The organism is Blastococcus carthaginiensis (assembly GCF_030731085.1).
Taxonomy (GTDB): domain Bacteria; phylum Actinomycetota; class Actinomycetes; order Mycobacteriales; family Geodermatophilaceae; genus Blastococcus; species Blastococcus carthaginiensis.
The window spans coordinates 450,428-562,479 of the sequence record NZ_JASNFN010000001.1; the positions used below are offsets into that span (position 1 = coordinate 450,428).

Genomic DNA, 112,052 nt, shown 5'->3' on the forward strand with positions numbered 1-112,052 from the left:
AGGGCCTGGCCTCGCTGTTCGCCAGCCACCCGCCCATGCCGCAGCGGATCGCCCGCCTGGAGCAGATGGCCCGCGAGCTCGGCCAGCGCTGACGGCGGACCCCCGTCCGGGGGCCGTGACGCCCGGGCGTGTGCGCGGGTGAGGGGTTCGGCATGGAACCCCGCGTCCGCGCACACGCCCGGTGTCAGCCACCGGCGGCGGGGTTCACCTGTAGTTGTCGAACTGCAGGGCGACGTCGAGGTCGGCGCCGCGGAGCAGCTGCTGCACCGCCTGCAGGTCGTCCCGCTTCTTGCCGCTCACGCGCAGCTGGTCGCCCTGGATCTGCGCCTGGACGCCCTTGGGGCCCTCGTCGCGGATCAGCTTCGCGATCTTCTTGGCGGTGTCGGACTCGATGCCCTGCTTGATCTTCGCCCCGATCTTGTAGCTCTTCCCCGAGGACTGGGGCTCGCCGGCGTCGAGCACCTTGAGCGAGATGTTCCGCTTGATCAGCTTCTCCTTGAACACCTCGAGGGCCGCCGAGACACGCTCCTCGGTGTCCGCCTGCAGCGTGACGCCGTCCTCGCCGGCCCACGCGATGGTCGCGTTGGTGCCGCGGAAGTCGAACCGCTGGGAGAGCTCCTTGCCCGCCTGGTTCAGGGCGTTGTCGACCTCCTGCCGGTCGACCTTGCTCACGACGTCGAAGGATGCGTCGGCCATGTCGTTCCTCTCCGTACGGGGCCGGTCCGGCGCACCGGTCGCGTCGCCGGGGACCCGTCACCCCTGGGTCAGTCGTCTTGTATTGTCACCCGGTACCCACACGGCGGGTTGCCCGAGTGGCCAATGGGAGCGGACTGTAAATCCGTCGGCTTAGCCTTCGAAGGTTCGAATCCTTCACCCGCCACGCCCGGTACGACGGCCCCCGACCACCAGGTCGGGGGCCGTCCGGGTACCGGGGGTCAGGGCGCCGTCGGTGCGCGTGCGCTGGAGACGGCGGTGCGCTCGAGCTGCTGCCCGCCGAGGAAGAGCCAGCCGAACGCGATGTCCACGTGGCGGGTGCAGCGCACCGTCACCTCGGCACCGTCGGTCTCGGCCGCCCAGCTGTCCAGCGCGGTACGGCCGTCGGCCAGCTGGTCGCCGACCGCGGCCTGCGCGGCGGCGCGGCTCAGTGGCAGCTCGGTGCCCACCCCCTGGGCGTAGACGACCGCCTCGTCGGCCTGGTTGGCCGCGGCCAGGGCGGCGCCGTCGCAGGTCGACTGCACCTCCTGCTGCTCGAGGAAGGCGTCGGACGCGGCGATCGCCCCGAAGGCCATGAGGGCCGCGACCAGCCAGCACACCAGGACGAAGGGGAGCGTCGAGCCGCGTTCGCGGTCGTCCTGGTCGGGGCGCACGCGCGGCAGCGTAAGCATCCGGCCACCGTCGTCCCCACCCTGTGGACACGATCTGTGGACACTGTGGACGAGGGTTCACCCGTCCTCGTGTCCTCCGGGGCGGGCCTGTGGACGACGCGGTGCCGCGGTGCCGCGCGACCGCCGCGCATCCGTCCGCCCGGCCCGTGCCGGCCTCCGCGGACACGGTCGCGGGCCCCGTCGGGATCCGGGTCCAGCGGTGAAATGGATCACTCCACGTGTGAACAACGTGGCGGATGGTCACGACATGACGTCTCCCGCGGCGTGTCGTGATCGACATGCTTGTGGCGACCCGTGACGGGAAGGAGTGTCTCCCGCGCGGTCCGTATTCGACGACGCTCTGCCCCCGCGCGTGGATGGCTGCCGCACCAGCCAATGAGTCGTGCCACGAGGGAGGCGCCATGAACAGCAGCATGCAGCGTGAGGACAGCTCGGCCCGCGGAGTCCGTTGGGGTCGGGGTGTGCGTTGGGGTCGTGGCGTCCGCTGGGGTCGCCAGGCCTGATCGGCCACCTGGTCCCGACGGGGCAGTCGTTCCTCCGGAACGGCTGCCTCGTCTCATGTTCGGGGAGGCTCGTGCCGATGACCTCCGCGGACGGGTTTCTCTCCCGCGTGCGGAGAGGGTGGCGGTGATCGACACCGCTGCTAGCCTTCGCCCGCCCAACGACCCGGGAGAGTGCCGTGCACGTGGCTGAGCAGGACGTTCGCGAGCGTAGTCGCCCGCGTACCGTCCGCAGCCCTTGGGTGGTCTCAGGGCTGGCGCTCACGGTTGCGGTCCCCCTGGGCGCGGCCGTCCTGTCGCGCGGGCTGGACCCCGTGCACGGCGTGCTCCTGGTCGCCGTCCTCCTCACCGCGGTGGTGGCGGAGTGGGTCTACGTGCACATCGAGTTCCGCCACCAGAGCTTCGTCAACTCCGCCAGCGAGCTGGCCTTCGTGATCGCCCTGCTGGAGCTCGGCGGGGCGTGGACGGCGGTGACCCGCGCGGCCGCCGTCGGGCTCGTGCTGGCGGTCCAGCGGTTCTCGCCGGCCAAGATCCTCTTCAACGTCGCCGTGGCGGTGATCGACAGCGCCGTCGCGGTGTTCGTGCTCGACCTGCTGTCGGCGGGTGACGTCACCCAGCCCTCCACCTGGCTCTCCTGCCTCGTGGCGGTCTTCGCGGCCAACGCCGTCGCCGCCGTCATGGTGGCCGGGGCGATCACCCTGACCCAGGGCTACCCCGGGCGCTCGGTCTGGACCAGCCTGCTGGTGCCCGTCGTCGTCGTCTCGCCGGTGGCCGTCCTCGTCGGCCTCGCCATCCTCCTCCTGCTGCACGCGACCCTGTGGTCCCTGCTGATCCTCGCGCCGCTCACCGCAGCGCTCGTCCTGCTCTACCGCCGGTTCGCCGAGGTGACCCGGGAGAGCCAGTCGCTGGAGCGGGTCTACGAGTTCGCCCGCCGGGTCGAGCAGGTGCAGCCCGACGAGGTCGGCACCCGGCACATCGTGCAGGCGGTGCAGGAGCTCCTCAACGCCGAGCGCGTCGCCCTGTGGCTGCCCCCCTACCTCGACGAGGGGCCGCGGCTGGTCGTCGCCACCGAGGGCGGCGCCGACTGGTACGACGGCCCGGGGGACCCCGACGACGAGCTGCGCCGCCGCGCGGTCGCCTCGTCCGGGGCCCTGCACGTCTCCGCCGGCCGTGCCGACGAGGCGGAGACGGCCGCGCTCGCCCGGCGCGGGGTCGCGGAGCTGCTGGGTGCGCCGGTGACCACGGCCGCCGGGGAGCCGGGCTACCTGGAGGTGTGCGACCGGCGCAGCGACGCCGTCTCCTTCGGCAGCAGCGAGCGGGGTGCCCTCGAGTCGATGCTCACCCACGTCAACGCGGCGATCCGGCAGCAGCAACTGCTCACCCGCATCCGCTTCGACGCCGACCACGACCGGCTGACCGGCCTGCCGAACCGGCAGCGGCTCGCCGCGGAGATCGACGCCCTCGTGGCCGCGGGTCCGGCCGCTGCCGGCGCCGGGCTCATCCTGGCCTCCCTGGGCACCTACGCCGACGTCACCGACACCCTCGGGCACGCCGCCAGCGACGAACTGCTCCTGGTCACCGCCGGCCTGCTCCGCGAGCACGCCCCGCCGCGCGCGCTGCTGGCCCGGATGGAGCGCGAGCAGTTCGCCGTCCTCCTCCCGGGGCTCTCGCTCGCGGCCACCGAGCAGGCCGCCCGGCGGCTGCGCGAGGCGGCGGCGACGCGGGTCCGCGTGGCCGGCCTGGACCTGGAGGTCTCGCTGACCATCGGCGTCGCCGCCGCGCCCGGGCACGGCACCGATGCCGGCACGCTCATGCAGCGCGCGGACGTCGCCCTGCTGGCGGCGGGGGAGTCCGGTGGCGTGGCCAGCTACCACCCGGTGCTCGACCAGCAGAGCCTGCGCCGCCTGCAACTCGGCACCGAGCTCGCGCAGGCGATGGCCGACGGGCAGATCGGCGTGGTCTTCCAGCCGGTCATCGACGCGCAGACCTCCGACATCGTGTCGGTGGAGACCCTGGTCCGCTGGACCCACCCGCGCTTCGGCAGCATCCCGCCCGAGGACGTGATCGGGCTGGCCGAGCAGATCGGCCGGATCGGTGCGGTGACCGACCACGTCCTGGACCTCGCGCTGGCCCGCTGCCGGCGCTGGCTGGACCAGGGGATCTCCCTGTCGGTCGCGGTCAACGTCTCCGCGTTCTCCCTCAGCGAGCCCGACCTGGTGGACCGCATCCGCGGCGCCCTCGAGCGGCACGGCGTGCCCGGGGAGCTGCTGATCCTCGAGCTCACCGAGAGCAGCGTCGTCGACGACTCGGTGCGCGAGAGCTCGGTGCTGGACGACCTGCACGACCTGGGGCTGCGGCTCTCGATGGACGACTTCGGCACCGGCTACTCATCGCTCTCCCAGCTCCGGCAGCTGCCCATCGACGAGCTGAAGATCGACAAGTCCTTCGTGCTCACCATGGCCACCAGCCAGGGGGAGTCCTTCATCGCGCGGTCGATCATCGAGCTGGCCCACAACCTGGGGCTGTGCGTGGTCGCCGAGGGCGTCGAGGACGAGATGACGCGCAACCAGCTCATCGCCATGGGCTGCGACAAGCTGCAGGGCTTCCTGATCAGCCGCCCGCTGCCGGAGGACCGGCTGGAGAAGTGGCTGCTCGCGCGCACCGGCGTGCGCTCCGCCGCGCCGGGGGCCACCCATCGCCGCCTGTTCGTCCGCACCTGACGGCTCGCGGGGGTCCCCGCAGGGAGGCCGTAGGCATCAGGTAGAGTCTTCGACGGCTCCTCGGAGCAGGCCCCTTTAGCTCAGTCGGCAGAGCGTCTCCATGGTAAGGAGAAGGTCTACGGTTCGATTCCGTAAAGGGGCTCTGGCAGTAAGCTGACCTACCGGTCCTGTCGCGAGACCGGCCCGTGTGGTCATCCCGGCGGTGTAGCTCAGCCTGGTAGAGCAAGCGGCTCATAATCGCTGTGTCACCGGTTCAAGTCCGGTCACCGCTACTCCCGACGGACCCGGCAACCCGGGTCCGTCGCCGTGTCGGCCTCCAGCCGGTGCGGCAGCAGGGCCCGGTCCCGGGTCCTGTCCCACAAGGCTAGGAGCGCTCCCGTGGCAGCCACCGACGTCCGTCCGAAGATCACCCTGGCCTGCCAGGAGTGCAAGAACCGCAACTACATCACCCGCAAGAACCGGCGGAACGACCCCGACCGGCTCGAGCTGAAGAAGTACTGCCCGCGTGAGCGCAAGCACACGCTGCACCGCGAGACGCGCTGACGGTCCGCGGCTGCTGGGCGAGGGCGGGAGCATGGCGCTGGACCGGGCACTGGTCGGGCGCAGCTACCCGCCCTCTGCCGTGTACGAGGTCGGCCGGGCGAAGATCGCCGAGTTCGCGGCCGCGGTCGGTGCGACCGATCCGGTGCACCACGACGTCGAGGCTGCACGTGCGGCCGGCCACGCGGACGTCGTCGCGCCGCCCACCTTCGCCATCGTGGTGAGCCTGGAGGCTGCCTTCGTGGTGCTCGCGGACGACGAGGTAGGCCTGGACTACAGCCGCGTCGTCCACGGTGAGCAGCGGTTCACCCACCACCGCCCGATCCGGGCCGGCGACCGGCTGGTCGCCACCACCACGATCGACGCCGCCCGCACCGTCGCCGGCAACGACCTGCTGACGGCCCGGGTGGAGCTGGCCACGGAGGACGGCGAGGCGGTCTGCACCGCCACCTCCATGCTCGTCGGGCGGGGGGCGGCATGACCGCGGAGGTGGGCACCGAACTCCCCGAGCTCGTCGTCCGGGTCACCCGCGCCGACCTGGTCCGCTACGCCGGCGCCTCCGGCGACTTCAACCCCATCCACTGGAACGAGCGGGTGGCGCGCGAGGTCGGCCTGCCCGGCGTGATCGCCCACGGCATGCTCACCATGGCGCTGGCGGCGCGGGCGGTGACCGGCTGGACCGGTGACCCGGCGGCGCTCCTCGAGTACCAGGTCCGCTTCGGGCGCCCGGTGGTCGTCCCCGACGACGACAGCGGGGCGGAGCTGACCGTCCGCGGCACGGTGGCCGCCCTGCTGGACGGCGGGCGGGCGCGGGTCGACCTCACCGTCACCAGCGAGGGCGAGAAGGTGCTCTCCCTCGCCCGCGCGGTCGTCCGGCTCGGTTGACGGGACTTCGGGAGCTCAGCCGGCCGTGGACAGCAGCCGCTGCAGCCGCGAGACGCCCTCGACCAGGTCCTCGTCGCCCAGCGCGTAGGACATCCGGACGTAGCCGGGGGTGCCGAACGCCTCACCCGGCACGACCGCGACCTCGGCCTGCTCCAGGATCAGCTCGGCCAGCTCCGCGCTGGTCTCCGCGGTGCGCCCCCCGATCGGCCGCCCGAGCAGGCCCTTGACCGACGGGTAGGCGTAGAAGGCGCCGTGCGGCTCGGGGCAGGCGACGCCGGGGATCTCCCGGAGCATCGACACGATCGTCTGCCGCCGCCGGTCGAACGCCGTCCGCATCTCCGCCACGGCGGAGAGGTCGCCGGTCAGCGCGGCGATCGCCGCCGCCTGGGACACGTTCGCGACGTTCGAGGTCGCGTGCGACTGGAGGTTGGTCGCCGCCTTGACGACGTCGGCCGGGCCTGCGATCCAGCCCACCCGCCAGCCGGTCATCGCGTAGGTCTTGGCGACCCCGTTCACCACGACGCACCGGTCGGCGAGCTCGGGGACCAGCACCGGCATCGACGGCGCCGTGAGCCCGCCGTAGGTCAGGTGCTCGTAGATCTCGTCGGTGAGCACCCACAGGCCGGCGTCGAGCGCCCAGCGACCGATCTCCTCCACCTGCTCGGCCGGGTAGACCGCCCCGGTGGGGTTGGAGGGGGAGCAGAACAGCAGCGCCTTCGTGCGCGGGGTGCGGGCGGCCTCGAGCTGGGCGGCCGAGACCAGGTAGCCGCTCTGCTCGTCGGCCACCACCGGCACGGGGACGCCGCCGGCCAGCCGGATGGCCTCCGGGTAGGTGGTCCAGTAGGGCGCGGGCAGCAGGACCTCGTCGCCGGGGTCGAGCATCGTCGCGAACGCCTCGTAGACCGCCTGCTTGCCGCCGTTGGTCACCAGCACCTGGGCCGGCGTGAGCTGCAGGCCGGAGTCGCGGGCGGTCTTCGCGACGATCGCCTCCTTGAGCGCGGGCAGGCCACCGGCGGGGGTGTACCGGTGCATCGCCGGCGTCCGCGCGGCGGTGATGGCGGCCTCGACCACGTAGTCCGGCGTCGGGAAGTCCGGCTCGCCGGCGCCGAAACCGATCACCGGCTTCCCGGCGGCCTTGAGGGCCTTGGCCTTCGCGTCCACCGCCAGCGTCGCGGACTCGGCGATGGCGCCGACGCGACGGGAGATGCGGCGCGCGGCGGGCGGCAGCTCGGTGGAACGGGCGGCGGACCCCGGAGCGGAGGCGTCGGTCATGGGCACATCGTGTCAAAGACCACGGCCGGGGGGTCGTCCGCCTGTTCCCGCGCAGGTGGCGGAGGTGCCCCGTCGGGGACGGGGTCGGTGGGACGTTCGCTCCCGCCCGTCGCGGTCCCGTACACTGGCTTCACCGGGGCCCGTTGACCCCGCCACCGGCGTGCCCCGGATCCTCTTCCGGGGTCGGTGCCACCGTGGCGGCGAGACGTCCCGGGGCCCACCCAGGGCATAGGGGTGTAGCTCAATTGGCAGAGCAGCGGTCTCCAAAACCGCAGGCTGCAGGTTCAAGTCCTGTCACCCCTGCCAGCAGGACACGGCACGACCGACCGACGGCCCTCGCGGGAGTGGCCACCACCGACGAGGCGAGCGAGGCGCAGTGAGCGACGAGAAGCCGGGCCGCGAGGACGACGCGCGCGCCGCCTCCGACGCCGAGCTCACCGACGAGCAGCTGGACCGCGAGGCGCCGGGGGTCGACGACGCCGCCGCCCTGGAGGCGGCCGAGGACGAGGTGGTCGGCGAGGCGGAGACCGACGAGGACAAGGTCGTCGCCGCGCCGCAGGGTGACCGGGCCGCCCGCCGACGGGGGCGGATCACCGCCGACGGCGACGAGGACGACGAACCCGCCACGCGGTCCCGCCGCGCCGCGCGGTCGGCCACGGAGCCGGCCCGCGAGGGCGCCCCGACCCGGTCGCGCGCCGCGGCGGAGCGGGCGCGCGCCGAGGAGCTGCGGCCCCGTCGCTCGATCATGCGCTTCCTGCGCGAGGTGGTCGCCGAGCTGCGCAAGGTCATCTGGCCGGGCCGGCGCGAGCTGATCACCTACACGACCGTGGTGATCGTGTTCGTCGCGTTCATCGTCGCGCTGGTCGCCGGCCTCGATCTGCTCTTCGCGCAGGGCGTGCTCGCCGTCTTCGGTTGATCCGCCCCCGCGCCTGAACGCCCCCTGACAAGGAAGAGACCCCCGTGATCGAGCTTGCGAGATCACCAATGAGCGCAGCACCGTCGGTCACGACGCCGACGAGCGCCAACGAGGAGAAGTAGTGACCGACCCCCGCGAGCCCTTCGAGACCGACAACGCGGTCGAAGGCACCGATCTGGACGACGCTCGATTCGACGAGCGCGGTACCGCCGACGTCGAGACCGGCGCCGGCGAGGCCGGTGCCGCCGAAGGGTCCAGCGACACCGCCGACCTGGCCGCTGGTGCCGCGATCTCCGACGGCGAGGTCGCCGACGCGACCCCCGAGGTGAAGACCGGGAACCCCGCCACCCTCGCCACCGACCCGCAGGTCGCGCCCGCCGACGACTCCGACGTCGCGGTGGAGGAGGACGAGGACCCGGTGGAGGCGCTGCGCAAGGCGCTGCGGATCGCCCCCGGGGACTGGTACGTCGTCCACTCCTACGCGGGCTACGAGAACAAGGTGAAGACCAACCTCGAGGCGCGCATCCAGTCCCTCGACGTGGAGGACTACATCTACCAGATCGAGGTGCCCACCGAGGAGGTCACCGAGATCAAGAACGGCAAGCGCTCGCAGGTCAACCGCAAGGTCCTGCCGGGTTACCTGCTGGTGCGCATGGAGCTCAACGATGAGTCGTGGGGCGCGGTCCGCAACACCCCCGGGGTCACCGGCTTCGTCGGCGCCACCTCCAAGCCCTCGCCGCTGACCATCGACGAGGTCGTGAAGATCCTCGCGCCGGCCACCACGCCGCAGGCGCCGCGGGCCACCGAGACCGCCGCGGCGAGCACGGGCGCCGCCGCCGCGCCGGCCGCCGTCGTCGACTTCGAGGTGGGCGAGTCGGTGACCGTCATGGACGGCCCCTTCGCCACGCTGCCCGCCACCATCAACGAGATCAACGCCGAGCAGCAGAAGCTGCAGGTGCTCGTCTCCATCTTCGGCCGCGAGACGCCCGTCGAGCTCTCGTTCAGCCAGGTCCAGAAGATCTGACCGACAGGCCCCGAAGACCTCACCACCCAACCTGAACCGGAGAACAGAGCATGCCCCCCAGGAAGCGGTTGACCGCGGTCATCAAGCTCCAGATCAACGCCGGTGCGGCCACCCCCGCCCCGCCCGTGGGTCCGGCGCTGGGTCAGCACGGCGTCAACATCATGGAGTTCTGCAAGGCGTACAACGCCGCGACCGAGTCGCAGCGCGGCAACGTCATCCCCGTGGAGATCTCGGTCTTCGAGGACCGGTCCTTCACGTTCGTCACCAAGACCCCGCCGGCGGCGCGCATGCTGCTCAAGGCCGCGGGTGTCGAGAAGGGCTCGGGCGAGCCGCACAAGACCAAGGTCGCCACGGTCACCCGTGACCAGGTCCGCGAGATCGCCACCACGAAGATGGCTGACCTCAACGCCAACTCGCTCGAGCAGGCCGAGAAGATCATCGCCGGCACCGCCCGGTCGATGGGGATCACCGTCACCGGCTGACGTCAGCCACCAGCACCGCGCTGAAGCAATCGTGGGAGGGCCCCGCCAGGCCCGTGCACCACGCGACCGGGGCCACGAGCCCCCGGAGAGGAAACACCATGGCGAAGCACGGCAAGAAGTTCCGCGCAGCGGCCGAGAAGGTCGACCGCGACAACCTGTACAGCCCGCTCCAGGCCGCCACGCTGGCCAAGGAGACGTCGACGACCGCCTACGACGCCACCGTCGAGGTCGCCATGCGCCTGGGCGTCGACCCGCGCAAGGCCGACCAGATGGTCCGCGGCACCGTCAACCTGCCGCACGGCACCGGCAAGACCGCCCGCGTCATCGTCTTCGCGACCGGTGACAAGGCCGCCGAGGCCGAGGCCGCCGGCGCCGACGTCGTGGGCTCCGACGACCTGATCGAGCGGATCCAGGGCGGCTTTCTGGACTTCGACGCCGCGATCGCGACGCCGGACCAGATGGCCAAGGTCGGTCGCATCGCCCGCATCCTGGGCCCCCGCGGCCTGATGCCGAACCCGAAGACCGGCACCGTCACCCCCGACGTCACCAAGGCCGTCAACGACATCAAGGGCGGGAAGATCAACTTCCGCGTCGACAAGCAGGCCAACCTGCACCTGGTGATCGGCAAGACGTCGTTCGACGAGGCCAAGCTGGTCGAGAACTACGCCGCCGCCCTGGACGAGGTGCTCCGCGCCAAGCCGTCCTCGGCCAAGGGCCGGTACCTGAAGAAGGTCACCGTCTCCACCACCATGGGCCCGGGCATCCCGGTGGACCCGAACCGCACCCGCAACCTGACGGTGGACGAGCCCACCGCGTGATGATCAGGTGACCTGGTCGTTCCGGGTCCTGGCTCACCGTCGACAGTGAGCCAGGACCCCGCCGGGTGAGCCAGGACGGCCCCGCTGCGCACCCGCGCGGCGGGGCCGTCGGCGTCCCAGGGGCAGTGCAGCGCTCGACGGCGCGGGATGTGACCGGGACGACGGCCGGCGCGCCCGGGGCGGCATGTATGCTCGTCCCCGTTCCCCCCAAGACCGCTGGTCGTCGCACGTCCGCGTGCGATCGAAGGTCCCGGAGCTCCGGGCGACCCGCGCAGGAGGACGGTTCGATCGGCAGGCGCTCGCGCCCGCCCCTCGCCCCGTGCGCCCTGCGCCGGGGCGTTCCTCGTCTCCGGGCCCTCCGTCGCACGCAGTCGTGCAGCGTCCAGCAGTCGCCCGACAGACGAGAGGAGGCCCATGCCCACGCAGGCGAAGGCCGCGGTGATCGACGAGATCACCGAGCGGTTCCAGTCGTCCAGCGCGGCGGTGCTCACCGAGTACCGCGGGCTGACCGTGGCGCAGCTGACCCAGCTGCGCCGTTCCCTCGGTGAGGGCAGCAGCTACGCCGTCGTCAAGAACACCCTGACGAAGCGGGCGGCGGACTCGGTCGGGCACTCCGACCTGGCCCCGCTGCTCAACGGCCCGACCGCGATCGCCTTCATCGAGGGCGACGTCGTCGAGGCCGCCAAGGCCATCCGCGACTTCGCGCGCGCCAACCCGCTGCTCGTCGTCAAGGGCGGCGTCGTCGAGGGCCGCACCGTCGGCCCCGCCGAGGTCACCGCCCTGGCCGACGTCGAGCCGCGCGAGGTGCTGCTGGCCAAGCTGGCCGGCGCCATGAAGGGCAACCTGACCAAGGCTGCCGGGCTGTTCCAGGCCCCGCTGTCGCAGGTCGCCCGGCTCGCCGAGGCGCTCAAGGAGAAGAAGCCCGCCGAGGCCGGCGCTCCCGAAGCCGCTGCTGCTGACACCACCCCCGACGCTGACGCCGCGGACGCCGCGGCCAGCACCGACTGATCCCAGAAGGAGACACCATGGCCAAGCTGTCCACCGCGGAGCTGCTCGACGCGTTCAAGGAGATGACCCTCCTCGAGCTGTCCGACTTCGTGAAGCAGTTCGAGGAGACCTTCGAGGTCACCGCTGCTGCCCCGGTCGCCGTCGCGGCCGCCCCCGCCGCCGGTGGTGGCGGCGGCGACGCCGGTGCCGCTGCCGAGGAGCAGGACGAGTTCGACGTCATCCTCGAGAGCGCCGGCGACAAGAAGATCCAGGTCATCAAGGAGGTGCGCGGCCTGACCTCGCTCGGCCTCAAGGAGGCCAAGGACCTGGTCGACAACGCGCCCAAGCCGGTCCTGGAGAAGGTCGCCAAGGACGCCGCCGAGAAGGCCAAGGCCGCTCTCGAGGGCGCCGGCGCCACCGTCACCGTCAAGTGACCCCCGCCCCGGCCTGACCGGGGAACGCACCACCAGGCAGGGGCCGTCCTCCTTCGGGGGGACGGCCCCTGTCGCATGTCCGGGTGGTTTCGACCGTCACAGGGAGACCCGGGTCACCGGAACTCCGTGACACACGTAACCTTCGCCCCGCGTGATCGTTACTGACCGGTAGTGACGCGGTGCGATCCCTCCGCATGCGGAGGGATCGAGGAGCAGCGCACTGCCGGGGCCCGCCGACGCGGCGGGGTGGGGAACCGGCGGGCAGCCGGGACGGGAGGCAGGGACACGTGGGCGTCGCAGTCGAGGTCTCGGGGCTGACCAAGTCGTTCGGCAGCCAGAACATCTGGAGCGACGTCACGCTCACCCTCCCGCCCGGGGAGATCTCGGTGCTGCTGGGTCCGTCCGGCACCGGCAAGTCCGTCTTCCTGAAGTCGCTCGTCGGCCTGCTCAAGCCCGAGAAGGGCTCGATCGTCATCTCCGACACCGACATCGTCACCTGCCGGGAGCACCGGCTCTACGAGGTCAGGAAGCTGTTCGGCGTCCTCTTCCAGGACGGCGCCCTGTTCGGGTCGATGAACCTGTTCGACAACATCGCCTTCCCGCTGCGCGAGCACACGAAGAAGAGCGAGTCGGAGATCCGGCGGATCGTCCTCGAGAAGATGGACATGGTCGGCCTGCAGGGAGCCGAGGGGAAGCTGCCCGGCGAGATCTCGGGGGGCATGCGCAAGCGCGCCGGCCTGGCCCGCGCCCTGGTCCTCGACCCCGAGATCATCCTGTTCGACGAGCCCGACTCGGGCCTCGACCCCGTCCGCGTGGCCTACCTCAACCAGCTCATCGTCGACCTCAACGCGCAGATCGACGCGACCTTCCTCATCGTCACGCACGACGTCGGCACCGCCCGCACCGTCCCGGACAACCTCGGCCTGCTGTTCCGCCGCCACCTGGCCATGTTCGGCCCGCGCGAGCAGCTGCTCACCTCCCAGGAGCCGGTGGTCCGCCAGTTCCTCAACGGTCGCCGCGAGGGCCCGATCGGCATGAGCGAGGAGAAGGACGTCGCCCAGGTCGAGGCCGAGATGGCGGCCCTCGAGGCCCGTGGCGGCGATCAGCACAACGGCATCGGGCCCAAGGGCGCCAGCGGTGGCGACGCCGTGCCGCCGCAGCTCGACCCCTCCCCGGGCCTGCCCGAGCGCCAGGCGGTGCGCCGTCGGCAGGAGCGGGTCGCCCGGATGCTGCACGAGTTCGACCCGGCCACCGCCGAGGCCATCCGCGCTTCGCTGCCGGAGGACCTGCTGCTGCAGGCCGACGCCGGCGCCTTCACACCGACCGCGGCTGCCGGTGGCCGGCACTGGGCGCCCGGGCCGGACACGGTCCCGGCCGGCTCCGCGGCCACCGCCGTCCTCCCCCGGTCGGCGGGTGAACCGTGACCGCCACCGGACGACCGAAAGCGCCGGGTCTGCTCGACGGGAAGTTCTCACCCACCCGTCCGCTCGCCGCCAGCGGCAACCTGTTCGCCTTCGCGCTCGACGTGCTCCGGGCGCTCCCCAAGCGGCCGTTCCAGCTGCGCGAGTTCATCCAGCAGACGTGGTTCGTCGCGAGCGTCACCATCCTGCCGACGGCGCTGGTGGCCATCCCGTTCGGCGCGGTCATCGCCCTGCAGCTGGGCTCCCTCACCCGGCAGCTGGGCGCCCAGTCCTTCACCGGGTCGGCGTCGGTCCTGGCGGTCCTCCGCGAAGCGAGCCCCATCGTGACGGCTCTGCTGATCGCGGGCGCCGGGGGATCGGCCATCTGCGCCGATCTCGGTGCGCGCAAGATCCGCGACGAGATCGACGCGATGGAGGTCCTCGGCATCAGCCCGATCCAGCGGCTGGTGGTGCCCCGCGTGCTGGCGTCCATGCTGGTCGCCGTCCTGCTCAACGGGCTGGTCAGCGTGGTGGGCGTGGCGGGTGGCTACTTCTTCAACGTCGTCCTGCAGGGCGGCACGCCCGGCGCCTACCTCGCGTCGTTCAGCGCGCTGGCGCAGGTCGAGGACTTCTGGTCCGGGGAGATCAAGGCGCTGGTCTTCGGGCTCATCGCGGGGATCGTGGCCTCGTACAAGGGGCTGCGCGCCGGTGGTGGGCCCAAGGGGGTCGGGGACGCGGTGAACCAGGCCGTCGTCATCACCTTCCTGCTGCTGTTCGCGGTGAACTTCGTGATCACCGCGATCTACTTCCAGCTCGTGCCACCGAAGGGGCAGTGATGGCGCTGCTCTCTCCGACCGACCGGATCCGGGTCGGGGCCCGCCGGCTGGGCCAGACCGTGTACCGCCGGCCGATGGACGCCCTCGACGACCTCGGCGACCAGCTGAGCTTCTACGGACGCGCTCTCGGCTGGGTGCCGCGGGCGCTGCGCCGCTACAAGCGCGAGACGTTCCGGTTGCTGGCGGAGGTGACGTTCGGGACCGGTGCCCTGGCGGTCATCGGCGGCACCGTCGGCGTCATCGCCTTCCTCTCCTTCTTCACCGGCACGGAGGTCGGGCTCCAGGGGTACGCGGCCCTCGACCAGCTCGGCACATCGGCCTTCACGGGCTTCCTCTCGGCCTACTTCAACACCCGGGAGATCGCGCCGCTGGTGGCCGGCCTGGCGCTGTCGGCCACGGTCGGCTGCGGGTTCACCGCCCAGATCGGTGCCATGCGGATCAACGAGGAGATCGACGCTCTCGAGGTCATGGGGGTGCCGTCCCTGCCGTTCCTCGTGACCACGCGCATCGTCGCCGGCTTCGTCGCCGTCATCCCGCTGTACGTGCTGGGGCTCCTCACGAGCTACTTCGCGACGCGGACCATCGCGACCCAGGCGTACGGCCAGTCCGAGGGCACCTACGACCACTACTTCAACCTCTTCCTGCCGCCGCAGGACGTGCTGTGGTCGTTCCTCAAGGTGCTGGTCTTCGCCGTGGTGATCATCCTCACCCACTGCTACTACGGGTACCGCGCGAGCGGCGGTCCCGCGGGCGTCGGTCTGGCCGTCGGACGGGCGGTCCGCTTCTCGATCGTCGCCATCAACGTCATCGACCTGTTCCTGTCCCTGGCCATCTGGGGATCGACCACGACTGTCCGGATCGCGGGGTGACGGCGGTGCCGAGAACGAGGACGCGGGTGCGCCTGGCGCGCACCGGCCGGGCCGGCGCGGAGCCGGGTGCCCCGGGAGGAAGGCGATGAGGGGCCGGGGCGCGGTCATCGGCCGGCGTCTCCAGGGCCTGGCGTTCCTCGTCGTCCTGGTGCTCCTGCTGGGGCTGTCGGTGGCCGCCTACAACAAGGCGTTCACCGAGGTCGCCCGCGTCACGCTGGAGACCGACACCGCCGGCAACCAGCTGCAGGAGGCCTCGGACGTCAAGGTCCGCGGCGTCATCGTCGGCGAGGTGCGGGAGGTCCGGGCCGACGCCGACGGCGCGACCATCGAGCTCGCGATCGCACCCGAGCACCTCGAGCACATCCCGGCCGACGTGACCGCCCGGCTGCTCCCCAAGACCCTCTTCGGCGAGCGCTACGTCGCCCTGCAGGTCCCCGAGGAGGCGGGCGAGGAACGACTGGCCGACGGCGACGTCATCGGGCAGGACCGCGCCAGCAACGCCATCGAGCTGCAGCGCGTCATCGACGACACCCTGCCGCTGCTGCGCGCCGTGCATCCCGACGACCTGTCCTTCACCCTCGGCGCCGTCGCCGACGCGCTGCGGGGCCGCGGCGACGAGCTCGGCGCCAACCTGGCCGCCACCGGCGAGTACTTCGGCCGGCTCAACACCGTGCTCCCGGAGCTCCAGGCCGACATCTCCGGACTGGCCGACTTCGCCGAGACCTACGAGGGCGCCGCGGACGACCTGCTGGCGGTCCTGGACAACCTCGCGCTGACCAACGCGACGGTGGTCGACCAGGCCGAGATGCTGCGCCGGACGTTCACGGTGGGCGCGGGCTCGGCGGCCGTGACCGCGGACTTCCTCGAGCGCAACGAGCGCAATCTGATCTCCCTGGCGGAGACGTCGCGGCCGGTGCTGGGCCTGTTCGCCGAGTACTCGCCGGTCTACCCGTGCCTCCTGGAGGGCCTCAGCCGCTCGGTGCCCAGGATCGGTGAGACGTTCGGCGCCGACGGCGACCCGTCGCTCAACCTGAACATCCAATTCCCGTTCCCGCCCCGCAGCCCCTACGCGCCCGGGGACCAGCCGGTGTACGCGGACACCGCGCCGCCGGACTGCCGCGGCCTGGACGCCATCGACCGCGAGATCGCCGAGGCGCAGGCGGGGGAGTACTACTGCCCCTACCCGCCCGCCGACGGCATCGAGTCCCCGGAGAGCGCGGAGCGCCCCGAGCCGGCCTGCTACCACGGAGGAGCGGACGACGGCGGGAACCCGGACAACGTGCCCGGTGCGCGGGCCGGGAACGCGCTGCCCGACGTGCTGGCCGGCTCGACCGCCGAGCTCGATTTCGTCCGCAGCATCCTCGCCCACCAGACCGGCGCCCAGGCCGCGGACGTCTCCGAGCTCGGCGCCGCGACCCTGGCTCCGTTCCTGCGCGGCAAGACGGTGATGCTGCGATGAGCGGGCAGCTGAGAGGCCTGACCGGGCCGTTGGTCAAGCTGGTCGCGTTCGGGGTCGTGACCGTGCTCGCCGCCTATGTCCTCGTCAGCACCATCACCAACGCCGGCTACGGGGATCAGGTGACCTACCGCGCCCAGTTCACCGACGTGGCCGGCCTGGTCGAGGGCGACGAGGTCCGCATCGCCGGGGTGCGCGTCGGTCAGGTGGTCGCCATCGGGCTCGGAGAGGGGACCGAGCGGCCGTCTGCCGAGGTGGAGCTCGAGGTGAGCGCCGACGTCCCGCTGCCCGAGGCGGTGGAGGCGACGATCCGCTACCGCAACCTGGTCGGCCAGCGGTACATCGCGCTCACCGAGGGGGAGGGATCCCAGGGGCGGACGCTCGACGAGGGCGCCGTCATCCCCCTGTCCCGGACGACGGACGCACTGGACCTCACGGTGCTCTTCGGCGGGTTCCAGCCCCTGCTGCAGGCCCTCTCGCCGGCGGACGTCAACCGGGTGTCCTTCGAGATCATCCAGGTCTTCCAGGGTGAGGGCGGGACCGTGGAGAGCCTCCTGGCGCACGTCGGTTCGCTCACCAACAGCCTCGCCGACCGCGACCAGGTCATCGGCAGCGTCATCGACAACCTGACCACCGTGATGGGCACGCTCGCCGACCGCGACCAGCAGCTGTCCGGCCTGGTCGTCAGCCTCCAGCAGTTCGTCACCGGGCTCGCCGGTGACCGCGAGGTCATCTTCGACTCCCTGGACACCATCGACCAGCTCGCGCTCGCCACCAGCGGCTTCCTGGAGGACGCACGGGCGCCGCTGGCCGCGGACATCAAGGCCCTCGACGCCCTGGCGGGCAACCTGGCCGACACCGGTGACGTGGTGGAGCGATTCCTGCAGACCGCTCCGGTCAAGCTGGACCTCACCACCCGCACCGCCATCAACGGCAGCTGGTTCAACTTCTTCATGTGCCGGGCCGGCGGGACGGTCACGCTCCCGGCCACGGAGCTCGACCCGGGCGGGCGGCCGGTCGCCCGCCCGTTCGAGTTCGAGAGCGGCGCGGAGGGGTGCAGCTGATGGCCCGCACCTCCACGAACTTCCGCGACCGCAACCCGGTGACCATCGGCGCGGTGAGCCTGACGGTCATCGCGGTGCTGGTGCTCCTCGCCTTCAACGCCCAGTCGCTGCCGCTGATCGGTGGGGGCACCGTCTACGAGGCGCAGTTCTCCGAGGCGGCGGGGCTCAAGGAGGACGACCCGGTGCGGATCGCCGGGGTCAAGGTCGGCACTGTCGAGAGCCTCCGCCTGGAGGACGGCGCGGTGACGGTCGCCTTCCGGGTGAAGGACGCCTTCGTCGGCGACCGCTCGGAGGCGGCCATCAAGATCGAGACGGTGCTGGGCGCCAAGTACGTCGCCCTCGTCCCGCGGGGATCGGAGCCGCTGGACCCCGACGCGCGCATCCCCCGCGAGCGGACGGCCTCGCCCTACGACGTCGTGGAGGCCTTCGCCGACCTGTCGTCGACGGTCCAGGAGATCGACACCGGGCAGCTGGCGTCGAGCTTCGAGGTGCTTGCCGAGACCTTCGCCGAGACCCCGGAGGAGGTGCAGACGTCGCTGCAGGGCCTCGCCCGGCTGTCGGACACCATCGCTTCGCGGGACGCCCAGCTCCGGGAGCTGCTGGGAGCGACCCGTCAGGTGACCCAGGTGCTCGCCGACCGCAACGGTGAGTTCACCCGGCTGATCCTCGACTCGAACACGCTCCTCGCCGAGGTGCAGGAGCGGCGGGAGCTGATCGACGCGATCCTGACGAGCACCCAGGAGCTGGCCAGGCAGCTCTCCGGCCTGGTCGACGACAACCGCGAGACGCTGACCCCCGCCCTTCAGCAGCTGTCCCGGGTCACCGACATCCTGTCGCGCAACCGGACCGCGCTGGCCGAGACCGTGAAGGAGCTGGCCCCTTTCGTCCGGGTCTTCACCAACACCCTCGGCAGCGGTCGGTGGTTCGACAGCTTCGTCAACGACCTGCTGCCCACGGTCGTCGGCGCGGCCGCCTGCACGGCCGCCACCACGCCGGTGACCGGTTGCACCCAGGGAGGACAGGAATGAGCGGCGCACTGCAGCGCGGTGTCGCGCTGGGGGCAGCGCTGGTGCTGCTCGCCGCGCTCGGCTGGACGGTCCTGCGCCCGGCCGGCGAGTACCGGGTGACGGCCTGGTTCACCGAGACCGTCGGCCTCTACCCCGGCTCCGACGTGCGGGTGCTGGGCATCCCCATCGGCACCATCGACGACGTCCAGCCGCTCGGCGACAAGGTGCGCGTGGAGATGAGCATCGACGACGACTACGACGTGCCCGCCGACGCCTCCGCGATCGTCCTGGCACCGTCGCTGGTGTCCGACCGGTACGTGCAGTTCGCGCCGGTCTACGACGGCGGCCCGACCCTGCAGGACGGCGCGGAGATCCCGCTGGAGCGCACCGCCATCCCGGTCGAGCTCGACGCCGTCTACGGCGCCCTGGACGAGTTGTCGGCCGCCCTCGGGCCCGACGGGGCGAACGCCGACGGTGCGCTGTCCGACCTCGTCGACGTCGGCGCGGCCAACCTGGCCGGCAACGGCCAGGCGCTCAACCGCACCCTCACCGGCTTCTCCCGCGCTGTGCAGACCCTCGCCGAGAACCGGGACGACCTGTTCAGCTCGGTCGAGAACCTGCAGACCTTCACCACCGCGCTGGCCACGATCGATGCCCAGGTCGGCCGGTTCAACACGAACATGGCCGCCGTCGCCGGCCTGCTCGCCGACGAGCGGGCGGACCTGCAGGAGGCGGTCGCGCTGCTCACCGACGCGCTGGGCGACGTCGCCGGCTTCGTCCGGGACAACACCACCCTGCTCACCACGAACGTCGACCGACTGGCCGACGTGACCCTGGTGCTGGTGCAGCAGCGGGCGAGGCTCGCCGAGGTGCTCGATGTCGCACCGGCCGCGCTGGGCAACCTCGCGCGCGCCTACAACCCCGACTTCGGCACCCTCGACACCCGGGACAACGGCCTCGGGTCGCTGCACGCGGAGGTCGTCGTCTGCGGTGTGCTCGCCCAGGTGGGCCGGATCGACCTGTCGGTCGACCTGCCGCTGCCGGTCGACCCGGCCGCGCCGCTGCGCGACGCCACGGAGCAGATCTGCGCGCGACTGCTCTCCGGGGACGCGAACGCGGACGGCAGCCTCGACGACCTCAACGCCAACGGCATCCCCGACTACGAGGAGCTGCGCCGGGCACTGCTGGGCGGCGGCGTCGCCGGTGGCGGGGGCGGTGGCGGCGGACTCCTGCCCGGGCTCGTGCCGGTCCTCCCCGTGGGTGACCGGTGAGCCGGCGGGTGCAGCGGGCCGCTGCGTTGGCGGCCGCGACGCTGCTCCTCGGCGGCTGCGGGTTCCGCGGTGCCTACTCCTTCAGCCTGCCCGGTGGGGCGGACCTCGGCGACGCTCCGTTCACGGTGGAGATCGAGTTCCTCGACGTCCTCGACCTGGTGCCGCAGTCCGGTGTCCGGGTCGCCGACGTGCCGGTCGGCCGCGTCGAGTCGATCGCGCTGGACGCGGAGGACTGGACGGCGGTCGTCACCGTCTCCGTGAACGGCGACGTCGAGCTGCCGGCCAATGCCGTCGCGGCGATCCAGCAGTCGTCGCTGCTCGGCGAGAAGTACGTCGAGCTGGCTCTCCCCGGGAACGAGATGCCGGAAGGCCGCCTGGGCGAGGACTCCCGGATCCCGCTCGACCGCACCAACCGCAACGTCGAGGTCGAGGAGCTGCTGGGGGCTCTCTCGCTGGTGCTCAACGGCGGTGGGCTGGCCCAGCTGCAGACGATCAACCGCGAGCTCGGGAACGCGCTGGAGGGGCGGGAAGCCGAGATCAAGAGCACCCTGCAGCAGCTCGACACCTTCATCGGGGGGCTCGACGCCCAGAAGGCCGAGATCAACCGCGTCCTCGACCGCGCCGACGAGCTGGCCGCCACCCTGGCCGAGCGGACGGCGACGATCGAGAACGCCCTGGACGCCATCGGTCCGGGTCTCGACGTCATCGACGAGCAGCGCGGCCTGCTGGTCTCGATGCTCGAGGGCCTCGACCGCCTGGGCCGCGTCGGCACGCGGATCATCGACCGGTCGGCGGCCAGCACGGTGGAGGACCTGGAGCTGCTGCAGCCGATCCTGAGCCAGCTGGCCGCCGCCGGCCCGGACCTCGCGAACTCGCTGGAGCTGCTGCTCACCTACCCGTTCCCCGACAGCTCGCTCTCGGCGCTGAACTACCGGCAGGCGCAATCCGGCGGCACGGCGCTGTTCACGAACATGACCGCCACGGTGGACATGGACCTCACCCACCTGCTGTGCCGGTACGTCGTCGACCAGAGCGGCGCGCTACGGGAACTGCCGTTGCAGGAGGCCCTCACCCAGGGCAGGTGCGGTACCGAGGGAGCGACGGGGCAGGCCGGTGGCTCCGCCGGCGGAACGCCCGCCACGACGTCCGCCGCCGACCGCCCGTCGGGGCTCGGCGGCATCCCGGGACGAGTCCTGGACCAGGTCACCGGGACCGGCCAGCCGGCGGGCCTCCTCGGCCTGCCCCCCGTGCCGGAGGTGGGGCCGTGATCACCCGCAGCACCAAGCTGAAGCTGCTTGCCTTCGCCACCCTGGCCGTCGTCGGGATGGCCTACCTGGGGTTCAAGTACGTCGGGCTGGACCGCGCGCTCCTGGGCGGTGGCTACGAGGTGGCGGCGGATTTCCGGGACTCCGGCGGGATCTTCGTCAACGCCGAGGTCACCTACCGCGGCGTCGCGGTCGGCCGGGTGACGGACATGCAGGTCATCGACGACGGCGTCCGGGTGGTGCTCCGCATCGACCCCGACGCCGAACCCATCCCGGCCGACACCGACGCCGCGGTCGCCACCCGCAGTGCGGTGGGGGAGCAGTACGTCATCCTGCGACCCACCAGCGCGGGCGAGCCGTACCTGGACGACGGGGCGGTCATCCCGCAGGAGCGCACCAGCACCCCCGTGCCGGTGGAGCAGATGCTCCTCAACCTCGACGAGTTCGTGGGCTCGATCGACCAGGAGAACCTGCGGATCGTGGTCGAGGAGCTCGGACGCGCCTTCGAAGGGGCCGGGGAGGATCTGGGGCGCCTGATCGGCAACGGCGACCTGCTCCTGGCCCGGGCTCAGGAGTCGCTGCCGCAGACCCTGCAGCTCATCCGGGACGGTCAGACCGTCCTCGACACCCAGCGGGCGAGTCGCACGGCGATCCGCCAGTGGGCGGCGGACCTGCGGTTGTTCACCGACACGCTGGTCGAGATGGATCCGGACCTGCGCAGCATCCTGACCGACGCGCCCGACGCGGGGGAGGCGCTGCAGGGCCTGGTGGAGGACGCCGGTCCGGGGCTCGGCTCCCTCGTGCGCAACCTGGACATCCTCAACGGGGTGCAGATCCCCCGGCTGGACGGGATCCGGCAGATGCTGGTCACCTATCCCGACGCGGTCACCGGTGGCTTCACCGTCGTCCGCCGCGACGAGGACGGCGTGCTGCGCTCCCACTTCGGCTTCGTGCTGAACGCCGGGGAGCCGCACGCCTGCACGTCGGGCTACGTCGCCAGCGCGAGCACGCCCACCCGCGGTGCGGTCGAGAACGTGGACACCGACGCGATCCACTGCCAGGTGGTGGACGGTGTCGACCCCCGGCCGGCTGACGGCTACGACGAGAACGGCAGCACCATCCGCGGCGCGCAGAACATCGGCCGGGACGGTGGGCGCGGGCTGACGACCCCCCAGGAGGAGATCGGGAACGGCGGCCCGCCGCCGGCGGGTGCGCTCAGCGAGGTGCTCAGCGGGCTCCTCCACGCCAGCCCGATCGCCACGATTGCCGGCTGAGCACCGGCATGCCGCCGTCCCACACCGAGCCAGGACAAGGAGAATCGCCCGCGTGATGAGCGAAGCGCAGGCACCCGCACGGGAGGAGGACGTGATCCCCCCGGCTTTCGGTGACGGGCTCACCGGCGCGCCGCGCAGCGGGCGCGATGCCGACGGTGACCGTCGCACCCGGCCGTCCCTCCCGCTGGTCCCGACGCTGGCGGTGCTGCTCCTGGTGCTCCTCGCCGCGATCGCCGTGCTCTGGTCCACCCGCCCCGGGGAGTCGGCCGTCAGCACCGACGACTACGCCGAGGCGCTGCAGGCGGCGCGCTCGGGGGTCGTCGACCTGACCTCGTTCGACCACCTGACCCTCGACGACGACATCGAGCAGCTCAGGCAGATCACCACCGGGGACCTCCGCGAGGAGTCGGTGGCCGAGCTCGACGGCCGGCGGGAGGAGCTCACGGACCTGCAGGCCGTGGTGAACACCGAGGTCGTCGGGGCCGGGGTCACCCGGGCCGGTGACGACGAGGCGACGGTGCTGATGGTGATCCAGTCGACGCAGGAGAGCACCGCGAACCCGCAGGCCCAGGTCACGCGGTACCGCATCAAGGTGGACCTGGCCAAGGTGGACGGGCGCTGGCTCCTGTCCGGGATCGCGGGGACGGGAAGCGCCGGCGATGAGTGACGCCCAGGACGACCGCGCCGTGGGCGACCGGCCCAGCCCCTCGCCGAGGACCCGGTCGGTGGCCGGCGCCCGCCCCTCCCCGCGGCCCCGCGTCGCGGGGAGCCGGCGCGAGCGCAGCGGGGGCGAGCCGGTGGCGGAGGCCGCGACGCCGACGAGAGGGGGCGTGGCGGCGCCCGCGGCGGACCCCGGCCGTTCCTCGTCCACGGCGCGGCCCCGGTCGCGACGGGCAGCGGGCGCACCCGGCGCGGCCGCGGGCCCGGCCGCCCGGCCGGCCCGGCGGCGGATCCCCGCGACCGTCCTGGCTCTCGCGCTGCTGGCAGCCGTGGCCGCGGCGGGGATCGGGGGGCTCCTGTGGCAGCGATCGAACCCCGCCCACGTCGATCCGTCGATCTTCGCCGCCGCGCGCAGCGGCATCGAGGCCGTCTACGCCTACGACCACGAGGACTCCGAGGGCAGCGTCCAGCGCAAGCTGGACGCCCTGACCGGCGACCTGCGCGAGCAGTACGAACGCGACCTCTCCCAGGGCGGCATCATCGACACCTACGAGCAGGTGTCGGCGACGACCCGCTACGAGGTCCTCGACGTCGGGCTCCAGCAGGTCAACGACGCCCAGGACACCGCGACGCTCGTCGTCTTCGGCCAGTACGTCGTCGAGTCGGTCAACAGCGGCACCCAGCCGGCCCCGGAGGGGTCGGAGTGCCAGGTGACGCCCGAGGGTGCGCAGTCCTGCGTCCAGACGGTGCAGGTCCGCCTGGTCCAGGTGGACGACGACTGGAGGATCAGCGAGCTGACGCTGCTCACCACCAGCTGACGGCCCCGCCCAGCGGCCCGCGCCGAGCGTGCGAGGCGTGAGAAGGGTGGGGGTCCTCCTGGGCGTGGCGGTCCCACGGAGGCGGCGCCGCTGTCATCATGGGTGCGGCGCACGCCCTGCCGGCCCCTCCGTGGGCCGCGCGACCCGCAGGTGTAGCACCGGTCGCACCGGTGACCCCGACGTGGACACCGCGCTCCGGTAGGGGTAGGGTCTCCTGTTGCGCTGCCCTCTGACTGCCTGCCCGCCGAGACGGGTCACGACGGGTGCCCGGGAATCACCCGGGCCACTCCCGCGCTGACCTGTCCGGCGAGCGATCGCGGCCGTCGCGGACAGCCTCGCCATCACCGACGACGACCCAGGACGACCCCGCAGCCCACCGCCCGCACGTCGTGAGGTCCTTGGAAGGACGCATCTTGGCAGGCTCTCGCCCCACCAGCATCACCCCCGGCACCACCGAGTCCGGCACCACCCAGACGACCCCGGCCACGCAGGACGGTCCCCGCACCGGCGAGGCCGACCAGCAGAAGATCCCCGGCGCGCCGCTGCGCGTCTCGTTCGCCAAGATCTCCGAGCCCCTCGAGGTCCCCGACCTCCTCGCGCTCCAGACGGCTTCCTTCGACTGGCTCGTGGGCAGCCCCGAGTGGCGGGCCACGCTCTCGCCCGAGGAGCAGGCCGAGGCCGTCGGCGGGCTGGCCGAGATCCTCGAGGAGATCTCCCCGATCGAGGACTTCAGCGGCTCGATGTCGCTGTCCTTCTCCAACCCGCGCTTCGAGGACGTCAAGGCGTCCCTCGAGGAGTGCAAGGACAAGGACATGACCTACGCGGCGCCGCTGTTCGTCACCGCCGAGTTCATGAACAACACCACCGGCGAGATCAAGTCGCAGACGGTGTTCATGGGCGACTTCCCGATCATGACGGACAAGGGCACCTTCGTCATCAACGGGACCGAGCGCGTCGTCGTCTCGCAGCTGGTCCGCAGCCCGGGCGTCTACTTCGACAAGACCCTGGACAAGACGTCGGACAAGGACGTCTTCAGCGCCAAGGTGATCCCCAGCCGCGGTGCGTGGCTGGAGTTCGACGTCGACAAGCGCGACACCGTCGGCGTCCGCATCGACCGCAAGCGCCGCCAGCCGGTCACCGTGCTCCTCAAGGCCCTGGGCTGGGGCGAGGACCGCATCCGCGAGCACTTCCAGTGGTCGCCCACCGTCCTGGCCACCCTGGAGAAGGACCACATCGCCGGGCAGGACGAGGCCCTGCTCGACATCTACCGCAAGCTGCGGCCGGGCGAGCCGCCGACGCGCGAGTCGGCGCAGGCGCTGCTGGAGAACCTGTTCTTCAACCCGAAGCGCTACGACCTCGCCAAGGTCGGCCGCTACAAGGTCAAGAAGAAGCTGGGTGTCGACGTGCCGCAGAGCACCTCGACGCTGACCGAGGACGACATCGTCGCCACCATCGAGTACGTCGTGCGGCTCCACGCCGGCGAGCCCGATCACGGCACCGACGACATCGACCACTTCGGCAACCGCCGCCTGCGCACCGTCGGCGAGCTGATCCAGAACCAGATCCGGGTCGGCCTGTCCCGCATGGAGCGCGTGGTGCGCGAGCGCATGACGACGCAGGACGTCGAGGCGATCACGCCGCAGACCCTGATCAACATCCGGCCGGTCGTCGCCTCCATCAAGGAGTTCTTCGGCACCAGCCAGCTGTCCCAGTTCATGGATCAGACCAACCCGCTCGCGGGCCTGACCCACAAGCGCCGCCTCTCGGCGCTGGGTCCCGGCGGTCTGTCCCGTGAGCGGGCCGGCATGGAGGTGCGCGACGTGCACCCCAGCCACTACGGCCGCATGTGCCCGATCGAGACGCCGGAAGGCCCGAACATCGGCCTGATCGGCTCGCTGTCCTCGTTCGGCCGGGTGAACCCGTTCGGATTCATCGAGACGCCGTACCGCAAGGTCGAGAACGGTCAGGTCACCACCCAGATCGACTACCTGACCGCCGACGAGGAGGACCGCTTCGTCGTCGCGCAGGCCAACAGCCCGCTCGACGCGCAGGGCCGCCTCGCCGAGGAGCGCGTCCTGGTCCGCACCAAGGGCGGCGAGGTCGACTACCTCTCGCCCGAGCAGGTCGACTACATGGACGTCTCGCCGCGGCAGATGACCTCGGTCGCGACGGCGATGATCCCGTTCCTCGAGCACGACGACGCCAACCGCGCCCTCATGGGCGCCAACATGCAGCGCCAGGCGGTGCCGCTGCTGCGCAGCGAGGCCCCGCTGGTCGGCACCGGCATGGAGCTGCGCGCCGCCGTCGACGCCGGCGACGTCGTCGTGGCGGAGAAGGCCGGTGTGGTCGAGGACTCCACCGCCGACTACGTCACCGTCATGGCCGACGACGGCACCCGGCAGACCTACCGCCTGCTGAAGTTCCGCCGCTCGAACCAGGGCACCTCGATCAACCAGACCCCCGTCGTCGACGAGGGCCAGCGGGTCGAGGTCGGCCAGGTCATCGCCGACGGTCCCTGCACCGACCAGGGCGAGATGGCGCTGGGCAAGAACCTGCTCGTCGCCTTCATGCCGTGGGAGGGCCACAACTACGAGGACGCGATCATCCTGTCGCAGCGCCTCGTGCAGGACGACGTCCTGTCCTCGATCCACATCGAGGAGTTCGAGGTCGACGCCCGCGACACCAAGCTCGGTGCCGAGGAGATCACCCGGGACATCCCGAACGTCTCCGAGGACGTGCTGGCCGACCTCGACGAGCGCGGCATCATCCGCATCGGTGCCGAGGTCGTCCCCGGCGACATCCTCGTCGGCAAGGTGACGCCGAAGGGCGAGACCGAGCTGACCCCCGAGGAGCGGCTGCTCCGCGCGATCTTCGGCGAGAAGGCCCGCGAGGTCCGCGACACGTCGCTGAAGGTCAAGCACGGTGAATCCGGCAAGGTCATCGGCGTCCGCGTGTTCTCGCGCGAGGACGGCGACGAGCTGCCCGCCGGCGTCAACGAGCTGATCCGGGTCTACGTCGCCCAGATGCGCAAGATCTCCGACGGCGACAAGCTCGCCGGGCGCCACGGCAACAAGGGCGTCATCTCGAAGATCCTGCCGCAGGAGGACATGCCGTTCCTCGAGGACGGCACCCCGGTCGACATCGTGCTCAACCCGCTGGGCGTGCCCGGCCGGATGAACGTCGGCCAGGTGCTGGAGACCCACCTCGGATGGATCGCCAAGCAGGGCTGGCAGGTCAACGGCGACCCGGACTGGGCGAAGAACCTGCCCGAGGCCGCGAAGTCGGCGGCCCCGGGGACCCGGACCGCGACGCCGGTGTTCGACGGCGCCAAGGAGGACGAGATCATCGGCCTCCTCGGCTCGACGACCCCGAACCGTGACGGCGACAGGATGGTGCAGCCGACCGGCAAGGCGCGGCTCTTCGACGGCCGCTCCGGCGAGCCGTTCCCGGAGCCGATCTCGGTGGGCTACGTCTACATCCTGAAGCTGCTGCACCTGGTCGACGACAAGATCCACGCCCGCTCGACCGGCCCCTACTCGATGATCACGCAGCAGCCGCTGGGTGGTAAGGCGCAGTTCGGTGGCCAGCGCTTCGGCGAGATGGAGTGCTGGGCGATGCAGGCCTACGGCGCGGCCTACGCGCTGCAGGAGCTGCTCACCATCAAGTCCGACGACATCCTCGGCCGCGTCAAGGTGTACGAGGCGATCGTCAAGGGCGAGAACATCCCCGAGCCGGGCATCCCCGAGTCGTTCAAGGTGCTGCTCAAGGAGCTGCAGTCGCTCTGCCTCAACGTCGAGGTGCTCTCCGGCGACGGGCAGGCGATCGAGCTGCGCGACACCGACGACGAGGTCTTCCGGGCCGCGGAGGAGCTGGGCATCGACCTGTCCCGCCGCGAGCCGTCCTCCGTCGAAGACGTCTGATCGGCCGCCGGCCGGCCCTGAGCAGTCGGGGCCGGCCGGCCACCAACTCCAAGTCATGGAAGCGAAGCACTAGCCCCTGAAAGGGGTCACACCTTGCTCGACGTCAACTTCTTCGACGAGCTCCGCATCGGGCTGGCCACCGGCGACGACATCCGCCAGTGGAGCCACGGTGAGGTGAAGAAGCCCGAGACCATCAACTACCGGACCCTGCGTCCGGAGAAGGACGGTCTCTTCTGCGAGAAGATCTTCGGTCCCACCCGGGACTGGGAGTGCTACTGCGGCAAGTACAAGCGCGTCCGGTTCAAGGGCATCATCTGCGAGCGCTGCGGCGTCGAGGTCACCCGCGCCAAGGTGCGCCGTGAGCGGATGGGCCACATCGAGCTGGCCGCGCCGGTCACCCACATCTGGTTCTTCAAGGGTGTGCCGTCCCGCCTGGGGTACCTGCTCGACCTGGCACCCAAGGACCTCGAGAAGATCATCTACTTCGCGGCCTACATGATCACCTCGGTCGACGACGAGGCGCGCCACCGCGACCTCCCGACCGTCGAGGCCGAGATCAGCGCCGAGAAGTCGAACCTGGAGAACCGGCGCGACGCCGACGTGGAGGCCCGCCAGCAGAAGCTGGAGGCCGACCTCGCCGAGCTCGAGGCCGAGGGCGCCAAGTCCGACGTGCGCCGCAAGGTGCGCGAGGGCGGCGAGCGCGAGATGCGCCAGCTGCGCGACCGCGCCCAGCGGGAGATCGACCGCCTCAACGAGGTGATGGACACCTTCCGGAAGCTCGAGGTCAAGCAGCTCATCGCCGACGAGGGGCTCTACCGCGAGCTGCGCGACCGCTTCGGTGAGTACTTCGAGGGCGGCATGGGTGCCGCGGCGCTGCAGAAGCTGCTCTCGGGCTTCGACCTCGACGCCGAGGCCGCCTCGCTGCGCGAGACCATCCGCAGCGGCAAGGGCCAGCGCAAGCTGCGGGCCCTCAAGCGGCTGAAGGTCGTCGCGGCGTTCCAGCAGACCCGCAACTCGCCCATGGGCATGGTGCTGGACTGCGTCCCGGTCATCCCGCCGGACCTGCGCCCGATGGTGCAGCTCGACGGTGGCCGCTTCGCGACCAGCGACATGAACGACCTGTACCGCCGTGTGATCAACCGCAACAACCGGCTGAAGCGTCTTCTCGACCTCGGCGCACCCGAGATCATCGTGAACAACGAGAAGCGGATGCTCCAGGAGTCCGTGGACGCGCTGTTCGACAACGGCCGTCGCGGCCGGCCGGTCACCGGCCCGGGCAACCGTCCCCTGAAGTCCCTGAGCGACCTGCTCAAGGGCAAGCAGGGCCGGTTCCGCCAGAACCTGCTGGGCAAGCGCGTCGACTACTCCGGCCGTTCGGTCATCGTGGTCGGCCCGCAGCTGAAGCTGCACCAGTGCGGCCTGCCCAAGCAGATGGCCCTGGAGCTGTTCAAGCCCTTCGTCATGAAGCGGCTGGTCGACCTCAACCACGCGCAGAACATCAAGTCCGCCAAGCGGATGGTCGAGCGCGCGCGCCCCGTCGTCTGGGACGTGCTGGAGGAGGTCATCACCGAGCACCCGGTCCTGCTGAACCGGGCGCCGACGCTGCACCGCCTGGGCATCCAGGCCTTCGAGCCGCAGCTGGTCGAGGGCAAGGCCATCCAGATCCACCCGCTGGTCTGCACCGCGTTCAACGCGGACTTCGACGGTGACCAGATGGCGGTGCACCTGCCGCTGTCGGCCGAGGCCCAGGCCGAGGCCCGGATCCTGATGCTGAGCTCGAACAACATCCTGAGCCCGGCCGACGGTCGCCCGATCACCGCGCCGACCCAGGACATGGTGCTCGGCCTGTACCACCTGACCACCCTGGTGCCCAGCCGGCACGAGGCCGACGGCGGCAAGCCCGCGGCCTACGCCTCGGCTGCCGAGGCGCTCATGGCCTTCGACATGGGCGCCCTGGCGCTGCAGGAGCGGGCCTACATCCGCCTCGACGAGGTCTTCGGCGTCGACAACGGCAAGGTCAACGAGCCGTGGGAGCAGCCGGAGGACTGGGCACCGGGTCAGCCCGCGATCGTCGAGACCAGCCTGGGCCGGGTGCTGTTCAACGAGGCCCTGCCCGAGGACTACCGCTTCGTCAACTACCAGGTGCCGAAGAAGGAACTCGGGGCGATCGTCAACGACCTCGCCGAGCGCTACCCCAAGGTGCAGGTCGCGGCGACGCTGGACGCCCTCAAGGCGGCCGGGTTCCGCTGGGCGACGCGGTCGGGCGTCACCATCGCCATCGACGACGTCGTCACCCCGCCGGCCAAGCAGGAGATCCTGGAACGGCACGAGGCCGAGGCGCTGAAGATCGAGAAGCAGTACGAGCGCGGCGTCATCACCGACGCCGAGCGTCGTGGCGAGCTGATCGAGATCTGGACCCGCGCGCGGGCCGAGGTCAGCCAGGCGATGGTCGACAACTTCCCGACCACCAACCCGGTCTGGGTCATGGTCAACTCGGGTGCCCGGGGCAACATGATGCAGATCAGCCAGATCGCCGGTATGCGCGGTCTGGTCGCCAACCCGAAGGGCGAGATCATCCCGCGGCCCATCAAGGCCAACTTCCGGGAGGGTCTGACGGTGCTGGAGTACTTCATCTCCACGCACGGTGCCCGCAAGGGTCTGGCCGACACCGCGCTGCGGACCGCTGACTCCGGGTACCTCACCCGTCGTCTGGTGGACGTCTCGCAGGACGTCATCATCCGCGAGGAGGACTGCGGCACCGACCGCGGCGTCCTCATGCCGATCGGCACGCTGGTCGACGGCGTGGTCACCCGTGACGCGCACGTGGAGACCAGCGTCTACGCCCGCGCCCTCTCCGCCGACGTGGTGGCCGAGGACGGGACGGTCATCGCCCCGGCCAACGCCGACCTGGGTGACGTGCTCATCCAGACGCTGGTCGACGCCGGCGTCGCGGAGGTCAAGGTCCGCTGCGTCCTGACCTGCGAGTCGCTGCTCGGCACCTGCGCCACCTGCTACGGCCGGTCGCTCGCGACCGGCAAGCTGGTGGACGTCGGCGAGGCGGTCGGCATCATCGCCGCCCAGTCGATCGGTGAGCCCGGCACCCAGCTGACGATGCGCACCTTCCACACCGGTGGTGTCGCGGGTGAGGACATCACCCACGGTCTGCCGCGTGTGGTGGAGCTCTTCGAGGCCCGCGTCCCCAAGGGCAAGGCCCCGATCGCCGAGCTGGCCGGCACGGTCCGGATCGAGGACGGCGAGCAGTTCCGCAAGCTCACCATCACCCCGGACGACGGCTCCGACGAGGTCGTCTACGACAAGCTGTCGCGTCGCTCGCGGCTGCGGGTCGAGGACGGCGCCCACGTCGAGGTCGGCGAGCAGCTCACCGAGGGTGCGGTCGACCCGCACGAGGTGCTGCGGATCATGGGCCCCCGCGAGGTGCAGCTGCACCTGGTCCGCGAGGTCCAGGAGGTCTACCGGTCGCAGGGTGTGTCGATCCACGACAAGCACATCGAGGTGATCATCCGCCAGATGCTGAAGCGGGTGACGATCATCGACTCGGGCGCGACGGAGTTCCTGCCCGGTGCGCTCGTGGAGCGGACCATCTTCGAGACCGAGAACCGCCGCGTCGTCGCCGAGGGGGGCGAGCCGGCCTCGGCCCGTCCGGTGCTCATGGGCATCACCAAGGCCTCGCTCGCGACCGAGTCGTGGCTGTCGGCCGCCTCCTTCCAGGAGACGACCAAGGTGCTCACCGACGCCGCGATCCAGGGCAAGAGCGACAGCCTGCTCGGCCTCAAGGAGAACGTGATCATCGGAAAGCTGATCCCGGCGGGTACGGGCATCAGCCGCTACCGGAACATCACGGTCGAGCCGACCGAGGAGGCGCGGGCCGCCGTCTACACCATGGCCGGCTACGAGGACGGGCAGTACTACAGCCCGGACGTCTTCGGCCAGGGCACCGGCGAGGCCGTCCGCCTCGAGGAGTACGACTGGCGGGGCTGACACCCCATAGGTGACGACAGGGCCCCCAGATCCGAGTCCGGATCTGGGGGCCCTTTCGTGTTGTTCGGTCACCCGGCACCCGGCCGGGGACGGCACTCGCTCGGCGTGGCCCTGGCGCGGGGCCCGGAGGGTCCCCGGCAGGGACATGGGCTGGGCTCAGCGGCGGCCGGGACGGCTCCTGGCCGCGGTGTCGTCCGGAGGACGACAGATCAGGCAGCGAGGCGCTTCATCGTCTCGACGGTGCGCAGGCGGGCCTCGCGGCTGCCGTCCAGCGGCTGCAGCATCAGCGTCGTGACCCCGGCCTCGGCGAACGCGGCGATCCGCTCGGCGACGTAGCCCTCCGGGCCGATGAGCGATGACGCCCGCACGAGCTCGTCGGGCACCGCGGCGGCCGCCTCGTCCTTCTTCCCGTCCAGGTAGAGGTCCTGGATCGTCTTCGCTTCGGCCTCGTAGCCGTACCGGACGGCGAGGTCGTTGTAGAAGTTCTTGCCGCGGGCCCCCATGCCGCCGATGTACAGGGCGAGCGCGGGCCGCACGAGGTCCAGCAGCCCCTCGACGTCGTCCCCGATCGCCACCGGCACCCCGGTGATCACCTGCAGGTCGCCCAGCGCGGCGTCGCGCTTGGCCTTGCCGGCCGCCAGCGAGTCACCCCACACCGAGGCGGCCTTCTCGGGCACGAAGAAGATCGGCTCCCACGCCTCGGCGATCTCGGCGGCCAGCTCGACGTTCTTGGGGCCGAGGGCCGCGAGCATCACCGGGATCCGCTCGCGGACCGGGGTGTTGATCAGCTTGAGCGGCTTGCCCAGGCCGGTGCCCTGCTCGGCCGGCAGCGGGATCGAGTACTTCTTCCCCTCGTGCTGCAGCCGCTCGCGGCGCCACACCTGGCGGCAGATCTCGACGATCTCCCGGGTGCGCTGCAGCGGGGCGTCGTAGGGGAGGCCGTGCCAGCCCTCGATGACCTGCGGGCCGGAGGCGCCGAGGCCGAGCGTGAACCGGCCGCCGGAGACGAAGTCCAGCCCGGCCGCGGTCATGGCCGTCAGCGCCGGGGTGCGGCTGTAGATGGGCAGGATGCCGCTGAGCAGCTCCACGCGCTCGGTCACCGCCGCGAGATAGCCCAGCTGGCTCACCGCGTCGAAGGTGTAGACCTCGGCCACCATGGCGAGGTCGAGGCCGGCGGACTCCAGGTCGCGGATCTCCGCCGCCGTCTCCTGGAAACCGCCGCTGTAGCTGGCCTGGATGCCGATCCGCACGTGCGCTCCTCTGCTCCGCGGCGCCACCGTTGGCGCCCACCGCACGGTAGCGGTCGCCGCGCGGGGGAGCGGGGGAGCTGTCGCGGCCTCCCGGACGGCGGTAGTCTCCCGTCCACCCCGGCCTGCGCCGGTCCCTCCGGTCGACGTGTCGACCGGTGTGAGGGACCCGGCTTTGACCACCTGTTCGGGCACGGGTATCGTGGTCAGCCGTGCCCAGGGTGTCCTGGGCCTGCTCCCGTTCGCGGTGCGCCTGGGTGATCAGAGGTGGCAAACCTCCTGGTCGCCGGGGACCACCTCCCGGCCCCGCCGGAAGGTGGCGCCGCCGGGGTCGCGAGGGGCAACCGAACTCGGTCTGACGTCGGACCGGTCCGGGGGAGGGCAACACGCCCGACCGCGTGGACCGGACGTGGAACACGACCGGGGTCGGGGAGGTTCCGATCAGGGGCCGGCACCCCAGCACCACCCGCAGAGCAGCAAACAGACGAGCACCACCCCAGCGCAGGTAGGAGATCCAGGCCACCCATGCCCACGATCAACCAGCTGGTCCGCAAGGGCCGCGAGGACAAGGTCGAGAAGACCAAGACCCCGGCGCTGAAGGGTTCGCCCCAGCGTCGCGGAGTCTGCACGCGCGTGTACACGACGACGCCGAAGAAGCCGAACTCGGCGCTGCGCAAGGTCGCTCGCGTCCGCCTGACCAGTGGCATCGAGGTGACCGCCTACATCCCGGGCGTCGGCCACAACCTGCAGGAGCACTCGATGGTGCTCGTGCGCGGCGGTCGCGTGAAGGACCTGCCCGGCGTGCGCTACAAGATCATCCGCGGCTCGCTGGACACCCAGGGTGTCCGCAACCGCAAGCAGGCTCGCAGCCGCTACGGCGCGAAGAAGGAGAAGAGCTAATGCCGCGCAAGGGCCCCGCGCCGAAGCGTCCGCTGGTCGCCGACCCGGTGTACCAGTCGCCGCTGGTCACCCAGCTGGTGAACAAGGTGCTGGTCGACGGCAAGCGCTCGGTCGCCGAGGCGATCGTCTACGGCGCCCTCGAGGGTGCCCGCGCCAAGACCGACACCGACCCGGTCGTCACGCTCAAGCGCGCGCTGGACAACGTCAAGCCGGCCCTCGAGGTCCGCAGCCGCCGCGTCGGTGGTGCGACCTACCAGGTCCCGGTCGAGGTCCGCGCCTCGCGCAGCACCACGCTCGGCCTCCGCTGGCTCATCCAGTACAGCCGCGCCCGCCGCGAGAAGACGATGACCGAGCGCCTGATGAACGAGCTGCTCGACGCGAGCAACGGTCTGGGTGCCGCCGTCAAGCGGCGCGAGGACACCCACAAGATGGCCGAGTCGAACAAGGCCTTCGCGCACTACCGCTGGTAACCACCAGCGCCCGCCGTCGGCGGGACTACCGGGGCGCTTCTGGATGTCGTAGCCCCGGCACCCGCACACGGACCAGATCCAAGAGGAGAAGCAATGGCCAGCAACGAGGCCCAGCTCCGCAAGACCCGCAACATCGGGATCATGGCGCACATCGACGCCGGCAAGACGACCACCACCGAGCGCATCCTCTTCTACACCGGTATCACGTACAAGATCGGTGAGGTCCACGACGGCGCGGCCACGATGGACTGGATGGAGCAGGAGCAGGAGCGCGGCATCACCATCACGTCCGCCGCGACGAAGTGCTCCTGGAACGGCCACGACATCAACATCATCGACACCCCCGGGCACGTCGACTTCACCGTCGAGGTGGAGCGCTCCCTGCGCGTGCTCGACGGTGCGGTCGCCGTCTACGACGGTGTGGCCGGTGTCGAGCCGCAGACCGAGCAGGTGTGGCGGCAGGCGGAGAAGTACGGCGTCCCGCGCATGTGCTTCGTCAACAAGCTCGACCGCACCGGGGCGAACTTCTTCCGCTGCGTCGACATGATGGTCGAGCGGCTGGCCGCCAACCCGCTGGTGCTGCAGCTGCCGATCGGCGCCGAGGCCGACTTCATCGGTGTCGTCGATCTGGTGACGATGAAGGCCCTCACCTGGCGTGGTGAGACCAAGATGGGTGAGGACTACGCCGTCGAGGAGATCCCGGCCGAGCTCGCCGACCAGGCCGCCGAGTACCGCGAGAAGCTGCTCGAGAACATCGCGGACTTCGACGACTCGCTCATGGAGGACTACCTCGGTGGCGAGGAGATCTCGGTCGACCGCCTGAAGGCGGCCATCCGCAAGGCCACCATCGGCGGTCAGGTCAACCCGGTCCTCACCGGCACCGCGTTCAAGAACAAGGGCGTGCAGCCCCTGCTCGACGCCGTCGTGGAGTACCTGCCCAGCCCGCTGGACATCGAGGCCATCGTGGGCACCGCCCTCGACGGTGAGACCGAGGTCCTCCGGCACGCCGACGAGGACCAGCCGTTCTCGGCGCTGGCGTTCAAGATCCAGACGGACCAGCACCTGGGCAAGCTGACCTACATCCGGGTCTACTCGGGCCGGCTCGACGCGGGCTCCCCCGTGCTGAACAGCACGAAGGACCGCAAGGAGCGGGTCGGGAAGATCTACCAGATGCACGCCAACAAGCGCGAGGAGCGCGCGGGCGTGGGCGCCGGCCAGATCGTCGCGGTCAACGGGATGAAGCAGACCACGACCGGTGACACCCTCTGCGACCCGCAGAAGCCGGTGATCCTCGAGTCGATGAGCTTCCCCGCTCCGGTCATCTCGGTCGCCATCGAGCCGAAGACCAAGAGCGACCAGGAGAAGCTCGGCACCGCGATCCAGAAGCTCGCCGAGGAGGACCCGACCTTCCAGGTGAAGCTGGACGAGGAGACCGGTCAGACGGTCATCTCCGGCATGGGCGAGCTCCACCTGGAGATCCTGGTCGACCGCATGCGCCGCGAGTTCAACGTCGAGGCGAACGTCGGCAAGCCGCAGGTGGCCTACCGCGAGACGATCCGCAAGGCCGTCGAGCGCTACGACTACACCCACAAGAAGCAGACCGGTGGCTCGGGCCAGTTCGCGAAGGTGCAGATCGCCATCGAGCCGCTCCCCACGGGTGGCGACTCGGCGACCTACGAGTTCGAGAACAAGGTCACCGGTGGTCGTGTCCCGAAGGAGTACATCCCCTCGGTCGACCAGGGCATGCAGGACGCCATGCAGTACGGCATCCTGGCCGGCTACCCCATGGTGGGCGTCAAGGCCAGCCTGCTCGACGGCCAGTACCACGAGGTCGACTCCTCGGAGATGGCCTTCAAGATCGCCGGATCGATCGCCTTCAAGGAGGCCGCGCGCAAGGCCGACCCGGCCCTGCTCGAGCCGCTGATGGCGGTCGAGGTCACGACGCCCGAGGACAACATGGGCGACGTCATCGGCGACCTGAACTCCCGCCGCGGGATCATCCAGGCGATGGAGGAGCGCTCCGGCGCCCGCGTCGTCCGGGCCCTGGTCCCGCTGTCGGAGATGTTCGGCTACGTGGGCGACCTGCGCAGCCGCACCCAGGGACGGGCGAGCTACTCGATGGTGTTCGACTCGTACGCCGAGGTCCCGGCCAACGTCGCCAAGGAGATCATCGCCAAGGCGACCGGCGAGTAACCGGAATGCGGGCGGTTCCGCCCGCGCTCCCCGAGCACAGCCCGCAACCCCCAGAGCACGCACCACCTGCGTAACCACGAGGAGAGGAACCCAGTGGCCAAGGCCAAGTTCGAGCGGACCAAGCCGCACGTCAACATCGGCACCATCGGGCACATCGACCACGGCAAGACGACGCTGACCGCGGCGATCACCAAGGTCCTGCACGACAAGTACCCGGACCTCAACGAGGCGTCCGCCTTCGACCAGATCGACAAGGCGCCCGAGGAGAAGGCCCGCGGCATCACGATCTCGATCGCGCACGTCGAGTACCAGACGGAGAACCGTCACTACGCGCACGTCGACTGCCCCGGGCACGCCGACTACATCAAGAACATGATCACCGGTGCGGCGCAGATGGACGGCGCGATCCTCGTGGTCGCCGCCACCGACGGCCCGATGCCGCAGACCAAGGAGCACGTCCTCCTGGCCCGTCAGGTCGGCGTCCCCTACATCGTCGTCGCGCTGAACAAGGCCGACATGGTCGACGACGAGGAGATCCTGGAGCTCGTCGAGCTCGAGGTCCGCGAGCTGCTCTCCGAATACGAGTTCCCGGGCGACGACGTCCCCGTGGTCCGCGTCTCGGCGCTGAAGGCCCTCGAGGGCGACGCCGAGTGGGGCGACAAGCTCATGGAGCTGATGAACGCCGTCGACACCGCGATCCCCGAGCCGGAGCGCGAGATCGACAAGCCGTTCCTCATGCCCGTCGAGGACGTCTTCACGATCACCGGCCGTGGCACCGTCGTCACGGGTCGCGTCGAGCGCGGCATCGTCAAGGTCTCCGAGGAGATCGAGATCGTCGGTATCCGCGAGGGTTCGACGAAGACGACCGTCACCGGCGTCGAGATGTTCCGCAAGCTGCTCGACCAGGGCCAGGCCGGCGACAACGTGGGCCTGCTCCTCCGTGGCATCAAGCGCGAGGACGTGGAGCGCGGCCAGGTCGTCGTGAAGCCCGGCTCGATCACCCCGCACACCAACTTCGAGGGTTCGGTCTACATCCTCTCGAAGGACGAGGGTGGCCGTCACACGCCGTTCTTCAACAACTACCGTCCCCAGTTCTACTTCCGGACGACGGACGTGACGGGCGTCGTGACCCTGCCCGCCGGCACCGAGATGGTCATGCCGGGCGACAACACCGAGATGACGGTGGAGCTCATCCAGCCCATCGCCATGGAGGAGGGTCTCCGGTTCGCCATCCGCGAGGGTGGCCGTACCGTGGGCGCCGGGCGCGTCACCAAGATCATCAAGTAACACCCTGACGGGCGGCGGCCGGGGATCCGGCCGCCGCCCGGCCCAGGGCTGCGCGCGCCCGCCGCCGGCGCCCCCCCCGGGTCGTCGGACCCACCGGGTCAGCAGACCCACTTGATCTTTCACAACCGATCGGCAGGAGCGAGAACAGGCGATGGCGGGACAGAAGATCCGCATCCGGCTGAAGGCCTACGACCACGAGGCCATCGATGCCTCGGCGCGGCGCATCGTGGACACGGTGACGAAGACCGGAGCGCGCGTCGTCGGCCCGGTGCCGCTGCCGACGGAGAAGAACGTGTACGCCGTGATCCGGTCTCCGCACAAGTACAAGGACTCCTTCGAGCACTTCGAGATGCGGACCCACAAGCGGCTCATCGACATCCTCGACCCGACGCCGAAGACGGTCGACGCGCTCATGCGCATCGACCTGCCGGCCTCGGTCGACGTCAACATCCAGTAAGGGCAGTCAGCAGACATGGCGAGCACATTTCGTGGTCTCCTCGGCGAGAAGCTGGGGATGACCCAGGTTTTCGACGAGAACAACCGCCTCGTGCCGGTGACCGTCGTCAAGGCGGGCCCGTGTGTGGTGACCCAGGTGCGCACCCCCGAGGTCGACGGCTACTCCGCCGTCCAGCTCGGGTTCGGTGAGATCGACCCGCGCAAGGTGAACCGTCCCGAGGGCGGGCACTTCACCAAGGCGGGCGTGACGCCGCGGCGCCACCTGGTGGAGCTGCGCACCTCCGACGCGGGGAGCTACACGGTCGGCCAGGAGCTGACCACCGAGGTGTTCGACGGCGTCGCGAAGGTCGACGTCATCGGCACCAGCAAGGGCAAGGGCACCGCCGGCGTCATGAAGCGTCACGGCTTCAAGGGCCTCGGGGCGGCGCACGGCACCCAGCGCAAGCACCGGTCGCCGGGCTCCATCGGTGGCGCCTCGACGCCGGGCCGCGTCTTCAAGGGCCTGCGCATGGCCGGCCGCATGGGTGCGGTCAAGACCACGACCCTGTCGCTGGTCGTCCACAAGGTGGACGCCGAGCGCGGTCTGCTGCTGATCAAGGGCGCCATCCCCGGCCCGAAGGGCGGCCTCGTGCTCGTCCGTTCGGCCGTCAAGGGCGGCCCCGTGGGGAGTGACGACAAGTGACCTCATCGACCGAGACGCGCACCGACCGCCAGGTCGACGTCCGCACCCCGGCGGGGGAGACCTCCGGCAGCGTCACGCTGCCCGGTGAGCTCTTCGACGCCAGCGCGAACGTCTCCCTGATGCACCAGGTCGTCGTCGCCCAGCTGGCTGCCGCCCGCCAGGGCACGCACGCCACGAAGACGCGGGGCCAGGTCAGTGGTGGTGGCGCCAAGCCGTACCGCCAGAAGGGCACCGGCCGCGCCCGCCAGGGCTCGACCCGCGCGCCGCAGTTCGCCGGCGGTGGCACCGTCCACGGCCCGCAGCCGCGCAACTACGAGCAGAAGACCCCGAAGAAGATGAAGGCCGCCGCCCTGCGCGGTGCCCTCTCCGACCGGGCCCGCGAGGGCCGGGTGCACGTGGTCTCCGCGTTCGTCGACGGCGACGCCCCGAAGACGAAGGCCGCCCTCGCGACGCTGAACGCCGTCACCCAGGCCAAGCGCGTCCTCGTGGTCCTCGACCGCGACGACGTCCTCAACTGGGTGAGCCTGCGCAACGTGCCCGAGGTGCACCTGATCGAGGCCGGTCAGCTCAACACCTACGACGTGCTCGTGTCCGACGAGGTGATCTTCACCGAGACGGCGCTGGCGGAGTTCGTGGCGGGCCCGGCCAAGGGCAAGCGCTTCGGCGCCGACCTGCCCGACCTCGCCACCCACGAGATCCCGGGTGGCATCCCGTCCATCGCCCCCGCCGCCGGCGAGGGCACCGTCGAAGAGACCACCGAGGAGAAGGCATGAGCGTCCGCGACCCCCGGGACGTCCTGCTCGCCCCGGTCATCTCCGAGAAGAGCTACGGCCTGCTCGACGGCAACCAGTACACGTTCATCGTGCGGCCGGATGCCAACAAGACGCAGATCAAGATCGCGGTCGAGCAGATCTTCAAGGTGAAGGTCCTCGGCGTGAACACGATCAACCGCCAGGGCAAGCGCAAGCGCAGCCGCGGCGCGCAGATGGGCAAGCGCAAGGACACCAAGCGCGCCATCGTCTCCGTGGCTGCCGGCGACCGCATCGAAATCTTCGGTGGTCCCGGCGCCTGACGCGCCGGAACCGTTCGGACCAGAGATAGAGGACTGAGTCAGCAATGGCTATCCGCAAGTACAAGCCGACGACGCCGGGCCGCCGCGGCTCCAGCGTCGCCGACTTCGCCGAGGTCACGCGAGACCACCCCGAGAAGTCGCTGGTCCGACCGCTGCACGGTCGTGGCGGGCGCAACGTGCACGGGAAGGTCACCGCTCGTCACCAGGGCGGTGGTCACAAGCGCGCGTACCGGGTGATCGACTTCCGCCGGGCCGACAAGGACGGCGTGCCGGCCAAGGTCGCGCACATCGAGTACGACCCCAACCGCACGTCGCGGATCGCGCTCCTGCACTTCGCCGACGGCGAGAAGCGCTACATCATCGCGCCGGCGCGGCTGAAGCAGGGCGACGTGGTCGAGTGCGGCCCCGCGGCCGACATCAAGCCGGGCAACAATCTGCCGCTGCGGAACATCCCCGTCGGCACCGTGGTTCACGCCATCGAGCTCCGTCCCGGTGGCGGCGCGAAGATCGCCCGGTCCGCGGGTACCAGCGTCCAGCTGGTCGCCCGTGAGGGCCGGTTCGCCCAGCTGCGCATGCCGTCGGGCGAGATCCGCAACGTCGACGTGCGCTGCCGCGCGACCGTCGGCGAGGTGGGCAACGCCGAGCAGTCGAACATCAACTGGGGCAAGGCCGGCCGCATGCGGTGGAAGGGCAAGCGCCCGACCGTCCGCGGTGTCGCCATGAACCCGGTGGACCACCCGCACGGTGGTGGTGAGGGCAAGACCTCCGGTGGTCGCCACCCGGTGAACCCGAAGGGCAAGCCGGAGGGCCGGACGCGCAAGCGGAAGGCCAGTGACGCCCTGATCGTGCGCCGCCGGCGCGCCAACAAGAAGCGCTGAGCCCGGGTAACCGGCGGTAGAGGAGAGCCGAATGCCACGCAGCCTGAAGAAGGGCCCGTTCGTCGACGACCACCTGCTCAAGAAGGTGGACGCCCAGAACGAGAAGGGCACCAAGAACGTGATCCGTACCTGGTCACGCCGCTCGACGATCATCCCGGACATGCTCGGCCACACCCTCGCGGTGCACGACGGCCGCAAGCACGTCCCGGTGTTCGTCACCGAGGCGATGGTCGGGCACAAGCTCGGGGAGTTCGCGCCCACGCGCACCTTCCGCGGGCACGTCAAGGACGACCGCCGCTCGCGGCGGGGCTGACCAGGTAGAGAGAGATTCAGATGACTTCCCAGTTGGGACAGGAGGCGCCGGTCGCCCGGGCTACGGCCCGGTTCGTCCGCGTGACCCCCATGAAGGCCCGCCGCGTGGTGGACCTGATCCGCTACCTGCCGACCGACGAGGCGCTGGCGCTGCTGCGCTTCGCCCCGCAGTCGGCGAGTGAGCCGGTCGCCAAGGTCGTCGCCAGCGCGGTGGCCAACGCCGAGCACAACCTGCAGCTGGACCCGGCCGCACTCGTGGTCAGCGCGGCGTACGTCGACGAGGGCCCGACGCTCAAGCGGATCCGTCCGCGTGCGCAGGGCCGGGCGTTCCGCATCAACAAGCGGACGAGCCACATCACCATCGAGGTGAGCGAGGTGGCCAGCAGCGCCGTCCTCGCGCAGAAGTCGCGCAAGGCGCGCCGGGACACCGGCCAGTCGGGCCCGGCCACCCAGCAGTCCACCAGCAACACGAGGGGAGGGACCCGATAGTGGGTCAGAAGGTCAACCCGCACGGGTTCCGGCTCGGGATCACCACCGACTACAAGTCCCGGTGGTACGCGGACAAGCTGTACAAGGGCTACGTCAAGGAAGACGTCGCGATCCGCAAGCTCATGTCCAAGGGCATGGAGCGGGCCGGCATCTCCAAGGTGGAGATCGAGCGCACCCGTGACCGGGTCCGCGTCGACATCCACACCGCCCGCCCGGGCATCGTCATCGGCCGCCGCGGCGCCGAGGCCGACCGCATCCGCGGGGAGCTCGAGAAGCTCACCGGCAAGCAGGTGCAGCTGAACATCCTCGAGGTCAAGAACCCCGAGTCCGACGCCCAGCTGGTCGCCCAGGGCGTCGCCGAGCAGCTCTCCAGCCGGGTCAGCTTCCGCCGCGCGATGCGCAAGGCCATGCAGTCGGCCCAGCGCAGCCCGCAGGTCAAGGGCATCCGGGTGCAGTGCTCGGGTCGCCTCGGCGGCACGGAGATGAGCCGCTCGGAGTTCTACCGCGAGGGCCGCGTGCCCCTGCACACGCTCCGCGCGAACATCGACTACGGCATCTACGAGGCCCGCACGACCTTCGGTCGCATCGGCGTCAAGGTGTGGATCTACAAGGGCGACGTCAGCGGCTCGCGCGCCGAGCGGGAGGCCCTCGAGGCCCTCGCCCAGCGTCAGCAGCGCCGTGAGCGCGCTCAGCGGCCCCAGCGCCGCTCGGGCTCCTCGGGCACCACCGCGGGTGGCACCGAGGCCGGGCGCGCCGCCGTCGAGTCCTCCACCGGGCCCGTCGCCGACACCACGACGGCGGCTGCCGAGAGCACTGTCGCGCAGACCTCCGGCGAGGCCGCGTCCGAGCAGACCATCGCTCAGGCCGCGGGTCCCGAGGCTACTGCGGCCGCCGAGACCACGGCTGCCGACAACACGGCGACCGAGAACACGGAGAGCTGAGCCATGCTCATCCCACGGCGCGTCAAGCACCGCAAGCAGCACCACCCGAGCCGCTCCGGCCGGGCCAAGGGCGGCACCGAGATCAACTTCGGTGAGTACGCCATCCAGGCCCTGGAGCCGGCCTACGTCACGAACCGGCAGATCGAGTCGGCGCGTATCGCGATGACCCGGCACATCCGTCGTGGCGGGAAGGTGTGGATCTCGATCTACCCCGACCGTCCGCTGACCAAGAAGCCCGCCGAGACCCGCATGGGTTCCGGTAAGGGCTCGCCCGAGTGGTGGGTGGCGAACGTCAAGCCCGGCCGCGTGCTGTTCGAGCTGTCCGGTGTCGCCGAGCCCGTGGCCCGCGAGGCCATGCGCCGCGCGATCCACAAGCTGCCGATGAAGTGCCGCTTCATCACGCGTGAAGGAGAAGTGTGATGGCCGCTGGTCTGACCGCTCCCGAGCTGCGCGAGCTCTCCGTGGATGAGCTCGCCTCGCGGCTGCGCGAGTCGAAGGAAGAACTGTTCAACCTGCGGTTCCAGGTGGCCACCGGCCAGCTGGACAACAACCGGCGACTGCAGACCGTCCGCCGCGACATCGCCCGGATCTACACGATCATGCGCGAGCGCGAGCTGGGTCTCTCGGTCGCCCCGAACGAGGGTGTGGCATGAGCGAGACCCAGCAGTCGTCCGGCCCCGGCCTGGCCGGCCGTGGCTACCGCAAGGTCCGCGAGGGCCTCGTCGTCAGCGACAAGATGGAGAAGACCATCGTCGTCGAGGTCGAGGACCGCGTGAAGCACGGCCTGTACGGCAAGGTCATCCGCCGGACCAGCAAGCTGAAGGCCCACGACGAGCAGGGGGTCGCCGGCGTCGGTGACCGCGTGCAGATCATGGAGACCCGGCCGGCGTCGGCCACCAAGCGGTGGCGGCTGGTCGAGGTCATCGAGAAGGCCAAGTAAGAGGCGGCCCTCCGGGGTCGCGACGGGTAGGAGTACCCTGGACGACTGGCGCGCACCTCATCGCTGTCGAGGTGGTCGCGCGCCGCATCCCGGTACCCGTGCTTCGGACGCACCGGCGGCAGCAGCCGCCGGTGCGTCCGCACGCGAGTGCCGGACAGCCGGTTCACCGTTCCGGCCCGGCTGTCACCACAAGTATTGGGGAGTAGGACGTGATCCAGCAGGAGTCGCGGCTGCGAGTCGCCGACAACACCGGTGCGAAGGAGATCCTCTGCATCCGGGTTCTCGGTGGCTCCGGGCGACGCTACGCGGGCATCGGCGACATCATCGTCGGCACCGTGAAGGACGCGCTGCCGGGTGCCGGCGTCAAGAAGGGCGACGTGGTCAAGGCCGTCGTCGTCCGCACGGTGAAGGAGCGGCGTCGTCCCGACGGCTCCTACATCCGCTTCGACGAGAACGCCGCGGTCATCATCCGCGACAGCGGCGACCCGCGCGGTACGCGCATCTTCGGGCCCGTCGGCCGGGAGCTCCGCGACAAGCGCTTCATGCGGATCATCTCGCTCGCCCCGGAGGTGCTGTGATCATGGCTGCCGCCAGCAACGGCAAGACGCCGTCGATGAAGGTCAAGAAGGGCGACACCGTCCTGGTCCTGTCCGGCAAGGACAAGGGCGCGAAGGGGCGTGTCATCGCCGCCTACCCCAAGCGCCAGCGCGTGCTGGTCGAGGGTGTCGGCCGCGTGCGCAAGCACACCCGCATCAGCTCGAACCAGCGCGGCGCCCAGCAGGGCGGGATCGTCACGCAGGAGGCGGCCATCCACGCGAGCAACGTGATGGTGGTCGACTCCGAGGAGAAGCCGACCCGGGTCGGCTACCGCAAGGACGAGGAAGGCCGCAGCATCCGGGTCTCGCGGCGCACCGGTAAGGACCTCTGAACCTCATGAGCGCACCCACCCGTGAGCTGCCCCGCATGCTCGCCCACTACCGCGAGACGATCGTGCCCGCCCTCCAGTCGGAGTTCGGCTACGACAACGTCATGCAGATCCCGCGCCTGACGAAGATCGTCGTCAACATGGGCGTCGGCGAGGCCACCCGCGACGCCAAGCTGATGGACGGCGCGGTCCGCGACCTCACCGCCATCACCGGTCAGAAGCCGGCCGTCGTCCGGGCCCGCAAGTCCATTGCGCAGTTCAAGCTGCGCGAGGGCATGCCGATCGGCGCGAAGGTCACCCTCCGCGGCGACCGCATGTGGGAGTTCCTCGACCGCCTGCTGTCGCTGGCCCTGCCCCGCATCCGTGACTTCCGCGGCCTGAACGCCAAGCAGTTCGACGGCAACGGCAACTACACGTTCGGGCTGACCGAGCAGTCGATGTTCCGCGAGATCGACGTCGACAGGATCGACCGTCCCCGCGGCATGGACATCACCCTGGTCACCACCGCGACCAACGACGAGGAGGGTCGCGAGCTGCTCCGCCAGCTCGGCTTCCCCTTCGCCGGCCAGCCCGTCGTCACGACCGTCCGCTGAGCCGGGCAGGAGAGAAGAGATGGCCAAGAAGGCGCTGATCAACAAGGCAGCTCGCACCCCGAAGTTCAAGGTGCGCGGCTACACCCGCTGCCAGCGGTGCGGACGCCCGCACTCGGTCTTCCGCAAGTTCGGCCTGTGCCGGATCTGCCTGCGGGAGATGGCCCACGCCGGGGAGCTCCCGGGCGTGCGCAAGTCCAGCTGGTGAAGGACCCCGTCCTCCCCACCCCTCGCAAGCTCAGGGTGGGACCCGGGACGGGGCCGGCGCGGGCGGACCGCACAGCAGTAACTGTCCACTAGGCACCACCGATCGCCGAGAGGCCCGGCGCCAAGTCCCTGAGACCCGGCGCACGAGGAACCGCGGCGAGAGAGGCACCACACACGTCATGACCATGACCGACCCGATCGCAGACATGCTGACGCGTCTGCGCAACGCCAACCAGGCGTACCACGACTCCGCGGTCATGCCGTCGTCGAAGTTGAAGACGCACATCGCCGAGATCCTCCAGCAGGAGGGTTACATCGCCGGCTGGCGCGTGGACGACGTCGACAAGGACGGCAACCCCTTCAAGCAGCTGGTCGTCGACCTGAAGTACGGCCCCAACCGCGAGCGCAGCATCGCCGGGGTCCGCCGGGTCTCCAAGCCCGGTCTGCGGGTGTACGCGAAGTCCACCGCACTGCCCAAGGTGCTCGGCGGCCTCGGCGTGGCGATCATCTCGACCTCGACCGGGCTGCTGACCGACAAGCAGGCGAACAAGAAGGGCGTGGGTGGGGAAGTCCTCGCCTACGTCTGGTAAGAGGAGCGAGCGAAGATGTCACGGATCGGACGACTCCCGATCGCCGTGCCCGGTGGTGTGGACGTCGCCATCGACGGTCAGACGGTCAGCGTGAAGGGACCCAAGGGCGCGCTCAGCCACAAGGTCGCCGCGCCGATCACCGTCGAGCGCGACGAGGACGGCACGCTGCGGGTGCAGCGCCCCAACGACGAGCGGCAGAACCGCGCCCTGCACGGGCTCTCGCGGACTCTGATCGCGAACATGATCACCGGCGTCACCGAGGGCTACACCAAGACCCTCGAGATCGTCGGTGTCGGTTACCGCGTCCAGGCTCGCGGCTCGGACCTCGAGTTCGCCCTGGGCTTCAGCCACCCCGTGCCGGTGAAGGCCCCCGAGGGCATCACCTTCGCTGTCGAGTCCCCGACCCGTCTGCGGGTCAGCGGCATCGACAAGCAGCTGGTCGGTGAGGTGGCGGCCAAGATCCGCAAGATCCGCAGGCCCGACCCGTACAAGGGCAAGGGTGTGCGGTACCAGGGCGAGGTCGTCAAGCGCAAGGTCGGGAAGACGGGTAAGTGATGGCTCAGGCAACTGCTCCCACGAACGGGAAGACCGCCGGCGGCCGCAAGCCCGTCGGCACCGACATCAGCACGGCGCGCCGCACCTCGCGGCTGCGCCGGCACAACCGGCTGCGCAAGCGGGTCTCCGGCACGCCGGAGCGCCCGCGCCTGGTGGTCAAGCGCAGCTCGCGCCACATCCACGTGCAGATCGTCGACGACACCGTCGGTCGCACCGTGGTGAGCGCCTCCACCATGGACGCCGGCCTGCGCGGCGCCGAGGGCGACAAGTCCGCCCTGGCCCGTCAGGTCGGCGCCCTGGTGGCCGAGCGCGCGAAGGCCGCCGGGATCACGGCGGTCGTCTTCGACCGCGGTGGCAACCGCTACGCCGGGCGCATCGCCGCGCTGGCCGACGGTGCCCGCGAGGGTGGGCTGGACTTCTGATGACCACCCACCGCACCAGCACGAGCGAGCAGATCGAGAGGGACGTCTGATGCCAGGACCACAGCGACGCGGCGGCGGCGCCGGCGGCGGCAACGACCGCCGGGACCGTCGTGACGGCGGGCGGGGCCCCGGAGGCGCGCCCGCCGAGAAGAGCAACTACATCGAGCGCGTGGTGGCCATCAACCGCGTGTCCAAGGTCGTCAAGGGTGGTCGGCGCTTCAGCTTCACCGCCCTGGTGATCGTGGGCGACGGTGACGGCACCGTGGGCGTCGGCTACGGCAAGGCCAAGGAGGTGCCCGCGGCGATCGCCAAGGGCGTCGAGGAGGCCAAGAAGCACTTCTACAAGGTGCCCCGCATCGCCAGCACCATCCCGCACCCCGTGCAGGGTGAGGCAGCGGCCGGCGTGGTGCTGCTGAAGCCGGCCAGCCCCGGTACCGGTGTCATCGCCGGTGGCCCGGTGCGTGCCGTCCTCGAGTGCGCCGGGATCCACGACGTGCTCTCCAAGAGCCTCGGTTCGTCGAACCCGATCAACATCGTGCACGCCACCATGCAGGCGCTGAAGGACCTCGTCCGCCCCGAGGAGATCGCGGCTCGCCGCGGTCTGCCCCTCGAGGACGTGGCCCCGGCCGCCATGCTGCGTGCGCGTGCGGGCCAGGGGGTGTGACGTGGCGCAGCTCAAGGTGACCCAGATCAAGTCGGCCATCGGCACCAAGCCGAACCAGCGCCAGACGCTGCGTTCGCTCGGGCTGAAGCGGATCAACGACTCGGTCGTCCAGGAGGACCGTCCCGAGATCCGCGGGATGGTCGCGACGGTGCCGCACCTGGTCACCGTCGAAGAAGTCTGAGGAAAGACTCGCTATGACACTGAAGGTCCACCACCTGCGGCCGGCCCCCGGCGCCCACACCAAGAAGACCCGCGTGGGTCGTGGTGAGGGTTCCAAGGGCAAGACGGCCGGGCGCGGTACCAAGGGCACCGGCGCGCGGGGCACCGTCTCCGCGCGGTTCGAGGGCGGGCAGACCCCGCTGAACATGCGGCTGCCCAAGCTTTCGGGCTTCAAGAACAACAACAAGGTCGTCTTCCAGGTCGTCAACCTCGACCGGATCGCGGCGCTGTTCCCGCAGGGCGGTCCGGTCAACCCGGACACGCTGGCCGAGGCCGGCGCCGTGCGCCGCGGCCAGCCGGTCAAGGTGCTCGGCACGGGCGACCTCGGCGGGGTCAAGGTCGACGTGCACGCGAACGCCTTCTCCGCCTCCGCGGCCGAGAAGATCGCCGCGGCCGGAGGCAGCACCACCCGCATCTGACAGCAGAAGGACCCCCCTGCCCCTCAGGTCCCCTCGCCGGGGCCCGCCGCGAGTCCGCGAGCGGTGAGGGGCACGGGGGTCCTTTTGCCGCCTCGCACCAGTGCGGGGCGGGCCGATTGCTAACCTGACTCGACCGACAAGGGGAGGGCACGTGCTGCAGGCGTTCGCCGCGGCGTTCCGGACGCCAGACCTCCGGCGCAAGCTGCTGTTCTCCCTGGCGATCATCGCCGTCTACCGGCTGGGGGCCGCGGTCCCCGGGCCCGGTGTCTCGGTGGAGGCGATCAACAGCTGCCTGGAGCAGGCACAGGCCTCGGACCAGCGCGACCTCTACTCGCTGGTGAACCTGTTCTCCGGCGGGGCGCTGCTGCGGCTCTCGGTGTTCGCGCTGGGGATCATGCCGTACATCACGGCGAGCATCATCGTGCAGCTGCTGGTGGTGGTGATCCCGCGCTTCGAGCAGCTGAAGAAGGAAGGGCAGTCGGGTCAGGCCAAGCTGACCCAGTACACCCGGTACCTCACCATCGCGCTGGCCGTGCTGCAGAGCACCGGCATCATCGCGCTGGCCCGCAGCGGGCAGCTGTTCCCGAATTGCTCCGAGGAGATCATCCCCTCGGACTCGGTCTGGACGACGGTGGTCCTGGTCATCGCGCTGACCGCCGGTACCGCGCTGATCATGTGGCTGGGCGAGCTGCTCACCGAGAAGGGGATCGGCAACGGCATGTCCGTGCTGATCTTCACCTCGATCGCGGCGCGCATCCCGGCCGAGGGCGGCTCGATCCTGCAGACCCGCGGCGGCATCGTCTTCGCCGTCGTCTGCGCCTTCGCGGTCGTCATCATCGGCACGGTGGTCTACGTCGAGCAGGCCCAGCGGCGCATCCCGGTCCAGTACGCCAAGCGGATGGTCGGACGCCGCATGTACGGCGGGACCTCGACCTACCTCCCGCTGAAGGTGAACCAGGCCGGCGTCATCCCGGTCATCTTCGCCTCGTCACTGCTGTACCTGCCGCAGCTGATCGTGCAGCTCCAGGGCACCGAGACCGGTGGCGTCCGCCAGTTCTTCGAGACGTACATCATCGACCAGAGCAGCCCCGTCCACATCGCGGTCTTCTTCGGACTCATCGTCTTCTTCACCTACTTCTACGTGTCGATCACGTTCAACCCGGAGGAGCGGGCCGACGACATGAAGCGCTACGGCGGCTTCATCCCGGGCATCCGCCCCGGCCGGCCCACCGCCGAGTACCTGCAGTACGTGCTGTCCCGGATCACCCTGCCCGGGTCGATCTACCTGGGTGTGGTCGCCGTCCTGCCGAACTTCTTCCTGGCCATCACGCAGGAGGGGCAGAACCAGAACTTCCCGTTCGGCGGCGTCGCCGTGTTGATCATGGTCGGAGTGGGGTTGGAGACGGTGAAGCAGATCGAGACGCAACTGAACCAGCGCAACTACGAAGGGTTCCTGAAGTAGTGCGCGTCGTCCTCCTGGGGCCGCCCGGCGCGGGCAAGGGCACCCAGGCGCAGATCATCGCCGGCAAGCTGGGGGTCCCCGCGATCTCGACGGGTGACATCTTCCGGGCGAACGTGAGCGGGCAGACCGAGCTGGGCCGCAAGGCCAAGGTCTACATGGACGCCGGTGACCTGGTCCCCGACGAGATCACGGTGGCCATGGTCAAGGACCGGCTGGCAGAGGCCGACGCCACGGGTGGCTTCCTGCTCGACGGCTTCCCCCGCACCATCGCGCAGGCCGAGCAGCTGCGGTCCTCCCTCCAGGATCTGGGGCACAGGCTGGACCGAGTCCTCGAGCTGGTCGTGGACGAGGACGAGCTGGTCCGCCGGCTCTCCGGCCGGCGGATGCTCGTCGACGGCCAGATGGTCCAGCGGGACGACGACAAGCCCGAGACCGTCCGGCACCGGCTGAAGGTGTACCGGGAACAGACAGCACCGCTGTCGGACTTCTACGAGGGCGAGGGGCTGCTCGAGCGGATCGACGCGATCGGCTCCGTCGAGGAGGTCACCTCGCGCGCGTTGCGCGCCCTGGGTGTCGACGGCGACGGCGAGGCCGGTCAGCCGGCCGCCGTCTGATCCGGCGGCCGGGCGCGGTGGAGGAGCGACGCGGCAGATGACGGCAGGAATCCTCGGCCGCCTCCCGTTGCTCGCGAAGTGGAGTGGACGCATGATCCAGATCAAGACGCCGCACGAGATCGAGCTGATGCGGGGGGCCGGGCTGGTCGTCGCTGGGGCGATCGCGGCGGTCCGGGCCGCCATCCGGCCGGGGGTGACCACCGGCGAGCTCGACGCGATCGCCGAGGACCACATCCGCAGCGCGGGGGCGGTGCCCTCGTTCCTCGGGTACCACGGGTTCACGGGCAGCATCTGCGCGTCGATCAACGACGAGATCGTGCACGGCATCCCGCGCAAGGACCGGACGCTGGCGACCGGTGACAACATCTCGGTCGACTGCGGCGCCATCCTGGACGGGTGGCACGGCGATTCGGCCGTGACGATGACCGTCGGCGAGCCCTCGGCCGAGGATGCCGGGCTCATGGCCGTCACCGAGCGCTCGATGTGGGCCGGTCTCGCCCGGGCGGTCGCGGGGGGCCGGCTCACCGACATCAGCTCTGCCGTGGAGCAGGAGATCCGCCGCGAGCAGCACCCGTACGGCATCGTCGACAACTACGGCGGCCACGGCATCGGCACCGAGATGCACCAGGACCCGCACGTGCTGAACTACGGGCGTCCCGGCCGCGGACCCAAGCTCGTGCCCGGGCTGGCGCTGGCGATCGAGCCCATGGTGACGGTGGGAGACCCGGCGACGGTCGAGCTCGAGGACGGTTGGACCGTCGTCACCAAGGACGGGTCGCGCGCCGCGCACTTCGAGCACACGGTGGCGATCACGCCGGAGGGCCCGTGGGTCCTCACCGCCGAGGACGGTGGCGTCGCCGGCCTCGCCCCGTTCGGCATCACGCCGCGCACCTGAGAGGACCCCGCTGCCCCACCGCTCGCACGCTTGCGGTGGGTCCCTGCAGCGGGGCCGTTCCAGCACGTCACCGGGGCCGTTCCGGTTCGCCACCCCGGGGTGCGGGCCGTCACCCCCGGGGCGGGTTGGTGACTGGTGGGGCACCGGGGTACGATCTTCTGTGGCGCTAGCGCCGTTCCATGGTCGTGCTGTGGCCGCATGACCCGGAGCGCCCTCTGCGAGAGCGTCAGCACCACCCGATCTGCAATCTCCGAGCGCGTCCAGCCGGGTACCGGCGCGGGCGCACGAGGATCCAGTACCACCGAGTCAAGGAGTGCGTGTAGGGCATGGCGAAGAAGGACGGGGCCATCGAGGTCGAGGGTCGCGTCGTCGAGCCGCTGCCCAACGCGATGTTCCGGGTCGAGCTGCAGAACGGGCACCGGGTGCTCGCCCACATCAGCGGCAAGATGCGGCAGCACTACATCCGCATCCTGCCCGAGGACCGCGTGGTCGTGGAGCTCTCGCCCTACGACCTGACCCGCGGTCGCATCGTCTACCGCTACAAGTGACCGTCGCGGACCCGCACGTCCTGCGGGGTCCCGGCACATCGATTTCGAGGAATGAGGGGCGGCACCGGTGAAGGTCCAGCCGTCGGTGAAGAAGATCTGCGACAAGTGCAAGGTGATCCGCCGGCACGGCCGGGTCATGGTCATCTGCGACAACGCCCGGCACAAGCAGCGCCAGGGCTGAGGGAGTACCAGAACATGGCACGACTGGCTGGCGTCGACCTGCCCCGCGAGAAGCGGATGGAGATCGCGCTCACCTACATCTATGGCATCGGCAAGCACCACGCCAAGGAGACCTTGGCCGCGACGGGCGTCAACCCCGACCTGCGTGCCAAGGACCTCAGCGACGAGGACCTGCTGAAGCTGCGCGACTACATCGACGAGCACTTCCGCGTCGAGGGTGACCTGCGCCGTGAGGTGGCCGCCGACATCCGTCGCAAGGTGGAGATCGGTTGCTACCAGGGTCTGCGGCACCGCCGTGGCCTCCCGGTGCACGGTCAGCGCACCCGCACCAACGCGCGCTCGAGCAAGGGCCCGCGCAAGACCATCGCCGGCAAGAAGAAGGCCGGCAAGAAGTAGGCCGCGAGAGCGCGTCGTCGCAGAGCCCGTGAGGGGGGAGCGACGACGCGCACGCGTGCTGCCTCTCTAGGCCACGAAGAGAAGGAATCCACAGACACATGCCTCCCAGGGCTCGCGCCGCGGCCGGTGCCAAGAAGGTCCGCCGCAAGGAGAAGAAGAACGTCGCTCACGGTGCTGCGCACATCAAGAGCACGTTCAACAACACGATCGTCTCGATCACCGACCCGACCGGGAACGTGATCAGCTGGGCCTCCGCCGGCCACGTCGGCTTCAAGGGCTCGCGCAAGTCCACGCCGTTCGCCGCGCAGATGGCCGCCGAGAACGCCGCCCGCAAGGCGCAGGAGCACGGCATGCGCAAGGTCGACGTCTTCGTGAAGGGTCCCGGCTCCGGCCGCGAGACCGCGATCCGCTCCCTGCAGGCCACCGGCCTCGAGGTCGGGCAGATCCAGGACGTGACGCCGCAGCCGCACAACGGCTGCCGCCCCAAGAAGCGCCGCCGGGTCTGACCGGCCACCGACGAGATCGAACGAGGTAGATAGACGTGGCCCGTTACACCGGAGCCGACTGCCGCCTGTGCCGGCGCGAGAAGATGAAGCTGTTCCTCAAGGGCAGCAAGTGCGAGTCCCCGAAGTGCCCGATCGAGATCCGGCCGTACCCGCCGGGCGAGCACGGCCGGGGTCGCAGCAAGGACAGCGAGTACCTGCTGCAGCTGCGCGAGAAGCAGAAGGCCCGCCGCATCTACGGCGTGCTCGAGAAGCAGTTCCGCGGCTACTACGAAGAGGCCAACCGCAAGACCGGCAAGACCGGTGAGGTCCTGCTGCAGATCCTCGAGTCGCGGCTGGACAACGTGGTCTACCGGGCCGGCTTCGCCGAGTCCCGCGACATGGCCCGCCAGCTGGTGCGCCACGGCCACATCCGGGTGAACGGCCGCAAGGTCGACATCCCGTCCTACCGCGTCAGCGAGAACGACATCGTCGAGGTCGCCGAGAAGTCGCGCACCATGATGCCGTTCGAGGTGGCGCAGGCCCGTGCCGGCGAGCGTCCCGTGCCGCCGTGGCTGGAGGTCATCAGCAGCCAGCTGCGCGTGCTCGTCCACAGCATCCCGGCCCGTCAGGTGATCGACACCCCGGTACAGGAGCAGCTGATCGTGGAGCTCTACTCCAAGTAGCAGTTCGTCCCCAGGTGCCGGGATCCCCGATCCCGGCACCTGGGGTCACGGCTCCGTCGGGCGGACAGATGCCCGCGCGGAGCCAGCACCACCCCCTCACGGCGTCATATGGCGGGTGCCGGAGGACCTGAAGGAGAAATGAAATGCTCATCGCACAGCGCCCCACGCTGACCGAGGAGACCATCACCGAGCAGCGCTCGCGGTTCGTCATCGAGCCGCTCGAGCCGGGTTTCGGGTACACCCTCGGCAACTCCCTGCGGCGCACGCTGCTGTCGTCCATCCCCGGTGCCGCTGTCACCAGCATCCGCATCGAGGGCACCCTGCACGAGTTCACCACCGTGCCGGGCGTCAAGGAGGACGTCACCGAGATCATCCTGAACCTCAAGAGCCTGGTCGTCAGCTCCGACTCCGACGAGCCGGTGACGATGTACCTGCGCAAGCAGGGCCCGGGTGAGGTGACCGCCGCGGACATCGCGCCGCCCGCCGGCGTCGAGGTGCACAACCCCGACCTCCACATCGCCACCCTGAACGGCAAGGGTCGCCTGGAGATCGAGCTGGTCGTCGAGCGCGGTCGCGGCTACGTGCCGGCGCCGCAGAACAAGCAGCCCGGCCAGGAGATCGGCCGCATCCCCGTCGACTCGATCTACTCGCCGGTCCTCAAGGTCACCTACGCCGTCGAGGCGACCCGTGTCGAGCAGCGCACCGACTTCGACCGCCTCGTCGTCGACGTCGAGACCAAGCCCTCCATCGCCCCGCGCGACGCCATCGCGTCGGCCGGGTCGACGCTGGTGGAGCTGTTCGGCCTGCTGCGCGAGCTGAACATCGACGCCGAGGGCATCGAGGTCGGGCCCAGCCCGGCCGAGGCCGCCGACATCGCGAACTTCTCGATGCCGATCGAGGACATGGACCTCACCGTCCGGTCCTACAACTGCCTCAAGCGCGAGGGTGTGCACACGGTCGGCGAGCTCGTCACCCGTTCCGAGGCCGACCTCCTCGACATCCGCAACTTCGGGGCCAAGTCGATCGACGAGGTCAAGATGAAGCTGGCCGCCATGGGCCTGGCGCTCAAGGACAGCCCGCCCGGGTTCATCCCCACCTCGATCGAGAGCTACGACGAGGGGTACGAGACCGACGCCTACCAGGGCACCGGCGAGTACGCGGCGGGTTACGACCAGGCGCAGTACGACGACGGCTCCTACCAGGAGACCGAGCAGCTCTAAGAGGAACCCGTCCTCCCCACCCTTCGCGAGCTCGGGGTGGGCCCCGGGACGGGGCCAGCCGGGCGGCGGGGCGACCCGCCGTCCGGCGCAGCCGTTCGACACGCAACACTGGACGAGCACCACAGACGCTTTGCACCACGGATGCAGCCGGCACCGAGCGCCCGGCCGCCTGAGGAAGGACCGACATGCCCACCCCCACCAAGGGCCCCCGTCTCGGCGGGTCCCCCGCGCACGAGCGGCTGATGCTGGCGAACCTGGCCACCTCGCTGTTCGAGCACGGGCGGATCACCACCACCGAGGCGAAGGCCAAGCGGCTGCGTCCGCTGGCCGAGAAGCTGGTGACCTTCGCGAAGCGCGGTGACCTGCACGCCCGTCGTCAGGTGATGACGACCATCCGTGACAAGGACGTCGTCCACACCCTGTTCGCCGAGATCGGTCCTCGTTACGAGAACCGCCCCGGCGGCTACACCCGCATCACCAAGGTCGGCCCGCGGAAGGGCGACAACGCCCCCATGGCGGTCATCGAGCTGGTCGAGGCCCTGACCGTGGGGCAGCAGGCCGTCGGCGAGGCCGAGCGTGCCCGTGGCACGCAGTTCGCCACCGGTGCCGGTGCTGCCGCCGCGTCCGGCGAGGTCACCGCCGACGCGGTCGAGCCGACCGACTCCGCGGACTCCGTGGACAGCCCGGAGTCGGCCGACAACGCCGACTCCGGGGACAGCGCCGACTCCCCGGACGAGGTCGCCGCCGAGGCGCCCGCCGCGGATGCCGACGCCGAGGGCACGGACGCCCGATGAGCGAGCCCCAGGACGTCCCGGGTGCGGGCGCGGCCGGCGTCTCCGCCGGTGGCGGCGACCAGGGGGCCACGTTCGAGGGTGAGACCACCGGTCCCGGCGGCGACACCTCGCCGGCCGTCACCGACGGCGGCGTGAGCGACGAGGCCCAGGAGGTCGTCACCGACCTCTACAACCCCGACGACGAGCGCCAGGACGGCGGCGACGTGACACCGCAGCCGCAGCGTGAGAACGCCGCCGTCGTGGAGGACCCCGCGCTCTCGCCGGAGGTGGCCCGCGCCGCTGCGGCGGAGGTCGAGGCTGCCGAGCTCGGCGACGCGGCGACGGCCAGCGAGCAGTACCAGGGCGGCGACGCCGCGCCCGACCCGCAATGACACTCGAGAACGTGACCGGCCGCTGATCACGCATCAGCCGCAGGACGAGCCCGCCACCGACCCCGGTGGCGGGCTCGTCCGTCTCCGGCTGGCCGTGCAGTACGATGGCACCGGCTTCCACGGCTGGGCCCGCCAGCCGGCGGTGCGGACCGTGCAGGAAGAGTTGGAGCGCGGTCTCGCGACGGTGCTGCGCCGGGACGTCGACCTCACGGTGGCCGGCCGCACCGACGCGGGCGTGCACGCCACCGGCCAGGTCGTGCACTGCGACGTGCCGCGGGAGGTGTGGGCCGAGCAGCACGCGAAGCTGGTCCGCCGGCTGCGGGGCGTGCTGCCGCCGGACGTCGTGGTCCGCTCGATCACCGAGGCGCACCCGGAGTTCGACGCGCGCTTCGGTGCCCTGGCCCGCCACTACGCCTACCGGTTGACCGATGACCCGGCCGGCCCGCCGCCGCTGCGCCGCACCGACACGGTGGCCTGGCCCCGCCGGCTCGACGCCGCCGCCATGGACCTCGCCGCCGGCCTGCTCCTCGGCGAGCACGACTTCGCCGCCTACTGCAAGCGGCGGGAGGGGGCGACCACCATCCGCACCCTGCTGCGGCTGAGCGTCTCGCGCATGGCGGAGGACGCCGGCGTCGAGGTGGTCCGCATCGACGCCTCGGCCGACGCCTTCTGCCACTCCATGGTGCGCAGCCTCGTGGGCGGGCTGATCGCGGTCGGCGAGGGGCGGCGCCCGTTGGACTGGCCGGCCGGTCTGCTGCAGCGCACCGGGCGTGCCAGCGAGGTGCCGGTCGCCCCCGCCCACGGACTGACGTTGATCGCCGTCGACTACCCGCCGGACGCCGGGCTCGCTGCCCGGGCCGGCGTCACCCGGGCCCGTCGGGGCGGGTGACGCCAGGGCCGGCGGGCGTCGCCCGGGTCGATCACGGCACCGCGGCGACCGCCTCCGCGATCGGCGTCCCGCCCGCGACCAGCTCGACGACCGCACCGTCGCGCGGGTGGTCCAGGAACTCCAGCAGGACGGCGGCGACGTCGTCGCGCGGGATCTCCCCCCGCTCGACGTGCCGGTCGAGGGTGACCTGGCCCGTGCCGGCGTCGTCGGTGAGCCCGCCCGGTCGCAGCACGGTCACCGCCAGCCCCGGACGCGCGAGGAGGTCCTGCTCGGCGGCCAGCTTCGCGCGCAGGTAGGCGGCGAACACGTCGTCGAGGCCCTCGGGCGTGCCGCTCCCGGCCACGAGGTCGGTGCCCATGGAGGAGACCAGCAGGTAGGGGCGCACGCCCGCGCGCTCGGCGGCGTCGGCGAGCAGTACCGCGGCGCCCCGGTCGACGCTGTCCTTCCGCTCGGCCCCGCTGCCCGGGCCGGCGCCCGCGGCGAAGACGACGGCGTCGGCGCCTCGCACCACCTCGGCGACGTCGCCGACCGAGGCGGACTCGAGGTCGATCACCGCCGGCGTGGTGCCGTCGGCCTCCAAGTCGGCCCGGTGGTCGGGGTTGCGGACGAGGCCGACGACGGTGTCGCCGCGGCTGGACAGCAGACGGCCGAGGCGGCGGGCGACCTGCCCGTGGGCCCCGGCGATGACGATGCGCATTCCCGGGCCCTACCCGGGAGGCATCCCCGCTACCGCCCGCGCCCGCGCCAGCTCCTCGGGGGTGTCGCAGTCCAGCCACGGAGCGGGCCGTCCTGGCTCGACCGGCGGGGACCAGCGGTCGACGTCGAGCCCGGACACCACCCGGTGCAGCGCCCGGGGGCCGGCCGGGTCCGCCACGGCCGCGCGCAGCGCCGCGGTGCGCCAGGCGCCGAGCAGGAACTGGTCGCGGCCGGTGTCGTCGACCACCAGCACCCCGTCGCGGCGCAGCCGCCGGCGCAGCTCTCCGACGAGGTCGGCGGTGAGGAACGGGAGGTCGGCGGCGAGGACGACGACGGTGGCGGTGTCCACGTGCTCCAGACCGGCGCGCAGCGCAGCGACCGGCCCCCCGCCGGGCGGCGTCTCGCGGGTCAGGACGACGCCGGCGAGGACCTCCTGCGCGGGTCCGACCACGACCCGCCGCCGCGCGTCGGCCACCGCGTCGAGGACGGCGCCGAGCAGCGTCCGGCCGCCGACGCGCAGCTGGGGCTTGGCCTGCCCGCCGAGTCGTTCGGCCCGGCCACCGGCCAGGACCACGGCCGAGTAGAGGGTCAGCGGGTCCACACCGTCACCGTAGGCGCGCGGCATGGGTACCGTCGCCCGCGTGGGACGAGTCACCAGCCGCACCCCGGTGCTGCGCATCCGCGGTCCGCAGCACACCACCCGGCCCGACACGGTCGCCGCGGAAGAGCCGCTGGAGATCCGGCTGGGCGGCACCGCCCTCGCGATCACGATGCGCACGCCCGGCGACGACTTCGACCTGGTGCACGGGTTCCTGGCGACCGAGGGCGTGATCCGGGGGGCCGACGACGTCGCCGGTCTGCGCTACTGCGACTCCGTGGACGCCGACGGCCGCAACACCTACAACGTCGTGGACGTCGACCTCGCGCCCGGCGTGCCGGTGCCCGACACCGGCCTGGAGCGGAACTTCTACACCTCCAGCTCCTGCGGCGTGTGCGGCAAGGCGAGCATCGACGCCATCCGCACCAAGACCTCCTTCGACGTCGCCGCCGACGCGGTGGAGCTGCCGCTGGAGGTGCTGCTGGCGCTGCCCGACCGGCTGCGCGCCGCGCAGCAGGTCTTCGACAAGACCGGTGGGCTGCACGCCGCGGGGTTGTTCACCGCCGACGGGGAGCTGCGCGCCCTGCGGGAGGACGTCGGGCGGCACAACGCCGTGGACAAGGTGATCGGCGACGGCGTCCGCGAGGGCCGGCTGCCGCTGGCCGGGCAGGTGCTGATGGTGAGCGGCCGGGCCAGCTTCGAGCTGACCCAGAAGGCGGCCATGGCGGGCATCCCGGTGCTGGCCGCGGTCTCGGCACCGTCGTCCCTGGCGGTGGAGCTGGCGCGCGAGGTGGGCATCACCCTGGTCGGCTTCCTGCGCGGCGACGGCTGCAACGTCTACACCCGCACCGAGCGGATCGAACTGCCCGCATAGGCGTACCGCTCGGCAGCACCCGCCTGCCGATGCATCGCCAGCCGATGCATGAGGCGCTAGCCTGGGGCGGTGACCGCACGGCCGCTCACCGAGCCCGCCTTCCTCGTGCTGGCGGCGCTCGCCGACCGGCCCCGGCACGGCTACGGCGTGATCGGCGAGGTGGAACAGCTCTCCGGCGGGCGGGTGAGGCTGCGGGTCGGCACCCTGTACGGGGTGCTCGACCGGCTGGTGGCAGAGGGGGCCATCGAGCCGGAGCGCGAGGAGGTGCACGCCGGGCGGGTGCGCCGGTACTACCGGCTCACCGGCGCGGGCCGGCAGGTGCTGGAGGCGGAGGTGGCGCGCCTGGAGGCCAACGCCCGCGCTGTCCGGGGGCGGCTGGCGGTGCGCCCGGCATGAGCCCCCTCGAGGAGCGGTACCGGCGGCTGCTGCGCCTCCTCCCGGAGCCCGCCCGGTCCCGGTGGGCCGACGACATGGTCGGGACGTACCTGGCGGCCACCACCCGGGACGACCCGGAGTACGCCGAGTTCGGCAGCCCCACGCCGGCCGACCGCCTCGACGTCCTGCGGCTGGCGCTTCGACTGCACCTGGGGGCACCGGGGGCGACGCTGCGCGCCGTGGCAGCTGGGCGGACGGTGCGCCTGGTCGCACTGACGGGCAGCGTCGCGCTGGCGACGCAGGGCCTGGTCGGCCTGGCCATGGCGGCGTGGGTCCACGGCCTCGTGCCGGGTGTGCCCGCCCCGCAGCTCCCCGGGCCGCTGCTCCTCGGTCCGGAGGCGGCCCTCGGGTACGTCGTGGACGTCCTCCTCGTGGCCCTGGCGGTGTGCCTGGTCCGCGGTGCGGCGACCGCCCGGCCGCTCGCCGTCGCAGCCCTCCTCGGCCTGGTGCTCGCCACGTCGCTGCGGCTCGGCGGGCCGACGACGCTGCCGGCGGTGCTGTCGCTGGTCACGTGGGCGGTGCCGCTGCTCGCGGCCGTGCTCGTGCCCGCCGAGCCGGTGCCCCCGCGGGCCCGGTGGCAGGTCGTCGTCCCGGCCCTCGTCACCCTCCTGGGGCCGGTCGTCGCGACGGCCGGGTGGGCCGCCTCGAGGCCGGAGCGCGAGCCGGGGGCGTGGTTGCTGGCGCTGGGCCAGCCGGTCGGCTGGTGGGTGGTGGCGCTCGTCGCTGCCGGGGCGGCCGTGCTGTCCCGCCCCTCGGCGACGGCGGTGGGGCGGCTGGGCGTCGCCGCACTGGGCGTCGCGCTGCTCCCGTCGTTGGCGGGCCAGTTGGCCTACGGCGTTGTGGCCGGCTACCGGGCCGTCGTCGTCACCGGGCTGGTCCTCGTCGCCGGAACGGTCCTGGTCACCGGGTCGTCCGGTGTCCGGCACGTGCGCGCGCTGCCGGCCGGGGCCACCGGCGACCGGAGCCGCTGATCCCCGCGGCGGTCAGCTGTGGTCGCCGCCGCGCAGCTGGCTGACCACGTGCGGGAGCAGCGGCGCCAGGACGGCGAGCCCGTCCTTCGCCCCGCCGGTCGAGCCGGGCAGGTTGACGATCAGCGTGCGCCCCGCCGTCCCGGCCAGGCCGCGGGAGAGGACCGCCGTCGGCACCCCGTTCTCGGCCCCGTAGCGGCGGACCGCCTCGGCGATGCCCGGCGCCTCCCGCTCCAGCACCGCGCGGGTGGCCTCGGGCGTGACATCGGTGGGGGAGAGCCCCGTGCCGCCGGTGGTCAGCACGACGTCGAACCCGGCGTCGACCGCGTTGCGGAGCACGGCCTCCAGTTCGGTCGCGTCGTCCGCCCGCACGTGCGGCCCCTCCACGTCGAACCCGAGCTCGGCGAGGCCGTCGGCGAGGGCCTTGCCGCTGCGGTCGTCGTAGACGCCGGCGTACGCGCGGTTGGAGGCCGTGAGCACCATCGCGCGGGCGTCCGGCGGCAGCGGGGCGGTCACCGGGTCCACTCGCCGCTCTTGCCGCCGGACTTGCGCAGCAGCCGGACGTCGGTGATGGCCGCCCGCGGGTCGACCGCCTTCACCATGTCGATCATGGTCAGCCCGGCCACGGTGACCGCGGTGAGCGCCTCCATCTCCACCCCGGTGCGGTCGGCGGTGCGGGCGGTCGCGGTGATCTCGACGGCGTCGTCGGCGACCTCGAGGTCGACGGTGACCCCGTGCAGCGCGATCGGGTGGCACAGCGGCACGAGGTCCGGCGTCCGCTTGGCCCCGGCGATGCCGGCGATCCGCGCCACGGCCACGGCGTCGCCCTTGGGCACCCCCTCGCCGCGCAGCAGGCCCACGACCTCCGGGCTGACCAGCACCCGGCCGGCGGCGGTGGCCTCGCGGGCGGTCACGGTCTTCGCGGAGACGTCGACCATCCGGGCGGCGCCGGACTCGTCGACGTGGGTGAGACGCGGCTCGCTCACTGGAGTGCTCCCTCGATCAGCACGACGTCCACGGAGGCGCCGGCGGGCAGTTCGGTGACGTCCTCGGGCACGACGACCAGGCAGTTGGCGCGGGCCAGGTGCGCGACCAGGTGCGAGCCGGGCCCGCCGACCTGGGAGACCTCGCCGCCGTCGTAGCGGCCGCGCAGGAACTGGCGGCGGCCTGCGGGGGAGCGCAGCGGCCCGGACAGCCGCGCCGGCGCCCGTAGGCGGTCGGGTGCGGTGTGCCCGAGGGCGCGGCGCAGCGCCGGGCGGACGAACACCTCGAAGGAGACGAAGGCACTGACCGGGTTGCCGGGCAGGGTGACCACGGGGACGCCGTCGACGGTGCCGGCGCCCTGGGGGCCGCCGGGCTGCATCGCGACCTTGCCGAACTCGACCGTGCCGAGCGTGCGGAAGGCGTCCTTCACGACCTCGTAGGCGCCGGCGCTCACGCCGCCGCTGGTGATCAGCAGGTCCGCTGTCGCCACCTCGGCGCGCACGGTGGCGAGGAACTGCTCGACGTCGTCGGGCACGAAGTGCAGTCGCCGCGGCACGCCCCCGGCCTCCTCCACCGCGGCGGCCAGCAGCGCGGAGTTCGACTCGTAGATCTGGCCGCGCGCGAGTGGCTGCCCCGGCGCGACGAGCTCGCTGCCGGTGGAGAGGACGAGCACCCGCGGCCGGCGCCGCACGACGAGCTCCGAGACGCCCACCGCCGCGGCCAGGCCCAGCTGGGCGGCGCCGAGCGGGGCGCCGGCGCGGAGTGCGACGGTGCCGGCGGCGATGTCCTCACCGGCGCCCCGCAGGTGGCTCCCCGCCGCGGGCCGGTCGCGGATCTCCACGACGTCGGTGCCGCCGTCGGTGAGCTCCACGGGGACGACGACGTCCGCGCCCGGGGGCAGCGGGGCCCCGGTCATGATGCGGTGGACGGTGCCCGGCGCCAGCGGGACGACGTCGGTGCGCCCGGCGGGGATGTCCTCGGCCACCGGCAGCCGCACCGGGCCGCCGTCTGCGCCGGCGAGCTCGGCCCACCGGCCCGCGTAACCGTCCATCGCCGAGTTGTCGAAGCCGGGCAGCGGCACCTCGGCGACGACGTCGCGCGCCAGCACCCGGCCGTGCGCCTCGGCCAGGGGGACGGTCTCCTCGGGCAGGGCACGCAGCAGGGCGTTCACCGCTGCCTGGTGTTCCTCGACCGTCCGCACGGGGCACATCCTCGCCCATCGCCGCACACCCGACAGCGGCGGTGGGCGGGAGGTGCGTGCATGGCAGCGGTCGTCGTGCTGGGGCAGGTCGGCCGCGACCTGGTGCTGCGGCTCCCGGCGGTGCCGGAGGCCGGCGGCTCGGCCTCCGCCACGGGCCGCGCGGAGCTGCTCGGCGGGAAGGGGGCCAACCAGGCGGTCGCGCTCGTGCAGCTCGGTGTCCCGGTGGCGCTGGTCGGCGTCGTCGGGGACGACACCGCGGGGAGGGACGTGCTGGCGCAGGCGGCAGCCGACGGCATCGACGTCTCCTGCGTCGTTCCGCGGCCGGGCACGCCGACCGCGCTCCTGCTGGACCTGGTCGAGGACGGCGGCCGGCGACGGCTGGTGGAGGACGTCCCGCCCGGTGCGCTGCTCACCCCCGCCGACGTGGGCGCCGCCGGGGGGACGGTCGCGGGCTGCCAGGTGCTGAGCCTCCAGCTGCAGCAACCGGGCGCGGCCGTGCGCGCGGCGCTGGAGCGGGTACCCCGGACGGCGCTCGTCGTGGCCGACGGGGCACCGGAGGACGAGGCGACCCGGAACGCGGTGCTCGGGCGCGCGGACGTCGTCCGGGCCGACGCCGCCGAGGCCGAGCTCCTGGTGGGCCGGCGGCTGTCCGGGCTGGACGACGCGCGGGACGCCGCCGCGCGGCTGCTCGCGGCGGGTCCCCGGCTGGTGGCGCTGGCGGTCGGCGAGCAGGGCGACCTGGTGGCGTGGCGCGCAGGCCCCGCGCCCGGTGCGGCAGCGGGGATCGGGGAGGTCGACCCGGCGTGGACCGACGGCGAGCTGCTCGTGCCGCGGCTGGGCGGCCCACCGGTCGACCCCACCGGTGCCGGGGACGTCTGGGTAGCCGCGCTCGTCGCGGCGCTGCGCGGCCGGGGCGGTCCGGAGGAGGCAGCGTGGCTCGGCGCCGCGGCGGCGGCCTCGACGGTGGCGCACGCAGGAGGCCGGCCGGCGCTGGACCCGGCGGCGCTGGCCGAGGTGATCGACCGGGAGCGCGACCGGCACGGCGCCCGGTTATCGTCCGGTCGTGGCTGAGATCGACCGGATGCTCGAGACGAACGCGGCCTGGGCGGGGCAGGCCCCCGGGCTCGGTGGGCCGGCACGCCCCTCCCGGGGCGCGGCCGTGGTGGCGTGCATGGACGCCCGGATGGACGTCTACCGGCTGCTGGGGCTGGTGCCGGGTGAGGCGCACGTCATCCGCAACGCCGGCGGTGTGGTGACCGACGACGTGCTGCGCTCGCTCGCCATCTCCCAGCACGTGCTCGGCACCCGCGAGGTGGTGCTGGTGCACCACACCCGTTGCGGCCTGGCCGGGGCCGACGAGGCCGCCTTCGCCGACCAGGTCGAGCAGGCGACCGGGCAGCGCCCGCCGTGGCCGATGCGCGCCTTCGCCGACGTCGAGGAGGACGTCCGGGAGTCGATGCGGCTGGTGCGCGAGTCCCCGTACCTGCTCGCCGCCGAGGTGCGGGGAACGGTCTACGACGTCGACACCGGACGGCTGCGCACCGTCGTCTGAGCGCGGGCGGGGAGCCGCCTCGACGCTGCTGGTATCGTGCCCGGTTGGCGCGCGTGCCGGCTGGTGCCGCGCGTGCAGATCCGTCTCCCGTGCTCGGCGAGGCGATCCCACCAGCCATCCCGACGACGACGGAGGACGCGCGCCGTGCGCACGTACACGCCCAAGCCCGGCGAGGTCGCCCGGGCCTGGCACGTCATCGACGCCACCGATGTGGTGCTCGGTCGACTGGCCAGCCAGACCGCGCAGCTCCTGCGCGGCAAGCACAAGCCCCAGTACGCCCCGCACGTGGACGTCGGCGACTTCGTCGTCATCGTCAACGCCGGCAAGGTCGCCCTGACCGGGTCCAAGCGGGACGACAAGCTCGCCTACCGGCACTCCGGCCACCCGGGTGGTCTCAAGACCATCAACGTGGGTGACCAGCTGCGCACGCACCCCGACCGCGTCATCGAGCGCGCCATCAAGGGCATGCTCCCGCACAACACGCTGGGTCGGCAGATGCTGAAGAAGCTCAAGGTCTACGCCGGCCCGGAGCACCCGCACGCCGCGCAGCAGCCCCAGACCTACGAGATCAAGCAGGTGGCCCAGTGACCAGCGCACTGACCGTGACCGACGCCGAGGGGCGTCCGGTGCAGACCGTCGGCCGTCGCAAGGAGGCCGTCGTCCGCGTGCGGCTGCTCCCCGGCACCGGCCAGTTCAAGCTCAACGGCCGCACCCTCGAGGAGTACTTCCCGAACAAGGTGCACCAGCAGCTCATCCGTGAGCCGTTCGTGACCCTCGAGAAGGCCGAGCAGTACGACGTCGTCGGCCTCCTCAAGGGTGGCGGCGTCACCGGGCAGGCCGGCGCGCTGCGCCTCGCCATCGCCCGCGCCCTCATCGAGGTGGAGGCCGAGGACCGCCCGGCCCTCAAGAAGGCCGGCTTCCTGACCCGCGACCCGCGGGTCAAGGAGCGCAAGAAGTACGGGCTCAAGAAGGCCCGCAAGGCGCCCCAGTACTCCAAGCGCTGACGGTACGGCGGCGTCGTCCATGGGGGGGAGACTCTTCGGGACCGACGGCGTCCGGGGTCGGGCCAACTCCGACCTCACGCCGGAGTTGGCCCTCTCGGTGGCACGTGCCGCCGCAGGAGTGCTCGCCGACCGCGACGGGACCTCGCGTCCCGTCGCGGTCGTCGGCCGCGATCCCCGCGCCAGCGGGGAGATGCTCGAGGCCGCGGTCGTCGCGGGTCTCGCGAGCGCCGGAGCCGAGGTCCTCCTCGCCGGGGTCGTGCCGACCCCGGCGCTGGCCTGGCTGACCGGCCGCAGCGGCGCCGACCTCGGCGTCATGATCTCGGCCAGCCACAACCCGATGCCCGACAACGGCATCAAGCTGTTCAGCCGCGGTGGGCACAAGCTGCCCGACGTTCTCGAGGCCGCCATCGAGCGGACCGTCACCTCCGGCTCCTCCGACGGGCACCGCCCCACCGGGAGCTCCATCGGCCGCGTCAGCGCGCTCGCCGACGGCACCGACGCCTATGTCGAGCACCTGCTCTCGACCGTCGACCGTCCGCTGAGCGGGGTCTCGGTCGTCGTGGACGCCGCGCACGGCGCGGCTGCGGCCGCCGCCCCCGAGGTCTACCGGCGCGCGGGGGCCACGGTGCACGCCATCGGCTGCGAGCCCGACGGCTGGAACATCAACGACGGCGTGGGGTCCACGCACCTCGGGCTGCTGGTCGAAGCCGTCCGGGGGCGCGGCGCCGACATCGGGCTGGCCCACGACGGGGACGCCGACCGGTGCCTGGCCGTGACCGCCGACGGCGAGGTCGTGGACGGCGACGCCATCCTCGCGATCTGCGCGCTCGACCTGCACGAGCGCGGGGCGCTGAAGTCGGACACCGTCGTCGCCACGGTGATGAGCAACCTCGGCTTCCACCACACGATGCGCGACGCCGGCATCTCGGTGAGCACGACGGCGGTCGGTGACCGCTACGTGCTGGAGGCGCTGCGCGCGCACGACCTGAGCCTCGGCGGGGAGCAGAGCGGGCACCTGGTCTTCCTGGAGCACGCCACCACCGGCGACGGCCTGCTCACCGGGTTGGCCCTGCTCTCCCGGATGGCAGGCACCGGCGTCTCGCTGGCGGAGCTCGCCTCCGTGGTGCAGCGGCTGCCGCAGGTGCTGGTCAACGTGCCCGTCTCCGACCGCCTCGCGGTGGCCGCCAGCGACGAGGTCGCCGCCGCGGTCAACGCGGTGGAGGCCGAGCTCGGCGACACCGGCCGGGTCCTGCTGCGGCCCTCGGGCACCGAGCAGCTGGTCCGCGTCATGGTGGAGGCCCCCACGCAGGATCAGGCCGACGCCGTCGCGCAGCGGCTCGCGGCCGTCGTCGCCGCGGTCGGCTGACCCCACCGGCCTCACCCTTCGGAGCCGTGCCTCCGCGTGCGGGAACGGACGGGGCGCGGTCCCCGGTACCCTCGGACCAATGTGCGGCATCGTGGGATACGTCGGCCCCCAGGACGCTCTGGCCGTCGTGCTGGAGGGGCTGCGCCGGCTCGAGTACCGCGGGTACGACTCCGCGGGCATCGCCGTCGTCGCCGACGGCGCGCTGAGCTCGGCGAAGAAGGCCGGCAAGCTGGCCAACCTGGAGAAGGTGCTGGCCGACCAGCCGCTCCCGGCCGCGACGATCGGCATCGGGCACACGCGCTGGGCCACCCACGGCGGCCCCACCGACCGGAACGCCCACCCGCACGTCTCCGCTGACGGCACGGTCGCGGTGATCCACAACGGGATCATCGAGAACTTCGCCGCGCTGCGGGCCGAGTGCGAGGCCACCGGTGTGGAGTTCAGCTCGGAGACCGACACCGAGGTCGTCGCCCACCTGCTGGCCGCCGTCTACGGGTCGACGCCGGAGGGGCCCGGCCGGCTGGCCGAGGCGATGCGCGCGGTCTGCCGGCGGCTGGAGGGCGCGTTCACCCTCGTCGTCACGCACGTCGCCGAGCCCGACACCCTCGTCGCCGCCCGGCGCAGCAGCCCGCTGGTGGTCGGCATCGGGGAGGCCGGCGACGGCACCGCCGAGTACTTCCTGGGCTCCGACGTCGCCGCGTTCATCGGGCACACCAAGCAGGCGCGCGAGCTCGGCCAGGACCAGGTGGTCGAGATCGACCGCACGCGCGGGTTGACCGTCACGGACTTCTCCGGCGGGAGCGTCGAGCCCAAGGCCTACACCGTCGACTGGGACGCCGCCGCCGCCGAGAAGGGCGGCTACGACTGGTTCATGCTCAAGGAGATCGCCGAGCAGCCGCAGGCGATCGCCGACACGCTGCTCGGCCGGCTGAGCGAGGACGGCGAGCTCGTCCTCGACGAGGTGCGGCTGTCGGACCAGGAGCTCCGCGACATCGACAAGATCTTCGTCGTCTCCTGCGGCACCAGCTACCACGCCGGCCTGATCGCCAAGTACGCCATCGAGCACTGGACCCGGATCCCGGTCGAGGTGGAGGTCGCCAGCGAGTTCCGCTACCGCGACCCGGTGCTGGACCGGTCCACGCTCGTCGTCGTCATCAGCCAGTCGGGCGAGACCATGGACACCCTGATGGCGCTGCGGCACGCCAAGGACCAGAAGGCCCGCGTGCTGGCGATCTGCAACGCCAACGGCTCGACCATCCCGCGCGAGTCCGACGCCGTCCTCTACACCCACGCCGGCCCCGAGATCGCGGTCGCCTCGACCAAGGCGTTCCTCGCCCAGATCGTGGCCTGCTACCTCGTCGGGCTCTTCCTGGCCCAGGTGCGCGGCGTCAAGTACGAGGACGAGATCGCCGCGATCGTCGAGGACCTGCGGCAGCTGCCCGACGCCGTGGAGCGGGTGCTCGAGCAGATGGAGCCGGTGCGCGCGCTGGGCCGGTCGCTGGCCGACGCGAACACGATTCTCTTCCTGGGCCGGCATGTCGGATTCCCGGTGGCGCTCGAGGGGGCGCTGAAGCTGAAGGAACTCGCCTACATCCACGCGGAGGGCTTCGCGGCTGGCGAGCTGAAGCACGGGCCGATCGCCGTCATCGACCAGGGCACCCCGGTCGTCGTCATCGTGCCCTCGCCGCGCAGCCGCAACTCGGTGCACGGCAAGGTCGTCTCCAACATCCAGGAGGTGCGGGCCCGCGGGGCGCGCACGATCGTGATCGCCGAGGAGGGCGACGAGGACGTCGTCCCCTTCGCCGACGAGCTGATCCGGGTGCCCCGCACGCCGACGCTCATGGCCCCGGTGGTGACGACGGTGCCGCTGCAGGTGCTGTCCTGCGAGATCGCCGACACGCGCGGCTACGACGTCGACCAGCCGCGCAACCTCGCCAAGAGCGTCACCGTCGAGTGAGTTCCCTGTTGATCAGGTGACCTGGTCGTCGGGGGTCCTGGCTCAGTGTCGACGGTGAGCCAGGACCTGCTGCGGTGAGCCAGGACGGCGGGTAGACGGCAGACTGGGCGGCGTGATTATCGGGGTGGGGATCGACGTCGTGCCGGTCGACCGCTTCGCGCGGTCGCTGACCCGGACGCCGGGGCTGCGCGATCGGCTGTTCACCCCCGACGAGCAACGCACCCCGTCGGGCGCCCCGCGGACCGGGGAGTCGCTGGCCGCGCGGTTCGCCGCCAAGGAGGCCCTCGCCAAGGCGCTGGGCGCCCCCGGTGACCTGCACTGGCACGACGCCGAGGTGACCGTCGGCGCCCACGGGCGGCCGCAGCTGGCCGTGCGCGGATCGGTGGCCGGGCGGGCCGCCCAGCTCGGCGTCACCTCGTGGCACGTCTCGCTGAGCCACGACGGCGGCATCGCCTCCGCGGTGGTCGTCGCGGAGGGCCTGACCCGGGAGGCGACATGATCGAGCTGCACACGGCTGCCGAGGTCCGCGCGGCCGAGGCCCCGCTGCTGGCCGCCCTGCCCGACGGCGCGCTCATGCAGCGCGCGGCCGCCGGCCTGGCCACCGTGTGCCTGCGGCTGCTGGGCCGCCCGTACGGCGCCCGGGTCACCGTCCTGGCGGGTGCGGGGAACAACGGGGGCGACGCGCTCTTCGCCGGCGCACGGCTCGCCGCCCGGGGGGCGCGCACGACCGCCATCCTGCTCGCACGCGACCGCGCCCACCCGGCGGCGCTCGCCGCCTTCCGCCGCGCCGGTGGCCGCACCGTCGAGGCGGCGGCGGCCGGACCGGTGCTCGACCGGTCGGACCTCGTGCTCGACGGGATCGTCGGCCTCGGCGGCTCCGGCGGGCTCCGCGAACCGGCCGCCGCGCTGGTCGATCGGGCCGCGGCGGGGCCGGCGCTGATGGTCGCCGTCGACCTGCCCAGCGGGGTGGACGCCGATACCGGTGCCATGGCCGGCGCCGCCTTCCCGGCGATGCACACGGTGACCTTCGGGGCGGTCAAGCCCGGTCTGGTCGTCGGGGCCGGCCGCGGCTCCGCCGGGCAGGTGCACCTGGTCGACATCGGGCTGGGGCCGCACCTGCCGGCGCCGTCGGCCCGGCAGCTGACCGACGCCGACGCCGCCGCCCGCCTGCCGCTCCCGGACGCCGACGACGACAAGTACTCGCAGGGGGTCGTCGGTGTCGTCGCCGGCTCGGCCACCTACCCGGGGGCCGGCGTCCTCTGCACCGGGGCGGCGCTGCGCACGCGGCCCGGGCTGGTGCGCTACGCCGGGACGGCCGCCGACGGGGTCCGGGCCGCGTGGCCGGAGGCGATCGTCACCGACGGCCGGCCGGGGGACGCCGGACGCGTGCAGGCGTGGGTGATCGGACCGGGTCTGGGCACCGGGGACGAGGCCCGCAGCGTGCTGGCCGAGGTGCTCGCCACCGACCTGCCCGTGCTCGTCGACGCCGACGGGTTGACCCTGCTGGCCGCCGAGCCGGAGCTGGTGCGCCGCCGGTCGGCTCCCACCGTCCTCACCCCGCACGACCGGGAGTTCGCCCGCTTCGGCACCGAGCCCGGCGACGACCGGATCGGGGCCACCCGCCGGCTGGCCGCGGACCTGGGGGCCGTCGTCCTGCTGAAGGGCGACGCGACCGTGGTCGCCGACCCGGACGGCACCGCCTTCGTCAACGGCACCGGCACCCCGTGGCTGGCCACCGCCGGCACGGGGGACGTGCTCTCGGGGATCGCCGGTGCGCTGCTCGCCGCGGACCTGCCCGCGGTCGAGGCGGCGGCGGTGGCCGCGCACGTGCACGGCCGGGCCGGGCAGGTCGCCGCGGCGCACGGGCCGTTCATCGCCGGCGACGTCGTCCGACACCTGCCGGAGGCGGTCGCGCGGGTGCGCGGTACCCCGTCGGCCGGCCTGCCAGACTCGGGGGCGTGACGAACGGGACCGGTGCCGAGGTGGTCGTCGACCTCGACGCGATCGCGGCGAACACCGCGGCGCTGCGCGGACGGGTCGGCCGGCCGCTGATGGCGGTGGTGAAGGCCGACGGGTACGGGCACGGCCTGGTGCCCGCGGCGCGGGCTGCGCTCGCCGGCGGCGCCGACCAGCTCGGCGTCGCCGTCGTGAGCGAGGCGCTGGACCTGCGGGCCGCGGGCGTCACCGCGCCGGTGCTGGCCTGGCTGAACGGCCCGGGTGCGGACGTCGCCGCCGCGCTCGCCGCTGACGTCGAGGTGTCGGTCAACGCCACCTGGGGCCTGGCCGAGGTGGTGGCCGCGGCTCGCGCGACCGGCCGGTCCGCCCGGCTGCACCTGTTCGTCGACACCGGGCTCTCCCGGGAAGGTGCCCCCGTCGCCGAGTGGCCCGCGCTCGTCGCCGCGGCGGTCCGGGCGGAGGCCGACGGGGATGTCGTGGTCACCGGGCTGTGGAGCCACCTCGCCTACGCCGACGCCCCGGACCACCCGACCATCGGCGCGCAGGTGCGGGTGTTCGAGGAGGCGGTCGCGGTCGCCCGGGCGGCCGGGCTCACCGACGCCCGCCGGCACCTGGCCAACTCGGCGGCGACGGTCGCGCTGCCCGGCACCTGGTACGACATGGTGCGCCCCGGCGTCGCCGTCTACGGGCTGGACCCGCTCGGCGGGGACGCCGCCGACCACGGGCTGCGGCCGGCGATGACGGTGCGCGCCCGCGTCGCGCTGACCAAGCGGGTCCCCGCCGGCGCGGGCGTCTCCTACGGCCACACCTACGCGACCGCGGCCGAGACCACGCTGGCCCTGGTGCCCGCCGGCTACGCCGACGGGGTGCCGCGGGCCGGGGGCAACACCGCGCCCGTCCTTGCGGCGGGGAAGCAGCGGACCATCGCCGGGCGGGTGTGCATGGACCAGTTCGTCCTCGACGTCGGGGACGACCCGGTCGCCGCCGGTGACGAGGTGGTCCTCTGGGGGCCGGGGGACGCGGGGGAGCCCACCGCCCAGCAGTGGGCGGACGCCGTCGGCACCATCCACTACGAGCTGGTCACCCGGATCGGCGGCCGGTTCGCCCGCCGCTACGTCGGGTCGGCGGGGGCGGTCTGATGGCCCGCAGGCGGCCGCAGCCGCCCCGGCGCGCGGCCGAGCACCCGAAGGGGCGCACCGCCGGTGTGGTCGGTGCCGTCGTCGGGCTGGCCGCCGCGGGCACCGCCGCCGGCGTCGCCCTCAGCCGCGTCGCGGCCCGCCGGGTGCGCGCCGCCGAGCTGGGCCCCGCGGCGGACGTGGCGACGGCGCTGGCCGAGAGCCGGCTGCGCCAGGTCGACCCCATGGGCGCCGGGGCGCGGCCGGCCGACCGCACCGCGCTGGTGCAGGCCGACGACGGCGTGCTCCTCGCGGTCGAGGAGATCGGCCCCCGCGACGCGCCGCTGACCGTCGTCTTCGTGCACGGCTACACGCTGTCGATGGCGTCGTGGGCGTTTCAGCGCCGCACCCTCGGCGCGGAGCTCGCCACCGGGAACGGGCACCGCCCGCAGGCCCGCCTGGTCTTCTTCGACCAGCGGGGTCACGGCTCGTCCGGCCGCGGTGCACCGGAGCACTCCACCATCGACCAGCTGGCCCGCGACCTGCTCGCGGTCCTGGACGCCCGCGCGCCCCGGGGCCCGGTGGTCCTGGTGGGGCACTCGATGGGCGGCATGACGGTCATGGGGCTCGCAGCGCTGCGGCCCGAGCTGTTCGGCACGCGGGTGCGGGGTGCCGCGCTGCTCTCCACCTCCAGCGGGAACCTCGCCGACCTGAGCTTCGGGCTGCCCGAGATGCTCACCCGCGTGCGCGCCGCGGTGCTCCCGGTCGCCGCGTGGACCATGCGGCACCGGCCCTCGTTCGCCGAGCGCACCCGCCGGGTGGCGGCCGACCTGGTGTCGGCGGCGACCAAGGCGCTCTCGTTCGGCTCGTCCGACGTGGACCCGGCCCTGGTGCGCTACGTCGACGCGATGATCGCGGGCACGCCGGTCGACGTCATCGCCGAGTTCTACCCGGCGCTGGCCGGCCTCGACGAGACCGGCCGGCTGGAGCCGCTGCGCCGGGTCCCCACCCTCGTGCTGACGGGTGACCGGGACACGATGATCCCGCAGGAGCACAGCGAGCTCATCGTCGAGCGGCTCACGCAGACCGGGGAGAACGCCGTCGAGTACGTGGTCGTGCCCGGCGCCGGGCACATGGTGCTCCTGGAGCAGCCCGACGAGGTGAGCCGGGCGATCGCCGGACTGCTCCGCCGCGTGGCGGCCGGGGCGGACGTCGGCGCGACGAGCTGACCCGGCCGCCCGGGCGGGTCCGCCGCCGCGGCTAGGGTGCGGGGGTGGCCGCTCCCCGCCCGCCCCGGCTCGACGCCGCCGCCGACGAGGTGGCCCGCACCGCGGCGGCCTCGCCCGGCTGGGCGGCCCTCGCGGAGACCGCCCGCTCCTGCGTGGCCTGCCCCGAGCTGGCCGCGGCCCGGCAGCACGTGGTCGTCGGGGACGTGCCGCGCACCGGCCGTCCGCGCTTCGTGCTGGTGGGCGAGGCGCCCGGTGCGACCGAGGACGAGACCGGCCGGCCGTTCGTCGGGAAGTCGGGTGCGCTGCTGGACCAGCTCCTCGCCGAGGCCGGTCTCGACCGCGGGCAGGCGGCGGTGCTCAACGTGGTCAAGTGCCGGCCCCCCGGCAACCGCACCCCGAGGGCGCCGGAGGTGGCGCGGTGCAGCGGCTGGCTGCGCCGCCAGCTGGAGCTGCTCGGCAGCCCCGTCGTCGTCGCCCTGGGGCTCTCCTCGGCCAAGTGGTTCCTCGGCCCGCGCACCGTCCTGGCCGCCGTCCGCGGCCGCCCGCACGAGGTCGACGGCCGCGCCGTCTGGGCGACCTACCACCCGTCGGCCGCTATCCGGTTCGGCCCGAACGGCGCCCCGCGCGCCGGGTTGCTCGCCGACCTGACCGCCGTCGCCGGCTCGCTGGAGGAGCACGCGTGAAGCGCGAGCACGTGCTGCCCGATCCGGCCGACACCCACGCCCTGGGCGAGGCGCTGGCGGCCCTCGCCCGCCCCGGTGACCTGCTGGTGCTGGTCGGCCCGCTCGGCGCGGGCAAGACCGCCCTCACCCAGGGCATCGGCGCGGGTCTCGGCGTCCGGGAGCCGGTCACCTCGCCCACGTTCGTCATCGCCCGGGTGCACCGCGGCGGCCGCATCCCGCTGGTGCACGTCGACGCCTACCGGCTCGGCGGGCACGCCGACGTCGACGATCTCGACCTCGATGCCTCGACCGACGAGTCGGTGACCGTCGTCGAGTGGGGGCAGGGGCTGGTCGAGCAGCTGGCCGACGAGCACCTGGAGGTGCGGCTGGACCGGCGCGACGACGACGTCCGCACGGCCCTGCTGGTGCCGCACGGTCCGGGGTGGGCCGCCCGGCTCGACGGGGGCTGAAACGGGCGGCGCCGCACCGGGGCGGGTGGCAGGATCCGCGACCGTGACCCCTCCTGGCGCGCCGCCGGCGCCGTACCGCACGGTCGTGGCCGACGGGCTGCCCGAGCTGGACCAGCGGCTGTCGCGCGAGCTCGACGCGTTCAACGCCGCCGCGACCGACGGCGTGGCGCCGGCGCGGGAGCTGACCGTGCAGGTCCTCGACGCCTCGGGGGAGCTCGCCGCCGGCCTGAGCGGCTGGACGTGGGGTGTGGCCGCGGGCATCGGCATGACGTGGGTGCGCGAGGACTCCCGCGGCGACGGCCTGGGCGCCGGCCTGCTGGCGGGCTTCGAGGGCGAGGCGCGGGCACGCGGGTGCACCCACGTGTTCGTCACCTCGTTCACCTTCCAGGCGCCGGGCTTCTACGCGCGGCACGGCTACCGCGAGATCTTCCGGTGGGAGGGCGTGCCCACACCGGGCGCCGCCGACGTGCACCTCCGGAAGGAGCTGTGAGCCCGGGCCTGCCCGTCGTGGAGCTGGTCGCGCTGGGCCCGGCGGCGTTACGCGCGCTCGCCGACGGCGACCTCGTCGCGGCCGAGGCGGCGGCGCCGGTGCTGCTGAGCCCGTACCTCGCCGGGCCGGAGTGCCGCTGGGTGTGGGGGGTCCGCGCCGAGCAGGTGGTCGCAGACCCGGCCAGCGCGCGGTGGATCACCCGGGTGGTGCGCGACCGCGGACGGGGCCTGACGGTGGGCCAGGCGGGCTTCCACGGGCCGCCCGATGCCGCCGGCATGGTCGAGGTCGGCTACTCCACCGACCCTCTGCACCGGCGGCAGGGGTACGCCCGGGCGGCGCTGCGCGCCCTGCTGGCGTGGGCGGCCGAGGAACCGGCGGTCACCACCGTGCGCGCATCCGTGGCCCCGGCGAACACCGCCTCCCGGGACCTGGTGCTCGCCGAGGGCTTCGTCGCCGTGGGGGAGCAGGTCGACGAGGAGGACGGCCTGGAGATCGTCTACGAGGTCCCAGCCGGCGTTCGCCTACGCTGATCGGTCGTGCTGGTCCTCGCGCTCGACACCGCCACCCCGACGCTCGTCGCGGGGCTCGCGCGGTGGACCCCCGACGGCGGCGCCGAGGTGCTCGCCGAGCGCGCCGTCCCCTCGGGCACGAAGCACGCCGAGTTGCTCACCCCGGCGATCCAGGGTGCGGTCGCCGACGCGGGGCTCGCGCTGGGCGACGTCGAGGCCGTGGTCACCGGGCTGGGCCCCGGACCGTTCACCGGGCTGCGGGTGGGTGTGGTCACCGCCGCCGCGATCGCCGACGCCCGCGGGCTGCCGGTGGTCGGCGTCTGCTCCCTCGACGCGATCGGGAGCGGGGCGCGCACGGTGGTGACCGACGCCCGCCGCAAGGAGGTCTACTGGGCCGCCTACGACGACGCCGGCCGGCGGGTCGAGGGCCCGGGGGTGGTGCGGCCCGAGGAGTTCGGCCGGGGCGGCCCGTTCGTCGGCGACCCGGCGTTCGCCGAGCGGCTCGGTGGGGTGGTGACGCCGGCGGAGGTGACCACCGCGGGCCTGCTCCGCGCGGCCACCGCGCAGCTCGCCGACCCGGTAGGGGCACCGCTGGTGCCGCTGTACCTGCGCCGGCCCGACGCGGTGCCGCCGACGTCGGTCAAGGCCGTGACGCGGTGAGCCGGCTACGGCCGATGACGCTCGCCGACCTGCCCGCGGTCATGGGGCTGGAGGAGGAGCTCTTCGCCCCTGACACGTGGACGGCGGCGATGTACCGCGACGAGCTGGCCCGCCCCGACACCCGCCACTACCTGGTGGCCGAGGACGAGGCCGGGGTCGTCGGGTACGCCGGGCTGATCGCCTACGACGACGAGGCGCACGTGGCCACCATCGGGGTGACCGGCGCGCGGCAGGGGGAGGGCATCGGCGCCCGGCTGCTCGACGCGCTGCTCGCCGAGGCCGACCGGCGCGCGGTCCCGGTGGTGCTGCTGGAGGTGCGGGCGGACAACGAGACGGCGCAGGGGCTCTACCGCCGGCGCGGGTTCGCCGAGATCGGCCGGCGGCGCGGCTACTACCAACCGAGCGGCACGGACGCCGTGGTCATGAAGCGGGAGCGGACAGGGGCGTGAGCATCGCAGCGAGGCGGTCGTCGACAGTGAGTGAGCATCGCAGCGAGGAACGAGCGAGGAGCGGAGCGACCGCGGAGACGGCCTGGGCATGGGAGCGAGGAGCGGAGCGCCCCGCGGGAGCGACATGTGGCGGAGGGACGCCGTGAGCGAGCCGCTGGTCATCGGGTTCGAGACTTCCTGCGACGAGACCGGCGTGGGCATCGTCCGCGGGCACACGCTGCTGGCGGACGCGCTGGCCACCTCGATGGAGGAGCACGAGCGCTTCGGCGGCGTCGTCCCCGAGATCGCCTCCCGCGCGCACCTGGAGGCGATGGTGCCGACGGTGCACCGGGCGCTGGCCGAGGCCGGTGTCCGCGCCGCCGACGTCGACGCCGTGGCGGTGACCAGCGGCCCCGGCCTGACCGGCGCGCTGCTGGTCGGGGTCGCGGCCGCCAAGGCGTACGCACTGGCGCTGGGCAAGCCGCTCTACGGCGTCAATCACCTCGCCGCGCACGTCGCCGTCGACGAGCTGCAGCACGGGCCGCTGGCCGAGCCGTCGATCGCGATGCTCGTCTCCGGCGGGCACAGCTCGCTGCTGCTGGTGCCCGACCTCGCGCAGGAGGTGCAGTCGCTGGGCCGCACCATCGACGACGCGGCGGGCGAGGCGTTCGACAAGGTCGCGCGCGTGCTCGGGCTGCCGTTCCCCGGGGGCCCGCCGATCGACCGGGCGGCCCGCCAGGGCGATCCGCACGCCATCGCCTTCCCTCGCGGGCTCACCGGCCCTCGCGACCCCGCCTACGACTTCTCCTTCTCCGGCCTGAAGACCGCCGTCGCCCGGTGGATCGAGGCCCGCGAGCGCGCCGGGGAGCCGGTGCCGGTGGCCGACGTCGCGGCCTCGTTCCAGGAGGCGGTCGCCGACGTGCTCACCGCCAAGGCCGTGCGCGCCTGCCGCGACCACGGCGTCGACCACCTGGTGCTCGGCGGGGGAGTGGCGGCCAACTCGCGGCTGCGCGCGCTGGCCGAGGAGCGGTGCGCCAAGGCCGGCATCGTGCTGCGGGTGCCCAGCCCGAAGCTCTGCACCGACAACGGGGCGATGGTGGCGGCGCTGGGCTCGCGGCTGGTCGCCGCCGGGGTCGCGCCCTCCGCCCCCGACCTCGGCGCGGACAGCTCCCTGCCGATCGACGTCGTCAGCCGCTGAGGGAGGGCGGGCCGTGGCGGATGTCGTCCGCCGCTGACGCTCGGACGGGTTGAGCCGTGTGGGCGCCCGTGAGGCCGCATCGTGGCGCGGCTCCAGGTCGGGTGGCGCGGCTCGACCCGCCCTACGTGACGTCGCAGACGAGGGCGGTCGGGGCGCCGTCGACCCGGGTGACGACGACCGTCGCCGCCCCGCTGCCGGGGCCGCGGAGCTGCCGGGCCAGGGTCTCCGGCTCGATCGCCGAGCCGCGCTTCTTGACCACGACCCGGCCGACGCCGTGCCCGCGCAGCAGCGCCTTGAGCTTCTTGAGGTTGAACGGCAGCACCTCGTCGACCCGGTAGGAGCTCACCCACGGGCTCCCGACCGCGGGACCGTCCGAGGTGAGGTAGGCGATCGTCGGGTCGACGAGGGTCGCGCCCAGGTCGGCGGCGACGAGGGAGACCAGGCCCGAGCGGATGACCGCGGGGTCGGGCTCGTGCAGCCAGGCCCGCACCGGCCCGGCCGGTGCCGGCCCGGGATCGGCGTCCGCGGTCAACTCGTGGAACTCGCCGTCGCGGACGACGGTCGCCCGGCGCCAGGTCGCCGACACCGCGCCGCCCCACAGCAGCGCCTCGACGATCGAGCCGCCGACCGACACCCACTCGGCCTCGACTCCGTCGGGCACCCGGTCGTGGTCCAGCCCGGGGGCCACCTTCACCACCGACGTCGGCACCTTGGCGAGGAGTTCCGCGACGGTCGACCACGGCGGCGACCAGCGGTCGGGGTCCAGCAACCGCCGCCCGCCGGCCCGCCGGGCGGGGTCCAGGACGGCGGCGCCGCACCCGGCCACCTCGCCGCCGCGCGCGGCGGCCACCAGCTCCACGGCGTCGCCGGCCACCACCCAGACGTCGTCGGCGACGCCCAGCGCCTCGGCGTTGGCGGCGGTCAGCTCCCGGGCCACCGGGTCGACGTCGACGGCGAGCACCCGGGCGCCCGCGCGGGCCAGCGCGATCGTGTCGGTGCCCGCGGCGCACCCGAGGTCGGCGACGGAGTCGGCGCCCCCGGCGAGCAGCCGGGCCGCGCGCCGGGCGGCCAGTTCCGGGCGCCCGGCCTGCTCGAGGGTGTCGCCGGTGAACAGCATCCGGTCGGCGTCGGCCCCGAACGTCGCCCGTGCGTTCTGCCGCTGCCGGGCGATGCCCCACGCCGGCCCGGCGAGGTCGGTACCCACCTCGGCGCGCAGCCGCGTCAGCGCGGCCACCGCATCGACCCCCTCGGCCAGCAGCGCCGCCGCGCGCGCCAGCGCCGCCGCACCCTCCGGGGTCGTCAGCGCGCGCAGCTGGCGCACCGTCTCGGCGGTCTGCTCCTCGGATGGCCGGTCCACCGGCACAGCGTGGCGTACGGGCTGGTCCGGTCCGACGTCACCCACCCCGGCGACCGGGTTGAGCGGCTGGCACTCTCCTGGGTAGAGTGCCAAGCGACACGGGCTGGCGCCCGACCCCCGCGACGGCGGGTGCCCGACCTCGTGCCACAGCATCGAACATCCCTGCCGTCCGACACCGAAGGGGGCGTCACCGACGTGACGACCGCTACCAAGGTCAGCATCAAGCCGCTGGAGGACCGGGTCGTGGTCCAGGCCAACGAGGCCGAGACCACCACCGCCTCCGGTCTGGTCATCCCGGACACCGCCAAGGAGAAGCCCCAGGAGGGCACCGTCGTCGCCGTCGGCCCCGGCCGCATCGACGACAACGGCAACCGCGTGCCGCTCGACGTGAACGTCGGCGACGTGGTCATCTACTCCAAGTACGGCGGCACCGAGGTCAAGTACGCCGGCGAGGAGTACCTGGTGCTCTCCGCCCGCGACCTGCTCGCCGTCGTGAGCAAGTGACCTTCGCAGGTCACTAGCTCCACGCAGTACTCCGACCGCCCCGGCGGCCCGAACACCGGGTCCCGGGGCGGTCGTCTTTCGCCCTGCACTGACTGATCGGAAGGGCCCATGGCCAAGATCATCAAGTTCAACGAGGACGCCCGCCGAGCCCTGGAGCGCGGCGTCGACAAGCTCGCCGACGCAGTCAAGGTGACGATCGGCCCGCGCGGCCGCAACGTCGTCATCGACAAGAAGTTCGGCGCCCCCACCATCACCAACGACGGTGTCACCATCGCCCGCGAGGTCGACCTAGAGGACCCGTACGAGAACCTCGGCGCCCAGCTGGCCAAGAACGTCGCCACCAAGACCAACGACGTCGCCGGTGACGGCACCACGACGGCGACCGTGCTCGCCCAGGCGCTGGTGCACGAGGGCATGCGCAACGTCGCCGCCGGTGCCAACCCGATGGCGCTGGGCCGCGGCATGCGCGCCGCCGTCGACGCCGTGCACGCCGCGCTCGACGCCGCCGCCATCCCGGTGGAGAAGCGCGAGGCCATCGCCGAGGTCGCCACCATCTCCGCGCAGGACGCCGAGGTCGGCGAGCTGATCGGCGAGGCGATGGAGCGCGTCGGCAAGGACGGCGTCATCACCGTCGAGGAGAGCAACACCCTCTCCACCGAGCTCGACGTCACCGAGGGCGTCCAGTTCGACAAGGGCTACCTCTCGCCATACTTCGTCACCGACCCCGAGGCCATGGAGGCCGTCCTCGAGGACGCCCTCGTGCTGCTCGTCAGCGGCAAGATCAGCGCGCTGGCCGACCTGCTGCCGCTGCTGGAGAAGGTGCTCTCGACCGGTGGCCGCCCGCTGCTGATCGTCGCCGAGGACGTCGAGGGCGAGGCGCTGTCCACCCTGGTCGTCAACTCCATCCGCAAGACCGTCAAGGTCGTCGCGGTGAAGTCGCCGTTCTTCGGCGACCGGCGCAAGGCGTTCATGACCGACCTCGCCGTCGTCACCGGCGGCCAGGTGGTCAGCGAGGACGTCGGCCTCAAGCTGGACCAGGTCGGCCTCGAGGTGCTCGGCACCGCGCGGCGGGTCACCGTCACCAAGGACGAGACCACCATCGTCGACGGCGGCGGCACCTCGCAGGCCATCGGCGACCGCGTGGCGCAGATCCGCCGCGAGATCGACGCGACCGACTCCGACTGGGACCGCGAGAAGCTGCAGGAGCGGCTGGCCAAGCTGGCCGGCGGCATCGGCGTCATCCGGGTCGGCGCGGCCACCGAGGTCGAGCTCAAGGAGCGCAAGCACCGCATCGAGGACGCCATCGCCGCCACCCGCGCGGCGGTGGAGGAGGGCGTGATCCCCGGCGGTGGGTCGGCCCTGGTGCACGCTGCGAGCGCGCTGGAGTCGCTGTCGCTGGAGGGCGACGAGCTCACCGGTGCCCGTGCGGTGCGCACGGCGCTGGACGCCCCGCTGGTGCAGATCGCCGAGAACGCGGGCTTCGAGGGTCGCGTCGTCGTCGCCAAGGTGCGCGAGGCCGGTGCCGGTCAGGGCTTCAACGCCGCGACCGGCGAGTACGGCGACCTCGCCGCGCAGGGCGTCATCGACCCGGTGAAGGTCACCAAGGCCGCGCTGGGCAACGCCGTCTCGATCGCGGCGATGGTCCTGACCACCGACTCCGCCGTCGTCGAGGCGCCGGAGGAGGAGCACGACCACGGCGCCGGTGGGCACCACACCCACGGTCACTCGCACGGGCACGGGCACTCGCACTGAGCCGTGCCGCCGCTGATGATCAGGTGACCTGATCACCGGGGGTCCTGGCTCACGATCGACGGTGAGCCAGGACCGGCGCACCCCGCCCGGGTCCGGGCCGGGCCCTGTAAGCGCTGGACGGGGCCCTCTCGCGTGCTCGTGGGGAGTTACACCCCGGCGGCGACGGCGGCCGGCTCGGCGGCGATCAGCCGGGCCCGCTCCTCCTCGCTCATGCCGCCCCAGACGCCGTAGGGCTCGCGGACGGCCAGCGCGTGCTTCAGGCACGCGTCGACGACGGGGCAGCGCGAGCAGACGGCCTTGGCCGCGGACTGCCGCCGCGCCCGGGCCGGCCCGCGCTCCCCGTCGGGGTGGAAGAAGAGGGACGTGTTCTCGCCACGGCAGGCGCCGTGGAGCTGCCAGTCCCAGACCTCGGCCACGGGCGTCGGGAGTCTGCGGATGTCGGCCATGTCTCCTCCAGGACTCGGTAGAGCCGGAGGGGGCTGTCCGGCTGCAAGGGGCCCGGTGCCCTCGCCGTCCCACGTCCAAACACAGCCGATTCGCAACTTTTGCCCCGTGTGCGGTGCGTCACCTGGTCACCGGGCCGCTCACCCCCCGGGGTGAGGGCGTCTGTTCCGCCGCCGGGGAGTCGATCACTGTGGCTCCAGGTCGTGCTGACGTCCGGGAGGGGGAGCTACCCGGACCGGCTGCGCGACCCGCGCGGAGGTGGAGGGCCCACGAGGGCCCTCCACCCGAGCGACACCCGGCCGGGTGCCTTCCCGGCCGGTGGGGGGACCCGTCCGCCGAGCGGCCGGGAGGAGCGAGGAGCTGGCGTGATCGACGACAGGATGCGCGCACCCGTGCACGGCGCGACCGTGTGGGTGTACGACGAGCGACGGCGGGTCCGGGACGACGTCGCCTCACGGCTGGTCGCCCTGCCCTTCGTCGGCCGGGTCGAGGTGGTCGGTGACGCGCAGTCGCTGATGGCCCGTCTGGCCACCCGCACGCCCGACGTCCTGGTCGTCGGCACGCAGCGGGCCGTCGACACCGGGCTGTCCGCCGCCACGCAGGCGCTCCGGTCGCACCCGGGGCTGCCGGTGCTGGTTCTCGGCGCACCCGACGACGCCGACAGCGTCCGGGCCGCCGTGGCCTTCGGCGCCCGCGGCTACCTGCGGTGGGACGCGACCGCCATCGAGATGGGCCTCGGCCTCTCCCGGGCCGGGCTGCGGGCCGACGGCCGGATCCCGCAGCAGCCGACCGCGCCGGCGCCCGCGTGGAGCGGTGCCGCCCCGCTGGCGGGCTCCGCGCCCACCACGGTGCGCTCGACCGTGCGCGACTCCGCCCCGGCCGTGGCGCTGTCCATGCGCGAGATGCAGGTGCTCACCGGGATGAGCCAGGGCAAGAGCAACGCCCAGATCGGCCGGGAGCTCTACCTGTCCGAGGACACCATCAAGACCCACGCCCGCCGGCTGTTCCGCAAGCTGGGCGCCAAGGACCGCGCCGAGGCGGTGGCCACCGGCTTCCGCCGCGGCATCATGACCTGAGCGGTCACCGACCGACGAACGCATGCCGAGGGCCGTCCCCCGAACCGGGAGACGGCCCTCGGTGCGTCGCCGTCCGCCTGCGGGCCGTGCGGTGTTCGAGGGACGACGGACGCGCTCAGCGCAACCGGGGGACGGCCACCTGGTCGCGGTGTGGTGCAGGGTCGGTCCGAGTGGGGCCCGGAGGGTTCCGCGTAGGGACGACGGACGCGCTCAGCGCAACCGGGGGACGGCCACCTGGCCGCGGTGTCGTCCGGAGGACGACGAAGAACTCAGTCGTCGCGGGCGTGGCGGCCGGTGCGCCCGCCGCTGGGCTCGTCCCGCTCGGCCAGCGCCGCGATGCCGTCGGCGTACCCGCTGGCGTAGTCCCAGCTGACGTAGTCGTCCGGGTTCGGGTCGAAGGGCGGCTCGTGCCGGCCGGTCTGCCCCTCGTCGAGCAGTTGGCGCAGGTTGGCCTGCATCAGCGCCCAGTCGACGTGGTGCTCCTCCTCGCAGTCGGGGCAGTCGACCACGATGCCCTTGATGCCGGTCGGCTCGAGCAGGGTGCGGAAGACCTCGAGCTCGGCCAGGTCGTCGAGCACCCCGGCGCGCTCCTCCATCGTGAGCGGCGGAGGGGCTGGCCCGTCGGCCGGGCCGAAGTCCGGCCCGAAGGCGTCGTCGAACGGAGACACGGTCACACGGTAGCCGTCGAGCGGGCGGAGCACCGCCCCCTCCGTGCCGCCGCCTACGATCAGGCCAGGTCCCGCGCGCCAGCGAGGTGTGTCGACCGGTGTCCGACCCGAACCGCGCCGAAGGGTGGCCGCGCACATGCAGCCCGACTCCGTGCCCGAGCTGCCGGCGAAGTTCGCCCGGCTCGGGCTCACCTACGACGACGTCCTGCTCGTGCCCGGGGCGTCCGACGTCGTCCCGGCCGAGGTGGACACCAACAGCCGGGTGACCCGGCGGATCACCCTGGCGGTGCCGCTGCTGTCCAGCGCGATGGACACCGTGACCGAGGCGCGCATGGCGATCGCCATGGCCCGCGTCGGCGGCATGGGCGTGCTGCACCGCAACCTCTCCGCGGAGGAGCAGGCCGGCCAGGTCGACCTGGTCAAGCGGTCGGAGGCCGGAATGGTCACCAACCCGGTCACCTGCTCGCCGGAGAACACGCTCGCCGAGGTCGACGCGCTCTCGGCCCGCTACCGCATCTCGGGGGCGCCGGTCGTCGACGCCGACGGGGTCCTGCTCGGCATCGTCACCAACCGCGACATGCGGTTCGAGACCGACATGAACCGGCTCGTGCGCGACGTCATGACGCCGATGCCGCTGGTCACCGCCCCGGTGGGCGTCGACCCGGAGACCGCCCTCGGCCTGCTCTCCCAGCACAAGATCGAGAAGCTGCCGCTGGTCGACGAGTCCGGCCGGCTGCGCGGGCTGATCACCGTCAAGGACTTCGTGAAGCGCGACCAGTTCCCGCTCTCCACGAAGGACGCCGACGGGCGCCTGGTCGTCGGCGCCGCCCTGGGCGTCGGCGAGGACGCCTACAAGCGCGCCGGGCTGCTGGTCGAGGCCGGTGTCGACGTGCTCGTGGTCGACACCGCGCACGGCCACCAGCGGGCGGTGCTGGAGATGGTCGCGCGGGTGAAGCAGGACTTCGGTGGCGACGGCGGGCTGGAGGTCGTCGGCGGCAACGTCGCGACCCGCGCCGGCGCACAGGCCCTGATCGACGCCGGGGTGGACGCGGTGAAGGTCGGCGTGGGCCCCGGGTCCATCTGCACGACCCGCGTGGTCGCCGGTGTGGGCGTGCCGCAGATCAGCGCCATCTACGAGGCCTGGCTCGCGGCCGGCCCGGCCGGGGTCCCGGTCATCGCCGACGGCGGGTTGCAGTACTCCGGTGACATCGCCAAGGCGCTCGTCGCCGGGGCCGACACCGTGATGATCGGTGGGCTCTTCGCCGGGGTCGAGGAGGCCCCGGGCGAGCTGGTCTTCATGAACGGCAAGCAGTACAAGACCTACCGCGGCATGGGCAGCCTCGGCGCCATGCAGAAGCGCGGCAACCAGTCGTTCAGCCGCGACCGCTACTTCGCCGACGACGTCCTCTCCGACGACAAGCTCGTCCCCGAGGGCATCGAGGGCCAGGTGCCCTACCGGGGGGCGCTGTCCGGCGTCGCCCACCAGCTCGTCGGCGGCCTGCGCGCCTCCATGGGCTACGCCGGTGCCGGCACCGTCGCCGAGCTCAAGGAGCGCGGGCAGCTGACCCGGATCACCTCCGCCGGGCTGGTGGAGAGTCACCCCCACGACATCCAGATGACCGCCGAGGCACCGAACTACCGGGGGCGTTGAGCATGAACGCGCGCGACACCGTCGACATCGGCCTCAACCGCTTCGCCCGCCGGGGCTACGACCTCGACGAGGTCTCCATCGTGCCCTCGCGGCGGACCCGCGACGTCGACGACGTCTCGACCGCCTGGCAGATCGACGCCTTCCGGTTCGACATCCCGCTGGTGACCAGCCCCAGCGACGCCGTCGTCAGCCCGGCGACGGCGATCGCCGTCGGGCGGGCCGGTGGCCTCGGCGTGCTCAACGGCGAGGGCCTGTGGACCCGCTACGACGACCCGACGGACGTGTACCGCCGGATCGCCGCGGCGGCCGCGGCCGGCGCCCCGCCCGTGGCGTTGCTGCAGGAGGTCTACGCCGAGCCGGTGAAGACCGACCTCATCACCGCCCGCATCAAGGAGATGGGCGAGGCCGGCGTCACCACGGCGATCCGCATCTCCCCGCAGCACACCGAGCAGCTCGCGCCCGCGGCGCTCTCGGCCGGGGTGGACCTGCTGGTCATCCAGGGCACGATCGTCTCGGCCGAGCACGTGACCAGCCAGGGTGACGCGCTCAACCTCAAGGAGTTCATCGCCGACCTCGACGTCCCGGTCATCGTGGGCGGTGCGGCGAACTACACCACCGCCCTGCACCTCATGCGCACCGGCGCGGCCGGCGTGATCGTCGGCGTCGGCGCCGACACCTACTCGACGACCGACGCCGTCATGGGCATCCGCGTCCCACTGGCGAGCGCGATCGCCGACGCCGCCGCCGCCCGCCGCGACTACCTGGACGAGACCGGCGGCCGGTACGTGCACGTGATCGCCAACGGCCGGATCGAGACCAGCGGCGCGATCGCCCGCGCGCTGGCCTGCGGTGCCGACGCCGTCCAGCTGGGGGAGCCGCTGCGCGCCGCGGCGGAGGCGCCCGGTGGCGGGGTGTGGTGGGACTCGGTGGCCGCGCACCCGCGGCTGCCGCGCGGCGGCACGTCCGCGCGGATCGAGCCGGCCGGTTCGCTGGCCGACGTGCTGCTCGGCGAGGCCCGCAAGGCCGACGGGCGCACCAACCTGTTCGGTGCGCTGGCCCGCACGATGGCCAAGACCGGGTACTCCGATCTCAAGGAGTTCCAGCGCGTCGACCTCGTCATCGGGGGTGGGGCCCCCCGGGACGGGGCCCCCGGGCAGCAGAGCATCGGGGGCTGACCGCGTGGACTTCCCGACCGTCCTCGTCGTCGACTTCGGTGCCCAGTACGCCCAGCTGATCGCCCGGCGCATCCGCGAGGCCGGCGTCTACTCGGAGATCGTCTCCTCGGACGTGCCGGCCGAGGAGATCGTCGCCCGCAAGCCGGCCGCGATCGTGCTCTCCGGCGGTCCCTCGAGCGTCTACGCGCCCGAGGCCCCGCAGGTCGACCCGACGTTGTTCGAGTCCGGGGTCCCCGCGTTCGGCATCTGCTACGGCTTCCAGGCGATGGCCGCATCCCTCGGCGGCACCGTCGCCCGCACCGGTGACCGGGAGTACGGCGGCACCCCGCTGACCGTCACCACGCAGGCGCGGCTGTTCGGCGACCTGCCGGTCGAGCAGAACGTCTGGATGAGCCACGGCGACGCCGTCTCCGCCGCGCCACCCGGGTTCACCGTCACCGCCACCTCCACCGGCGCCCCGGTCGCCGCGTTCGAGGACGTCGACCGCCGGCTCGCCGGTGTCCAGTTCCACCCGGAGGTGCGGCACACCGCCCACGGGCAGACGGTGCTCGAGCACTTCCTGTTCGACATCGCCGGGCTCGAGCCGACCTGGACGATGAGCAACGTCGTCGACGACCAGGTCGTGGCGATCCGCGAGCGGATCGGCGACCGGCGGGCGCTGTGCGCGCTGTCCGGCGGGGTCGACTCCGCCGTCGCCGCGGCGCTCGTGCAGCGGGCGATCGGCGACAAGCTCACCTGCGTCTACGTCGACCACGGGCTGATGCGGGCCGGCGAGACCGAGCAGATCGAGCGCGACTTCGCCGCCACCACCGGCGCCGACCTGCGCGTGGTGGACGCCGGCGAGCAGTTCCTCGCCGCGCTCGCCGGGGTCAGCGACCCGGAGGAGAAGCGGAAGATCATCGGCCGCGAGTTCATCCGGGTGTTCGAGCAGGCGGCCACCGACGTCGTCGCCGACGCCCAGGCGCACGGCGAGACGGTCGATTTCCTGGTGCAGGGCACGCTCTACCCCGACGTCGTCGAGTCCGGCGGCGGTGCCGGGACGGCCAACATCAAGAGCCACCACAACGTGGGCGGGCTGCCCGAGGACCTCACCTTCGACCTGGTCGAGCCGCTGCGAACCCTGTTCAAGGACGAGGTGCGCGAGGTCGGCCGGCAGCTCGGCCTGCCCGACCGGCTGGTGCAGCGCCAGCCGTTCCCCGGCCCGGGGCTCGGCATACGCATCGTCGGAGAAGTCACCCGCGAGCGGCTCGACGTGCTGCGCAAGGCCGACGCCATCGCCCGCGAGGAGCTCTCCGCGGCCACGCTGGACGACGAGATCTGGCAGTGCCCGGTGGTGCTGCTGGCCGACGTCCGCTCGGTCGGGGTCCAGGGCGACGGGCGCACCTACGGCCACCCGGTCGTGCTGCGCCCGGTGTCCAGCGAGGACGCGATGACCGCCGACTGGACCCGGCTGCCCTACGACGTGCTGGCGAGGATCTCCACCCGGATCACCAACGAGGTGGAGGAGATCAACCGGGTCGCCCTCGACGTGACCAGCAAGCCGCCCGGCACCATCGAGTGGGAGTAGGAGGCACCCTTCCTCCCCACCCTTCGCAGCTCAGGGCGGGCCCCGGGAAGGGGGCCGTTCCAGCCACGTCACCTGACGCTCGGGCCGGGTCCCTGAGACGGGCCGTTCCAGCAGGTCACCGGCGCGGGCCGCGCTCCCGCAGGACGGGCGTCCCGACGCCTCAGGAGCCCACCGGCGGCATCTCGAAGACCACGAAGTAGAGCGCGACGTGAGCCAGTGCGGCGGCGCCGACCGCCGCGACGAGGACAGACGTGCCCCGCCGACCGAGGTTCGCGCCCGCGAGGCAGATCAGCAGGATCGCCGGCAGCAGCCACTTGAGCCGTCCGAAGCCGTACCAGAAGTCGTGCTCGAGCAGGAGGAAGGACTCGAGCAGCGGGAAGGCGGACAGGAGGACCACCTCCCACTGGAACGTCGAGAGCAGGCGCCCGACGATCAGCGCGACGACCAGCGCGGCGAGGAGGAATCCTCCGTAGTCCAGCACGAGGGCGTTGACGAAGCGCCAGCTCAGCAGGGGGAAGCCCTCCTGGGCGCCGGTGGCCGACCGGACCTCGGCTCGGTTCAGGAGCGCACGGAGGTAGGCGAGCGGGGTGGCGCGCGTCGTGACGAGCACGTGCGCGGTGATCAGCACGAGGGCCGTCACCATGCCGACCGCTGCGAAAAGGTTGGCCAGGAACGCCCTGTCCTTCGTCCGGTGGTGCTTGTAGAGCCCGTAGAGGGACCAACCCACGGCGGCGACGGCCCCCGTCCACGTGACGGCCGTCATGGCCGCACCGATGAGGAACGCCTGCCACCGACGTGGCCGACCCGCCCGCCTGACGAACACGACCAGGGACGCGAGGAAGACCGGCACCAGGAGTTCGTGGGACCAGTAGACGTTCATGTGGTACCAGAGCGTGCCGGTCGAGAACGTGTACATGGCCGCCCCCGTCACGGCCATGACCTTGTTCCGGGTGAGGAGGAGGACGAGGTAGGCCACCAGCGCCACGCTCGCCCCGTGGAGCAGCAGGCCGAACACCTGGCTCGCCGCATAGGTCATGCCCAGGCCGAGTGCGTTCAGAGCGAGGTGCAGGACGACGAAGTGGGTGGACGGGAACGAGGTGTACACGGTCAGCTGAGGAAGGGCCGCATTGCGCAGGAACTGCGGATCCGTGCCGATGTACGAGGCGAACTTGTGCCCGAGGATCGGGTTGCTGCCGTACACCTCGAGCACGTATTGGTTGTGGATCCACACGTTCGCGTTGTTCAGCCGCTGGTACGGCGTCCAACCCGAGTTCTGGATCGGGTCCATGCCCAGTGCCGGCAGGCGCAGCAGGACCGAGACGGCGAAGAGTGCGGCGATCGCGACGACGGGCCAGTAGCGGGAACAGGTGGTTCGCAACATGTGAGGCCGCGGGCGCCTTTCCATCGGGTATCGCCGGCTCAGGCGTGGGGACGTCGACCGGTCACGGAGCCGGCCGCAGGGATCGACGGGTGTGGGCGGTCGTCACCCGTTCCGACGACACCCTGTGACGGCGTTCGCGCCGCACGGCGTTCGACCGTGCTCCGACGCCGAGCGTAGGTGCGGGCCGGCCGCTGCCCGTGGATCCACGGTGACGTCTGCGGCGGTCGCGACGGCTGTGCACGGATGGACGACACGCGCCCGGGCCGACCACGGTCGCGGACGGGTCGGGTGCCCGGGCCCTCGCCGGCCGACGTGCTGGTCCCCGACCCCGGGGCTGCCCGCCGAGCACGACATGACCCCGTCACCGTGCACTCGACGCGCGGGACCCGTCCTGTCGTGATCAGGTGGACGCCGGCCGTTGACGTCGAGGATCCGGAGGACGAGTGAGCTCCTCGGCGTGGCCGCTCCTGCCGAGCCTGGGCGTGCTGGCCGCGATGGCCGTCGTCATCGTGGTGGTGGGTGTCCGCCTCACCCGGGTCGCGGACACGCTCGCCGAGCGCACCGGCCTCGGTGACGCGATCGGCGGGGCGCTGCTCCTCGGAGCCGTCACCTCGCTGCCGGGCAACGTCACCGTCCTGACCGGGGCGCTGGAGGGGGACCCGGGGTTCGCGCTGGCCAACCCGGTCGGTGGCATCGCCCTGCAGACGGTGTGGCTGGCGATCGCCGACCTGCTCTACCGGCGGGTCAACCTGGAGCACGCGGCGGCGTCGCTGCAGAACGTCCTCCAGTCGGTCCTGCTCATCGCGATGCTGGCGATCCCGGTCATCGCCTACGCCACCCCGGACCTGCGGCTGGGCTGGATCCACCCCCTGACCCTGCTGATCCCCGCCCTCTACGGCTACGGGCTGGTGCTGCTGCGGCGGATGCAGCACGAGCCCATGTGGCAGCCCAAGCACACCGACCAGACCGCGGACGGCGACGGCGACGGCGACGCGGCGGAGGACGAGGGTGACGGCGACGGCGACGGCGACGAACGCTCCACCGCGCGGTTGTGGGGCCTGCTCGCGGCGCTCGGGCTGGTCACCGGTGTGGCCGGCTGGCTGGTCGGCCGGGCGGGCCTGAGCGTCATCGCCCGGACGAATTTCGACAGCGGTGTCTTCGGCTTCACCCTGACCACGGCGATCAGCTCGCTGCCCGAACTCGTCGTCCTGCTCACCGCGGTGCGCATGGGCCAGCTGACCCTCGGCGTCGGCAACATCGTCGGCGGCAACGTCTACGACATCCTGATGATCTCCCTCGCCGACGTCGGGTACCTGGAGGGGCCGATCTACCGGGACGCCGGCCCCACCAGCCTGATCCTCGTCGGCGGCACGCTGCTCATGACGGCCGTGCTCGCCGCCGGGCTGATCATGCGCGACCGGAAGTGGATCGGCTTCGAGGGCATCTCGATCCCGCTGATCTACGTGGGGACGGTCGTCCTCGCCGTCGCGGGCTGACCGCTGCACGCAGCGAGGGCCCGGGAGCGGTCGCTCCCGAGCCCTCGTCGCCCGCCCCTCCCGCCGGTCAGCCCCGGCTGCGCGGCTTCCGCAGCTCCCGTGCCAGCAGGGCCACCCCGGCCCCGACCAGGAGGACCCAGAGGAAGGTGCCGTCCTCGAAGAGGGTGAAGGGCAGGTCGATCCCCACCATCGCCGACAGCGCCAGCACGATGAACAGCGCTCCCGGGACGAGGGCGACCAGGTCGACCTTGCGGCCGGGCTCCGGTGCGGGCCGGTCCTCGGTCTCCAGGGGCTGGACCATCTGCCACTGCTGCTCCTGCCACGCCGTCGGCGTGGTCGGGAACTCGCTGTAGTCAGCCACGGGACACCTCCACCTGTCCGATACCGCTGTGGATCTCGAGCTCGATCTCGGCGTCGCCGTCGTCGGTCCAGTCGGCCGAACCGAGACCGGCGACGTAGCTGCTGCCGGACGTGGTAGAGCCGAAGACGTCGACCTCGCCCAGGCCGTGGTCCGCGGAGACCCGCACGTCGGCGGAGCGGGGGACGACCACCTCGACGTCGCCGATGCCGTGCTCGACGCGCACCTCGAGGGCCTCGTCGAGGTCGTCCAGGGGCACCTCGGAGAGGTCGACCATCAGGTCGCCGATGCCACCGCTGTAGACCTCCCGGACGTCGTCGACGCTCTGCGGGATGTACGTGCGGTCGCCGATGCCGTTGCCGCCGGAGGGCGTGACCGAGACGGTCATCAGCGCCAGCGACAGGATCACCCCGAGGGCGATCAGCCCACCGCGGGCGGTGCGGCCACCGGTGACGGCGGCGACGACCAGGCCGGCGCCGACGACGAGCAGTGCCGTGCCGAGGAAGGCGCCCGGGCCGGGGTCCCAGCCGGTGATCCGGGACAGCAGGGCCAGCAGGCCCATCAGGATCAGCAGCCCGGCGATGGTGATGCCCGGGACCGGCGACCGGGGGGCCACGGGGCCCCGGGCCCGCGGCGGCAGGAACGGGCGCCCGGGCCCCGACGTGCCACCCTCGGCGGCGACCGGCATGAGCAGCCACAGCAGCAGGTACACCAGGACGCCGGTGCCGCCGGCGAGGGCGAGGGCGACGAAGCCGACCCGCCACAGGAGCGCGTCGATGCCGCTGTACTCGGCGAGGCCGCCGCTCACACCGCCGATCACCTTGTCGCTGCGGCTGCGGCGCAACTGGGCGCGGTCGGGCGGGGGCGACCACGGGGGCGGCTCCACCGCGGGGGGAGCGGGAGGGGGTGCGGAGGTCATGGCAGCAAGCCTGCCGACCGGCGGGGCCGGTGACCATCAGGGAACCCCCCGAACCGACCCTGGTTCCTCTTCGGGGGTGATCACCGGTGTCGGCGGGCGGGTCGCCGGTGCGACGATCGGTGGCGTGACCTCCACCGTCGGCGTACCGCCGCGTCCGCCGCTCGCGCGCCCGCGCGAGGGCCGGCTCGTCGCCGGCGTCGCGGCCGGCGCCGCCGCGCACCTGCGCCAGGACCCGCTGGTGGTGCGGGTGGCGTTCGTGCTGCTGGCGACGACGGGGCTGGGCATCATCGCCTACGCGCTGCTGTGGCTGACCATGCCGGTCGCGGCGCCGGGGGAGTCCGCCGCGGTGGTCGAGGGCTGGCGCCCGGCCGGTGCCCGGCAGTGGATCGCGCTCGTCGTGCTCGGGCTGATCGCCGTCAGCCTGCTGGGCCAGCTGAGCCAGTGGACCAGCACCGACGTCGTGCTGCCGCTGATCCTGCTGGCCGGCGGCCTCACCGTGATCTGGCGGCAGCTGGACACCGACCGGACGCTGGCCGTCGCCGGCGTCCGGTGGGCCCTGGCCGGCGGGGTCGCCGTCCTGGGTGTCGGGCTGTTCCTGCTGCTGGCGACCACCGGTCAGCTGGCCAACGCCCGCAACGGGTTCGCCGCCACCCTGCTCATCCTCACCGGCGTCGTCCTGGCGACGGCTCCGCTGTGGCGACGGCTGCTGGACTCCCGGGCCGAGGAGCGTGCCGCCCGCATCCGGTCGGAGGAGCGTGCCGCCGTCGCCGCGCACCTGCACGACTCGGTGCTGCAGACGCTGGCCCTCATCCAGCGCAATGCCGAGGAGCCGCAGGCGGTGAGCCGGCTGGCGCGCAGCCAGGAGCGGGAGCTCCGGGCCTGGCTGTACGACCCGGTGGCGGTGCGGGAGGGCGGCACCTGGGCCGGGCTGGTGGCGGGCATGGTCGCGGAGGTGGAGGCCGACCACGCGCTGACGGTCGACCCCGTCGTGGTCGGGGACGCCCCCGTCGACGAGGAGCTGGCCGCCCTCGGCGCCGCGACCCGCGAGGCGCTGGTCAACGCCGCCAAGCACTCCGGCGAGCCCTCCGCCGACCTCTACACCGAGGTGACCGCCGACCAGGTGTCGGTGTTCGTCCGGGACCGCGGCAAGGGGTTCGACCCCGGCACGGTGCCGGACGACCGGCGCGGCCTGCGCGACTCCGTGCACGGCCGGCTCGCCCGGCTGGGAGGCTCGGCGCTGGTCCGGTCGACCCCGGGGGAGGGGACCGAGGTGGAGCTGGTCCTGCCGAGGAAGAGCACGTGACGTCGATCGAGGAGCGCAGCATGGGCCCGCGGGTGTTCGTGGTCGACGACCACGCGATGGTGCGCACCGGCGTGCGCGCCGAGCTCGGCGCGGACGTGACCGTCGTCGGGGAGGCGGCCGACGTCGGCACCGCGATCGAGGGCATCCGCGGCGCGCGGCCCGACGTCGTGCTGCTGGACGTGCACATGCCCGGCGGTGGCGGGCGGGCGGTGCTGGAGGCGCTCCGCGGTGAGCTGCCGGAGGTGAAGTGGCTCGCCCTGTCGGTGTCCGACGCCGCGGAGGACGTGATCGCCGTGATCCGGGCCGGCGCGCGGGGCTACGTCACCAAGACCATCTCCGGGCCCGACCTGCTCGACGCCGTCCGCCGGGTGGCCGATGGCGACGTCGTCTTCAGCCCCCGGCTGGCCGGCTTCGTGCTGGACGCCTTCGCCGCCGGGGGAGCGGTGGCCCAGGAGCCCGCGGCCGAGGAGGTCAGCGATCCGGGGCTGGACCTGCTGAGCGCCCGGGAGCGGGAGGTGATGCAGCTGCTGGCCCGCGGCTACACCTACCGGGAGATCGGGTCCCGGCTGTTCATCTCGGTGAAGACCGTCGAGTCGCACGCCTCCAACGTGCTGCGCAAGCTGCAGCTCTCCAACCGCAACGAGCTCACCCGCTGGGCGGCGACCAACCGGTTGCTCTAGGGCCGTGTCAGGCAAGGTTCGCCCCGGTGGGGCGGTGCCTGATCCTCGCGGCGGGTGCCGGCGAGCGACTCCCCGGAACCGGGACCGGTTCCGGGGCGGGCCACGGCGGGCCAGATGGACCCGCCACCGCGGACCACCGGATCGGTGGGGATCGGCCGGCCCGGGGGCCGGCTGATCAGTCCGCGGCGGGGATCACGCCGGGACCGGCCGGCACCGGGCAGGTGCCGACCGGCTCGACGGTGCGTGGTCACCGGCGGTGACCCGGTGACGACGGAGCCACCGTCCGCGGCCCCGGCCGAAGCCGAGGCGCGGGCGGCGATGTTGGCAGCACCGACAAGATCGCGGTGCCCGGTGAACCGGCAACGCCGGCAGTGAAAGACCCGCCCCCGCGGCTTGGCCACGCGGGCTGCGCACGCCGGGCAGGTGGAGGAGGTGCCCCGTTCGTCGACCATCTCGACGACGATGCCGGACTGTTCGGCCTTGTCGGCCAGCGCCCGCAGCAGATCGCCGACCGCCCAGTCGCGGACGGCCTTGTTCTGCCGCCGGCCGGCATCACGGGCCAGCACCCCGCGCAGGTCGCCGACGGCCAGGGTGCCGATCCGCTGGGCCACGGCCCAGGACGCGACCGCTTTCGCGGCCTCGTGCCGGGCCTGTGCCAGCCGCCGGCGGTGCCGGCCTTCGAGGGCTCGGGTGCGCCGGCGGAACTGCTTCCACCGCCGGGACCCGCGCCGCCCAGGTGCCGGGGCGCGGCGGGCGGCGGCGCGGGTGCGGGCCTTGGCCTCGGCCAGGTGCAGCCGGTGCTCGGCGCGCAACGCCCGCCCCGACACCAGCAGCGCCGCATCCCGGCCGCCCTCGCCACCGCGGGGTGCCAGCGCGGCGTAGGGATGGATGATGCCCAGATCCACGCCGGCGACCCGGTCCGGATCCGGGCCCGCCCCGGCCGGGTGGACGGTGACCGGAACCTCGGCGGTGACTTCCAGGAACAGCCGCCGCCCCGCACACGTCAGCCGTACCGAGCGCACCTGCCCGTCCGGATAGGGCAGCGGGCGGGCCAGCCGCACCCACAACGGCGGGCGGCCGCGGGCCACCGGCAGCCGCACCCGCCCACCGTCCACGGTGAAGGTTCCGGCGTAGAAGCGGACCGGCACCAGCCCCCGCCGCCGCCGCGGAAAGCGCGCCGTCTCGTCGCCGGCCCGGCGGCGTCGGGCCGCGCTCATCCACGCATCGGAGTAAGCCCGCAGCACCGACCGGGCACCCACCGTGGAGAGCTCACCGAAGGTGCCCTCCCCAGCGGCGGCCAGCTCCCGGCACAGCTCCTGATAGCCGACCAGCGGCCGGTCACCGCGTTGCCGGCGCCAGCGGTTGAGCAGCAGCACCGCCGCCCACACATCCCCACCCGACCGCAGCAACCCGAACAGCCGCCGCCGCTGCCCGCCTGTAGCCCGCAGCCCCACCCGCGCCGTCCGGTACACCACCGGCGGTGCGGACGACTCCCGACGACGAGGCACACCCGCACCCTGCCCCACACCACCGACACAACGACGAGGCGAACGTTGCCGGCTGCGGTACTAGCTGCGACTGGCCGCCCCCGCTCACCTCCGCTAAGCATGGGCGAGGTCGGCCTGCCCAGCGGGCCCGGGGGAGAGGAAGGCCGCCATGCTACGAACCCTGTCGCGCCCGCTGGTCGCCGGCGTGGAGCGCTACCTGCCGGGGGCATTCGTCTTCGCGGTGGTGCTCACCGTGATCGTCGCGGTGCTCGCCCTGGTCTTCGGCGACATCGGGCCCGCCGAGCTGACGCGGGCCTGGGGTGACGGCCTGGCCGGGCTGCTGGCGTTCATGACGCAGGTGGCCCTCGTGCTGCTGCTCGGCTACACGCTGGCGCTCACGAGGCCGGTCAAGGCCGGGCTGACCCGCATCGCCGACGTCCCCAAGAGCCCCCGCGCCGCGTACGCCTTCGTCGCGTTCGTCTCCGCCGTCGCCTCGCTGATCAGCTTCGGGCTGGGGCTGGTGGTCGGCGGTGTCATCGCCCTCGAGGTAGGCCGGGCCGCGCGCCGCCGCGGGACGAAGCTGCACTACCCGCTGCTGGTCGCCAGCGCCTACTCGGGCTTCGCCGTCTGGCACATGGGCTACAGCGCCACCGGCCCGCTGGCCGCGGCGACCCCCGACAGCTTCGTCGAGGAGGCGATCGGCCGCACCATCCCGATCAGCGAGACCGTCTACTCGCCGTGGAACCTCATCGCGATCGTGATCGCCGTCGCCGCGATCCTCGGCACGGTGGTGCTCCTGGCACCCAAGGGCGAGGACCGGATCGTCGAGCTCCCCGAGCGGATGGGGACCGAGGAGTCCGACATCGAGCTGAAGACGCCGGGGACGCCGGCCGAGCGCATGGAGGCCTCGCGGCTGGTCACGCTGATCCCCGGCGTCGCGCTGCTGGGCTACCTCGGCGTGTACTTCGCGCAGGAGGGCTTCGACCTCACCCTCGACATCGTCAACTGGAGCTTCCTCGCCGCGATCCTGCTCATCGTGCGCAGCCCGGCCGAGCTGGCCGAGCTCGTCGGCGGGGCGGTGCGCACCGTCGGGGAGGTGCTGCTCCAGTACCCGCTCTACGCCGGCATCATCGGGATGATGACCGCCTCGGGGCTGGCGGCGCAGCTGAGCGGGTGGTTCTCCGACATCGCCAGCCCCGGCAGCCTGGGGTTGCTGGCGTTCCTCTCGGCCGGCCTGCTCAACCTGTTCGTGCCCAGCGGCGGCGGGCAGTTCGCCGTCCAGGCGCCGGTCTTCCTCGACGCCGCCGACTCCCTGGGTGTCGATCCCGCCGTCATCACGATGGCGATCGCCTACGGCGACCAGTGGACGAACATGGTCCAGCCGTTCTGGGCCCTGCCGCTGCTCGCGGTCGCCGGGCTGGGCGTCCGGGACATCTTCGGGTTCACCGCGATCACCTGCCTGATCACCGGCATCGTCTTCGCCGGGACCCTGCTGGTGCTCGGCGCCGGCTGAGCGGAGGCCCGCCGTCCGGGGCCCGCCGGCCGGTGTCGATCCGCGGGTGGGCGCCGGCAGCGGACGTGGCCGCGTGGCGCCGGCGGCCCCCCGCCTCAGGAGCTGATCCCGCCCGCCGTCGAGCCCCCGAAGGCGGCGCGCCGGAACGCGGCGAACAGCGGCGGTGGTTCCGGGGAGGCCCACATCTGGTTGGTCAGCAGGACGGCGGTCGTGCCGGTGACCGGATCGGTCCACCAGGTGCTGCCCAGGCCGCCGTCCCAGCCGTAGGAGCCGGCGTGCCGGCCGCCCGGCTCGTCGGTGCGGCGGACGCCGATGCCCAGCCCCCACCCACCACCCTCGTCGTCCACCGGGCCGACCTGCTCGGTGGTCATGGCCCGGACCGCGGCCTCGCTCAGCACCCGGGTGCCGTCGGCGGCGCACCCCTGCGATTCGAGCACCCGGGCGAAGGCGGCGAGGTCGCCGACCGTGGAGACCAGGCCGTCGCCGCCGTCGGGAAACGCCGGCGCCGACGACCACTGGCCGTCCGCCGCGTCGTAGAGCTCGCGCGCGCCGTCGGGCCCCGGCGGCGTCCAGTGCGGTCCCAGCCGGTCCCGGGCCGCCGACGGCACCCCGAAGCCGGTGCTGCGCATCCCCGCCGGCCGGAGGACCCGCGCGTCCAGCACCGCCGCGAGGGGGCGCCCCGCGGCGCGCGACACCAGGACGCCGAGCACGCTGGCACCCACGTGGTAGAGCCAGCGGCTGCCGGGCTGGTGCGAAAGGGGGACGCCGGCCAGGCGGCGCATCCACTCGTCCGGCTCCGGTGCCGCCTGCGGGGCCGGGGGGCCGACGGGCAACCCGGCCGCGGCGAGCGCGGCCAGCGTCGGGGACGGCCAGGGGGCGGTGAAGTCGAGGCCGAGCCCCAGCCGGAGGGTGAGGACGTCGCGGACGGTGATCGGTCGCTCCGCCGGCACCGTCCCCGCCTCCGGGTCGGCGGGGTCGGCGAGGACCCGCCGGTCGGCGAGCTCCGGGAGGAACCCGTCGACGGGGTCGTCGAGGGTGAGGAGGCCGTCGTCGACGAGGGACATCGCCGCGGCGGCGACGACCGGCTTGGTCGTCGAGGCGATGCGGAAGACGGTGTCCGGCCGCACGGCGTCGCCGGTGCCGGGCGCGTGCACGCCGACCGCGCCGGTGGAGACGGGCTCGCCCCGCCGGCCGACCCACCAGGCGGCGCCCGGGACCTCCCCGGCGCCGGCCGCGCCGGCCACCGCCGCCTCGATCCGCTCCGCCCGCGCCACGTCACCTCTGCGACCGTCCACGGGGAGGTGACGCGCGGGCCGGCCGGAAATCATCGCCTCAGGCGGTGTGCACCACGTGGAAGGCCTCGGCGAGGCGGCCCGCGGGGAGGCCGAGCCGCTGCGCGGTCTGCTGCATCCAGCCGGTCACGAAGCCCTCGAGGTCGGGCACGTGGCTCACCTGGGTGACGTGGGACTTGAGAGCGGCGAACTTGCGGTCGACGACGTCGGTGACGTCGACGGCGTGGTCGGCGCGCGGGCTGGCGCCGAGCCACACCTCGTCGACGGTCCAGGCGTCCAGCCCCTCGTCGACGAGCAGCTCGGGGAAGGCGAAGGGGTTGCGGGCGTCGGGGTAGACCGCGCGCAGCGTGGATTCGCCGACGGTCATGTGGTCGGGGTGGCTGGCCCCGATCCGCTCCCAGAAGCGCTCCGGGGAACTGGTCAGCACCCGCTGGGGGCGCACCTGCCGGATGACCCGGCTGATGTCCCGGCGCAGGTCGAGCGTCAGCTCCAGCCGGCCGTCGGGGTAGCCGAGGAAGCGCACGTCGGTGACACCGACCTCCGCGGCCGCCGCGACCTGCTCGGCCCGGCGCAGCGGTCCCATCTGCTCGCGGGGGGTGTCGTCGAAGCCGCCCGCGTCGCCGTCGGTGACGATCAGGTACGTCACCTCGGTGCCGGCCGCCGTCCAGGTCGCGACGGTGCCGGCGCTGCCGAAGTCGACGTCGTCGGGGTGGGCCAGGACGCACAGCGCGCGCTCGACGTGCTCGGCGGGACCGGACGGGCGCTGGAACGGGGAGCTCACCCGGCGGAGCCTAGGAGGTGCCCCGGAGACCGGCGAGCTTGTCCGGGTTGCGCACGAGGAGGACCTGCTCGATGCGCCCGTCGGCGACGACGAGCGACATGGCCAGCAGCGGGTCACCCCCGGCCCAGGCCACGATCCCCGGCCCGCCGTTGACCTCGGCCACCCCGATGCGCACGTCCGCGAGCTCCAGGCCCTGGGCGGCGACCCCGAGCGCGAAGCGGGCGACCTTGTCGGCCCCCGTGATCGGCCGCAGGGCCGCCGTCACCTTGCCCCCGCCGTCGCTGACGAGGACGACGTCGGGGGCGAGCACGGCCAGCAACTCCCCGACGTCGCCACCGGCGCACGCGGCGAAGAAGCGCTCGGTGACCTCGAACTGGGCCCGGCGATCGGTGTCGAACCGGGGCCGGCGGGCCTGGACGTGCTCGCGCGCCCGGTGGGCCATCTGCCGGACGGCGGACTCGCTGCGCCCCAGCGTCGTGGCCACCTCCGCCGTCGGGAGCCCGAACACCTCGCGGAGCACGAACAGGGCCCGCTCGGCGGGGGAGAGCGTCTCCAGCACCACGAGCAGGGCCAGCGACACCTGCTCGCCCACCTCGGCGGCGGCGACCGGGTCCGCCGGTGCGGGCGCCGTGGTGACCGGGTCGGTGCCGGTCAGCAGCGGCTCGGGCAGCCACGGCCCGACGTAGCTCTCCCGGCGCGCGCGTGCCGAGCCGAGCCGGTCCAGGGCGAGGTGGGTGGCGATGCGCACCAGGTAGGCGCGCGCGTCGGCGACCTCCCCCCGGTCGACCGCCGACCAGCGCAGCCAGGTGTCCTGCACGACGTCCTCGGCGTCGGCGACGCTGCCCAGCATCTGGTAGGCCACGGAGAACAGCAGCCCGCGGTGGCGGTCGAACGGGGCGAGGGCCTCGGTCACGCCGGGAGCTCGCAGCGGTCCCGGAATCCCTGGCTGGTCAGGCCGAGCGCGCTGTTGAAGCGCGACCGCGAGTTCTCCACGGCGATCATCATCGTGAGCTCGACGAGCGCGTCGTCGTCCAGGTGGTCGCGGAGCCCGGCCACCATCTCGTCGGTGACCTGCAGGGGCGTCGTCGTCATCGCCTCGGCGTAGGCCATGACCTGCCGCTCGAGGTCGGAGTACACCCCGCTGCCACGCCACCGGGGCACGTCGCGGAGCTTGGCCGGGTCGACGCCGTCCTGGCTGCTGATCCAGTGGCCGAAGTCGAGGCACCAGGAACAGCCGATCGTGGCGGCCGAGGACATCACGGCGAGCGCCTTGAGGGTGGGGTCCAGGCGGTTCCAGCGGGCCACCGACTGCTCGTGCCGGACGTAGGTGCGCAGCACCGGGCCGTGGTGCGCCATCGCCGCGCCCGGGTCCAGGACGGCGCCCGGGTCCAGGACGGCGCCGAAGCGCCGGCGGGAGTACCACTCGGTGAGCCGGACGAACGCGGTGCGGGGTGGGTCGAGCGGGATGCGGGCCATGGCGGGAGTCCTCTCGGTGGTCGGTGTTCGACCACTGGGACGACGCAGCCCGGCCAGGTGTGACACGGGCCGGCGGTGGAGCCGGGATCGCGGTCGCGCAGACTCCTGAGGTGCCCTCGTTCACCCTCTCCGTCGCGCTCCGGTCCTCCGCCCCGCTGGACGACGACGCCGTCGACGCCCTCCGCGCGGTGCTGCGGCCCGGTGACCCCGAGCTGCGGCTGTGGCGGGAGCCCGACCGCGCGGTGCTGCGCGTGAGCACCGAGTGCGAGGCCGAGGACCTCGACGCCGCCCTGGTGCTCGGCATGCAGCTGGCCGACGAGGTGGGCGAGGCCCGCCCCGGCCGGGTGTTCGAGGTGGCCGCGATGGGTGACGACGACTCGCAGGTCTGGCGCAGCGGCCCCTGACGGCCCGGGCCCCGGTGCAGGGTCCCGCGCAGAACCTGCGAGCGGTGGTGGGATTCCCTCAGAGGCGGCCGCGGCCCTGGCGGAGCAGCATCATGCCCAGGGCGGCGCCGTCCGGGCCCAGCGCGGTGCGGAAGCGCGAGAGCACCTGCTGCTCGCGGGACAGCGAGAGCCGCGTCCCGCCGGACGCGGCGCGCAGCGCCCCGATCTCCTGGCTGATCTCCAGCCGGCGGCGCACGAGCTCGATGATCTCGGCGTCGCAGGCGTCGATCGCGCCGCGGAGCGCGCCGATCCGGTCGGGGTCCTCGGGGGCGGTCGGGCCGGCCACGGTGGAGGCGGTGGAGGTGCTCATCGGTTCCCTCGGTGGTGTGGGGGCCGGGAGGTCCGAGAACGAGAAACGCCCCGGGCTCCTCGGGCCCGGGGCGTCTGTTGCGGCGTGCGCTCAGCCAGCGATGACGGACACCGGATCCCGGTGACCGTAGAAAAAGCTGACGGTGGCGAGCACGGGGCGAGTGTGGCACGGGCCGGGCGGCGGGCGCCAGGCCGGCCCGCCGGCAGCGCGCCCGACGGGCGGGGCGGCGCTCGTGCGCATGACTGCGGTCGTCCCGGCGGCCCGCTGGGGCTGGTGGTGCGTCCGGTTCCGGGCCCGCGGGGACCGTCACCCGTCCGGCTTACAGTGGCACGGTCATGAGCAGCAGCCTCCAGCAGTCCCTCCCCGGCACCGCCGCCCTGCAGCGCTCCGCACCCGGATCGGTGGGGCGGGAGCTGGACCGGATGCTCGCCGGCCTCAACGGCCCGCAGCGCGACGCCGTCGTCCACGAGGGCAGCCCGCTGCTCATCGTCGCGGGCGCCGGATCGGGCAAGACCCGAGTGCTCACCCACCGGATCGCCTACCTGCTGGGCGCCCGCGGGGTGCAGCCGGGGGAGATCCTGGCGATCACCTTCACGAACAAGGCCGCCGGCGAGATGAAGGAGCGGGTGGCCGCGCTCGTCGGCCCCCGGGCGCGGTCGATGTGGGTCTCGACCTTCCACTCGATGTGCGTGCGCATCCTGCGGGCCGAGGCCGCCAAGCTGGGCATGAAGTCGTCCTTCACGATCTACGACCAGGGCGACTCGATTCGGCTGATGACGATGGTCGCCCGCGACCTGGACCTCGACGCGAAGCGCTATCCCGGGCGGAGCCTGTCCAACCAGGTGTCCAACCTCAAGAACGAGCTCGTCGACGAGGAATCGTTCAACCCCCAGACGGCGCCGGAGAAGGTGCTCAAGGAGGCGTACACGCTCTACCAGCGGCGGCTGCGCGAGGCGCACGCCATGGACTTCGACGACCTGATCATGACGACGGTCCACCTGCTGCAGGCCTTCCCCGACGTCGCCGAGCACTACCGCCGCCGGTTCCGGCACGTGCTGGTCGACGAGTACCAGGACACCAACCACGCCCAGTACATGCTGGTGCGCGAGCTGACGGGCACGGGCGAGGGTCCGGTGCCGCAGGCCGAGCTGTGCGTCGTCGGTGACGCCGACCAGTCGATCTACGCCTTCCGCGGCGCGACGATCCGCAACATCGACGAGTTCGAGCGCGACTACCCGCAGGCCACGACGATCCTGCTGGAGCAGAACTACCGCTCCACCCAGCGCATCCTCAAGGCCGCGAACACCGTCATCGCCAAGAACACCGGCCGCCGGCCGAAGAACCTCTGGACCGACTCGGGCGACGGCGAGCTGATCGAGGGCTACGTCGCCGACAACGAGCACGACGAGGCCGCCTGGGTCGCCGAGCAGATCGACGCGCTGGTCGACGAGGGGAAGGCGCGGCCGGCCGACATCGCGGTCTTCTACCGCACCAACAACGCCTCGCGCGTCTTCGAAGAGGTCTTCATCCGCGTCGGCATGCCCTACAAGGTCGTCGGCGGGGTGCGGTTCTACGAGCGCAAGGAGGTCCGCGACGCGCTGGCCTACCTGAAGCTGGTGGCGAACCCGGCCGACGTCGTGAGCCTGCGCCGGATCATCAACGTGCCCAAGCGCGGGATCGGCGACAAGGCCGAGTCGTGCATCGAGTCCTTCGCCGACCGGGAGCGCATCGCGTTCGGCTCCGCGCTGCGGCGGTGCTCGGAGATCGGTGAGCTGGCGACCCGCTCGCTCAAGGCGGTGCAGGAGTTCGTCGCGCTGCTCGAGGAGTTCGAGCAGCTGGTCGAGACCGGCTCGGGGCCGGCGGCGCTCCTGGAGAGCATCCTCGACCGCACCGGGTACCTCGCCGAGCTGCAGGCCAGCACCGACCCGCAGGACGAGGGCCGGGTCGACAACCTCAACGAGCTCATCTCGGTGGCCGCCGAGTTCGAGGCGGCCAACCCCGGCGGCTCGGTCACCGACTTCCTCGAGCAGGTGTCGCTGGTGGCCGACGCGGACCAGATCCCGGTCTCCGGCGACGACGCGGGCGTGGTCACGCTGATGACCCTGCACACCGCGAAGGGGCTGGAGTTCCCGGTCGTGTTCCTCACCGGCATGGAGGACGGCGTCTTCCCGCACCTGCGCGCGCTGGGCGACCCGCGCGAGCTGGAGGAGGAGCGGCGGCTGGCCTACGTCGGCATCACGCGGGCGCGCCAGCGGCTGTTCATCTCCCGGGCGACGGTGCGCACCAGCTGGGGGCAGCCCGCCTACAACCCGCCGTCGCGGTTCCTCGACGAGATCCCCGCCGAGACGATCCACTGGGAGCGCACCGACCCGGTGCCCGCGCCGTCGACCGGCTACCGGTCGGCCCAGACGCGGGTGGCGGCGACCGGGCTGTCCACCGGCGGCCTGCGCGGCGGTGCCGGCAACCGGCAGATCATCTCCGTGGAGGTCGGCGACCGGGTCAGCCACGACGCCTTCGGGCTCGGCACCGTCGTCGAGGTCACCGGCGTGGCCGACAAGGCCCAGGCCACCGTCGACTTCGGCTCCGGTGGCACCAAGCGCCTCGTCCTCCGCTACGCCCCTCTCGTCAAGCTCTGACCCACGGGCGACGGGACCCGGAGGGTCCCTCCCCGTGGGTCAGGATGCCGCGGCAGAAACGGGGGAACGGGAAGGGAGTCGCGGACCGGGACGCGAGCCGCCCCGCGAGGCGCCGAGAGGAGCGGGGACCCGGAGGGTCCCCCGACGAACGGCGGAAAGGGCTCAGCGCAGCAGGGGGACGGCCCCTGGTCGCGGTGTCCGCCGGAGGCGGACAGACAACTCAGATACCCACCCCGCGCTCGGCCAGCCAGGCCCGCGGGTCGATCGGACGGCCGTCCATCCCGCCGCGGTGGATCTCGTAGTGCAGGTGGGGGCCGGTGGACTGGCCCTCGTTGCCGATCTTGGCGATCTGGTCGCCCGCGGTGACGAGGTCCCCGGCGGAGACGCTGTAGTAGCGCATGTGCCCGTAGATGTGCACGTTGCCGTCGGCGTCCTGGATGTAGACGGCGTTGCCGTAGCCCGAAGCGCGCCCGGCCCGGACGACGACGCCGTCGGTCGCGGCGAGGATGGGGGTGCCCAGCGGCGCGGCCAGGTCCAGGCCGTAGTGCATGGTGCCCCAGCGCCGGCAGAAGCAGGTGGTGAGCGTGCCCTGCGTCGGGGCCACGATCTTGGGCTGCCGGGCTGCGCGCGAGGCGGCGAGCTCGCTCAGCCGCGCCTGGGCCTCGGCCTCGGTGATGCCGCGGCGCGCGTCGGCGCCCTCGAGCCCGCCGGCGAAGCTGACCTCGGTGCTGACGCCGAGCCCGTAGTCGGAGGCTGAGGCGGAGACGTCCGCACGGTCGCCGGTGACGGCCGGGATGCCGGCGAGCACGGCACCGGCGACGAGCGCGGCGAGCCAGAGGTGGGCGCGGCGGCCCGGCGGGTGCGGCAGCCGGCGCCGCGCGCGGGGCTCGTCGGCGGTCGCAGGCTCGTCGGGGACGACGGCGGGGGCGGGCGCTGGGAGGGGTGTGCGGACCGGGCCCTCGGCGGCGGCGCGGGGCCGGGGCACCACGACGACGTCGGACGGTGGTCCCTCCAGCACCTGGGCGCTGCTGCGAGTCACGGCGGACCTTCCCGGACGACTGGCCGGCGAGCGCCCGGAGGGCGTCCGTCGGGGGGAGCGACGACGGCGAGGACGCCGGGAGTGGCGTCCGCCGGTCGTCCCGGCGCCGTGATCGGACCGTAACGATCCGTCATGGGTCGGCCAAGCACCCGACGCTGCGTGTCGTAACGTGTACGAGTCGTCACGTCGACGTGTCGACCCGGCGTGCGGCGACCCGGGTGATCAGGCGACGGCGGCGACCGGAGTGGACCTCGTGCCGGGTTCGCGGACGCCGGCGAGGGTGGCCGCCACCTCGTCGAGCACCCCGCGGTGCATGGGCAGCGACATGTGCCCGACGCCGCGGAAGAGCACGTTGCGCGCACGGAGGTCGGGGTGGTCGCACCGGCCCGAGCGGGTGGGGAGCACCATCTGGTCGAGATCGCTGTACAGGGCGGTGATGCGGGTCCGGCAGCCCGGCGCGGGCTCCTCCAGTTCCGCCAGCACCGGCGACCCGGGGCGCAGCTGGCGGATGAGCGGCGTGGGCCCGATGCGGGCGAGGAGCGAACCCCGGTGCGGGGTGCCGAGGGTCACCAGCGTGTCGATCCGGCGGTCACCGCCCTGCCGCTGCACGTGGTAGCGCGCGATCAGCCCGCCGAGGCTGTGCCCGACGACGTGCACGCGATCGTGGCCGGTCTGCTCGCAGATCCGCTCGATGTGCTCCCCCAGGTCGGCGGCGCCGCGGGCGACGTCGGCGAGCAGCGGGCTGTAGTTCCAGGAGCAGACGGCGGCGAACCCGCGCCGGCGCAGGCTCCGCCGCATGACCGCGAAGACCGAGCGGTTGTCGACGAGCCCGTGCACCAGCAGCACGGGGGTGCGCGCCGCCAGCGGGTCGACGGCGAAGAGTGCCCGGGCCACCGGTGGCTGCTCGCCGGCGCGCTTGCCGGGGTCGGGGCGCAGCTGCTCCATGCGCGCACCCAGCGGGTACATGAGGACGTGCGCCCCGAGCCAGGCGAGCTCGGTCAGGCCACCGGTGAGCGCGGTCGGCGAACAGAGCGCGCGCAGGCCGCCTGGCGCGACCTCGGCATCGGCGGTCGTGTGCCACCCTGGAGCAGAGTCGAGCTCGCTCGATCGGCGCATGGCCGTTCTCCCCGTCTGGAGCCGTCCAGCGGGACCGCGGGTTCGGGTCGTTCCGCCGGTGCATTTGCTCCGGTGTGTGCTCCGTTCACCCGACGGTAAAGCCCCGGTGTGTCGGGCGTCACACGATCGTCATCGTCGGTCGTCGATCGAGTCCTGTTCGTGACCACGCTGCCCAAGGGGGAACCGTGTCCACCCGCGACGACCGCGCCCGTACCGTCCGCACCGGGTCGACCGCGCGCAGAGGGGCCGGCGCGTCGGCGCCCGACGCCTCGGCGGCGGGCGCGGGGGACCGGGTCGTCATCGGCACCGTGCCCCCCGCGGTGCGGCTCTGCGGCCTGCTGCTCGTGCTCGCCGGGCTGGCCGGCGTGCTCGCGGCCGTTCCCACCTACCTGGTGGTCGGCGGGGAGGAGCTGCGCCAGGTGCGCGGCGTCGGCGGGGCGCTCGCGACCCTGCTCGGACCCGCGGTCCACCTGGCGGTCGGTGCGACGCTGCTGCGCCTGGCCGTGCCGAAGTTCGGCCTGGCCTATGCCGCCGTGGCCGGGGCGCTGGCCGTCGGCGAGCTGCTCATCGAGCTCTACCGGGGCAGCAGCTCGACCGCGCGGCCGGGGGTGGAGGTGCTCGCCGGTGAGCGGGTGCTGACCAGCAGCGTGCAGCTCGGGGCAGGCTGGGTGCTCGGGGTCGTCGCCCTGGTGCTCACCGTGCTGGCCGGCGTCGTCGGCGCGGCGGCGTGGGGGCGGACGGTGATGGAGGACCGCGGCCCCCTGGACCCGATCCGCTCGGTGCTGGCCGGCGCCGCGGTGCTGCTCGGGGTGGTCGCCGTCCTCAGCCTCGCGCTGCCGGCCGCCGACGTCCCCGAGCAGCTGCGCATCGACCCCGCCACCGGCATGCGCGTCGTCGTCATGCAGGAGGGGCCGCAGGCGCTGCTCGAGCGGCCGGGGCTCGCCCTGCTCGGCGGGCTGCTGCTGGCCGGCACCCTCCTGCTCTGCGCCGTCCTCGCGCCGTCGCTGCGCCCACGGCTGGCAGCGGTCGGCGGGCTGCTCGCCGTCGCCGTCACAGTGCTCCGCGCGGGGCTGGCGGGGGTGCGGGACGCCGCCTCGTCCGACGAGCTGGTCTGGACCGTCCCGGGTGCCGGCCTGGTCCTCGCGGGCCTCGGGCTGCTGGGCCTGACGGCCGTCGCCTGGCGGGTGCGTCGCACCGCGGCGTGACCCGCGCCACTCCCGAGGGTCGTCGGCCCTAAGCTGCCAGCCGTGGTGGACGAACGCATCCGGGTGGTCATCGCCAAGCCGGGACTCGACGGGCACGACCGCGGCGCGAAGGTGGTCGCGCGTGCGCTGCGCGACGCCGGGATGGAGGTGGTCTACACCGGCCTGCACCAGACGCCGGAGCAGATCGTCGAGACGGTGGTGCAGGAGGACGCCGACGCCGTCGGGCTCTCGGTCCTCTCCGGCGCGCACATGACGCTCTTCGCCCGGCTCACCGAGCTGCTGCGGGAGCGCGGCGTCGACGACGTCGTCGTCTTCGGTGGCGGGATCATCCCGGAGGAGGACGTCCCCGAGCTCCGGCGCATCGGCGTCACCGGCATCTTCACCCCCGGTGCCACCACCACCGAGATCGTCGAGTGGGTGCGCGAGCACGTGGGCGAGCCCGCCGGCACCTGAGCCGGCAGGTCCCTTCCCGGCCCCTGAGCGGGGCGTTCCCTGCTGCGGACGGGTGAGGTGCCGTGTGACGCACCCCACGCCCCGACCCCGTCGGGAACGCCCGGGGCAGCGGTCCGGTTCGGGGCGGTCTACGGTGCCTGTTCGTGGATCTCTTCGAGTACCAGGCCCGTGACCTGTTGGCCTCGCACGGTGTCCCCGTGCTCCCCGGCGGCGTCGCCGAGACGCCCGAGCAGGCGGAGGCGATCGCCCGCGAGATCGGGCAGACCGTCGTCGTCAAGGCCCAGGTGAAGACCGGCGGCCGCGGCAAGGCGGGCGGTGTGAAGCTCGCCGACAACCCCGACGACGCCAAGGCGCGCGCCCAGGACATCCTCGGGCTGGACATCAAGGGCCACATCACGCAGCGCGTGATGGTCGCCCAGGCCAGCGACATCGCCGAGGAGTACTACTTCTCCTACCTGCTGGACCGCTCCAACCGCACCTTCCTGGCCATGGCCAGCGTCGAGGGCGGCGTGGAGATCGAGCAGCTCGCCGTCGAGCGCCCCGAGGCGCTGGCCCGCATCCCGATCGACGCCAGCGTCGGCGTGGACACGGCGAAGGCCGCCGAGATCGTGGACGCCGCCGGGTTCGCCCCCGAGGTCCGCGACCAGGTCATCGCCATCGCCGTCCAGCTCTGGGACGTCTTCGCCAAGGAGGACGCCACCCTGGTCGAGGTCAACCCGCTGGCCAAGGCCCCGGACGGCACCGTCCTGGCCCTCGACGCCAAGGTGACCCTCGACGAGAACGCCGGTTTCCGGCACGCCGAGCACACCGCGCTCGAGGACGCCGCCGCGGCCGACCCGCTCGAGGCCCGCGCCAAGGAGAAGGACCTCAACTACGTCAAGCTCGAGGGCGAGGTCGGGATCATCGGCAACGGTGCCGGCCTGGTCATGAGCACCCTGGACGTCGTCGCCTACGCCGGCGAGGAGTTCGGTGGGGTCAAGCCCGCCAACTTCCTCGACATCGGCGGCGGCGCCTCGGCCGAGGTGATGGCCAACGGCCTGGAGATCATCCTCTCCGACCCCGCCGTCAAGAGCGTGTTCGTCAACGTCTTCGGGGGCATCACGGCCTGCGACGCCGTGGCGAACGGCATCGTCTCCGCGCTGAGCATCCTCGGTGACGAGGCCACCAAGCCGCTCGTCGTCCGCCTCGACGGCAACAACGTCGAGGAGGGCCGGCGGATCCTCGCCGAGGCCAACCACCCGCTGGTCACCCTGGTCGACACGATGGACGGCGCCGCGCGCCGGGCCGCCGAGCTCGCCGCCGCCTGAACGCCCCGCAGACAGGACTGAAGAGATGTCGATCTTCCTCAACGAGAACAGCAAGGTCATCGTCCAGGGCATGACCGGCTCCGAGGGCATGAAGCACACGCAGCGCATGCTCGCCTCGGGCACCGCGATCGTCGGTGGCGTCAACCCGCGCAAGGCCGGCCAGTCCGTCGACTTCGACGGCACGAGCGTGCCGGTGTTCGGCGGCGTCGCCGAGGCCATGAAGGAGACCGGCGCCGACGTCAGCGTCATCTTCGTGCCGCCGCCGTTCGCCAAGGCCGCCGTCATCGAGGCCGTGGACGCCCAGATCGGGCTCGCCGTGGTCATCACCGAAGGCATCCCGGTGCACGACTCGACCTACTTCTGGGCGCACGCCCAGGGTGGCTCGACCCGGATCATCGGCCCCAACTGCCCCGGCCTGATCAGCCCCGGGCGCAGCAACGCCGGCATCATCCCGGCCAACATCACCAAGCAGGGCAAGATCGGCCTGGTGTCGAAGTCGGGCACGCTGACCTACCAGATGATGTACGAGCTGCGGGACATCGGCTTCTCCACGGCGATCGGCATCGGTGGCGACCCGGTCATCGGCACCACGCACATCGACGCGCTCCAGGCGTTCCAGGAGGACCCGGAGACCGAGGCCATCGTGATGATCGGCGAGATCGGTGGCGACGCCGAGGAGCGGGCCGCCGACTTCGTCAAGGCCAACGTCAGCAAGCCGGTCGTCGGCTACGTCGCCGGCTTCACCGCGCCCGAGGGCAAGACGATGGGCCACGCCGGCGCCATCGTCTCCGGCTCGGCCGGCACCGCCCAGGCGAAGAAGGAGGCCCTCGAGGCCGCCGGCGTGCGCGTGGGCAAGACGCCGTCGGAGACGGCGCAGCTCATGCGCGAGATCGTCGGCTAGCGGGTTCCGCACCCCTGACCGCCCGCTGCCCGGTGACCGTCCTGGTCACCGGGCAGCGGTGCGTCCGGGCCGTGGGGCGGCGTTGCGCGCGCCGCGTCCCGACCGCCACGATCGATGCGCACCCGTTCCGTCCGGAGGAGATCACCGTGACCGCCAGCCAGCCCCCGCAGCCGCCCGAGGGTGGCCGACCTCCCGCGGGTGCCCAGCCGCCCGAGGGGCAGGCGCACGAGGCCCCGCGGGCGGCAGAGCCGGGGGAGCAGCAGCACGGCCGGTCACCGCAGCAGCACGCCGGGTACGGCCAGGGTGAGCCCACGTACGGCCAGGACCGGTTCGCGCCGCCGGGGTACGGGCAGCCGCCGTTCGGTCAGCCGCCCTACGGTCACCCCCCGTACGGTCAGCAGCCCTACGGCCAACCCGGGTACGGCCAGCCGCAGTACGGCCAGCCCCAGTACGGGCAACCGCCGTACGGGCCGCAGCCCGGGTACGGCCAGCCCGCGTACGGGCAGCCGCCGTTCGGGCAGCCCCCGTACGGCCCGCCGGGCTACGGCGGCTACGGGCAGCAGCCCTACGGTCCGCCGGCCCCCGTCCCACCCGGTTACGGGCCGCCGGCGTACGGCCCCGGGTACCCCGCCGGGCGGCGGCCGGGTGGCGCGGAGTTCTCCTTCGAGCCCAAGCGGCTCGCCTGGCCCGACCTCGCCGTCGCAGGGGGCACGCTGCTGTTCCTGCTCGTCGGGTTCCTGCCCTGGTGGCGGTTCGGCGACGCGACGTTCGGCGTGACGTTCAGCGGCTTCGAGGACGGCATGGTCGTGGCCGCCTTCACCCTCTTCCTGCTGGCGACGGCGTGGGCGGTCCTCCCGGCGTTCGTGCGGACGACGCCGAGCTTCCCGCGCTCCGGGCTGACCGCCGGCCTGGCCGGCCTCGGGCTGGTCCTCACGCTGTTCTCCTGGCTGGACACCCTGCGGTACGCCTTCTCCTTCTGGGCCCTGCTGGGTTTCCTCACCGCCGTCGGCATCACCGTGGTCGCGGTGCTCGCCCTGCGCCGGGAGCTGCGGGAGCGCCCCGCGCGACCGGCCGGCCCGCAGCACGGCGGGCCGTGGCCGGGCCAGCCCTACCCTTGGCCCCCGGCCGGCCAGCCCTGGACGCCGGGGCAGCAGCCCTACCCGCAGCAGGCCTACCCGCAGCAGCAGCAGGCCTGGCCGCCGCAGCCGGCTCGACCCGGGTCCGAGCAGCCACCGGGACCGGGCACCGGCGGAACCGGTGGCGCCACCGCCTCCGGCGAGGGCCCGGACACCACGCAGAGCGATCGTCCCGGCACGGACACCTGATCGGCATCCCGGCGCGGCCGCTCCAGGACGGACCGCTCCGGCGCGTGCGCCGGACATCGGCCGCGCCGGCTTGGGACAGTGGGGAGGTGGTCCCGCTGCTCGCACGCCTGCCCTTCCGGCGGGACGACGGGTCGGCGGCCCGGCCCGCACCGCCCGCCGTCCTGGCGGCCCTCGCCGCGGCCGCCGTCACCGTGGCCGGTCTCGCCGGCCTGTGGCTGGCGCTGGTGGTCGTGCAGACGCTGGACCCGGGCGGCGGCATGTCGGCCGGGAGCTCGGCGACCCTGGGCGCCCGGCTGTGGCTGCTCGCGCACGGGGCCGAGCTCCGGCCGGCCTCGGGCTCCCTGGCGCTGGCTCCGCTGCTGCTGACCCTGCTCGCGGCCCGTGGTCTGTCGTGGGCCGGGCGGGTCGCCGTCCGGGTCCTGGACGACGGGGCACCGGGCGGGGCCGTGCTGCGCGCGGGGGCCACCGTCGTGGTCGTGCACCTGGCGCTCACCTGGCTGCTGGCCCTCCTGGTCGACGACGCGACGGCGGGCACCGGCTGGCCGCGTACTCTGCTGGTCCCCGCCGGCCTGGTGCTGCTCGCCGTGGGATGGGGCGCCGGCCGCGAGTCCGGGCTCGCCGACGCCGCGCTGGACCGGCTGCCCGGCGCCGCCCGCCCGGTGCTCCGCGGGGTCCTCGCCGGGCTGCTGACCGCGCTGGGCCTGGCCTTCGTCGTCGTCGCGGTGGCCCTGGCCGGCGACGCCTCGGGGTACGCGGCGCTGTCGGGCGCACTCGGCGGGGCGGGGGCGGGCGCCCTCGGGCTGCTCGGCCTCAGCGCGCTCTACCTGCCCAACGCGGCGGTCGCGGTGCTCGGGCTGGCCGCCGGCCCGGGCTTCTCCGTGGGCACCGGCACGCTGGTGTCGGTGCACGGCGTCACCCTCGGCAGCGTGCCGGCGCTGCCGCTGCTCGCGGCGCTGCCGGACACGCAGGCGGTGCCGCTGGTCGCCTTCGTCTCGCAGGTCGTCCCCGCCGTGGCCGGGCTGGTGGCCGGCGTCACCGTGGGCCGGTGGTTCACCGACCGGGACGGCGGCTCGGTCGTCGCCGGGCTCGCGGGGGTGCTGGCCGGGGCGCTGCTCGGCCTGCTCGCCGGGCTGCTCGCCTGGGCCGCGGGAGGTGCCCTCGGCGACGGAGCGCTGGCCCAGGTCGGCGCCCCACCGGTGGCCACCGGCATCGCTCTCGCGGCGCAGGCGGCGATCGCCGCGGCGCTGGCCGCCGCCACCACCCGGTGGCGGGCGCTGGGCTGACGGTG

122 protein-coding genes and 4 tRNA genes (1 of these 126 cut by a window edge) are annotated in these 112,052 nt (G+C 72.8%); 103 read left to right on the plus strand and 23 right to left on the minus strand.

What is annotated here, in order from left to right:
* Positions 1-92 carry the final stretch of a zinc metalloprotease HtpX gene (htpX, locus tag QOZ88_RS02190; RefSeq protein ID WP_091931098.1) on the plus strand. It extends 778 nt beyond the left edge of the window, so the window shows 92 of its 870 coding nt (coding positions 779-870); the start codon falls outside the window, past its left edge; the stop codon is at positions 90-92.
* A gap of 112 nt (positions 93-204) precedes the next feature.
* Here htpX and QOZ88_RS02195 read toward each other — a convergent pair whose 3' ends face one another.
* Entirely contained in the window at positions 205-696 is a 492-nt protein-coding gene (locus QOZ88_RS02195; protein ID WP_305998186.1) for a YajQ family cyclic di-GMP-binding protein, read from the minus strand.
* Positions 697-798: 102 nt separating this feature from the next.
* On the opposite strand from QOZ88_RS02195, the gene QOZ88_RS02200 reads away from it, so the two are divergent.
* A tRNA-Tyr gene (locus QOZ88_RS02200) sits at positions 799-880 on the plus strand.
* A gap of 55 nt (positions 881-935) precedes the next feature.
* On the opposite strand, the gene QOZ88_RS02205 is transcribed toward QOZ88_RS02200, so the two are convergent.
* Positions 936-1,367 carry a pilus assembly protein TadG-related protein gene (locus QOZ88_RS02205; protein ID WP_305998187.1) on the minus strand — a complete coding sequence of 144 codons (432 nt, stop codon included), beginning with the start codon at positions 1,365-1,367 and terminating at the stop codon, positions 936-938.
* A 760-nt stretch (positions 1,368-2,127) separates the two neighbouring features.
* Here QOZ88_RS02205 and QOZ88_RS02210 point away from each other — a divergent pair.
* The 6 genes from QOZ88_RS02210 (at position 2,128) to QOZ88_RS02235 (ending at position 6,030) form a co-directional block, all read left to right on the plus strand.
* Entirely contained in the window at positions 2,128-4,605 is a 2,478-nt protein-coding gene (locus tag QOZ88_RS02210; protein WP_305998188.1) for a putative bifunctional diguanylate cyclase/phosphodiesterase, read from the plus strand.
* A gap of 69 nt (positions 4,606-4,674) precedes the next feature.
* Positions 4,675-4,747 (plus strand) — tRNA-Thr (locus tag QOZ88_RS02215).
* 56 nt (positions 4,748-4,803) lie between these two features.
* Positions 4,804-4,877 (plus strand) — tRNA-Met (locus QOZ88_RS02220).
* Between the two features lie 106 nt (positions 4,878-4,983).
* Positions 4,984-5,148, plus strand: a complete 165-nt coding sequence (rpmG, locus tag QOZ88_RS02225; protein ID WP_014378026.1) for a 50S ribosomal protein L33 — start codon at positions 4,984-4,986, stop codon at positions 5,146-5,148.
* 31 nt (positions 5,149-5,179) lie between these two features.
* On the plus strand, positions 5,180-5,626 hold the full coding sequence (locus QOZ88_RS02230) for an FAS1-like dehydratase domain-containing protein (RefSeq protein ID WP_305998189.1): 447 nt from the start codon (positions 5,180-5,182) through the stop codon (positions 5,624-5,626).
* Positions 5,623-6,030 carry a MaoC family dehydratase gene (locus QOZ88_RS02235; protein WP_305998190.1) on the plus strand — a complete coding sequence of 136 codons (408 nt, stop codon included), beginning with the start codon at positions 5,623-5,625 and terminating at the stop codon, positions 6,028-6,030. Before QOZ88_RS02230 ends, QOZ88_RS02235 begins: the two co-directional genes overlap by 4 nt.
* Positions 6,031-6,045: 15 nt before the next feature.
* Here QOZ88_RS02235 and QOZ88_RS02240 read toward each other — a convergent pair whose 3' ends face one another.
* Positions 6,046-7,302, minus strand: coding sequence for a pyridoxal phosphate-dependent aminotransferase (locus QOZ88_RS02240; protein ID WP_305998191.1), 1,257 nt, complete (start codon positions 7,300-7,302; stop codon positions 6,046-6,048).
* Positions 7,303-7,532: 230 nt separating this feature from the next.
* Between QOZ88_RS02240 and QOZ88_RS02245 the strand changes: the two genes are divergently transcribed.
* The 20 genes from QOZ88_RS02245 (at position 7,533) to QOZ88_RS02340 (ending at position 31,802) form a co-directional block, all read left to right on the plus strand.
* Positions 7,533-7,608: transfer RNA gene (locus tag QOZ88_RS02245), tRNA-Trp, on the plus strand.
* 70 nt (positions 7,609-7,678) lie between these two features.
* On the plus strand, positions 7,679-8,218 hold the full coding sequence (gene secE, locus QOZ88_RS02250) for a preprotein translocase subunit SecE (RefSeq protein ID WP_091931105.1): 540 nt from the start codon (positions 7,679-7,681) through the stop codon (positions 8,216-8,218).
* 121 nt (positions 8,219-8,339) lie between these two features.
* Positions 8,340-9,242 (plus strand): transcription termination/antitermination protein NusG, encoded by a 903-nt coding sequence (nusG, locus tag QOZ88_RS23135; RefSeq protein ID WP_305998192.1) that lies wholly within the window; start codon positions 8,340-8,342, stop codon positions 9,240-9,242.
* A 50-nt stretch (positions 9,243-9,292) separates the two neighbouring features.
* Positions 9,293-9,724, plus strand: coding sequence for a 50S ribosomal protein L11 (gene rplK, locus QOZ88_RS02260; RefSeq protein ID WP_091931107.1), 432 nt, complete (start codon positions 9,293-9,295; stop codon positions 9,722-9,724).
* Positions 9,725-9,822: 98 nt separating this feature from the next.
* On the plus strand, positions 9,823-10,542 hold the full coding sequence (rplA, locus tag QOZ88_RS02265) for a 50S ribosomal protein L1 (RefSeq protein WP_305998193.1): 720 nt from the start codon (positions 9,823-9,825) through the stop codon (positions 10,540-10,542).
* 414 nt (positions 10,543-10,956) lie between these two features.
* Positions 10,957-11,550 carry a 50S ribosomal protein L10 gene (gene rplJ, locus QOZ88_RS02270; RefSeq protein ID WP_091929128.1) on the plus strand — a complete coding sequence of 198 codons (594 nt, stop codon included), beginning with the start codon at positions 10,957-10,959 and terminating at the stop codon, positions 11,548-11,550.
* A 17-nt stretch (positions 11,551-11,567) separates the two neighbouring features.
* Positions 11,568-11,963, plus strand: a complete 396-nt coding sequence (gene rplL / locus QOZ88_RS02275; RefSeq protein ID WP_236826420.1) for a 50S ribosomal protein L7/L12 — start codon at positions 11,568-11,570, stop codon at positions 11,961-11,963.
* Between the two features lie 287 nt (positions 11,964-12,250).
* Complete coding sequence (locus tag QOZ88_RS02280; protein WP_305998194.1) at positions 12,251-13,387, plus strand: ABC transporter ATP-binding protein; 1,137 nt, start codon at positions 12,251-12,253, stop codon at positions 13,385-13,387.
* On the plus strand, positions 13,384-14,199 hold the full coding sequence (locus QOZ88_RS02285; protein ID WP_244523778.1) for an MlaE family ABC transporter permease: 816 nt from the start codon (positions 13,384-13,386) through the stop codon (positions 14,197-14,199). Before QOZ88_RS02280 ends, QOZ88_RS02285 begins: the two co-directional genes overlap by 4 nt.
* Positions 14,199-15,068, plus strand: coding sequence for an MlaE family ABC transporter permease (locus tag QOZ88_RS02290; protein WP_170852164.1), 870 nt, complete (start codon positions 14,199-14,201; stop codon positions 15,066-15,068). Before QOZ88_RS02285 ends, QOZ88_RS02290 begins: the two co-directional genes overlap by 1 nt.
* Positions 15,069-15,153: 85 nt before the next feature.
* Positions 15,154-16,527, plus strand: coding sequence for an MCE family protein (locus QOZ88_RS02295; protein WP_305998195.1), 1,374 nt, complete (start codon positions 15,154-15,156; stop codon positions 16,525-16,527).
* Entirely contained in the window at positions 16,524-17,588 is a 1,065-nt protein-coding gene (locus QOZ88_RS02300) for an MCE family protein (protein WP_091929124.1), read from the plus strand. The genes QOZ88_RS02295 and QOZ88_RS02300 overlap by 4 nt, the downstream gene beginning before the upstream one ends.
* Positions 17,588-18,616 (plus strand): MCE family protein, encoded by a 1,029-nt coding sequence (locus QOZ88_RS02305; RefSeq protein ID WP_305998196.1) that lies wholly within the window; start codon positions 17,588-17,590, stop codon positions 18,614-18,616. Before QOZ88_RS02300 ends, QOZ88_RS02305 begins: the two co-directional genes overlap by 1 nt.
* A complete protein-coding gene (locus tag QOZ88_RS02310; RefSeq protein ID WP_305998197.1) occupies positions 18,613-19,866 on the plus strand; it encodes an MCE family protein in 1,254 nt (417 codons plus the stop codon). Before QOZ88_RS02305 ends, QOZ88_RS02310 begins: the two co-directional genes overlap by 4 nt.
* Positions 19,863-21,134: an MCE family protein gene (locus QOZ88_RS02315; protein ID WP_305998198.1), complete on the plus strand. Its 1,272-nt coding sequence runs from the start codon at positions 19,863-19,865 to the stop codon at positions 21,132-21,134. The genes QOZ88_RS02310 and QOZ88_RS02315 overlap by 4 nt, the downstream gene beginning before the upstream one ends.
* On the plus strand, positions 21,131-22,405 hold the full coding sequence (locus tag QOZ88_RS02320; RefSeq protein WP_305998199.1) for an MlaD family protein: 1,275 nt from the start codon (positions 21,131-21,133) through the stop codon (positions 22,403-22,405). Before QOZ88_RS02315 ends, QOZ88_RS02320 begins: the two co-directional genes overlap by 4 nt.
* A 55-nt stretch (positions 22,406-22,460) precedes the next feature.
* Complete coding sequence (locus tag QOZ88_RS02325) at positions 22,461-23,072, plus strand: hypothetical protein (protein ID WP_305998200.1); 612 nt, start codon at positions 22,461-22,463, stop codon at positions 23,070-23,072.
* A complete protein-coding gene (locus QOZ88_RS02330) occupies positions 23,065-23,883 on the plus strand; it encodes a hypothetical protein (protein ID WP_305998201.1) in 819 nt (272 codons plus the stop codon). The genes QOZ88_RS02325 and QOZ88_RS02330 overlap by 8 nt, the downstream gene beginning before the upstream one ends.
* A gap of 413 nt (positions 23,884-24,296) precedes the next feature.
* The gene (gene rpoB, locus QOZ88_RS02335; RefSeq protein ID WP_305998202.1) at positions 24,297-27,803 is read left to right on the plus strand and encodes a DNA-directed RNA polymerase subunit beta; all 3,507 of its coding nucleotides are present in this window, start codon (positions 24,297-24,299) and stop codon (positions 27,801-27,803) included.
* 93 nt (positions 27,804-27,896) lie between these two features.
* Entirely contained in the window at positions 27,897-31,802 is a 3,906-nt protein-coding gene (locus QOZ88_RS02340) for a DNA-directed RNA polymerase subunit beta' (RefSeq protein WP_305998203.1), read from the plus strand.
* Between the two features lie 209 nt (positions 31,803-32,011).
* Here the strand turns inward: QOZ88_RS02340 and QOZ88_RS02345 are convergent, their stop codons facing one another.
* Positions 32,012-33,052: an LLM class F420-dependent oxidoreductase gene (locus tag QOZ88_RS02345; RefSeq protein ID WP_305998204.1), complete on the minus strand. Its 1,041-nt coding sequence runs from the start codon at positions 33,050-33,052 to the stop codon at positions 32,012-32,014.
* A gap of 522 nt (positions 33,053-33,574) precedes the next feature.
* Between QOZ88_RS02345 and rpsL the strand changes: the two genes are divergently transcribed.
* From rpsL to truA, 37 genes are all read left to right on the plus strand, one after another.
* Entirely contained in the window at positions 33,575-33,949 is a 375-nt protein-coding gene (gene rpsL, locus QOZ88_RS02350) for a 30S ribosomal protein S12 (protein WP_012950487.1), read from the plus strand.
* Entirely contained in the window at positions 33,949-34,419 is a 471-nt protein-coding gene (gene rpsG, locus QOZ88_RS02355) for a 30S ribosomal protein S7 (RefSeq protein ID WP_091929116.1), read from the plus strand. The genes rpsL and rpsG overlap by 1 nt, the downstream gene beginning before the upstream one ends.
* 93 nt (positions 34,420-34,512) lie before the next feature.
* Positions 34,513-36,612: an elongation factor G gene (fusA, locus tag QOZ88_RS02360; RefSeq protein ID WP_305998205.1), complete on the plus strand. Its 2,100-nt coding sequence runs from the start codon at positions 34,513-34,515 to the stop codon at positions 36,610-36,612.
* Positions 36,613-36,705: 93 nt separating this feature from the next.
* Entirely contained in the window at positions 36,706-37,899 is a 1,194-nt protein-coding gene (gene tuf / locus QOZ88_RS02365; protein ID WP_246982518.1) for an elongation factor Tu, read from the plus strand.
* A 151-nt stretch (positions 37,900-38,050) separates the two neighbouring features.
* A complete protein-coding gene (gene rpsJ / locus QOZ88_RS02370; RefSeq protein WP_091929113.1) occupies positions 38,051-38,356 on the plus strand; it encodes a 30S ribosomal protein S10 in 306 nt (101 codons plus the stop codon).
* 15 nt (positions 38,357-38,371) lie between these two features.
* Positions 38,372-39,037 carry a 50S ribosomal protein L3 gene (gene rplC / locus QOZ88_RS02375; RefSeq protein WP_305998206.1) on the plus strand — a complete coding sequence of 222 codons (666 nt, stop codon included), beginning with the start codon at positions 38,372-38,374 and terminating at the stop codon, positions 39,035-39,037.
* Positions 39,034-39,810, plus strand: a complete 777-nt coding sequence (rplD, locus tag QOZ88_RS02380) for a 50S ribosomal protein L4 (RefSeq protein WP_305998207.1) — start codon at positions 39,034-39,036, stop codon at positions 39,808-39,810. The genes rplC and rplD overlap by 4 nt, the downstream gene beginning before the upstream one ends.
* Positions 39,807-40,109, plus strand: a complete 303-nt coding sequence (gene rplW, locus QOZ88_RS02385; RefSeq protein ID WP_091929110.1) for a 50S ribosomal protein L23 — start codon at positions 39,807-39,809, stop codon at positions 40,107-40,109. Before rplD ends, rplW begins: the two co-directional genes overlap by 4 nt.
* 44 nt (positions 40,110-40,153) lie before the next feature.
* Positions 40,154-40,987, plus strand: coding sequence for a 50S ribosomal protein L2 (gene rplB, locus QOZ88_RS02390; RefSeq protein WP_305998208.1), 834 nt, complete (start codon positions 40,154-40,156; stop codon positions 40,985-40,987).
* Positions 40,988-41,018: 31 nt separating this feature from the next.
* Positions 41,019-41,300 carry a 30S ribosomal protein S19 gene (rpsS, locus tag QOZ88_RS02395; RefSeq protein ID WP_091929108.1) on the plus strand — a complete coding sequence of 94 codons (282 nt, stop codon included), beginning with the start codon at positions 41,019-41,021 and terminating at the stop codon, positions 41,298-41,300.
* A gap of 20 nt (positions 41,301-41,320) precedes the next feature.
* Positions 41,321-41,788 carry a 50S ribosomal protein L22 gene (gene rplV / locus QOZ88_RS02400; RefSeq protein WP_091929107.1) on the plus strand — a complete coding sequence of 156 codons (468 nt, stop codon included), beginning with the start codon at positions 41,321-41,323 and terminating at the stop codon, positions 41,786-41,788.
* The gene (gene rpsC / locus QOZ88_RS02405; protein WP_305998209.1) at positions 41,788-42,729 is read left to right on the plus strand and encodes a 30S ribosomal protein S3; all 942 of its coding nucleotides are present in this window, start codon (positions 41,788-41,790) and stop codon (positions 42,727-42,729) included. Before rplV ends, rpsC begins: the two co-directional genes overlap by 1 nt.
* 3 nt (positions 42,730-42,732) lie before the next feature.
* Entirely contained in the window at positions 42,733-43,149 is a 417-nt protein-coding gene (rplP, locus tag QOZ88_RS02410; RefSeq protein WP_014377986.1) for a 50S ribosomal protein L16, read from the plus strand.
* Positions 43,149-43,382, plus strand: coding sequence for a 50S ribosomal protein L29 (gene rpmC, locus QOZ88_RS02415; protein WP_091929105.1), 234 nt, complete (start codon positions 43,149-43,151; stop codon positions 43,380-43,382). Before rplP ends, rpmC begins: the two co-directional genes overlap by 1 nt.
* Entirely contained in the window at positions 43,379-43,669 is a 291-nt protein-coding gene (gene rpsQ / locus QOZ88_RS02420) for a 30S ribosomal protein S17 (protein ID WP_091929104.1), read from the plus strand. Before rpmC ends, rpsQ begins: the two co-directional genes overlap by 4 nt.
* A gap of 209 nt (positions 43,670-43,878) precedes the next feature.
* Positions 43,879-44,247: a 50S ribosomal protein L14 gene (rplN, locus tag QOZ88_RS02425; RefSeq protein WP_305998210.1), complete on the plus strand. Its 369-nt coding sequence runs from the start codon at positions 43,879-43,881 to the stop codon at positions 44,245-44,247.
* Between the two features lie 2 nt (positions 44,248-44,249).
* A complete protein-coding gene (gene rplX, locus QOZ88_RS02430) occupies positions 44,250-44,597 on the plus strand; it encodes a 50S ribosomal protein L24 (protein ID WP_454970293.1) in 348 nt (115 codons plus the stop codon).
* A 5-nt stretch (positions 44,598-44,602) separates the two neighbouring features.
* Positions 44,603-45,187, plus strand: a complete 585-nt coding sequence (gene rplE, locus QOZ88_RS02435) for a 50S ribosomal protein L5 (RefSeq protein WP_454970294.1) — start codon at positions 44,603-44,605, stop codon at positions 45,185-45,187.
* A gap of 19 nt (positions 45,188-45,206) precedes the next feature.
* Positions 45,207-45,392 (plus strand): type Z 30S ribosomal protein S14, encoded by a 186-nt coding sequence (locus QOZ88_RS02440; RefSeq protein WP_091929101.1) that lies wholly within the window; start codon positions 45,207-45,209, stop codon positions 45,390-45,392.
* Positions 45,393-45,570: 178 nt separating this feature from the next.
* The gene (gene rpsH, locus QOZ88_RS02445; RefSeq protein WP_091929100.1) at positions 45,571-45,981 is read left to right on the plus strand and encodes a 30S ribosomal protein S8; all 411 of its coding nucleotides are present in this window, start codon (positions 45,571-45,573) and stop codon (positions 45,979-45,981) included.
* A gap of 15 nt (positions 45,982-45,996) precedes the next feature.
* Positions 45,997-46,536, plus strand: a complete 540-nt coding sequence (gene rplF, locus QOZ88_RS02450) for a 50S ribosomal protein L6 (protein WP_305998211.1) — start codon at positions 45,997-45,999, stop codon at positions 46,534-46,536.
* Positions 46,536-46,958: a 50S ribosomal protein L18 gene (rplR, locus tag QOZ88_RS02455; RefSeq protein WP_305998212.1), complete on the plus strand. Its 423-nt coding sequence runs from the start codon at positions 46,536-46,538 to the stop codon at positions 46,956-46,958. Before rplF ends, rplR begins: the two co-directional genes overlap by 1 nt.
* A 49-nt stretch (positions 46,959-47,007) precedes the next feature.
* Positions 47,008-47,622, plus strand: coding sequence for a 30S ribosomal protein S5 (gene rpsE / locus QOZ88_RS02460; RefSeq protein ID WP_026857030.1), 615 nt, complete (start codon positions 47,008-47,010; stop codon positions 47,620-47,622).
* A 1-nt stretch (position 47,623) separates the two neighbouring features.
* Positions 47,624-47,803, plus strand: a complete 180-nt coding sequence (gene rpmD, locus QOZ88_RS02465; RefSeq protein ID WP_113811322.1) for a 50S ribosomal protein L30 — start codon at positions 47,624-47,626, stop codon at positions 47,801-47,803.
* A gap of 13 nt (positions 47,804-47,816) precedes the next feature.
* Positions 47,817-48,260: a 50S ribosomal protein L15 gene (gene rplO, locus QOZ88_RS02470; RefSeq protein WP_305998213.1), complete on the plus strand. Its 444-nt coding sequence runs from the start codon at positions 47,817-47,819 to the stop codon at positions 48,258-48,260.
* A gap of 151 nt (positions 48,261-48,411) precedes the next feature.
* Complete coding sequence (gene secY, locus QOZ88_RS02475) at positions 48,412-49,722, plus strand: preprotein translocase subunit SecY (RefSeq protein ID WP_305998214.1); 1,311 nt, start codon at positions 48,412-48,414, stop codon at positions 49,720-49,722.
* A complete protein-coding gene (locus tag QOZ88_RS02480) occupies positions 49,722-50,336 on the plus strand; it encodes an adenylate kinase (protein WP_305998215.1) in 615 nt (204 codons plus the stop codon). The genes secY and QOZ88_RS02480 overlap by 1 nt, the downstream gene beginning before the upstream one ends.
* A gap of 91 nt (positions 50,337-50,427) precedes the next feature.
* Positions 50,428-51,231 (plus strand): type I methionyl aminopeptidase, encoded by an 804-nt coding sequence (map, locus tag QOZ88_RS02485; protein WP_305998216.1) that lies wholly within the window; start codon positions 50,428-50,430, stop codon positions 51,229-51,231.
* 326 nt (positions 51,232-51,557) lie between these two features.
* Positions 51,558-51,779: a translation initiation factor IF-1 gene (infA, locus tag QOZ88_RS02490; protein ID WP_012950459.1), complete on the plus strand. Its 222-nt coding sequence runs from the start codon at positions 51,558-51,560 to the stop codon at positions 51,777-51,779.
* Between the two features lie 67 nt (positions 51,780-51,846).
* Positions 51,847-51,960 carry a 50S ribosomal protein L36 gene (rpmJ, locus tag QOZ88_RS02495; RefSeq protein ID WP_012950458.1) on the plus strand — a complete coding sequence of 38 codons (114 nt, stop codon included), beginning with the start codon at positions 51,847-51,849 and terminating at the stop codon, positions 51,958-51,960.
* A gap of 14 nt (positions 51,961-51,974) precedes the next feature.
* Positions 51,975-52,355 (plus strand): 30S ribosomal protein S13, encoded by a 381-nt coding sequence (gene rpsM, locus QOZ88_RS02500; protein WP_091929092.1) that lies wholly within the window; start codon positions 51,975-51,977, stop codon positions 52,353-52,355.
* Positions 52,356-52,453: 98 nt separating this feature from the next.
* Positions 52,454-52,861 (plus strand): 30S ribosomal protein S11, encoded by a 408-nt coding sequence (gene rpsK / locus QOZ88_RS02505; RefSeq protein WP_012950456.1) that lies wholly within the window; start codon positions 52,454-52,456, stop codon positions 52,859-52,861.
* A 35-nt stretch (positions 52,862-52,896) separates the two neighbouring features.
* Positions 52,897-53,523, plus strand: a complete 627-nt coding sequence (rpsD, locus tag QOZ88_RS02510) for a 30S ribosomal protein S4 (protein ID WP_091929091.1) — start codon at positions 52,897-52,899, stop codon at positions 53,521-53,523.
* 143 nt (positions 53,524-53,666) lie between these two features.
* Positions 53,667-54,743 carry a DNA-directed RNA polymerase subunit alpha gene (locus QOZ88_RS02515; RefSeq protein ID WP_091929090.1) on the plus strand — a complete coding sequence of 359 codons (1,077 nt, stop codon included), beginning with the start codon at positions 53,667-53,669 and terminating at the stop codon, positions 54,741-54,743.
* Between the two features lie 185 nt (positions 54,744-54,928).
* Positions 54,929-55,537 (plus strand): 50S ribosomal protein L17, encoded by a 609-nt coding sequence (gene rplQ / locus QOZ88_RS23245; protein WP_305998217.1) that lies wholly within the window; start codon positions 54,929-54,931, stop codon positions 55,535-55,537.
* Positions 55,534-55,908, plus strand: coding sequence for a hypothetical protein (locus QOZ88_RS02525; RefSeq protein WP_305998218.1), 375 nt, complete (start codon positions 55,534-55,536; stop codon positions 55,906-55,908). The genes rplQ and QOZ88_RS02525 overlap by 4 nt, the downstream gene beginning before the upstream one ends.
* 94 nt (positions 55,909-56,002) lie before the next feature.
* The gene (gene truA / locus QOZ88_RS02530) at positions 56,003-56,797 is read left to right on the plus strand and encodes a tRNA pseudouridine(38-40) synthase TruA (RefSeq protein ID WP_305998219.1); all 795 of its coding nucleotides are present in this window, start codon (positions 56,003-56,005) and stop codon (positions 56,795-56,797) included.
* A gap of 31 nt (positions 56,798-56,828) precedes the next feature.
* On the opposite strand, the gene QOZ88_RS02535 is transcribed toward truA, so the two are convergent.
* Positions 56,829-57,494 (minus strand): NAD(P)H-binding protein, encoded by a 666-nt coding sequence (locus tag QOZ88_RS02535; protein WP_305998220.1) that lies wholly within the window; start codon positions 57,492-57,494, stop codon positions 56,829-56,831.
* Positions 57,495-57,503: 9 nt separating this feature from the next.
* Positions 57,504-58,094 carry a molybdenum cofactor guanylyltransferase gene (gene mobA / locus QOZ88_RS02540; RefSeq protein WP_305998221.1) on the minus strand — a complete coding sequence of 197 codons (591 nt, stop codon included), beginning with the start codon at positions 58,092-58,094 and terminating at the stop codon, positions 57,504-57,506.
* 40 nt (positions 58,095-58,134) lie between these two features.
* On the opposite strand from mobA, the gene fdhD reads away from it, so the two are divergent.
* The 3 genes from fdhD (at position 58,135) to QOZ88_RS02555 (ending at position 60,371) form a co-directional block, all read left to right on the plus strand.
* On the plus strand, positions 58,135-58,965 hold the full coding sequence (fdhD, locus tag QOZ88_RS02545; protein WP_305998222.1) for a formate dehydrogenase accessory sulfurtransferase FdhD: 831 nt from the start codon (positions 58,135-58,137) through the stop codon (positions 58,963-58,965).
* 69 nt (positions 58,966-59,034) lie between these two features.
* Positions 59,035-59,361, plus strand: coding sequence for a PadR family transcriptional regulator (locus QOZ88_RS02550; protein ID WP_305998223.1), 327 nt, complete (start codon positions 59,035-59,037; stop codon positions 59,359-59,361).
* Positions 59,358-60,371, plus strand: a complete 1,014-nt coding sequence (locus QOZ88_RS02555; RefSeq protein ID WP_305998224.1) for a hypothetical protein — start codon at positions 59,358-59,360, stop codon at positions 60,369-60,371. Before QOZ88_RS02550 ends, QOZ88_RS02555 begins: the two co-directional genes overlap by 4 nt.
* Positions 60,372-60,383: 12 nt before the next feature.
* Here the strand turns inward: QOZ88_RS02555 and QOZ88_RS02560 are convergent, their stop codons facing one another.
* From QOZ88_RS02560 to moeA, 3 genes are read right to left on the minus strand one after another with little or no spacing between them, the layout of a single operon-like run.
* Positions 60,384-60,884: a MogA/MoaB family molybdenum cofactor biosynthesis protein gene (locus QOZ88_RS02560; protein WP_305998225.1), complete on the minus strand. Its 501-nt coding sequence runs from the start codon at positions 60,882-60,884 to the stop codon at positions 60,384-60,386.
* Entirely contained in the window at positions 60,881-61,354 is a 474-nt protein-coding gene (moaC, locus tag QOZ88_RS02565) for a cyclic pyranopterin monophosphate synthase MoaC (RefSeq protein WP_305998226.1), read from the minus strand. The genes QOZ88_RS02560 and moaC overlap by 4 nt, the downstream gene beginning before the upstream one ends.
* Positions 61,351-62,553, minus strand: coding sequence for a molybdopterin molybdotransferase MoeA (moeA, locus tag QOZ88_RS02570; RefSeq protein ID WP_305998227.1), 1,203 nt, complete (start codon positions 62,551-62,553; stop codon positions 61,351-61,353). The genes moaC and moeA overlap by 4 nt, the downstream gene beginning before the upstream one ends.
* A gap of 60 nt (positions 62,554-62,613) precedes the next feature.
* On the opposite strand from moeA, the gene QOZ88_RS02575 reads away from it, so the two are divergent.
* From QOZ88_RS02575 to tsaD, 17 genes are all read left to right on the plus strand, one after another.
* Complete coding sequence (locus tag QOZ88_RS02575) at positions 62,614-63,624, plus strand: PfkB family carbohydrate kinase (RefSeq protein ID WP_305998228.1); 1,011 nt, start codon at positions 62,614-62,616, stop codon at positions 63,622-63,624.
* Positions 63,617-64,105, plus strand: coding sequence for a beta-class carbonic anhydrase (locus QOZ88_RS02580; protein WP_305998229.1), 489 nt, complete (start codon positions 63,617-63,619; stop codon positions 64,103-64,105). The genes QOZ88_RS02575 and QOZ88_RS02580 overlap by 8 nt, the downstream gene beginning before the upstream one ends.
* A 144-nt stretch (positions 64,106-64,249) precedes the next feature.
* Complete coding sequence (gene rplM, locus QOZ88_RS02585; RefSeq protein WP_091929078.1) at positions 64,250-64,693, plus strand: 50S ribosomal protein L13; 444 nt, start codon at positions 64,250-64,252, stop codon at positions 64,691-64,693.
* A complete protein-coding gene (rpsI, locus tag QOZ88_RS02590) occupies positions 64,690-65,109 on the plus strand; it encodes a 30S ribosomal protein S9 (protein WP_166531810.1) in 420 nt (139 codons plus the stop codon). The genes rplM and rpsI overlap by 4 nt, the downstream gene beginning before the upstream one ends.
* 19 nt (positions 65,110-65,128) lie before the next feature.
* Positions 65,129-66,475 (plus strand): phosphoglucosamine mutase, encoded by a 1,347-nt coding sequence (gene glmM / locus QOZ88_RS02595; protein ID WP_305998230.1) that lies wholly within the window; start codon positions 65,129-65,131, stop codon positions 66,473-66,475.
* A 79-nt stretch (positions 66,476-66,554) separates the two neighbouring features.
* Entirely contained in the window at positions 66,555-68,432 is a 1,878-nt protein-coding gene (glmS, locus tag QOZ88_RS02600) for a glutamine--fructose-6-phosphate transaminase (isomerizing) (protein ID WP_305998231.1), read from the plus strand.
* Between the two features lie 112 nt (positions 68,433-68,544).
* Positions 68,545-68,931, plus strand: coding sequence for a holo-ACP synthase (locus QOZ88_RS02605; protein WP_305998232.1), 387 nt, complete (start codon positions 68,545-68,547; stop codon positions 68,929-68,931).
* Complete coding sequence (locus QOZ88_RS02610) at positions 68,928-70,394, plus strand: NAD(P)H-hydrate dehydratase (RefSeq protein ID WP_305998233.1); 1,467 nt, start codon at positions 68,928-68,930, stop codon at positions 70,392-70,394. The genes QOZ88_RS02605 and QOZ88_RS02610 overlap by 4 nt, the downstream gene beginning before the upstream one ends.
* On the plus strand, positions 70,391-71,527 hold the full coding sequence (gene alr, locus QOZ88_RS02615) for an alanine racemase (protein WP_305998234.1): 1,137 nt from the start codon (positions 70,391-70,393) through the stop codon (positions 71,525-71,527). Before QOZ88_RS02610 ends, alr begins: the two co-directional genes overlap by 4 nt.
* Positions 71,527-72,732 (plus strand): alpha/beta fold hydrolase, encoded by a 1,206-nt coding sequence (locus QOZ88_RS02620; RefSeq protein ID WP_305998235.1) that lies wholly within the window; start codon positions 71,527-71,529, stop codon positions 72,730-72,732. The genes alr and QOZ88_RS02620 overlap by 1 nt, the downstream gene beginning before the upstream one ends.
* A 44-nt stretch (positions 72,733-72,776) precedes the next feature.
* On the plus strand, positions 72,777-73,415 hold the full coding sequence (locus QOZ88_RS02625) for a uracil-DNA glycosylase (protein ID WP_305998236.1): 639 nt from the start codon (positions 72,777-72,779) through the stop codon (positions 73,413-73,415).
* Positions 73,412-73,864 (plus strand): tRNA (adenosine(37)-N6)-threonylcarbamoyltransferase complex ATPase subunit type 1 TsaE, encoded by a 453-nt coding sequence (gene tsaE, locus QOZ88_RS02630; RefSeq protein ID WP_305998237.1) that lies wholly within the window; start codon positions 73,412-73,414, stop codon positions 73,862-73,864. Before QOZ88_RS02625 ends, tsaE begins: the two co-directional genes overlap by 4 nt.
* Before the next feature lie 43 nt (positions 73,865-73,907).
* Positions 73,908-74,354 carry a GNAT family N-acetyltransferase gene (locus QOZ88_RS02635; protein WP_305998238.1) on the plus strand — a complete coding sequence of 149 codons (447 nt, stop codon included), beginning with the start codon at positions 73,908-73,910 and terminating at the stop codon, positions 74,352-74,354.
* Positions 74,351-74,884, plus strand: a complete 534-nt coding sequence (locus tag QOZ88_RS02640) for a GNAT family N-acetyltransferase (protein ID WP_305998239.1) — start codon at positions 74,351-74,353, stop codon at positions 74,882-74,884. The genes QOZ88_RS02635 and QOZ88_RS02640 overlap by 4 nt, the downstream gene beginning before the upstream one ends.
* Positions 74,885-74,890: 6 nt before the next feature.
* Entirely contained in the window at positions 74,891-75,523 is a 633-nt protein-coding gene (gene tsaB / locus QOZ88_RS02645; RefSeq protein ID WP_305998240.1) for a tRNA (adenosine(37)-N6)-threonylcarbamoyltransferase complex dimerization subunit type 1 TsaB, read from the plus strand.
* A 14-nt stretch (positions 75,524-75,537) separates the two neighbouring features.
* Entirely contained in the window at positions 75,538-75,972 is a 435-nt protein-coding gene (rimI, locus tag QOZ88_RS02650; RefSeq protein WP_305998241.1) for a ribosomal protein S18-alanine N-acetyltransferase, read from the plus strand.
* Between the two features lie 142 nt (positions 75,973-76,114).
* A complete protein-coding gene (tsaD, locus tag QOZ88_RS02655; protein WP_305998242.1) occupies positions 76,115-77,149 on the plus strand; it encodes a tRNA (adenosine(37)-N6)-threonylcarbamoyltransferase complex transferase subunit TsaD in 1,035 nt (344 codons plus the stop codon).
* Positions 77,150-77,270: 121 nt separating this feature from the next.
* On the opposite strand, the gene QOZ88_RS02660 is transcribed toward tsaD, so the two are convergent.
* Positions 77,271-78,506: a class I SAM-dependent methyltransferase gene (locus QOZ88_RS02660; protein ID WP_305998243.1), complete on the minus strand. Its 1,236-nt coding sequence runs from the start codon at positions 78,504-78,506 to the stop codon at positions 77,271-77,273.
* A 195-nt stretch (positions 78,507-78,701) separates the two neighbouring features.
* Here QOZ88_RS02660 and groES point away from each other — a divergent pair, with 195 nt between their 5' ends.
* A complete protein-coding gene (gene groES, locus QOZ88_RS02665) occupies positions 78,702-79,010 on the plus strand; it encodes a co-chaperone GroES (RefSeq protein WP_166531823.1) in 309 nt (102 codons plus the stop codon).
* Positions 79,011-79,118: 108 nt separating this feature from the next.
* Positions 79,119-80,762 (plus strand): chaperonin GroEL, encoded by a 1,644-nt coding sequence (gene groL / locus QOZ88_RS02670; protein ID WP_305998244.1) that lies wholly within the window; start codon positions 79,119-79,121, stop codon positions 80,760-80,762.
* A 146-nt stretch (positions 80,763-80,908) separates the two neighbouring features.
* Here groL and QOZ88_RS02675 read toward each other — a convergent pair whose 3' ends face one another.
* Positions 80,909-81,208, minus strand: a complete 300-nt coding sequence (locus QOZ88_RS02675) for a WhiB family transcriptional regulator (protein ID WP_091929063.1) — start codon at positions 81,206-81,208, stop codon at positions 80,909-80,911.
* Positions 81,209-81,571: 363 nt separating this feature from the next.
* Here QOZ88_RS02675 and QOZ88_RS02680 point away from each other — a divergent pair, with 363 nt between their 5' ends.
* A complete protein-coding gene (locus QOZ88_RS02680) occupies positions 81,572-82,282 on the plus strand; it encodes a response regulator transcription factor (protein WP_305998245.1) in 711 nt (236 codons plus the stop codon).
* A 269-nt stretch (positions 82,283-82,551) separates the two neighbouring features.
* Here the strand turns inward: QOZ88_RS02680 and QOZ88_RS02685 are convergent, their stop codons facing one another.
* Positions 82,552-82,950: a DUF5319 family protein gene (locus QOZ88_RS02685; protein ID WP_236825755.1), complete on the minus strand. Its 399-nt coding sequence runs from the start codon at positions 82,948-82,950 to the stop codon at positions 82,552-82,554.
* Positions 82,951-83,086: 136 nt separating this feature from the next.
* Between QOZ88_RS02685 and guaB the strand changes: the two genes are divergently transcribed.
* From guaB to guaA, 3 genes are read left to right on the plus strand one after another with little or no spacing between them, the layout of a single operon-like run.
* The gene (guaB, locus tag QOZ88_RS02690; protein ID WP_305998246.1) at positions 83,087-84,601 is read left to right on the plus strand and encodes an IMP dehydrogenase; all 1,515 of its coding nucleotides are present in this window, start codon (positions 83,087-83,089) and stop codon (positions 84,599-84,601) included.
* 2 nt (positions 84,602-84,603) lie between these two features.
* Entirely contained in the window at positions 84,604-85,776 is a 1,173-nt protein-coding gene (locus QOZ88_RS02695) for a GuaB3 family IMP dehydrogenase-related protein (protein WP_305998247.1), read from the plus strand.
* Positions 85,777-85,780: 4 nt separating this feature from the next.
* Positions 85,781-87,343 (plus strand): glutamine-hydrolyzing GMP synthase, encoded by a 1,563-nt coding sequence (gene guaA, locus QOZ88_RS02700; protein ID WP_305998248.1) that lies wholly within the window; start codon positions 85,781-85,783, stop codon positions 87,341-87,343.
* 160 nt (positions 87,344-87,503) lie between these two features.
* On the opposite strand, the gene QOZ88_RS02705 is transcribed toward guaA, so the two are convergent.
* On the minus strand, positions 87,504-88,724 hold the full coding sequence (locus tag QOZ88_RS02705; protein WP_305998249.1) for a hypothetical protein: 1,221 nt from the start codon (positions 88,722-88,724) through the stop codon (positions 87,504-87,506).
* A 443-nt stretch (positions 88,725-89,167) separates the two neighbouring features.
* On the opposite strand from QOZ88_RS02705, the gene QOZ88_RS02710 reads away from it, so the two are divergent.
* Positions 89,168-90,220 carry a sodium:calcium antiporter gene (locus tag QOZ88_RS02710; protein ID WP_305998250.1) on the plus strand — a complete coding sequence of 351 codons (1,053 nt, stop codon included), beginning with the start codon at positions 89,168-89,170 and terminating at the stop codon, positions 90,218-90,220.
* 67 nt (positions 90,221-90,287) lie between these two features.
* On the opposite strand, the gene QOZ88_RS02715 is transcribed toward QOZ88_RS02710, so the two are convergent.
* Together QOZ88_RS02715 and QOZ88_RS02720 are read right to left on the minus strand one after the other, a co-directional pair.
* On the minus strand, positions 90,288-90,581 hold the full coding sequence (locus QOZ88_RS02715; RefSeq protein ID WP_305998251.1) for a hypothetical protein: 294 nt from the start codon (positions 90,579-90,581) through the stop codon (positions 90,288-90,290).
* Positions 90,574-91,497, minus strand: coding sequence for a PspC domain-containing protein (locus QOZ88_RS02720; protein WP_305998252.1), 924 nt, complete (start codon positions 91,495-91,497; stop codon positions 90,574-90,576). The genes QOZ88_RS02715 and QOZ88_RS02720 overlap by 8 nt, the downstream gene beginning before the upstream one ends.
* 124 nt (positions 91,498-91,621) lie before the next feature.
* Between QOZ88_RS02720 and QOZ88_RS02725 the strand changes: the two genes are divergently transcribed.
* Both QOZ88_RS02725 and QOZ88_RS02730 read left to right on the plus strand, forming a co-directional pair.
* Entirely contained in the window at positions 91,622-92,800 is a 1,179-nt protein-coding gene (locus QOZ88_RS02725; RefSeq protein ID WP_305998253.1) for an ATP-binding protein, read from the plus strand.
* The gene (locus QOZ88_RS02730) at positions 92,797-93,480 is read left to right on the plus strand and encodes a response regulator transcription factor (protein ID WP_305998254.1); all 684 of its coding nucleotides are present in this window, start codon (positions 92,797-92,799) and stop codon (positions 93,478-93,480) included. Before QOZ88_RS02725 ends, QOZ88_RS02730 begins: the two co-directional genes overlap by 4 nt.
* On the opposite strand, the gene QOZ88_RS02735 is transcribed toward QOZ88_RS02730, so the two are convergent.
* Entirely contained in the window at positions 93,477-94,988 is a 1,512-nt protein-coding gene (locus QOZ88_RS02735) for an RNA-guided endonuclease InsQ/TnpB family protein (protein ID WP_305998255.1), read from the minus strand. The genes QOZ88_RS02730 and QOZ88_RS02735 overlap by 4 nt on opposite strands.
* Positions 94,989-95,136: 148 nt before the next feature.
* Here QOZ88_RS02735 and QOZ88_RS02740 point away from each other — a divergent pair, with 148 nt between their 5' ends.
* Positions 95,137-96,480, plus strand: a complete 1,344-nt coding sequence (locus QOZ88_RS02740) for a short-chain fatty acid transporter (protein ID WP_305998256.1) — start codon at positions 95,137-95,139, stop codon at positions 96,478-96,480.
* A 95-nt stretch (positions 96,481-96,575) separates the two neighbouring features.
* Here QOZ88_RS02740 and QOZ88_RS02745 read toward each other — a convergent pair whose 3' ends face one another.
* Genes QOZ88_RS02745 through QOZ88_RS02760 form a run of 4 tightly spaced genes read right to left on the minus strand, consistent with a single transcriptional unit; the run spans position 96,576 to position 100,029 of the window.
* Positions 96,576-97,754: a serine hydrolase domain-containing protein gene (locus tag QOZ88_RS02745; protein WP_305998257.1), complete on the minus strand. Its 1,179-nt coding sequence runs from the start codon at positions 97,752-97,754 to the stop codon at positions 96,576-96,578.
* Between the two features lie 58 nt (positions 97,755-97,812).
* Positions 97,813-98,553: a PIG-L deacetylase family protein gene (locus tag QOZ88_RS02750; protein WP_305998258.1), complete on the minus strand. Its 741-nt coding sequence runs from the start codon at positions 98,551-98,553 to the stop codon at positions 97,813-97,815.
* 10 nt (positions 98,554-98,563) lie between these two features.
* Entirely contained in the window at positions 98,564-99,466 is a 903-nt protein-coding gene (gene sigJ / locus QOZ88_RS02755) for an RNA polymerase sigma factor SigJ (RefSeq protein WP_305998259.1), read from the minus strand.
* Positions 99,463-100,029, minus strand: coding sequence for a carboxymuconolactone decarboxylase family protein (locus QOZ88_RS02760; protein ID WP_305998260.1), 567 nt, complete (start codon positions 100,027-100,029; stop codon positions 99,463-99,465). The genes sigJ and QOZ88_RS02760 overlap by 4 nt, the downstream gene beginning before the upstream one ends.
* A 110-nt stretch (positions 100,030-100,139) precedes the next feature.
* On the opposite strand from QOZ88_RS02760, the gene QOZ88_RS02765 reads away from it, so the two are divergent.
* Complete coding sequence (locus QOZ88_RS02765; protein WP_091929049.1) at positions 100,140-100,433, plus strand: hypothetical protein; 294 nt, start codon at positions 100,140-100,142, stop codon at positions 100,431-100,433.
* Positions 100,434-100,491: 58 nt separating this feature from the next.
* Here the strand turns inward: QOZ88_RS02765 and QOZ88_RS02770 are convergent, their stop codons facing one another.
* Positions 100,492-100,782 (minus strand): chorismate mutase, encoded by a 291-nt coding sequence (locus QOZ88_RS02770; protein WP_305998261.1) that lies wholly within the window; start codon positions 100,780-100,782, stop codon positions 100,492-100,494.
* Positions 100,783-101,117: 335 nt separating this feature from the next.
* Between QOZ88_RS02770 and pcrA the strand changes: the two genes are divergently transcribed.
* The gene (gene pcrA / locus QOZ88_RS02775; protein ID WP_305998262.1) at positions 101,118-103,418 is read left to right on the plus strand and encodes a DNA helicase PcrA; all 2,301 of its coding nucleotides are present in this window, start codon (positions 101,118-101,120) and stop codon (positions 103,416-103,418) included.
* A 220-nt stretch (positions 103,419-103,638) separates the two neighbouring features.
* Here the strand turns inward: pcrA and QOZ88_RS02780 are convergent, their stop codons facing one another.
* Together QOZ88_RS02780 and QOZ88_RS02785 are read right to left on the minus strand one after the other, a co-directional pair.
* Positions 103,639-104,457 carry a M23 family metallopeptidase gene (locus tag QOZ88_RS02780; protein WP_305998263.1) on the minus strand — a complete coding sequence of 273 codons (819 nt, stop codon included), beginning with the start codon at positions 104,455-104,457 and terminating at the stop codon, positions 103,639-103,641.
* Positions 104,458-104,679: 222 nt separating this feature from the next.
* Entirely contained in the window at positions 104,680-105,573 is an 894-nt protein-coding gene (locus tag QOZ88_RS02785; RefSeq protein ID WP_305998264.1) for an esterase/lipase family protein, read from the minus strand.
* Between the two features lie 185 nt (positions 105,574-105,758).
* On the opposite strand from QOZ88_RS02785, the gene QOZ88_RS02790 reads away from it, so the two are divergent.
* The 6 genes from QOZ88_RS02790 (at position 105,759) to QOZ88_RS02815 (ending at position 112,047) form a co-directional block, all read left to right on the plus strand.
* Complete coding sequence (locus QOZ88_RS02790) at positions 105,759-106,778, plus strand: hypothetical protein (RefSeq protein WP_305998265.1); 1,020 nt, start codon at positions 105,759-105,761, stop codon at positions 106,776-106,778.
* Between the two features lie 42 nt (positions 106,779-106,820).
* On the plus strand, positions 106,821-107,231 hold the full coding sequence (locus QOZ88_RS02795) for a cobalamin B12-binding domain-containing protein (protein ID WP_211434928.1): 411 nt from the start codon (positions 106,821-106,823) through the stop codon (positions 107,229-107,231).
* Positions 107,232-107,374: 143 nt separating this feature from the next.
* Positions 107,375-108,538 (plus strand): ADP-forming succinate--CoA ligase subunit beta, encoded by a 1,164-nt coding sequence (gene sucC, locus QOZ88_RS02800; protein ID WP_305998266.1) that lies wholly within the window; start codon positions 107,375-107,377, stop codon positions 108,536-108,538.
* A gap of 25 nt (positions 108,539-108,563) precedes the next feature.
* Positions 108,564-109,439, plus strand: coding sequence for a succinate--CoA ligase subunit alpha (gene sucD / locus QOZ88_RS02805; RefSeq protein ID WP_305998267.1), 876 nt, complete (start codon positions 108,564-108,566; stop codon positions 109,437-109,439).
* Positions 109,440-109,585: 146 nt separating this feature from the next.
* Positions 109,586-110,764 carry a hypothetical protein gene (locus QOZ88_RS02810; RefSeq protein WP_305998268.1) on the plus strand — a complete coding sequence of 393 codons (1,179 nt, stop codon included), beginning with the start codon at positions 109,586-109,588 and terminating at the stop codon, positions 110,762-110,764.
* A gap of 86 nt (positions 110,765-110,850) precedes the next feature.
* On the plus strand, positions 110,851-112,047 hold the full coding sequence (locus QOZ88_RS02815) for a cell division protein PerM (RefSeq protein ID WP_305998269.1): 1,197 nt from the start codon (positions 110,851-110,853) through the stop codon (positions 112,045-112,047).
* Positions 112,048-112,052: the final 5 nt, after the last annotated feature.

Bases quoted from the DNA above. Each gene is read 5' to 3' on its own strand.
- rplJ (WP_091929128.1), top strand. From the start codon at position 10,957: ATGCCCACGCAGGCGAAGGCCGCGGTGATCGACGAGATCACCGAGCGG.
- QOZ88_RS02305 (WP_305998196.1), top strand. From the start codon at position 17,588: ATGGCCCGCACCTCCACGAACTTCCGCGACCGCAACCCGGTGACCATC.
- rpsS (WP_091929108.1), top strand. From the start codon at position 41,019: ATGCCACGCAGCCTGAAGAAGGGCCCGTTCGTCGACGACCACCTGCTC.
- rplB (WP_305998208.1), top strand. From the start codon at position 40,154: ATGGCTATCCGCAAGTACAAGCCGACGACGCCGGGCCGCCGCGGCTCC.
- rplV (WP_091929107.1), top strand. From the start codon at position 41,321: ATGACTTCCCAGTTGGGACAGGAGGCGCCGGTCGCCCGGGCTACGGCC.
- QOZ88_RS02770 (WP_305998261.1), bottom strand. From the start codon at position 100,782: ATGAGCACCTCCACCGCCTCCACCGTGGCCGGCCCGACCGCCCCCGAG.
- QOZ88_RS02240 (WP_305998191.1), bottom strand. From the start codon at position 7,302: ATGACCGACGCCTCCGCTCCGGGGTCCGCCGCCCGTTCCACCGAGCTG.
- QOZ88_RS02785 (WP_305998264.1), bottom strand. From the start codon at position 105,573: ATGCGCCGATCGAGCGAGCTCGACTCTGCTCCAGGGTGGCACACGACC.
- infA (WP_012950459.1), top strand. From the start codon at position 51,558: ATGGCGAAGAAGGACGGGGCCATCGAGGTCGAGGGTCGCGTCGTCGAG.
- QOZ88_RS02300 (WP_091929124.1), top strand. From the start codon at position 16,524: ATGAGCGGGCAGCTGAGAGGCCTGACCGGGCCGTTGGTCAAGCTGGTC.
- QOZ88_RS02440 (WP_091929101.1), top strand. From the start codon at position 45,207: ATGGCCAAGAAGGCGCTGATCAACAAGGCAGCTCGCACCCCGAAGTTC.
- pcrA (WP_305998262.1), top strand. From the start codon at position 101,118: ATGAGCAGCAGCCTCCAGCAGTCCCTCCCCGGCACCGCCGCCCTGCAG.
- QOZ88_RS02295 (WP_305998195.1), top strand. From the start codon at position 15,154: ATGAGGGGCCGGGGCGCGGTCATCGGCCGGCGTCTCCAGGGCCTGGCG.
- rpsL (WP_012950487.1), top strand. From the start codon at position 33,575: ATGCCCACGATCAACCAGCTGGTCCGCAAGGGCCGCGAGGACAAGGTC.
- QOZ88_RS02290 (WP_170852164.1), top strand. From the start codon at position 14,199: ATGGCGCTGCTCTCTCCGACCGACCGGATCCGGGTCGGGGCCCGCCGG.
- rplF (WP_305998211.1), top strand. From the start codon at position 45,997: ATGTCACGGATCGGACGACTCCCGATCGCCGTGCCCGGTGGTGTGGAC.
- rpsG (WP_091929116.1), top strand. From the start codon at position 33,949: ATGCCGCGCAAGGGCCCCGCGCCGAAGCGTCCGCTGGTCGCCGACCCG.
- QOZ88_RS02235 (WP_305998190.1), top strand. From the start codon at position 5,623: ATGACCGCGGAGGTGGGCACCGAACTCCCCGAGCTCGTCGTCCGGGTC.
- glmS (WP_305998231.1), top strand. From the start codon at position 66,555: ATGTGCGGCATCGTGGGATACGTCGGCCCCCAGGACGCTCTGGCCGTC.
- QOZ88_RS02330 (WP_305998201.1), top strand. From the start codon at position 23,065: ATGAGTGACGCCCAGGACGACCGCGCCGTGGGCGACCGGCCCAGCCCC.
- glmM (WP_305998230.1), top strand. From the start codon at position 65,129: ATGGGGGGGAGACTCTTCGGGACCGACGGCGTCCGGGGTCGGGCCAAC.
- QOZ88_RS02620 (WP_305998235.1), top strand. From the start codon at position 71,527: ATGGCCCGCAGGCGGCCGCAGCCGCCCCGGCGCGCGGCCGAGCACCCG.
- fusA (WP_305998205.1), top strand. From the start codon at position 34,513: ATGGCCAGCAACGAGGCCCAGCTCCGCAAGACCCGCAACATCGGGATC.
- rpsQ (WP_091929104.1), top strand. From the start codon at position 43,379: ATGAGCGAGACCCAGCAGTCGTCCGGCCCCGGCCTGGCCGGCCGTGGC.
- rplO (WP_305998213.1), top strand. From the start codon at position 47,817: ATGACACTGAAGGTCCACCACCTGCGGCCGGCCCCCGGCGCCCACACC.
- rpsE (WP_026857030.1), top strand. From the start codon at position 47,008: ATGCCAGGACCACAGCGACGCGGCGGCGGCGCCGGCGGCGGCAACGAC.
- rpmC (WP_091929105.1), top strand. From the start codon at position 43,149: ATGGCCGCTGGTCTGACCGCTCCCGAGCTGCGCGAGCTCTCCGTGGAT.
- QOZ88_RS02525 (WP_305998218.1), top strand. From the start codon at position 55,534: ATGAGCGAGCCCCAGGACGTCCCGGGTGCGGGCGCGGCCGGCGTCTCC.
- rplP (WP_014377986.1), top strand. From the start codon at position 42,733: ATGCTCATCCCACGGCGCGTCAAGCACCGCAAGCAGCACCACCCGAGC.
- rplK (WP_091931107.1), top strand. From the start codon at position 9,293: ATGCCCCCCAGGAAGCGGTTGACCGCGGTCATCAAGCTCCAGATCAAC.
- groL (WP_305998244.1), top strand. From the start codon at position 79,119: ATGGCCAAGATCATCAAGTTCAACGAGGACGCCCGCCGAGCCCTGGAG.
- guaB (WP_305998246.1), top strand. From the start codon at position 83,087: ATGCAGCCCGACTCCGTGCCCGAGCTGCCGGCGAAGTTCGCCCGGCTC.
- QOZ88_RS02705 (WP_305998249.1), bottom strand. From the start codon at position 88,724: ATGTTGCGAACCACCTGTTCCCGCTACTGGCCCGTCGTCGCGATCGCC.
- sucD (WP_305998267.1), top strand. From the start codon at position 108,564: ATGTCGATCTTCCTCAACGAGAACAGCAAGGTCATCGTCCAGGGCATG.
- QOZ88_RS02760 (WP_305998260.1), bottom strand. From the start codon at position 100,029: ATGGCCCGCATCCCGCTCGACCCACCCCGCACCGCGTTCGTCCGGCTC.
- QOZ88_RS02695 (WP_305998247.1), top strand. From the start codon at position 84,604: ATGAACGCGCGCGACACCGTCGACATCGGCCTCAACCGCTTCGCCCGC.
- rpsJ (WP_091929113.1), top strand. From the start codon at position 38,051: ATGGCGGGACAGAAGATCCGCATCCGGCTGAAGGCCTACGACCACGAG.
- QOZ88_RS02515 (WP_091929090.1), top strand. From the start codon at position 53,667: ATGCTCATCGCACAGCGCCCCACGCTGACCGAGGAGACCATCACCGAG.
- rpsK (WP_012950456.1), top strand. From the start codon at position 52,454: ATGCCTCCCAGGGCTCGCGCCGCGGCCGGTGCCAAGAAGGTCCGCCGC.
- rplE (WP_454970294.1), top strand. From the start codon at position 44,603: ATGAGCGCACCCACCCGTGAGCTGCCCCGCATGCTCGCCCACTACCGC.
- QOZ88_RS02555 (WP_305998224.1), top strand. From the start codon at position 59,358: ATGAGCCCCCTCGAGGAGCGGTACCGGCGGCTGCTGCGCCTCCTCCCG.
- QOZ88_RS02720 (WP_305998252.1), bottom strand. From the start codon at position 91,497: ATGACCTCCGCACCCCCTCCCGCTCCCCCCGCGGTGGAGCCGCCCCCG.
- rplL (WP_236826420.1), top strand. From the start codon at position 11,568: ATGGCCAAGCTGTCCACCGCGGAGCTGCTCGACGCGTTCAAGGAGATG.
- rplQ (WP_305998217.1), top strand. From the start codon at position 54,929: ATGCCCACCCCCACCAAGGGCCCCCGTCTCGGCGGGTCCCCCGCGCAC.
- QOZ88_RS02230 (WP_305998189.1), top strand. From the start codon at position 5,180: ATGGCGCTGGACCGGGCACTGGTCGGGCGCAGCTACCCGCCCTCTGCC.
- rplC (WP_305998206.1), top strand. From the start codon at position 38,372: ATGGCGAGCACATTTCGTGGTCTCCTCGGCGAGAAGCTGGGGATGACC.
- QOZ88_RS02575 (WP_305998228.1), top strand. From the start codon at position 62,614: ATGGCAGCGGTCGTCGTGCTGGGGCAGGTCGGCCGCGACCTGGTGCTG.
- QOZ88_RS02195 (WP_305998186.1), bottom strand. From the start codon at position 696: ATGGCCGACGCATCCTTCGACGTCGTGAGCAAGGTCGACCGGCAGGAG.
- rimI (WP_305998241.1), top strand. From the start codon at position 75,538: ATGACGCTCGCCGACCTGCCCGCGGTCATGGGGCTGGAGGAGGAGCTC.
- QOZ88_RS02740 (WP_305998256.1), top strand. From the start codon at position 95,137: ATGCTACGAACCCTGTCGCGCCCGCTGGTCGCCGGCGTGGAGCGCTAC.
- rplA (WP_305998193.1), top strand. From the start codon at position 9,823: ATGGCGAAGCACGGCAAGAAGTTCCGCGCAGCGGCCGAGAAGGTCGAC.
- QOZ88_RS02675 (WP_091929063.1), bottom strand. From the start codon at position 81,208: ATGGCCGACATCCGCAGACTCCCGACGCCCGTGGCCGAGGTCTGGGAC.
- map (WP_305998216.1), top strand. From the start codon at position 50,428: ATGATCCAGATCAAGACGCCGCACGAGATCGAGCTGATGCGGGGGGCC.
- rplR (WP_305998212.1), top strand. From the start codon at position 46,536: ATGGCTCAGGCAACTGCTCCCACGAACGGGAAGACCGCCGGCGGCCGC.
- rpsM (WP_091929092.1), top strand. From the start codon at position 51,975: ATGGCACGACTGGCTGGCGTCGACCTGCCCCGCGAGAAGCGGATGGAG.
- QOZ88_RS02325 (WP_305998200.1), top strand. From the start codon at position 22,461: ATGAGCGAAGCGCAGGCACCCGCACGGGAGGAGGACGTGATCCCCCCG.
- rpsH (WP_091929100.1), top strand. From the start codon at position 45,571: ATGACCATGACCGACCCGATCGCAGACATGCTGACGCGTCTGCGCAAC.
- rplW (WP_091929110.1), top strand. From the start codon at position 39,807: ATGAGCGTCCGCGACCCCCGGGACGTCCTGCTCGCCCCGGTCATCTCC.
- QOZ88_RS02535 (WP_305998220.1), bottom strand. From the start codon at position 57,494: ATGCGCATCGTCATCGCCGGGGCCCACGGGCAGGTCGCCCGCCGCCTC.
- rplX (WP_454970293.1), top strand. From the start codon at position 44,250: ATGGCTGCCGCCAGCAACGGCAAGACGCCGTCGATGAAGGTCAAGAAG.
- QOZ88_RS02310 (WP_305998197.1), top strand. From the start codon at position 18,613: ATGAGCGGCGCACTGCAGCGCGGTGTCGCGCTGGGGGCAGCGCTGGTG.
- QOZ88_RS02610 (WP_305998233.1), top strand. From the start codon at position 68,928: ATGATCGAGCTGCACACGGCTGCCGAGGTCCGCGCGGCCGAGGCCCCG.